Raw genomic sequence first — 110,350 nt, forward strand, 5'->3', positions numbered from 1 at the left:
GAGCTGGACGGCGCTCGATCTCGAACGCGCCTTCGTCGACGCCAATCCGGGCCTGCGCACCGACATGATGTCGGTCTCCTGCCGGCGTGGCGTGCTGGAGGAGGTCCGGATCTGCTTCAGCAAGGATCTGCGCGGCTTCCGCACCTGCCAGGAGGTCGACCGGTCCGGCTGCCGGGCGCGCGATTTCCGCGTCAACGCGATTCGCTGATCCGATGAACTACCGCCATGGCTTCCATGCCGGCAATTTCGCCGATGTGCTCAAGCATGTCGTGCTGATGCGCGTGCTCACGCATCTCAACGCCAAGGACAAGCCCTGGCGCGTCATCGACACCCATGCCGGCGCCGGCCGCTACGATCTCGGCTCCGAAGAGGCGCTGAAGACGCATGAATGGCGCGACGGCGTCGCCAGGCTCGATCAGGCGCCGCTCGCGCCGCAGGTGGAGGCGCTGCTAGCGCCTTGGCGCGAGGCCCTGGCTACCGCGCGCAGCCGGCACGGCGCCGACGCCTATCCCGGCTCCCCTTGGCTCTGCCGCCATGCCATGCGCGCGGACGACCGGCTGATCGCTGCCGAACTGCACGAGAACACCTATCGCAAGCTCGCCCAGGCGCTGGGCCGCGACGAGCGCTGCAAGGCGCTGGAGATGGACGGCTGGACGGCGCTGCGCGCCAATGTGCCGCCCAAGGAGCGGCGCGGGCTCGTGCTGATCGACCCGCCCTTCGAGGAGAAGGACGAGTTCGCGACGCTCGCGGCCGAATTCGTCGCCGCGCATCGCAAATGGCCGACCGGCATCTATGCGCTCTGGTATCCAATCAAGGACGAGCGCGCCGTCGAGCATCTGCTCGACACGATCCTGGAGGCCGGCATCGGCCGGCTGCTCCGCTTGGAGATCGATGTCGACCGGCCGGAAGCCGCAGGCGGCCTGAGTGCGACGGGCATGCTGCTCGTCAATCCGCCCTGGCTGCTGGCGCAGGAGGCGCAGATTCTGCTGCCGGCCCTGTGCGAACGGCTCGCGCAGGGGCCGCGCCCGCGCTATCGCTGCGAGGCGATCCGCCCCGACGGCTGATCGTTCCCGTCATCCGTTCGAAAGCTGCTGCCGATGCTGATCCTGCGCTCCTCCCCGACCTCGCCCTTCGGCCGCAAGATCAAGATCGCCATCGCCGAACTGGGCCTCGGCGATCGCATCAAGGTGGTGCCGGCCGACACCAACGACCCGGCCGAATCGCTGCGCCGCCAGAATCCGCTCGGAAAGGTGCCGACCCTGGTGTTCGAAGACGGCTCGACGCTGTTCGATTCGCGGGTGATCGCCGAATATCTCGACCATCTCGCCGGCGGCGGCAGGCTTTTTCCCACCGGTGAGGCGCGCTTCGGCCAGTTGCGGTTGCAGGCGCTGGCTGACGGCATTTGCGACGCTGGCTTGCTGCAGGTCTACGAAATCCGCCTGCGTGCGCCGGAACTGCGCAGTACCGCCTGGGTCGAGAACCAGGCCGGCAAGGTGGCTCGCGCCCTCGCCTCGCTCGAAACCGCGCCGCCGACCTATGACCGGCCGCGCATCGGCGAGATCGCCCTCGCGTGCGCCCTCGGCTATCTCGATCTGCGCTTCGACGGCGCCTGGCGGGCCGACCACCCGGCGCTGGTGACCTGGCTCGCCGAGTTCTCGGCAAAAGTGCCCGCCTTCGAGGCGACGCGCTTCAAGGGCTAGCGCTGTCTTCAAGCGGGCCGCGAGCCCCGAAACCGTCATCGCGCGAAGCGCAACGCTCGCGCAATCCGGGCACGCCAGGGTTCGATGTCGCCGGAGCGCCTCGCTGCGCCCGCGATAACGGACACCCGGAACTCAACGCCCGACATGACGACTCGACTGGCAGACAACAAAAAACCCGGTGGCCGAGGCCACCGGGTCCGTTCTGTCCCCGAAGGGAGGAAATCAGAACTTGTAGCTGAGGCGGGCGCGGACCACCGAGAAGTCGGTGCCGACCTTGTTGCCCGGAAGCGTGGCGATGTTCTTCTCGCCGAGGTCGACATACATGTACTCGACGCCGCCGATCAGGTTGTTGGTGAAGGCGTACTCGACGCCGCCGCCGACAGCGAAACCGCCGGTGTGGGTGCGATCGGTGTTGAGAGCGAACGGCCCGAACAGACCCGGGAACGAGGTCTTGACGTTGCCGTAGGCCCAACCACCGGTGGCGTACACCAGGAAGCGGTCGAAAGCGACGCCGGCGCGAGCGCGGACGGTGCCGTACCACTCGGTCTTGACGTTCAGCAGGCCGAGGTTGTCGCCGCTGCTGAGGTCAGCGCCCTGGAAATCGGCTTCCGCGCCGATCACGAACTGACCGATCTGGTAGTTGTAGCCGACCTGGCCACCACCGACGAAGCCGTCGAGATCGCCGACATTGGCGAAGCCGTTGGCGTTGACGTTACCCCAGCCGTAGCCGGCGTTGGCACCGACGTAGAAGCCGGTCCAGGTGAAGGCGGGAACGTAGACCGGGGCAACGACCGGGCCCTTGCGGCTCGGCAGGTCGGCAGCGGAGGCAGCGCCGGCGGCGAGGAGGCCGAGGGCCGCAACGCCCGAAAGCAGATACTTCTTCATGACAAACTCCTTAGTCATCATATTCTCCGGCGCTGGCCGGCGGTGATTTCAGTGACCTCTTTATAAGGCCGATGGCGGGCCGTGTCTGTTGCGGCGAGAACACATCTGCAGGTCAGACCGAGGCGAAATTGCGGCACGATCCGGAACAAGCAAGGCATATTGATCAATTCCCGTTAGCCATTGTTAAGACTGTGTGAATGGCTAACCGAATACTAACGCAACGGCAGCGACGACGGACGGCCATCACATAATCGCCCTGATCGGCTTTTGGTTCCATCGCCGGCGCAATTCCGTCATGCGCCAATTGCTTGCAGGCCGCCCCGACGCATGCTTTAGCCGACTGGCCCCGCCTTTCCGTCGAGACCTGCGTGCCGCCCCTTTCGATCTTCATCATCGCGCGCGACGAAGCCGACCGCATCGGACGCACCATAGCTGCGGTCCGAGGCCTCAGCGATGACATCGTCGTGATCGATTCCGGCTCGACCGACGGAACCCAGGCGATCGCGGCGGATCTGGGCGCGCGCGTGATCGAGCGCGACTGGCCGGGCTACGGCCCGCAGAAGCGCTTCGCCGAAGAGCAGTGCCGCCATCCCTGGCTGCTCAATCTCGACGCCGACGAGGTGGTGCCCCAGGACCTCGCCGCCGAGATCGCGGCGCTCTTCTCCCATGGCGAGCCGGCCCGCGATGCCTATCGCACGCGCATCGCCGAGATCTTCCCCGGCGAAGGCGCTCCGCATCGCTTCGCCTACGCACTCTCGCCGGTCCGCCTCTATCGCTCTGACAAGGGGCGTTACTCGCCCTCCCCGGTGCACGACCGTGTCGATCTCGTCCCCGATGCCCGGGTCGGCAAGCTCAAGGGCACGATCCATCACTATTCGGTCCGCTCGCTCGGCGAGCAGATGGCCAAGCTCAATGCCTATAGCGACGCCCAGGCCGACGATCTCGATGCCCGCGGCGAGACGCTCTCGGTCTTTCGCCTCGTCGCCGAATTTCCTGCGAACTTCATCAAGGCCTATATCGGGCGGCGTCACGCTCTGCGCGGGGTCTACGGCTTCATGACCGCGATGAACTACGCCTTCTATCGCTATCTGCGCGTCGCCAAGCACTGGGAGCGGCGGCTGCAGCGCCGCAGTGCCCGCAGCAATGGCAATGGAGATCGCCGTGGCCTCGGCAACTGAGGTCGCCCTCGTCACCGGCGGCGCCAGGCGCATCGGCCGCGCCATCGTCCTGCGGCTCGCCGAGGCCGGCTACGCGGTCGCCATCCACTGCAACGGCTCGCGCGCCGAGGCGCTTGCGCTGGCGGACGAGATCGGCGCAGCAGGTGGGCGAGCCCATGTCGTCGCCGCCGATCTCGTCGATCCCATAGCGGTCGAGCGAATCGTACCGGAGGCTGAAACCGCGCTCGGCCCGGTCAGCCTGCTGGTCAACAGCGCCTCGAGCTTCCTGGTCGACGACCTGCTGGCCCTGGATGTCCAGACATGGAATCGCCAGTTCTCGATCAATCTGCGAGCGCCCTCGGTCCTCGCCGGCGCCATGGCCAATCGCCTGCCGGCAGATTGCCAGGGTGCGATCGTCAACATCGTCGATCAGCGCGTCTGGAAGCTGACGCCGCAATATTATTCCTACACGCTGACCAAGGCGGCGCTGCTGACCGCGACGACGACGATGGCGCAGGCTTTGGCGCCGCGCATCCGGGTCAACGCGGTCGGCCCGGGCCCGACCTTCGCCAACCCGCATGACGGCGAGGCGCTGCTGGCGACCGAAGCCGGCGGCACACCGCTCGCCCGCAAGGTCGAGGCCGACGACATCGCCGAGGCGGTGCTTTATCTGGCACGGGCCAAGGCGGTCACCGGCCAGATGATCGCGGTCGACGCAGGCCAGCACATCGCCTGGCGCACTCCCGACATCGTCGACTGAGGCCGGTCGCTCAGGCCGTCGCGTCGTTGCGATAGGCGGCCCGGCCGCTGGCGAGCGCGTCGGCCAGGAGATCGAGCCGGTCCTGCCCCCAGAAGATCTCGCCATCGAGCACATAGCTCGGCGCGCCGAAGACGCCGGCCTCGACCGCATCCGCGATCGCCGCCTGATAGGCTTGCGCGATCGCCTCGCTGCCCGCCGCCTCGGTCAGCCCGGCGGGATCGAGCCCCGCACGCTTCGCCGCGGCCAGGACCAGCTCGGGCCGCGACATGTCCTGCTCGCGCGCCCAGACATCCGCGAGGACCTCGCCGATGAAGCGCGCGGGATCGTCGCCCCGCGCCACGGCTGCGAGCACGACCCTGTCCGCCAGCGAGACGTCATAGGGGAAGAACTTCGGGACCAGGGTCAGCGGCAGGCCGCGCCTGGCGCGCCAGCGTTGCAGTTCGAGGATGCGGTAGCGCTGGCGCACCGGATGGCGCTTGGGCAATGGCAGACCGCCGGTCTCGTCGAAGACCGAGCGCAGCGGCGTCGGTCGATAGCGGACGGCCAGACTATGCTCTTTCGCCAACTCGATGAAGGCGCCATGGCCGAGATAGGTCCAGGGCGAGAGCAGGGTAAAGTAATAGTCGATCTGACGTGACATCGGCAGCCTCGGGCAAGCAGGAGCCGCAAGGTGCCCGCTGGCGGCGCGATCCCGCAAGCTCGCCTTGAGTCAATTGTCGTGATCGTTTCGATCAGCGTGAGGGCGCTGCCGCCCCGGCGGCAGCGCCGTGGCGGCAATATCAGGCAGCCGCCTTGTTCTTGATGGCGCCGATGATCGCGGTGAGGATCGCACCACCGGCGCCGCCACTGATCAGATTGGTGAGGATGCCGCCGACACTGAGATTGCCGCCCTGCGCCGCTGCCGAGATCGCCGGCAGCAGGATCGGGATGAGTTGGCCGAGCACGCCGCCGCCGACCAGGCCGGCGATGGGTTGCCGATCGTACCGATGTCGAAGGTCGGCGAGGCCTTCCCCGCCGCGTTGCCACCGATCGCGCCTGCGATCAGGTTCGTCAGGATCTGTTCCATGTTCAATCCCTCAGCCAAGGTGGATGGCGGAGGGAGGATGCGCCTGCGACAAAATGGACGCAACTCCGCATCGATGGGAGCCCGCCTTGCAACGGAACGTTGAGCCGACTTAACCACCGGGATCGAAGTTGATTTGCGGGCTCACCGGAGCGGGAGCTAGCCCAGCGCGATCGCCGAGATCAGCCGGCCGTAATCGGCCTCCTGCCGATGCGTGGTGCGGCGATAGCTGTAGAAGCGCGCCTCGTCGCCATAAGTGCACAGGCTGAGATCATAGAAGCGGCCGATGCCGGCCTCCTGCGCGCGATGGGCGATGAAGGCCGGCAGGTCGAACATCGCATGCGCTGGCCGCTCCGAGGCATGGAAGAAGCGGGAAAAGGTCGCGTTCTCGCCCTTGAAGCGCTCGATGAACTCCGGGCCGACCTCGTAAGCCGCAACGCTGATCGTCGGCCCGAGCACGGCGATGATCCGCTCGCGCCTGGCGCCGAGCTTCTCCATCTCGGTCACGGTCGAACCGATCACGCCGGTGAAGGCGCCTTTCCAGCCGGCATGGGCGGCGCCGATCACGCCGGTCTCGGCGTCGGCGAACAGGATCGGGCCGCAATCTGCGGTCGAGATGCCGAGTGCGACGCCGTGCGCGATCGAGACCATCGCGTCCGCCTTGGGCCGCTCCGCCGGCCAGGGGCCGGTGACCACGGCCACATCCGGCGAATGCACCTGGTGGACGCTGACCAGCCCGTTGCGCTCGACACCCATCTGCCTCGCCATGCGGGCGCGATTCTCCGCAACCAGCGTCTGGTCGTCGTGCGAGCCCAGCCCGCCGTTCAGCGAGGCGTAGAGTCCGCTGGAGACGCCGCCCTCGCGGGTGAAGAAGGCATGGCGGATGCCGGACTCATGGGCGAGGTCGGGTGAGGTGATGAACATGGCGGCACGTCCGTTTGTGGGTCAGCCCTGCTCTGGCAGGCGATGAAGGTCAAATCCGGGCAGCAGCGGCAGGTTCCGCTCGGCGACGGCCAGCACCTTGAAGAGCTCGCCCATCGCCGTCGGCCCGGTCTCGATCAGGCGCCCGACTCCGCCTGCGAGCGTCTCGACCTGTGCCGGCGTCGCGCGGCGGCACAGCGCCTCGAATCGCTGCTGCAACCCGAGCGCCAGCAGGAAGTCGCGCTGCGAGACGGCGCCATGCGCCGCCGCTCCGGCTGCCAGCCCCGCCTGCGCCATCCGGGCGAAGTCGACATGCACGGTGAGGTCGGCATCGCCAGGCTCGGCCAGCACGTCGACGAAGGCATGGCGCTTCAGCGCCTGCAGCGTATCGCCGAAGCCGGAGCGGGCCGGGCCATAATCGATGAACAGCCCGGCGCCGCCTTCGGCTGCGACATGGCGGGCGACGATTGTGACTGCTTCCAGCGCCGCGGCGGGGTGTTCGAACAGCGAACCGGCGGGAGCTGTCATGGCGAGTGAAGCATCGGGCTCGCCCGACAGACCGAAGGCCAGCCGGCCCTCGCCATCGAGCCCAACCAGCCGCTCGCGCCAGCCCTCCGGGGTTCGGACGAACTGGTCTAGTGGGAGCGCGTCGAGGAATTCGTTGGCAATGACGATGGCGGGCCCTTCCAGCGCCTGCTCGATCCGGTCATGCCAATGTGGCGTCGCATCGCTCGCGGCGAGCGTGCCCCTCTGCCGCTCGCGCAGCACCGGGCTCGTCTCGACCAGATGCACCGAGAGCGCATCCCGAAAACCCGGCAGCGCCCCCGCCGCCCGCAGCATGTCCTGCATCAGCGTGCCGCGCCCGGGCCCGAGCTCGATAAGGCGGACCGATGCCGGCATCCCCATCGCCTGCCAGACGCTCGCGGCCCATAGACCGATCAGCTCGCCGAAGACCTGGCTGATCTCGGGCGCGGTGGTGAAGTCCCCGTCGGCGCCGAACGGGTCCTGCTTCATATAGTAGCCATGGCGGGGATGGCCGAGGCAGAGCGCCATGTAACGGGAGACGCCGAGCGGCCCCTCCTGGCGGATCAGCTCTGCGAGTTCCTGCGCCAGCGGATTCACGCTTGTGCCGGTCCCTTCCGCCGCAGCACGAGAAAGAGACCTGCGAGGAACAGCGGCACCGACAGCAGCATGCCCATGGTCAGCCAGCTCGTCCCGAACAGGAAGCCGAGCTGCGGATCGGGCTCGCGGAAGAACTCACAGGTAGTGCGGGCGATGCCATAGCCCATGCCGAAGAGCCCGGCCACGAGCCCCGGCCGCTTCAACCCGCCGACACGGATCACGATCATCAGGATCACCAGCAGGAGCAGGCCTTCGCTGAAAGCCTCATAGAGCTGGCTCGGATGGCGCGGCACCGGCCCGCCATGCGGAAAGACGATTCCCCAGGGCACATCCGGCGCCGGCCGGCCCCAGAGCTCGCCATTGACGAAATTGGCGATGCGGCCGAGGAACAGGCCGATCGGCGCCACCGCCGCGCCGAGATCGAGCGCCGAAAGCGGCGGATAGCCGCGCCTGATGGCGAAGACCCATAGGCCCGCCGCAGCACCGACGAGCCCGCCATGGAAAGACATGCCACCCTTCCAGACCGCGAAGATCTCCAGCGGATTGGCGAGATATTCGGGCAGGTTATAGAACAGCACGAAGCCGAGGCGGCCGCCGATCACGACGCCGAGCGCAGCGAAGAGCAGGAAATCGTCGAGCGAATCGGGGCTCGGCCGCGCCCTGCCGCCCCAGAGCCGCTCCGTCGCGGCGAGCCGGCGCGCATACCACCAGCCGCCGAGCAGGCCGGCGACATAGGCGAGCCCGTACCATTTGATCGAGAGCGGCCCGAGCTGGAGCGCGACCGGATCGATCACCGGGAAAGGAATGGCGAAGACGGGCATGGGCGGGATCCGGGTTGCGCGCTGCGGTGATGCAGGGCGCGCAGTATCCGGGTCAAGAGGTCAGAGAGCCGCGCTCAGCCCCGGCCACGTGCCCGCACCTGCGCCAGCATCGGCTCGTAGCCCAACTCGGGCGAGGCCGGCGGTAGGTCGGTCGGCAGATGAGCGCGGATCATCAAGGCGAGCTCGTCGAAGCCGTTGTCATAGGTCGAGATGCGCAGGCGCGGGCCATCGAAGGAGGAGATCCAGAGATATGTCGTCCAATCGACGCCGATCCGGGCGAGCTCGTTCCAGCTCAGCGAGATCGTCCGGCCGGTGATCGTCCGGCGCTCGATGCGCCGATCGTTCCAGCGTACCTGCTCGACCAGCGCCTGGGCCGCGAGGATGAGCGTCATGCCGGCGAAGAAGCTGGTGAAGAGCAGGCCGGCGCTCCGCTCGACGCGCCCGGCCGCGACCACCAGCGTCGCCACCGCGGTGATCAGCAGGCCGGCGAAGAGGCCGAGCCAGAAATACGGGCCGGGCGTCAGATATTTCCACTGACCATGCCGTCGCGCCCGCCGCCGCTGCAGGCAGACGCAGAGCGCGGTCACGGCCATGAAGGCCGGGACGAACAACGCGACCTTCGTCAGAATATCGACGGACATAGCGGCCTCGGGCGAAGCGGGACCTTGCCTCTACCGGACCTTGCAGAAAATCCGAAGCGCAACCGTTTGGAATGGCGAACAAGCCGTTGCAGGATTCCGCCACGCTCCTGACATGACGAAGCGGCTGCGGCATCCTACATGCAGGCCATGAATCGCGAACGCCCAGACGAATTGCCGGAAGAAGAGTTCGAGGACGAGGAGGAGCTGTCTTCCACGTCCGAGCCCGCGCTCGACCTCGGCGAGGCCACTCCCGGCGCGCTCAAGGCCGGCATCGAGGTGATCGCCGATTTCGCCAGGCATCTGCCGAACCGGCCCGGCGTCTATCGGATGTTCGATCGCGCCGGCGAGGTGCTGTATGTCGGCAAGGCCAAGAGCCTGAAGAACCGTGTGACGGCCTATGCCCGCGGCATGGCCCACACCAATGCGGTGGCGCGGATGATCGCCGAGACGGCGAACATGGAGTTCGTCACCACCGGCACCGAGACCGAGGCGCTGCTGCTCGAATCGAACCTGATCAAGCAGCTCCGGCCGCGCTACAACGTGCTGCTGCGCGACGACAAATCCTTCCCCTACATCTTCCTCTCCGGCGATCATCCGGCGCCGCAGATCGCGAAGCACAGGGGCTCGCGCCAGCGCAAGGGCGACTATTTCGGCCCCTTCGCCTCCGTCTGGGCAGTGGAGCGCACCATCGACGCGCTGCAGAAGGCGTTCCTGCTGCGCTCCTGCTCGGACAGCTATTACGAGAACCGCACTCGGCCCTGCCTGCTCTTCCAGATCAAGCGCTGCTCGGGCCCCTGCACCGGCGAGATCTCGCATGCCGACTATCAGGGCCTCGCCGACCAGGCCCGCGCCTTCCTCTCCGGCCGTTCCTCCGCGGTGAAGGAACTGCTCTCCGAGCGCATGCAGGCGGCGGCCGAGGAGCTAGAATTCGAGAAGGCGGCGCGCTACCGCGACCGGCTGGCGGCGCTCTCGGCCGTGCAGGCCGGGCAGGACATCAACACGCAAGGCGTCGAGGAGGCCGACGTCTTCGCCATCGACGAGCAGGCCGGGCAGTTCTGCGTCGAGATCTTCTTCTTCCGCAACAAGCAGAACTGGGGCAACCGCGCCCTCTTTCCGCGCGCCGACAAGAGCCTGACCCCCGCCGAGGTCCTGGCCTCGGTCGTCACCCAGTTCTACGACGACAAGCCGCCGCCGCGCCTCGTCCTGCTCTCGCATGAGCTGGCCGAGGCCGACCTGATCGCGCAAGCTCTGTGCGAACGCGCCGGCCGCAAGGTCGAGCTGGCGACGCCCAAGCGCGGCGAGCGCCGCGACCTCGTCGCCCATGCCCAGAAGAACGCGCATGAGGCGCTCGCCCGCAAGCTCGCCGACAATGCCGGCCAGCAGAGCCTGCTCAACGCGCTCGGTCAGGCCTTCGGCCTGGAGAAGGCGCCGCGCCGTGTCGAGGTCTACGACAACTCGCACATCATGGGCACCAACGCGGTCGGCGGCATGATCGTCGCCGGGCGGGACGGCTTCATGAAGAGCCATTACCGCACCTTCAACATCTCGGCCGACACCATCGCCGGCGACGATTTCGGCATGATGCGCGAGGTGCTGAAGCGGCGGTTTTCAAGGCTGGCGAGGGAGGCAGGAACCGCGACAGGCTCTCCTCCCCCTTGTGGAGAGGAGCTGGAGGTGGGGGGCGAAAAGCCAGAGCAAACCGCCAGCGAGGCAAGCCTCCCGGCCGATGCCGTCGCCTCGATTCTGCCGAGGCTCACCCAGTCGGACGCCCCCCACCCCTTCCCCTCCCCACAAGGGGGAGGGGTGGAGCCTCGCCCGGAAAACGAAGAGCCCGAAGACGAGACAGCCTTCCCCTCCCGCCCCGACCTCGTCATCGTCGACGGCGGCAAGGGCCAGTTCGAGGCCGCGCGCAAGATCATGGCCGAATGCGGCGTCACAGACATCGCGCTCGTCGCCATCGCCAAGGGCGAGGACCGCAACGCCATGCGCGAGACCTTCTTCATGGTCGGCAAGGAGCCGTTCAAGCTGCCGCCGCGCGATCCGGCCCTGTTCTTCATCCAGCGCCTGCGCGACGAGGCCCACCGCTTCGCCATCGGCACGCATCGCGCCAAGCGAAAGCGCGACATCAAGACCAACCCGCTCGACGAGATCCCAGGCATCGGCCCCTCGCGCAAACGGGCGCTGCTGCTGCATTTCGGCACGGTGAAGGCGATTCAGCGCGCCAAGCTCGACGACCTGATGCGGACCCCGGGTGTGAATGCCGCGACCGCCAAGGCGGTGCATGCCCATTTCCATGAGCATTGATCGGAATGGCGGGGTCACAGTCTTGCGTGTTGACGCTGTCATGAAGGCGCTGTTTTGGTGGGTGTCGTGACGAGTCTCAACGAAGCCATCCGCCGCCGGGGACCCTGGTCCCTGCCGAACCTGCTTACTTATGGCCGGATCATCGCGATTCCGGCGCTGGTGGCGCTGCTGTTCTGGCCCTGGGATGACTGGGCCCGCTGGACGGCGCTGGGAATCTACGTCGTCGCCGCTGTCACCGACTATCTCGACGGCTGGCTTGCCCGCAGCTGGGGCCAGCAATCGGCGATTGGGCGCATGCTCGATCCGATTGCCGACAAGCTGCTGGTCTGCGCCCTGCTGCTGATGCTGGTCCATACGGAAACGATCAAGGGCTGGGCGATCTGGGCGGCCATCGTCATCCTTTGCCGCGAGATCCTGGTCTCGGGCCTGCGCGAATTCCTGGCCGAACTCAAGGTCAGCGTCCCCGTCAGCAAGGTCGCCAAGTACAAGACCACGGCGCAATTGTTCGCGCTCGGCTTCCTTGTCGCCGGCCCCGCGGGCGACAAGGTCCTGCCCTACAACACCCAGATCGGGATCGTGATGCTTTGGGTCGCGGCGCTGCTGACGATCTACACCGGCTGGGATTATCTCAATTCCGGCATCCGCCATCTCGTCGAGGAGGACGAGCGCGCGTCATGAGCATGGCAACCGCCGAACCTGCCAGCCTGAAGCTGGTCTATTTCGCCTGGGTGCGCGAGCGCATCGGCTTGGCTGATGAAACCGTCACACCACCCGCTGGCACCGCGACCATCGCCGACCTCGTGCGCTGGCTGAAGACGCGTGGCGAAGGCTATGAACTCGCCTTCGAGAATCCGGCGGTCGTGCGCGCGGCGATCGACCAGACCCATGCCAAACCGGCAACGGCCATCACCGGCGCCCGCGAGATCGCCTTCTTCCCGCCGATGACCGGCGGCTGACCTACGAGACCAGGTGATGACGCCGCTCGTCCGCATCCAGCGCGAGGATTTCGACATCGGCGCCGAGATCGCGGCGCTGACGGCCGGCGATCCGAGTATCGGCGCCGTCGTCTCCTTCGCCGGGCTCTGCCGCGACGAGAGCGGCCGCCTCGCCGCGCTCGAGCTGGAGCACTATCCTGGCATGGCCGAGGCCGAGATCGGCCGCGTCGCGGGCGAGGCTGCCGGGCGCTGGCCGCTTGCGGGCCTCCTCGCCATCCACCGCTTCGGGCTGATCAAGCCGGGCGAGCAGATCGTGCTGGTGATCGCCGCGTCGAGCCATCGCCGCGAGGCTTTCGAGGCCGCCGATTTCCTGATGGACTATCTCAAGACCCGCGCCCCGTTCTGGAAGCGCGAGCACCTCGCCGACGGCACGCTCGGCGGCTGGGTCGAAGCCAAAGACGACGACGACAAGGCGGCGGAACGCTGGAGCTGACGATGGGCGCAGGATGGTTCCGGGTGGGGCTGGCCCCGCTCTGCGGCGCGATGCTGCTGGCCGCGATGGCCCCGGCAGCGGCACAGAGCCAGAGCAAGACCTTCCGCGACTGGATCGCCGGATGTGACAACCTGCGCAGCTGCACGGCGTTGTCATTGCCCGATGAAACCGCCGAAACCGTCGGCTTCCTGAAGCTTGAGCGCCCCGGCGGCCCGGGTGGGGCGGTCTCGCTCTCGCTCAAGCTGGTGGGAGAGAAGCTGAAGCTGCCGCTCGCCGTCGGCCTCACGCTCGACGGCGTGCCGTTCCCCGTCGGCGGCAAGCCGTTGGCCGCCACCCTGGAAGACGTCGAGACCGCCCGCATCGTTTTTTCGGAGGCCGACACCGCGACGCTGATCGCCGCAGCCCGCAAGGCGACCAAGCTCTCGGCCTCTCTGGCCGGCAAGAGCTATGCGATCTCGCTCGCCGGCTCGGTCGCGGCCATGCTCTGGATCGACGAACAGCAGGGCCGGCTCAACACCGTGACGGCGCTCATCCGCAAGGGGCCGGCCGCCGCGAGCACCGTGCCATCGCCGCCGGCGCTGCCGGTGATCACCGCCAGGGCGACCGGGCCGGCGCTCGCCGAGGCGGCGGCGAAGGCATTGGGCGCCTCCCTGCGCAAGCATCTGAAGGCGAGCGATCCCGATGTCTGCGAGGAGGATGACGGCGCCCGCTACAACACGGACCGGGCCTGGCAGCTCGATGGCGGACGCAGGCTGATCGGGCTGTATTGCGGCAGCGGCGCCTACAACATCCTCACCGGCTACTGGCTGGTCACGGGTGACGCGGTCGCCAGCGCGCGCAAGCTCGCTTTCGCCGAGAACGAGAACAACATACTGATCAATTCGGACTACATGCCGGAGACTGGCCAACTGCTCTATTTCGCCAAGGGCCGCGGCATCGGCGATTGCGGCGGCGCCGGCACTTATGCCTGGACCGGCTCCGACTTCGCGCTCACGGCGCTCAGCACGATGGGCGAATGCCGTCAGCTGTCTTCGGACGACTGGCTGGTGCTCTTCCGCAGCGAGGTGAAGGTCGTGAAATGAAAAATCCCGGGCAGCCGAGCTGCCCGGGACGCTTCACTCGAACGGTGGGACAGCCTCAGGCCGCGGCCTTGGACTTCTGCCGGACCTCGTCCGAATAGTCCTCCATGATCACCTTGCCCATATTGCCGGTGACGAAGTTGTAGGGGCCGATCTCGGAGACCAAAGTCACCTCGGCAGCCGAGCCGGTGATGAAGCACTCGCTGAAGCCTTCGAGTTCCTCCGGCCGGATGCGGCGCTCGACCACCTCGAAGCCGCGCTTCCGGCACAGATCGACCACCGACTGGCGGGTGATGCCGTTCAGGAAGCGATCGGCCAGCGGGGTATGGACCACGCCGTCCTTGATGAAGAAGATGTTGGCGCCGGTGCACTCGGCGACATTGCCTTCCCAGTCGAGCATCATCGCATCGGCATAGCCGGCGCGCTCGGCCTTGTGCTTGGACAGCGAGCAGATCATGTAGAGCCCCGCCGCCTTGGCATGAACAGGCGCGCAGGCCGGGTCGGGCCGGCGATATTCGGCGAGGTCGAGGCGCACGCCCTTCAGCTTCTGCGCCATGTCGAACATGCTCGGCCACTCCCACACCGCGATCGCAGTGTGGATGGTGTTGTTCATTCCAGAGACCGCCATCATCTCCGAGCCGCGCCAGGCGACCGGGCGGACATAGGCGTCCTTCAGGCCATTCTCCTTCAGGCAGAGATATTTCGCGGCGTCGAGCTCGGCGACCGAATATGGGATCGTGAAATCCATGATCTCGGCCGACTTGTGGAAGCGCTGCGAGTGCTCGGTGCACTTGTAGATCACGCCGTCATAGGAGCGCTCACCCTCGAAGACGCAGGAGCCGTAGTGCAGGCCATGGGTGAGTACGTGCACCTTGGCCTCCTTCCACGGCACGAGCTTGCCGTCGAACCAGATGACGCCGTCGCGCTGGTCGAAAGGAATGACAGACATGATACAGTCCTCCAGGTGCTTTTCTTGCAGGCACTCCGCCACAGGCCGGAAGGGCGTGCAAGCGCGGGATTTTTGCTGCGCCGGAACTGGCGCTCGCGACATAATCGGTCGTCCCGCGTGCTTGACCGGTAATCTTACGTCTGAGATATGTCAACAAGGCTGACATAAAAAATGAGCGTGACGGTGAGCACACCCGTATTGCATCCGGCGCCTGCCGCCCCCGAGGAGCCGCGCGACGCCGTGCCTTACGAGCTGATCGAGCTGTTCTTCTTCGCCTATCGCGACTTCGTCGGCGATCCCGACCGCATCCTCGCCGATTACGGCTTCGGCCGGGCTCACCACCGCGTGCTCCATTTCGTCCAGCGCCAGCCGGGGCTGACCATCGCCGAATTGCTCGACATCCTGCAGATCACCAAGCAGAGCCTGAACCGGGTGCTGAAGGAACTGGTCGAGACCGGCTTCGTTGAGTCGCGCACGGGCACGCAGGACAAGCGCCAGCGCAATCTCTACGCGACCACTGCGGGCCGCGAGCTCGCGGTCCGGCTGGCGCAATTGCAGGCCAGACGCATCAATGGCGCGCTCGCTCAGGTCGGCCCCGAGGCAAGCGATATCGTCGCACGTTACCTCGCCGGCTTGATCGATCCGTCCGAGCGCAAGAAGGTGCAGGACCTGCTCGCCGGGCCGCGCTGAGGACGCTGCGTCCAGCCGAAGTCGTTGCAGAACGTTAGACAATGTTATCCGAGACCTGGCGAAGCTCAGGCCAGGACCCGGGCGGCCTGTGCTATCCTCCTGGAAACGACACGGGTGCGCTCAGCCGGCGCCGAGGACGGGAAAGGAGCCCAGATGGCGGCGAATGCGCGCAAACCAGTGCCCGACGAAGCCCCGCATATCCTGGTGGTCGATGACGACCGCCGCCTGCGCGACCTGCTGGCGCGCTTCCTCAGCGACCATGGCTACCGCGTCACCACCGCTGCCAGCGCCGCCGATGCCGACACCCGCCTCGGCCATCTCGTCTTCGACGCCATGGTGCTCGACGTGATGATGCCGGGCGAGAACGGCTTCGACTTCGCCCGCCGCCTGCGCCAGACCTCGCAGGTGCCGATCCTGATGCTGACCGCCCGCGCCGATTCGGGCGACCGCATCAATGGCCTGGAGATCGGGGTCGACGACTATCTCGCCAAACCCTTCGAGCCGCGCGAGCTGATCCTGCGCCTCGGCAACGTGCTGAAGCGCAACGCCCAGCCCGAGGCGCCGGCCGCGCCGGCGCGGCCGGACTATGTCCGTTTCGGCCCCTTCATCTACGGCCTCGCCCGCGGCGAATTGCGCCAGGGCGAGGAGTCGATCCGCCTGACCGAGCGCGAACGCGAGATCCTGACCACCCTGGCCGAACGCGCCGGCGAACATATCCCGCGCGAGCAGCTCGCCGCTCAGGGCTCCGCCGCCAATGACCGCACCATCGATGTCCAGATCAACCGGCTGCGCCGCAAGATCGAGCGTGATCCTGCCGATCCGCTCTACCTCCAGACCGTCCGCGGCATCGGCTACCGCCTCGTCGTCGACCGGGCCTGACCGACATGGCTGACGCTTCGCTCAGGCGTCGCCTCGTCCCGCTCGCGGCGAGGATGCTGACGGGGCTCCGCACAGCCTGGAGCAAGGGCGCGTCGATGCTGTCGGGCGGGCTCAGGCCGTTGCGCCGCCTGCCGGACCGGTCGCTGCGGCCGATCGCGCGGATCATGCCCAAGGGGCTCTACCCGCGGGCCCTCGTCATCGTCATCGCGCCTGTCGTGCTGCTCCAGTCAGTCGTTGCCTATGTCTTCATGGAGCGGCACTGGCAGACGGTGACGCAGCGCCTGTCGTCTGCAGTTGCCTCGGAGATCTCGACCCTCATCGACGTCTATGAGAGCTATCCGCAGGACAATGATGCGACCATCCTCGGCCGTATCGCCGAGGAGCGGCTCGGCATGGATGTCGAGATCCTGCCCGATACCGACCTACCGGCCCCTGGCCCCCGCCCCTTCTTCTCGCTGCTCGACAGCGCGCTCTCGACCGAGCTCGCCCAGCAGGTCAAGCGGCCCTTCTGGCTCGACACGGTCGGCCGCTCCAGCCTGATCGAGATCAGGATCAAGCTCGGCAAGGACGTGATGCGGGTGCTGACCCGCCGCAGCCAGGCCTATGCCTCGAACAGCCACATCTTCCTGCTCTGGATGATGGGTACCTCGCTGATCCTGCTCACCATCGCCGTGCTGTTCCTGCGCAACCAGATCCGGCCGATCCTGCGCCTCGCCGACGCCGCCGAGGCCTTCGGCAAGGGCCGTGACGCCGAGTTCCGTCCGCGCGGCGCCCGCGAGGTCCGCCGCGCCGGCAACGCCTTCATCGAGATGAAACGGCGCGTCGAGCGTTCGATCGGCGAGCGCACGATGATGCTGAACGGCGTCAGCCACGACCTGCGCACCATCCTGACCCGCTTCAAGCTCTCCCTGGCCCTGCTCGAACGCTCGCCCGATCTCGAAGCGCTCGAGAAGGACGTCGACGAGATGAGCCGGATGCTCGAGGACTATCTCGCCTTCGCCCGCGGCGATGCCGGCGAGGCCCCGGTCGAGACCGACATCCGCGCCCTGCTCGAGACGCTCAAGGCCGATGCCGAGCGCCAGGACCACCAGACCGAGCTCACCGTCATCGGCGATCCGCTGGTCGTGGTCCGGCCCGACGCGATCCGACGCCTGCTCACCAATCTGGTCTCGAATGCGGCGCGCTTCGGCGACCGCATCGCCATCCGCGCCACCCATGATGCGCGCTATCTCATCGTCATGGTCGACGATGACGGGCCCGGCATCCCGCCGGAGCTGCGCGAGGACGTGTTCAAGCCGTTCTTCCGGATTGACGAAGCCCGCAATGTCGACGGCGGCGGCACGGGCTTGGGCCTCGCCATAGCCCGCAACATCGCCCGCTCGCATGGCGGCGACATCATCCTCGGCGAGTCGCCGCTCGGCGGCTTGCGCGCGACGGTCAGACTGCCGGTCTGAGCGGGCCGCAAGGCGGGCGCGGAACCATGCCGTCCTTCCGGGGGGTTGCACAGCAAAAACCCGGAACCCATGAACACCGGCCGCTATGAGACGGACGCAGCCATCGCCGCGCCCTTCCGGCAGCATCATGGTCATGGGTTCCGGGCTCACGCCTCCGGCGCGCCCCGGAATGACGGGCAGTGGTTCAGTGGCTCCACAGGGCCTTGCGGGCCGAGCTGTTCACCCGTTCGACATCGCTGCGGGAGAGCGCGATGTCCGACAGCGCCGCATCATCCATGCGATAGAGCGCCCGGGCGCTGGCCCGCGCCGTCAGCCAATCCTCGAAACGCAGGAACAGCCCGGCGAGTCCGTGCGCTGAATGCTCCGAGGAGGAGAACGAAAGATTTCCTGTGGTGGTCCCGGCCGGCATATCGGCCTCCTGTGACTGAGCTTATGCCTGTAAATTGGGGCTTGCAGAGCCCGGAAGCAAATGAGAACTTCTTTGCCTCAGCCCAAGCAGAACTTGGCCACACAATGTCCCGCCGGCACCTGCCGCCCCTGACCTCGCTGCGCGCCTTCGAGGCCGCTTCGCGGCACCTCAACTATGAACGGGCGGGTGACGAGCTCGCCGTCACCGCCAGCGCCGTCGGCCAGCAGGTCAAGACCCTCGAAGCCTGGCTGCAGCGCCCGCTCTTCACCCGCCTGCCGAGCAAGGGCATCGCGCTCACTCCGCTCGGCCAGCGCTATGCCGCGTCGATCTCGCAGGTGCTCGACCAGCTCGACGAGGCCACCGCCCGGGCGCTGCGGCCGGACATGGCCAATATCCTGACGGTCAGCACCATGCCGAGCTTCGCGCTGAGCTGGCTGATCCCGCGCCTCGGGGTGCTCAAGCAGCGCCATCCCGAGCTGGAGGTGCGCATCTCCGTATCGATGCATCTTACCGATTTCGCCCGCGAGGATGTCGACATCGCCGTCCGCTATGGCCAGGGTGCCTATACCGGACTGCACTCCGAGCTCTTGATGACGGAGACCTTCTTTCCGGTCTGCAACGCGGCGCTGCTCAACGATCCCGAGCGGCCGTTGCGGGAGCCATCCGACCTGCGCCATCACACCCTGCTGCACGAACTCGCCGAAGGCATTCCCGAATATGTGACCTGGCCGCAATGGCTCGCTTTTGCCGGCGTCGACGACATCGATGCCTCACACGGCCCGCGCTTCTCCCACACCTTCCTCGCCTTGCAGGCGGCATCCTCGGGCCAGGGCATCGCGCTCGCAACCAGCGCGCTGATCGGCGATTATCTCGAAGCCGGGCGCCTGGTGCGCCCCTTCGCGCAGCAATTGCCCGGCGCCTATCAATACTATGTCGTCTGCCCCGAAGCGGTGGCAGAGCGACCGGCGATCGCCGCCTTCCGCAGCTGGATTCACGAAGAGGCCGCCAGGCATGCCGAGCTGCGCTGAGCTTCCGCTTCAGCGTTCCGGCCGGATCACCGGCAGTTGCTGCAGCCGGGCGGCGGCATGGTCGAGGAAGGCCCGCACCTTCGGCTGGAGATGCTGGCCGCTCGGCACGACGAGCTGGACCGGCGAGGCCGGCGGCTCCCAGTCCCGCATAACCCGCACCAGCGTGCCGGCTTCGATATCCGGCGCGACCTGATAGGACAGGGCACGCGCCAAGCCGCGGCCGGAGCGCGTCGCGATCAGCACCGATTCGATCTCGTTGACGATCAGGCGCGGCGACACCTGAACGGTCGCGCTGCGCGCATCGCCGGCGAAGCGCCAGACCATGCTCTGGCCGGCGGCGATGCTGACGATGGTATCATGCCCGGAGAGGTCGCCCGGGCGCTGCGGTATGCCGCGGCGCTCAAGATAGGCCGGCGCCGCGACCAGCACGCGTCTGACCTCTCCAACCTTGCGCGCCACCAGCCGCGAGCTCGGCAGCGGGCCGATCCGGACGGCCAGATGCAGGCCCTCCTCGATCAGATCGAGATTGCGGTCGGCCAGCACCAGCTCGATCTGGATCTCCGGATGCAGATCGAGGAACTCGGCGACCACAGGCGTGACATGGCGCCGGCCGAAGGCAGTCGGCGCGGTGATCCTGATCAGGCCGCGCATCGGCGCCGCGGTGACGCCGGAAAGCGATGCGTCATACTCTGCGAGGATGTTCCGGGCTGAGGCTGCGAGCTCCCGCCCCGCTTCGGTCGCCATCAGCTGCCGCGTAGTGCGTGCGATCAGCCTGACGCCGGCGCGCTCCTCCAGTGCGGCGAGAGCGCGCGTCACCGCCGGGCGCGAACGCCTGAGCTGGCGCGCCGCGCCGGCGAGGCTGCCGGTATCGATGATCGCGACGAAGATGGCGAGCTCGTCGAGCCGGTCCATGATCATTCCGTCAATAGGAATTCTGATTTGCCAGCCTACCAGCTTTCGCAGCACATCTGAAACAATCAGAGTCCTCCCGCACAATCGCGAGGCTCCGATGACCCAAGCCAAGATCACGCTGCATGGCACCGCGCTCTCGGGCCATACCCACCGCGTCGAACTGCTGCTGCGCGCGCTCGGACTGGACTTCGACTTCGTTCCGGCCCCGGCGGACGTCCGTCGCAGCGAGGCTTTCCGCAAGCTCAACCCGCTCGGTCAGATCCCGGTGCTGCAGGACGGCGATCTCACTTTGGCCGACAGCAACGCCATCCTGGTCTATCTGGCGAAGCGCTATGCGCCGGAGAGCGACTGGCTGCCGCACGACCCGATCGCCGCCGCACAGGTGCAGCGCTGGCTCTCCATCGCCGCCGGCGAAGTCATGCACGGCCCGGCGATCGCCCGGATGATCGCGCAGTTCAAATACGAAGACGATCCGGTGAGGGCCGAGCGGGTCGCGGCTCGGCTGCTTCCCTTCATGGAAGAGCATCTCACCGGCCGCAGCTTCCTTGCGACCGAGCATCCGACGCTCGCCGACCTCGCCTGCTATTCCTATGTCGCACATGCGCCGGAAGGCGGCATCCCGCTCGATGCCTATCCGGCCGTGCGGGCCTGGCTCAGGCGCGTCGAGGCCCTGCCCTTCTTCAAGCCGATCCCGCCCTCGCCTATCCCTGTGAAGAGCTGACGGCCATGGATGCCACGCCCTTTCATGCAGGCGAGTTGGAGGCGCAGGCGCTGGCCGGCGAGAGCTCGCGCGGCGCTGGCATTCGCGACTTCATGCCGGACCAGCATCGCGATTTCTTCGCGCTGCTGCCTTATCTCTTCGCCGCCGGCCGCGATGAAAACGGCTGGCCGATCGCAACAATTCTCGCGGGTCCCGAAGGCTTCGTCACCAGCCCGACGCCGAACGAACTCGCCATCGCCACCCTGCCCGCTTCGGGCGATCCGGCCGATGCCACGCTGAGTATGGGCGCGTCGATCGGCCTCCTCGGCCTCGATCTGCGCACCCGGCGCCGCAACCGCGCCAATGGCGTCATCAGCGAGCGCGAAGGAAACGGGCTGACGGTCGCGGTGAGCCAGAGCTTCGGCAATTGCGCCAAGTACATCCAGGTCCGGCAGCATGAGATCGTGCCGGGCGCAGCGGCTGCTACCACCGAAGAGCTCGGCGGCCTCGATGTAGCAGCCAACGCCCTGATCGCGCAGTCCGACACACTTTTCATCGCCAGCGGCTCGCAGAGCGGCCTCGACATCTCGCATCGCGGCGGCAGGCCGGGCTTCGTCCGGATCGAGGGCGGTCGCCTGACGGTGCCGGACTTCGCCGGCAACAGCTATTTCAACACCTTCGGCAACCTGCTGCGGGAACCGGCAACGTCCATGCTCTTCATCGACTTCGCGAAGGGCGACGTACTGCAGTTGCAGGGCGTGGCGGAGGTCGTCTGGACCGGCCCGGAGCTGGCTGACATCGAGGGCGCCAAGCGCCTGCTGAAGGTCGAGGTGACGCGGGCCTGGCGGCGCAGGGCGGTTCTGCCCTTGCGCTGGAGCGAACCCGAGCCGGCGCCGACCACACTGGCAACAGGAAGTTGGCGGCAAGGTCAAGCCGCCTGACTCCCGATCTCAGTACAGCCGACCGCCCGCGGGAACCTCGAGCGACGGGCCGATCAGCACGACCTCGCCGCTGTCATCCGGCACGCCGAGGGTCAGAACCTCCGACATGAACTTGCCGATCTGGCGCGGCGGGAAGTTCACCACCGCCAGCACCTGCCGGCCTGGGAGATCCTCCGGCCGGTAGTGCTTGGTGATCTGCGCCGAGGACTTCTTGCGGCCGATCGTGCCGCCGAAATCGATCACCAGCTTGATCGCCGGCTTGCGCGCTTCGGGGAAGGGAGCGGCTTCGACAATGGTGCCGACGCGCACGTCGACCTTGAGGAAATCGTCGAAGCCGATCTGCTCGGCGATCTGCGTAGGCTCGCTCAAAATTCCTCCCAGCCGCGATCGCCGCCATTGGCGACCTTGCGCGCGGCGCTGCCATGGCTCTGGACGGGCGCGGCCGCCATGGCGCGCGCCGGACGCGGCGCAGGCGCCGCTGCCTGCGCCATCTTGCTCGCCATCGCCTTCAACGCAACCACGTCGCCACCGAGCCGGAAGCGCCCGACCAGCGCCGCCAGCCTGTCAGCCTCCTGCGCCAGCGCCTGCGAGGCAGCGGTCGACTGCTCGGCCATGGCGGCGTTCTGCTGCGTCGCCTGGTCCATCTCGTTGACGGCGGTGTTGACTTCCTGAAGCCCGGTCGCCTGTTCCTGGGCAGCCGAGGCGATCTCGGCGACCAGCGAGGTGGCACGGGTGATCTCGCCCGACATCCGCTCCAGCGCCGTTCCAGTCTGGCCGACCAGCGCGACCCCCTTCCCGACCTCGACACTGGAGGCGGTGATCAGCCCCTTGATTTCCTTGGCCGCGTCGGCCGAGCGCTGAGCGAGCGCCCGGACCTCGGAGGCGACGACCGCAAAGCCCTTGCCGGCATCGCCGGCGCGCGCCGCCTCGACCGAGGCGTTGAGCGCCAAGAGATTGGTCTGGAAGGCGATCTCGTCGATCACGCCGACGATCTGCGAGATCTCCTCGGAGGATTTCTCGATGCCGCTCATGGCGGCGACGGCCTCGCGGACGATCTCGCCGGACTGCTCGGCCTCACCCTTGACCTGGGTGGTGGCGAGGCTGGCCTGGCGCGCGCCCTCGGCGGTTTGGCGCACTGTCGCGGTCAATTGATCGAGCGCGGTCGCGGTCTCCTCGACCGAGGAAGCCTGCTGCTCGGTGCGGCTGGCAAGGTCGTCGGCGGCCTGGCTGATCTCGCCGGCGCCGGCCTTCATGCTCTCGGTATTCGTCGCGATCTGCCGCATCGTCTCTTCGAGATGTGCCATCGCGGCGTTGAAGTCGTTCTTGAGCTTGACGTATTCGGCGCTGAAGGCGGCCTCGATCCGGTAGGTCAGGTCGCCCTCGGTCAGGCGCTCCAGGCCGGCGCCGAGCGCGTCGACGACGATGGCCTGCTTCTTGGCCTCGTCGCTGCGCTGCGCCTCGTTGAGGTTGCGCTGCGTGTCGGCGGCCCGGCGCTGCTCGCCGGCATCGGCCTCGGCCTGCGCCTTCTCGGCCTCGACCTGCTGCTTCATCAGCGCCGCGTCGCGGAACACCACGAGCGCGCGCGCCATGCTGCCGACCTCGTCTTGGCGCTCCTGATAGGCGATCGGCGCCTTGAGGTCGCCGGCGGCGAGCGCGCTCATATTGCCGGAGACCGTGCGCAGCATTCCGGAGGCGCGGCGGCTCAGGAAGACGACGAGGCCGAGCAGCAGCAGCGCCAGCGGCACCAGGACGATCGCGACTTCCTTGATCAATCCGTAGAACGAGGCATCGACGGCATGGACATGCATGCCGGTGCCGATCGCCCACTGCCATTTCGGCACGCCGACCACATAGGACACCTTCAGCGAGGGATCCTTGTCGCCCGGTTTCACCCAGAGATAGTCGACGAAACCGGCGCCCTTGGTCCGGGCCGTGTCGGTCAATTCCTTGACGAAGAGCTTGCCGGTCGAGTCCTTCAGCGGCGACATGTCGGTGCCGATCAGCTTCGCGTTCGCATGGGCGATGTTGAAGCCGTCATAGCGGATGACGAAAAAGTAGTTGCCGTCGTCGAAGCGGGCATTTGTCACGGCGTCGATCGCGAGTTTCTGGGCGTCGGCGTCCTTCAGCTCGCCCTTCTCGACCTTCGCCACATAGGCGTTCACGGTGGAGGCGGCAGCTTCGACCGCGTTCTTCACCTCGGCCCGCTTCAGGTCGAGCATGTCGACCCGGGCCTGGCTGAGCGTGACAGCAACGCTCGCGACGGCGACGATGGCGGCCAGAATCGCAATCAGCCCAAATGAGCGGCCGATCGACAGCGCAGTAAGCTTCTTCAACACAGACATGTCGCCCCTCGCGAACGTGATTCTTCACATTTGCCCGAAACGGCTAATGCCCACTTAACGCTGTCACTTTCTTGCCACAATCACCAGTTGCCGGACCGCAACCAGTAATTGCAATCAGATCGCCGGAGCGTAGTCGTCGCCGTCCTCGCCACGCATGCGCTCGCGCCGGGGCGTACGCTTGACGCCTGAGCACAGCGAGCGCGCAAGGCCGCGCAGCGGCGCCGTCAGCCGGTGGACATCCTCGACGCGCGCCATGATCTGGCCTGCGGTCTTCAGCTCGCGGTCGAGCTTGGCCATGGTGCGCGACAGTTCCGGCTCGTCGTCTTCCAGCCAGGTGTCGAGCACGCGCGCCATCAGCAGCGTCGCGCCGCGGACCCGCACGGAGCCGAGATCATCCTCGGTCGGGATGCCGGCCGAGGCGAGCAGATAGCGCCAGGAGTTCAGCGAATTGCGCCCGAGCGCAGCGAGCGCCAGCGGCTGGCGCCGCAGATGCGGCAACAGCGCCTTGAGGCCCACCTTGTAGGGCGCCAGCGCGTCGAGCCGGCGCATCACCAGGTCGAAGACGCGCTCCTTGTAGGATTCCTCCATGAGATCGTCGGAGCTGCCCGCCAGCACGGCATCGTCGAGGATGCGGCCGAGCCCGCCGAGGATAGCGAGCTTCGACGGGAAGAGTCCGCGCAGTTCGGCGAGGCTGATGCCGGCCTCGCGGGCGATCGCCGGCAACTCGATCTCGTCCCAGGCCTGCGTCGCCGCCAGCCGGAACAGGGCATCTACCACGGCGCGCCGCGGATCGGGCTTCGCCATGGGTTTCTCAGCTTCTGGGGAAACGGGTTTGCGCGCCATCGGCTTCTCTCCTGTCGCGAGCTGATGGGAAAGAAGCTAGGGCGCAACCGGGGCGGTTGAAAGGCCGCCTCAGCCGGAAAGCTCCTCGGCGCGGCTTTTGGCGGCAGCGACCGCGCGTCGCATCAGCGGCGCGAGGCCATTGTCCGCCATCAGCACGTCGAGGGCAGCGGCGGTCGTGCCGCCCGGCGAGGTCACATTCTGGCGCAAGGTCGCCGGCGGCAGCGGCGACTGGAACAGCATCTCGCCCGCGCCCTCGATCGTGGCGCGCGCCAGCCGCTCGGCGATGTCCGCCGGCAGGCCGGCGGCGACGCCGGCAGCAGCCAGGCATTCGACCAGGTGGAAGACATAGGCCGGCCCCGAGCCCGAGACGGCGGTGACGGCGTCGATCAACCCCTCGTCGCCGAGCCACTCGACCTTGCCGACGCCGGCGAGCAGCGCATCGGCCAGTTGCCGCTGTGCCTCGCTGACGCCCTTGCCCGCCGCAGCGGCGGTGACGCCACGCCGGACCGAAGCCGGCAGATTCGGCATGGCGCGCACGATCGCGTTCGCATTGGGCAGGCGGGCGGAGAGGTCGCCGAGCGTCTTGCCGGCGAGGATCGAGATCAGCAGCGTCTTCGGGCCGATCAGCGCCTGGACGGAGGGGGCGGCGGTGTCGAGCATCTGCGGCTTGGTCGCCAGCACCACCACCTCGGCCGGCTTCGGCGCGGCCGGATTGACGCTCATCCCGTGATGGGCGGCGAGGTCTTGCATCTCGCTGGAGATGTGCGGGTCGAGCAGCGTGATCCCCGCGCCCTTCACGCCGATGCTGAGCCAGCCTTCCAGCATGGCGCCGCCCATCTTGCCGGCACCGACGAGGGTGAGGGTCTCAGGAAGCGGGCTGGCCATGGCGTCTCTCCGGTCGATGCGCGATTGCGCATGGACCTGAACCGCCAAGCAAGGTCCGGGTCAAGCCCGAGCCAGCCAGCCTTCACGCTTCGCCGACCGTTTCCAGCAGCGCGCCTTCGAGCGCCTCGCGGGCGTTCTTGCCGGCCCAGACCACGAACTGGAAGGCCTGGTAATAGCGCTCGCAGGCGTCGATCGCCGCCTTGATCAGGCCCGCAGCCTGCTCCTCGGTCGGCTCGGCCCCGCCCGAGAGCAGCAGCGCGTGGCGATACATCACCACGTTCTCGCGGCTCCACAGATCGAAATGCCCGAGCCAGAGCTGTTCGTTGACCTGGCTGACGAGGTTCATCACCTCGTTGCGGCGCCGATCCGGCACCCTGAGATCGAAGGCGCAGGCGATATGCAACGACTCGACTTCCGAGAGCCAGGTGATGGCGACGTGATAATCGGCCCAGCCGCCGGTCACGGAAACCGAGAGCTCGTCGTCGCTGTCGCGATCGAAGCTCCAGTCGTTCAGTGCGGCGAGGCGTTCGACGAGATCGAGGGGATTGGAGGGGCGTTCGGTTTCGGCGTCCAGATCAAGGTCCATCATGCCCAAGGTCCAACAGCCGGCGCTGGCCCTGACGGCAGGCGCGGCCTGTTCGAGAACGGGAACACGGCGACTGGAAAAGCGTAAGGCACGCAACCCGACCAGGAGATCGCTAAGATGATCTCCGCTTCACCGGCTGGCTCTCGAGTAGAGCCCACCGACGAATCACCTCTCTTCATCGACGATAGCTCAGGCGAGTCTGGAGCCCTAACAGAACCTGCGCGGTTCTGATCGAGCCCTTCGGCGCCCGGTACGCGATGCAAGCTCGACGGATTCGAAGCTGGCCTCAATCCCCCGAAGGGACTGTCCACAACACGAAGCTGTTGACTGTCGACTGGCGAGACTGGGCCGGGGACTTACTTCGACTCGGCCTTGGCCTCGAGCGCGGCCAGCCGCGCCGCGAGCTTGTCGTTCTCCTCGCGCGCCAGCAGCGCCATCTCGCGCACCGCCTCGAACTCCTCGCGGGTCACCACGTCGAGATCGCGCAGCAGCCGCTCGATCTGGGTCTTGACCACGGTCTCGACCTCGCGGCGCACGCCCTGCGCCGCGCCCGCGGCATCGGTCGCTAGCCGGGCGATGTCGTCGAGGATGCGGTTGGACGTGCTGACCATCGGAGCTCTCCGGCGGCGCCCCATGCGCCTTCGCGGAGATATGGCGAAGGAGCGCCGGGAGCGCAATCGCTCCGACGCAACCGCCTCGTTTTGCCTCTCCCCTGCCCTGTCTGGACCTTCGGGATGGTTGCGCTTACAACGAGCGCCGCAGGGAAGACCAGCAATCCGAGCCCAAACAATGGGCGGGAGGCGTCATGTCGGTTCGTTTTAACGGCCTCGTTCTGGGGCCGCTCGCTGCGCTTGCGCTCGCAGGCTGCCAGGAAACCACCACCACCGCGGCGCGTCCGCGTGTCGATGCGCCGGGCGTTCCGGTCTCGGTCCAGAGCATCTCGGGCGCGCCCGACCAGGTGACGGCGCATTTTGCCGGCCTGCTCGGCGAAGCCGCGGCCGAACGCAAGATGGAGATCGTCCCCGGCGACAAGCCGGCCCGTTTCCGGGTGCGCGGCTATCTCACCGCCCAGCCCACCGAGGACGGCCAGACCGCCCTCGCCTTCGTCTGGGACGTCTATGACGAGAGCAAGAAGCGCGCCCAGCGCGTCCAGGGCGAGAGCCTCGGCCGGCGCGGCGGCGGCTCCGATCCCTGGGCCGGCATCGACCAGACCATCGTCGCCAAGGCCGCGTCCGAATCGGCGGATGCGATCGCGAGCTTCCTGACGACCGCGCCGGTGCCGGAGGCGAAGCCGGACGCGAAGGCCAAGACCCGCACCGCCCAGGCGGATACAGAGAAGAAGCGCTAAGCGCGCTCGGAGTGGCATCGTCTTTCCGGGGCTTCGCGCAGCAAAGAGCCCGGAAAACCGACCGCCATCATCGCCAGCGCGCTGCGATCTTCGATGCTCTTTTAGGGACATCGTGTTCATGGGTTCCGGGCTCGCCGCTTCGCGGTGCCCCGGAGCGACGATGCGGTTCCGGCGCACTCAAGCTTCGGCTTCCCGGCAAACGTGCACCCCGCCCCGCTGCAGTGCAGCATTTGCATGGGGATGTCGCGCCTCTTTGGTCGACTCGGCGTCATCACGCTGTTATGAGCCCTTCGAAACTGAGCCGCCCCCGCTCGGACGGCTCGCCTTATTCTGCGTTTCGGGTGCACCCGGCATGGCCTCCTCCTTCAAAGTCGTCGCCGGCAATTCCAACCGCCCGCTCGCCGAAGCCATCTGTAACCATCTCGATGTGCCGCTAGCCCGGGCCCAGGTCCGGCGCTTCGCCGACATGGAGATCTTCGTCGAGATCCAGGAGAACGTCCGGGGCCAGGATGTATTCATCATCCAGTCGACCTCGTTCCCGACCAATGATCACCTGATGGAATTGCTGATCATCACCGATGCGCTGCGCCGCTCCTCGGCCAGGCGCATCACGGCGGTGATCCCCTATTTCGGCTATGCCAGGCAGGACCGGCGCGCCTCCGGCCGCACCCCGATCTCGGCGAAGCTGGTCGCCAACCTGATTGCCCATGCCGGCGTCGACCGCGTGCTGACGCTCGACCTGCATGCCGGCCAGATCCAGGGCTTCTTCGACATCCCGACCGACAACCTGTTCGGCGCCCCGCTGATGGCGCGCGACATCAAGGACCGGCTCGAGTGGAAGAACGCCATGGTCGTCTCGCCCGACGTCGGCGGCGTGGTCCGCGCCCGCGCCCTCGCCAAGCGCATCGACGCGCCGCTCGCGATCGTCGACAAGCGCCGTGACCGGCCGGGCGAGTCGGAGGTGATGAACATCATCGGCTCGGTCGAGGGGCGCTCCTGCATCCTGATCGACGATATCGTCGATTCCGGCGGCACGCTGGTGAATGCCGCCGACGCCCTGCTCGCCCAGGGTGCCAAGGAGGTCTACGCCTATATCACCCATGGCGTGCTCTCCGGCGGCGCGGTCGCGCGCATCGCCTCGTCCAAGCTCAAGGAGCTGGTGATCACCGATTCGATCATGCCGACCGAGGCGGTGAAGGTTGCGCGCAACATCCGCGTCATTTCGATCGCCGGGCTGATGGGCGAGGCGATCGAGCGCACCGCGAGCGAGTCGAGCGTCTCCAGCCTGTTCGATTGAGCGTTCGTAGCTTTTCCCCGCAGCCCTCATCCTGAGGAGCCGCGCAGCGGCGTCTTGGAGGATGCTCCAGGAGGCTCCGGAGACAACTGGAGCATCCTTCGAGACGCAGCCTGCGGCACTCCTCTGGATAAGGGCTGAGAACTGAGGAAAGGTCCGGCCATGACATCGCGCGCCCTCGTCCTCTTCTCCGGCGGTCAGGATTCGACCACCGCCCTGGCCTGGGCGCTGGAGCGCTTCTCCACGGTCGAGACCGTCGGCTTCGACTATGGCCAGCGCCATCGCATCGAGCTCGCCTGCCGCGAGACGATCCTCGCCAGATTGCCGGGCCTGTCGCCCACCTATTCCGACCGGCTCGGGCCGGACCACCTCCTCGACCTGAAGACGCTCGGCGCGATCTCCGACACCGCGCTGACCAGCGAGAGCGAGATCGCCTTCGCGCAGACCGGCCTGCCGACCACCTTCGTTCCCGGCCGCAACCTGATCTTCCTGACCTTCGCCGCGGCGCTGGCCTATCGCCGCGATTGCAAGCACATCGTGCTCGGCGTCTGCGAGACCGACTATTCCGGTTATCCCGACTGCCGCGACGACACGATCAAGGCGATGCAGGTCGCGCTCGGCCTCGGCCTCGACCGCAGGTTCGTGCTGCACACGCCGCTGATGTGGCGCGACAAGGCGCAGACCTTCGCCCTGGCGAAGGAGCTGGGTGGCGAAGCGCTGCTCGATCTGGTGGTTGAGGAGACGCATAGTTGCTATCTCGGCGACCGAACCAAGCGGCATTCCTGGGGCTATGGCTGCGGCCAGTGCCCGGCTTGCGACTTGCGGGCCAGGGGCTTTACGGCCTATGAGGCCGCGCCGAACGATAGCGGACCGAACCATGATGATTGACCGGCAACGCCGTATCGAGGGCCTGATTGCGCTGGCCCTCTTCACCCTGACGATCCCGATCGCCAACTGGCTGATCGGCAATGTCGGCACGGTCTGCGTGCCGAACGGGCCGTGCCTCGTCCCGGTCGCACCGGGCATCAAGGCGCCGAGCGGCGTGCTGATGATCGGCCTTGCTCTCGTCCTGCGCGACATCGTCCAGCGGCGGCTCGGGCCCGCAGCGGCGCTCGGAGCCATCGCCGTCGGCGCGCTGATCTCGGGGCTGCTGGCGCCGCCCGCGATCGTCGTCGCCTCCGTCGCCGCCTTCCTCCTGTCCGAGCTGACCGACTTCGCGGTCTACACCCCACTGCAGAAGCGCAATTTCGTCGCCGCCGTGGCCGCCTCCAGTGTCATCGGCCTTGTCGTCGACAGCCTGGTCTTCCTCTGGCTCGCCTTCGGCAGCCTCGATTTCCTGAGCGGACAGATCATCGGCAAGGCCTGGATGGTGCTGCTGGCCCTGCCGCTGATGCATCTGCTGCGCCGGCGCGACGAGCGGATCGGGCTCTCTCCCGCCTGAGCCAGCAGCCCATTTGTTTTTAAGCAGTGTCCATCATCTTGCCCGTCTGAAGATCAGAAAGCCAACAATTCGACCCAAGCGGGAAACGGCGATTTCATGCCCTTGCGGCATGATGCTCCTCCCGTCCTGCCGAGTGTCCCGATGCGCCGTCACGACTCCGTCGAGCGTCTGCAATCCCTGCAAAACGCAACTCTGGAATCGATCGCGCGCGGCGAAGAGCTTGCCGTCGTGATGGTCGACCTATGCAAGCGCGTCGAGGCTCTGGCGCCCGGCGTGGTCTGCTCGGTCGTCACCGTCGATGATGATTTCAGGCTCCGCCCCCTCGCCGCCCCGAGCCTGCCGCCCGCCTATGGCGAAGCGGTCAACGGCACGCCGATCGGCCCGCGCGTCGGCTCCTGCGGCACAGCGATCTATCGCAAAAGCCCGGTCGAAGTGACCGATATCGCCACTGATCCGCACTGGGAAGGCTATCGCGAGCTCGTGCTGCCGCTCGGCCTCAACGCCTGCTGGTCGAGCCCGATCGCAGCGCGCGACGGACGCGTGGTCGGCAGCTTCGCCTTCTATTATCGCGACCCGCGCGGCGCCACGCCGTTCGAGCGCCGGATCGTAGCGACCTGCGTGCATCTCTGCGCCATCGCGATCGAGCATGCGGAGGTGAGCGCCCGCAATCATCGCCTCGCCTATTTCGACACGTTGACCGGCCTCCCGAACCGGGCTCGCTTCAACGAGGCGATCGCCCAGACGACGAGCGGACCCCGGTCCGGATTCGGCTTGATGCTGATCGACATCGACCACCTCAAGGCGGTCAACGACACCATGGGCCACGCCGTCGGCGATCTGCTGATCGAAGCCATCGGCTCGCGGCTGGCCGAGGTCGCGCCGAAAGGCACGGCGTTCAGGATCGGCGGCGACGAATTCGCCGTCCTTCTGCCGGATTGCGACAAGGCCGGGCAGTTACGCAGCGTCGCCAGCGCCATCCTCGCCGCGATGCACACGCCGATCGACTGCGAGGGAACGACCATCGTCCCGAGCGTCACCATCGGCGGCGCCATCGCCGGAGAGGACGGCGCCGACAGCGTCACCCTGCGCCAGAACGCCGATTTCGCGCTCTACCATGCCAAGGAGACGCGGCGCGGTGGCTATGTCCGCTTCAAGGGCGGCCTGCGGACCTCGATGACCCGGCGCATCCAGGCGATCCGCAGCGTCGGTGACGCATTGAGTGGCGGCCGTCTCATCCCCTACTACCAGCCGATCATCCGGCTCGACAACGGCGAGATCAGGGGGATGGAAGCGCTGGCGCGCTTGCGGCTTGACGACGGGCGTGTGGTGGCCGCCGGCGAGTTCCAGGACGCCCTGCTCGACCCCAAGCTCGCTTACCGCATCTCCAACCAGATGCTGCCCGCCATCGCCACCGACATGGCGCAATGGCTGCGCGAGGGCCTGCCGATCCCGCATGTCGGCCTCAACGTCACCTCTGCCGACTTCCAGAAGGGCGATCTCGTCCAGCGCATCGTCCGGGCTTTCGAGCGGGTGCAGGTGCCGCTCGAACATCTGGTCGTCGAGATCACCGAGCAGGTGATCATGGGCGGTCGCCGTGACGGCGTCGGACGCACGATGGAAGCCTTGCGCGAGCGCGGCATCCTCGTCGCGCTCGACGATTTCGGCACCGGCTTCGCCTCGCTCACCCATCTGCTCGATTTCCCGGTCGACACGATCAAGATCGACAAGTCCTTCGTCGGCGGCATCGAGGGCGGGGCCAGGAGCGGCGCGATCGTCGAGGCGTTGATCGGCGTCGCCAGCCGGCTCGGCATGCGCATCGTGGCGGAAGGCATCGAGAACGAGGGTCAGGCGCGGCGACTGGCCGGGATGGGCTGCCGGCTCGGCCAGGGTTATCACTATGCCCGGCCGATGCCGGCCGAGGCGGTCCCAGCCTTCGTCGGCAGCTTCAGCCGGGCGGCGTCCGGCTCCCGGCCGCGCCCCGCCGCCAGCGCCGCCTGAAATCCGGCTGCGGACTTGAGATTGCCCGCGGTTTCGCCTATGAGCCTGCCTGCGTCCCACTGACACCCTTGGAGGCAGGGGCGCGAACCGCAATGGCCGCCGTAGGCGGCCATGTCTTTTAAGAGCTTAAGGACCATACACATGACCGCCATGAAGCAGATCCAGGCTTCGGCGCGCGCCCAGGTCGGCAAGGGGGCCGCCCGGGCAGTTCGTCGCCAGGGCCTCACTCCCGCCGTGATCTACGGTGCAGGCGAAGCGCCCGTCGCCATCGCGCTCGATGCCAACAAGACCCGCCAGATGATCTATGCTGGTCACTTCCTGACCACGCTGTTCGAGATCGACGTCGACGGCAAGAAGACGCGCGCCATTCCGCGCGACTACCAGCTCGACCCGGTCAAGGACTTCCCGATCCACATCGACTTCCTGCGCGTCGCCGCCGGCCAGACCATCAAGGTCGAGGTTCCGCTGCACGTCGTCGGCCAGGAGCAGTCGCCGGGCCTGAAGAACGGCGGCGCCCTCCAGATCGTCGCGCACTCGCTCGAGATCGAAGTCGCCCCCGAGAGCATCCCCGAGTTCATCGAGGTCTCGGTTGCCGGCCTCGAAGTCGGCGACACGCTGCACATCGACGCGCTCAAGCTGCCGGCTGGCGCCAGCCTGACCTCGACCAAGGACCTGACCCTGGTCACGATCATCCCGCCGACGGTCGAGGCCGAGGAGCCTGCTGCCGCCGAGGGCGAAGCCGAAGCCGCCAAGGCCTGAGCCTGGCGCCTCCTTCGGAACGATGCTTGCAGACGGCCGGGCATGCCCGGCCGTTTTGCTATGACAACCGCTGCGGAACCGAACGATGCTGATTTTCGCCGGCCTCGGCAATCCCGGCCAACGCTATGCCCGCAACCGCCACAATATCGGCTTCATGGCGGTCGCGGCGATCGCCCGCGCCTGCAACGCCTCGCCCTGGCGCGCCCGCTTCCAGGCTTACGCCTGCGAGGCGGTGATCGGCGGCGAGAAGGTCCTGCTGCTGCTGCCGCAGACCTATATGAACGAGTCCGGCCGCGCGATCGGCGAAGCCGCGCGCTTCTTCAAGGTCGCGCCGGCCGACGTCATCGTCTTCCATGACGAGCTCGACCTGCCCCCGGCCAAGCTGCGGGTGAAGCTCGGCGGCGGCAATGCCGGCCATAACGGCCTGCGCTCGACCACCGCGGCGATCGGCAACGACTATCGCCGGGTGCGGATGGGCATCGGCCATCCCGGCGACAAGGCGCTGGTCCACGCCTATGTGCTCAATGATTTCGGCAAGGCCGAGGAGCCCTGGGTCGAGGACCTCTGCACCGCCTGCGCCGACAATGCCGCTCAGCTCGCCAACCATGACGATGCCGGCTTCCAGAACAAGGTCCACCTGTTCATGGAGGCGCGCGGCCATGGCGCGGTGAAGCGCCTCGGCGAAAAGGCATCTGATTAGAGCCCGGCTCCAATCAGATTGAAGCAATCTGATCGCTGAATCGCTCTCTCACATTGAGTAGGAGCCCCGCTCTCAAAGCGGCAGCTGCGCGCCGGCCCTCGCAATCGTTACCCGGCTGCTCGACAGGCTGCCATCGGCCTGCCGGCTCGCGGTCAGCGCGACCTGCGTCCCGGCGACGAGATCGGCGGCCTGCGCCGGCGCGGCCATGATGATGTTGGCTTCGGGTGTGATCGCGATCGTCTGCTCACCGCCCGGATAGGTCAGCGTGACGCTGCTGCCGTCGACGCGCGAGACCGTCTCGGCCACCGTCGCATTGGTCATCGTCGCCTCCGGCAGGACGGCCCAAGGCCTGTGCCCCTCGCCCGTGCCGCGCATCGCCTCTGGGAAGATGAAGACCTGCACGGCCGACAGCCCGCCCCCGGGCAACATGCGAGCGCCGACGCCGATGAAGCTGCCCTTCTTGATGTCGCTCACCGCGGCCTTGACCACGGCGCCGACCGAATAGTTCGGCGCAAGCGCGACCGTCGTCGGGCCCTCCTGCGTCTTGACCGTCAGCGACTGGCCGTCGAGGCGCTCGACCGTGCCGCGTATGCGCGTCTGCGCCTGTGCTCCGGCTGCGAAGAGCACGACGAGGCCGATCAGGGCGAGCGAGGCAAAGCGCATGGGACAGCTCCGGTAGCCGGTCTTTTTCCGTCGCGCCCACTCGTGCGCGCTCGGCAAAGGCGCCGCCATGCACGTTCGCGTGAGCCGTGCAGCCACCCGCCATCTTGTCTTTTGCTGCTCTGCACCCAATAAGGCCCGGGAGAACCGAGACATCTTTCCGCGGTGGCCACAGGCGCCCCGCGATGCACTGGACGGGCGAGCATGGGCTTCAAATGCGGTATCGTCGGCCTGCCGAATGTCGGCAAGTCGACCCTCTTCAACGCGCTGACGCAGACGGCGGCGGCGCAGGCGGCGAACTATCCGTTCTGCACGATTGAGCCCAATGTCGGCGACGTCGCCGTCCCCGACGAGCGGCTTGAGGCGCTTGCCGCCATCGCCGGCTCGAAGGAGATCATCCCGACCCGGCTGACCTTCGTCGACATCGCCGGCCTTGTGCGCGGCGCCTCGAAGGGCGAGGGCCTCGGCAACCAGTTCCTCGCCAATATCCGCGAATGCGACGCCATCGCCCATGTCGTGCGCTGCTTCGAGGACAGCGACATCACCCATGTCGAGGGCAAGATCGCCCCGATCGCCGACATCGAGACGATCGAGACCGAATTGATGCTCGCCGATCTCGAAAGCCTCGAGAAGCGCGTCCTGCCGCTGGAGAAGAAGGCCAAGTCCGGCGATAAGGAGGCCAAGGAGGCCGCCGACCTGATGAACCGCTGCCTCGTGCTGCTGCGCGAGGGCAAGCCGGCCCGCCTCGTCCAGGTCGCGCCCGAGGAGCGCCGCGCCTTCGAGATGCTCGGCCTGCTCTCCTCCAAGCCGGTGCTCTATGTCTGCAATGTCGAGGAAGCCAGCGCCGACAAGGGCAATAGCTTCTCCGAGCAGGTCAAGGCGCGCGCCGCCGAGGAAGGCGCGGTCGCCGTCGTCGTCTCCGCCAAGATCGAGAGCGAGATCGCGGTGCTGCCGGCCGCCGACCAGAAGGACTATCTCGAAGCCGTCGGCCTCGACGAGCCCGGCCTCAACCGGGTGATCCGCGCCGGCTATGCCCTGCTCAACCTCGTCACCTACTTCACCGTCGGTCCGAAGGAGGCCCGCGCCTGGACGATCGAGAAGGGCACCAAGGGGCCGCAGGCCGCCGGCGTGATCCATACCGATTTCGAGAAGGGCTATATCCGCGCCGAGACCATCGCCTATGACGACTACGTCGCCAACAAGGGGGAGGCGGGCGCGCGCGAGGCCGGCAAGTTCCGGCTCGAAGGCAAGGACTACGTCGTCGCCGACGGCGACGTGCTGCATTTCCGCTTCGCCAACTGAGCCTGCATGGCCGGAGCGGGCGCCGCTCCGGCGCCATGTCTGGTGAGCATTCGGAGTTTGCGCGATTTCGGCTCGCTCGACGGCTATCTCCCGCGCAGGATAGCCGCCAGATCAACGAGATGGACTAGCGATGCTCTACTTCGAGGACTTCGTTCCGGGCTCCGTCAATGAGTACGGCTCGCTTCCCGTTTCGCAGGACGACATCCTCGGCTTCGCTCGCCGCTTCGACGCGCAGGATTTCCACATCGACCCCGACAAGGCCAGGGCGAGCTTCGTCGGCTCGCTGATCGGCTCCGGCTGGCACAGCTGCGCCCTGCTGATGCGGCTCGCCGCCGAGGCCTTCTTCCTCGACTCGACCTCGATGGGTTCGCCGGGTGTCGAGGAGGTCAAATGGCTGCGGCCGGTCAAGCCCGGCGACACGCTGCGCCTGCGCTGGACCATTGCCGAGACCAAGGAATCGCGGTCCCGTCAAGAAATGGGGCTGGTGAAGTTCCGCTTCGAGTTGCTGAATCAGCGCGGCGAGGCGGTGGTCGAGCAGAACAACTGGGTGATGTTCGGCCGCCGCGGCTCGGGTTTCGAGGCGGCCCGCGGCGACTGGCTGAAGCATCCGGCGAGCTATGAGCCGCCGCAGGTGACCGTCAGCGCCGAGCCGCCCAGCAAGCCGACAGCCCCTCCCGGCTATTTCGACGAGCTCGTGATCGGTGAGAGCTACGAGCTCGGCAGCCTCGTCTTCACGCCGGATGAGATCGTCGCCTTCGCCCGCTCCTTCGATCCGCAGCCCTTCCACATGGACGAGGAAGCGGCGCGCCGGAGCTCTTTCGGCGCGCTATGCGCCTCCGGCTGGCATACGGCGGCGGGCTGGATGGCGACGATGGTCAGCCATCGCCGCCGGCAGGAGGCCATGCTCGCCCCAAGCGCGGCCCCAAGGCTCGGTCCCTCGCCCGGCTTCAAGAACCTGCGCTGGCTGAAGCCGGTCTATGCCGGCGACCGGATCACCTATCACTCGGCTGTCGCCGACAAGCGCCCGAGCCTGTCGCGCCCCGACTGGGGCCTGTTCTTCCACCACAACACCGGCATCAACCAGAAGGGCGAGACGGTGCTGAGCTTCGACGGCTGCGTCTTCATCGAGCGCAAGCCGAGCTGAGGCCGACGCGGGTCAGCCGGCGATGCGCCGCGAAGCCGCCGGCATGCCCGCCAGCTCGATCCGATCGCGGCCATTGCGCTTGGCGGCATAGAGCGCCTCGTCCGCACGGGCCTGAAGGTTTTTTCCGTCCAGCGGCCCCTCGCCCGCGCACAGGCCGATCGAGACGGTCACGCCTGTCAGCTCGTCGTGAAGCAGGCGCCACGGCACGCGCCGCAAGGCGCGACGGATGGCCATCGCGACCTCCTGGGCCGCCTCGATCGGGGTATCGCCGAGCAGGACGCCGAATTCCTCGCCACCGATCCGGGCTACCAGCGCCGATGTCGGCGGAACCTGAGCCGAGATGACCTCGGCAATGGCCTTGAGACAGGCATCGCCGACGAGATGGCCGAAACGGTCGTTGATCGTCTTGAAGTGATCGGCATCGATCATCATCAGCGACAGCGGCTCCGGCCGGGCGGCGGCGTCCGCGAGGCGCGCGACGAAGCGGCGATGATTGGCGAGGCCGGTGAGCCCGTCCGTCTCGGCGAGCTCCGCCAGCGCCGCATTGGCCCGGCGCAAGGCCTCCTGCGCCTCAAGCAGCTCCATCTGCTGGCGCTTGGCGACGGTGATGTCGGCATGGGTGAAAAAGCTGACGCCGCCGGCGCTGTGCCGCGCGATCAATCTGAGCCAGCGCTGGCCGGGCAATTCGATCTCGAAGGGCACGCCGTCATAGCGCAGCCCGTTGCTGATCGCCGCGCGCCAAGCCGCGGTCGGCGAGGCGCCACGCCAGCACCAGGCGATGATCTCGTCCAGTGTGCGCCCCACCACCGGAGCGCCGCGCGGCAATTCGTATAGCCGCCGGAAAGCATCGTTCGCCGCGACCACCCGCTCCTTCGCATCGAGGATGGTGGCGCCGTCCGGAATGAAGCGCAGCGCATCCATGACCGGCAGCACCAGTTCGGGCGCCGCCTCGGCAGGCGTCTCGACATCGAGCGTCTGCCACATCCGCACGCGGCCGCCATCCGGGGCTCGCAGCGACGAGGCGCGCAGCTTGCGGCCATTGTGGATGAACTCGAAGGGCTGTGTCTGGTTCTCGTGGCGCGTCACGCCTTCGGCCACATGCCGCGCGATGTCCGGCATCTCTTCGGGCGAGAGGCGGCGCTGATAGAAGCGCATCAAATTGTCGGCATAGGGCTCGCCGACATAGATCTCGCCCACGTCCTCAGGGAAGATCTGCAGGAAGGTCTGGTTCCAGCACAGGGCCCGCATCTCTCCATCATATTCGCAAACGCCGATACCGAGGGCGTCGAGCGAATCGAGCAGATAGCGCGAGAGCTTCATCCGGCTCTCAATAGAGGAGAGCCGTTAACAACCAGTGAGATCGGTTCCTCAGAGTCACCCGGCCGAAAACGAGTGCGGGAACGCCGGGGACCGTCTCGGCCGGTCCCCAGGATCAGCCGACCTTTCCGTAGCCGGCGAATTTTTTTGAGACGCGCTCCATCTCGGCTGCGTCGAGAATGACCGGCTCCAATCCCGAGGCGAGGAGGTCGAGATACTGCCCGGCGAGATTCTCGACCTCGGCGACGATGGTATGGGCGCCGGCCAGGCTCGCCCCCAGCGCGATCACGCCGTGATTGGCGAGCAGCACCGCCTTGCGGCCGTCCAGCGCCCTGACCGCATTCTCCGCCAGCTCCGGCGAGCCGAAGGTCGCGTAGTCGGCGCAGCGGACATCGGCCCCGCCGCAGAGCGCGATCATGTAGTGGAAGGCGGGGATGCCGCGCCGCGCACAGGACAGCGCCGTTGCGCGCGGCGAATGCGTGTGGACGATCGCCTGCGCATCCGGGCGTGCCTTGTAGATCGCGACATGGAACGGCCATTCCGACGAAGGCTTGCGACTGCCGCTCAGGATCGTCCCATCGAGCGCGAGATAGATCAGGTCCTCCGGCTTGGTCCGCGCATAGGGCAGCCCCGACGGCGTAATCAGGAAGCCGTCGCCGAAGCGGGCGGAGACATTGCCCGATTTCGAGGGGCAGAAGCCGGCCATGTCGATCGCCTGCGCGACCGCGATGATCTCCTCGCGCAATGCCTGCTCACTCATGCCGCCACACCACTCGTCATCTCGGGAAAGAGCTTCGCCAGCCCCTCGGCGCTCGCCGGCGCGATGCCACGCTCGGTGATCAGGCCGGTGACCAGCCGCGCCGGCGTCACGTCGAAGGCCGGATTGCAGGCTGCACTGCCGGGCGCCGCGACCTGGAAGAAGCCGGTGCTGCCATCCTCGCCCTGGCCGAAGAGATGCGTGACCTCGCGCCCCGCCCGTTCCTCGATCGGGATCTCCTTCAGCCCGTCCCGCAGTGCCCAGTCGATCGTCGGCGAGGGCAGCGCCACATAGAACGGCACGCCATTGTCCTTCGCCGCCAGCGCCTTGAGATAGGTGCCGATCTTGTTGGCGACGTCGCCGGTCGCGGTCGTCCGGTCGCTGCCGACGATCACCATGTCGACCTCGCCATGCTGCATCAGATGCCCGCCGGCATTGTCGACGATCACGGCATGCGGCACGCCATGGCTGCCGAGCTCATAGGCCGTCAGCGCCGCGCCCTGATTGCGCGGCCGCGTCTCGTCGACCCAGACATGGACGGGAATGCCGGCATCATGCGCCAGATAGATCGGCGCCAGCGCCGTGCCCCAGTCGACGGTGGCGAGCCAGCCGGCATTGCAATGGGTCAGGATGTTGACCGGCGCGCCCGGCTTCTTCGCCGCGATCTCACGGATCACGCCGAGCCCATGTTCGCCGATGGCATGGCAGAGCGCGACGTCCTCGTCGCAGATCGCGCCGGCCTCGGCATAGGCCGCAGCGACCCGCTCCGCTTGCGGCAGGTCGATAAGGCGCCTGCGCATCCGCGCCAGCGCCCAGTGCAGGTTGACCGCCGTCGGCCGGGTCGCGCCCAGCAGGGCCAATGCTTGTTCGAGAGCGGGGTTGGAGCTGTCGACCCGCAGCGCCAGCGCCACGCCATAGGCGGCCGTCGCGCCGATCAGCGGCGCACCGCGCACCGTCATGTGGCGGATGGCATGCGCAGCCTCGTCGGCGGTCGAAAGCCTCACCGTCTCAAAATGGAAGGGCAGCCGTGTCTGGTCGATGACGCGGACGCCCCAGCCGTCTTCGTCGAGCCAGATCGTGCGATAATGCCGCCCGTGAATATTCACGTGAAAGCCCATCCTGCTGATGCAGAAACACAGGCCTCATCCTGAGGAGCGATCGCAGATCGCGTCTCGAAGGATGCTCCAGCTGGTTCCAGAGCCTCCTGGAGCATCCTTCGAGACGGCCCTGCGGGCCTCCCCAGGATGAGGGCTGAGAGAGAATTCATCGCGTCAATGCCCGGCGAAGGAGACCAGCGTGCGCACCGGCACGCCGAGCCGCCGGATCTTGTCGGCGCCGCCGAGGTCCGGCAGGTCGATGATGAAGCAGGCGGCGACGACCTCCGCCCCCAGCGAGGAGAGCAGCTTCACCGCCGCCTCCGCCGTGCCGCCGGTGGCGACGAGGTCGTCGACCAGGAGGACGCGCTCGCCGCGCGAGACCGCATCCTTGTGCACCTCGATCTCGTCCGCGCCGTATTCGAGCGAATAGGGCATGCCGACCGTCTCATGCGGCAGCTTGCCCTTCTTGCGCACCGGCACGAAGCCCGCCGAGAGTTGGTGCGCCACGGCGCCGCCCAGAATGAAACCCCGCGCTTCGATGCCGGCGATCTTGGCGATCTTCAGCCCGGCGAAGGGCTGCACCAGCTCGTCCACCGCGCGGCGGAAGGCGCGGGCATCGCCGAGCAGCGTGGTGATGTCGCGGAACTGGATTCCCGGCGCCGGATAGTCCGGAATCGTCCGGATCGCATTCTTCAGATCGTCGAGCGCGCTGCGGTCCATGACAACGTCCATCGGATGGGGCGCCTCCTCTTAGCCCAAGGCGCGGCCGGCGGAAACGGCGCTGCGGACCGGGTTGCGCCGCCTGCTCTGCTGGTCAGTCGCGCCAATAGCGGCGCGGGGCGCGCCATTGCCGCTCGTCGCGATAGGTTCGGCGTTCATAGACGCGCCGGCGGCCGCGATCATCGTCGCGGATGATGGTGTCGACACGGGTGTGAACGCCATTGGACGAGTTCGAGCTCGAGTTCGACGAGGTGTTGCCGGCGAAGGCCGGGCCGGCGGCGCAAAGGGCGATGAAGGCCAGGGTGAGCGGTCGCATCGGGCAGCTCCGTGGTTGGCATCGAGGGAGCCGACATGCTCCCCTTAGCCTGAACGTCCGCTGACCGCATTATTCCGTCGCGATCATCGGCCCTTCAGCACCCGCCCTGCCACGGCGTCGAGCTTGGCGACGAGCTTGAGGTCGCGATGCTCCGGTGCGGTGACGATGGCGAAGTCGAGGGCATTGTGCGATCCGGCCGGACAGGCCTCGCGCTCGCGCGGGAAGTCGGCGGCGAGCCGCGCCACCAGCCGGCGGGCCTTGTCGGCATTGGCGTGCAGCACGGCGATGACGGCGGCGACGTCGACCGCGCCGTGCTCCTCGTGCCAGCAATCATAGTCGGTGACCATGGCGACGGTGGCGTAGGTGATCTCGGCCTCGCGCGCGAGCTTGGCCTCCGGCATCGCCGTCATGCCGATCAGATCGTAGCCGAGGCCCTTATAGGTCAGCGATTCCGCCAGCGTGGAGAATTGCGGGCCTTCCATGGTGACGAGGGTGCCGCCCCTGACGAAGGCTAGATCCTCGGCGATGGCCGCAGCCGCGATCCGCTCCTGCAGCGCCGGGCCGACCGGATGTGCCACCGACACATGCGCGACGCAGCCCTTGCCGAAGAAGGAGCTGGCGCGGCCGGTGGTGCGGTCGACGAACTGGTCGACCAGCACGAACAGGCCGGGATAGAGCTCGGCCTTGTAGGAGCCGCAGGCCGAGAGCGAGACGAGGTCGGTCACCCCTGCCCGCTTCAGCACATCGATATTGGCGCGGTAGTTGATCTCCGAGGGCGGGATCGCATGGCCGCGGCCATGGCGCGGCAGGAAGACGATCTTCGTCTGCCCCATCCGCCCGATCCGGAGCACGTCGGACGGCTCGCCCCAGGGGCTCTCGATCCGCTCTTCGCGCAGATCGGTGAGGCCCGGAAGGTCGTAGATGCCAGAGCCGCCGATGATGCCCAGAACCGCTTCAGCCATGCCTTGGTCTCCGATGATTGCCGGATAAGGATCGAGATTCGTGACAGCCGTAACACGGCCGCACGTCTCACTGGATAGCCGGTCGTCCCGGGCGACCCGGGACCCATGCCTGAACCTCTTTCGGAAAGGCTCCGGAATGGATCCCGGATCAGCGCGGCTTCGCCGCTTGTCCGGGATGGCGAGTTCGGAAGGCACAAACGAAAAAGGGCCCCGTCTCCGGGGCCCTTTCGAAATCAACTCTCCCTCAATGCGTCGAGGCATGCTCGGGCAGGCGCGACCAGATCTTCTTCTTGGTGAAGTAGAGCAGGCCGGCAAAGAGCGCGAGGAACAGCATGACCTGGAAACCCAGGCGCTTGCGCGCCTCGAGATGCGGCTCCGCCATCCACATCATGAAGGCGGTGACGTCCTTGGCGTACTGCTCGACGGTCTCGGGCACCGGCGACTTGCCGTCCGGCCCCTTCGGATACTCGACCTGGCCGTCGTTCAGCGGCTTCGGCATCGCGATCAGATGGCCGGGCATATAGGTGTTGTAGTTCTGCCCCGGCAGCAGTGGCGGGAAGTCCTTCGGCGGATCCTTATAGCCGGTCAGCAGCGCGACGATGTAGTCCGGCCCGTTCTCCTGGTACTGGGTGAAGATGTCGAAGATGAAGGTCGGGAAACCGCGCGTATAGGTGCGCGCCTTGGCCAGCATGTCGATCGGCGGCGGATAGGCGCCGCCATTGGCGGCGCGCGCCGCCTGCTCGTTCGGGAACGGCGCCGGGAAGGCATCAGCCGGACGACCGGGACGCTCGAACATCTCGCCGGACTCGTTCGGGCCGTCCTTGATGTTCGTGTAAGTCGCGGCCAGCGCCGCAACCTGCGAGGGCGTGAAGCCCGGGCCACCCGGCTGCGACAGGTTGCGGAACCGGATCAGGCTCATCGCATGGCAGCTGGCGCAGACTTCCTTGGCGACCTTGAAGCCGCGCTGCAGCTGGGCCTGGTCGAACTTGCCGAACGGTCCGGAGAACGACCAGCTCTGCGCCGGCGGCTTCGGGCCAGCCTCGGCGGCGAGGACCGGCGAGGCGGCAGCGAAGGCGAGGCCAGCGGCGAGGCCGACGAGCGACAGGCGGAGGGACATCTTGCTCATGGTCTCGTTCAGCCCTTGGCCTGCGGTTCCGAAGCGGTGGCGTGGGCAAGGCGTGCGCCCGAGCCGCCGAGCACCGAATCGGCGATGGAGGTCGGCAGCTGGGCCGGCCGTTCAAAGATGCCGATCAGCGCCAGCGCGACGAAGTAGCCGAAATACATGACCGTCAGGATGCGCGAGAGCGTGACATAGGGCTCGTCGGCCGGCATGGCGCCGAGATAGCCGAGGCCGATGCAGACCAGCACGAACATCCAGAAGAACTGGCGCGCGATCGGCCGGTAGGTCATCGACTTGACCTTGGAGGTGTCGATCCAGGGCAGGAAGGCGAGGATCACGATCGCGCCGCCCATGGCGATGACGCCGCCGAGCTTGTCGGGGATGGCGCGCAGGATCGCGTAGAACGGCAGGAAGTACCATTCCGGCACGATGTGTGCGGGGGTCGAAGCCGGGTTGGCCGGGATGTAGTTGTCGGCATGGCCCATGAAATTCGGCTGGTAGAACACGAACCAGGCGAAGACCAGCATGAAGCAGACCATGCCGAACAGGTCCTTGATCGTCGCATAGGGCGTGAAGGGAACGGTGTCCTTCTTGACGTCCTTCACCTCGACGCCGGTCGGGTTGTTCTGGCCGACATGGTGCAGCGCCCAGATGTGCAGGACGACGACGCCGGCGATCATGAAGGGCAGCAGGAAGTGCAGCGAGAAGAAGCGGTTCAGCGTCGGGTTGTCGACCGAGTAGCCGCCCCACAGGAAGGTGACGATCGTCTCGCCGATCACCGGCAGCGCCGAGAACAGGTTGGTGATGACGGTCGCGCCCCAGAAGGACATCTGGCCCCAGGGCAGGACGTAGCCCATGAAGGCGGTGGCCATCATCAGGAGGAAGATGATGACGCCGAGGATCCACAGCACCTCGCGCGGTGCCTTGTACGAGCCGTAATAGAGGCCGCGGAAGATGTGGATGTAGACCGCCACGAAGAACATCGAGGCGCCGTTGGAGTGCAGATAGCGCAGCAGCCAGCCGAAGTTCACGTCGCGCATGATGTGCTCGACGGAGTTGAACGCCATGGTCGCGTTCGGGGTGTAGTGCATCGCCAGGATCACGCCGGTGATGATCTGCGCCACCAGCATGAACACGAGGATGCCGCCGAAGGTCCACAGCAGGTTGAGGTTGCGCGGCACCGGGTAGGAAACGGCCGAATCGTGCATCAGCCGCACGATCGGCAGGCGCGCATCGAGCCAGCGCTCGATCCCCGTCTTCGGTTGGTAGGTGCTGTGACCGCTCATGCTCGCCTCAAGCTCTCTCTATTCCGCTCGATGCCGTCCTCGCCTGCTTGGAGGCTCAGCCGATCTTGATCTTGGTGTCCGCGGTGAACGCGTAGGGCGGCACCGGCAGGTTCAGCGGCGCGGGACCCTTGCGGATACGGCCGGAGGAATCGTAGTGCGAGCCATGGCAGGGGCAGAACCAGCCGTCGAACTCGCCCTTCGGCTCGCCGGGCGCGCTGCCGAGCGGCACGCAGCCGAGATGGGTGCAGCTGCCATAGACGACGAGATACCGCTCATGGCCGGGCTTGGTGCGCTGCTGGTCGGTCTGCGGGTCGCGCAGCGTCGCGATGTTGACGGCGAGCGCCTCGTCGATCTCCTTCTTGGTGCGGTTGCGCACGAAGATCAGCTTGCCGCGCCAGAACAGCTTGATCGCCTGGCCTTCCGCGATCGGGGCGAGATCGAGATCGATCGGCGCGCCGGCGGCGACGGTCTGCGCGTCGGGAGCCAGCTGGCTGATCAGCGGCACGACCACGGCGGCGGCGCCGACGGCGCCGAAAGCGCCGGTCGTCAGCAAGAGGAAATCGCGGCGGGTGGGTTCGGTGCCAGTCGTATCGGTCGCGTGCGCCACGATCCAGTTCCCTGCTCGGCTGCCGGCCTGGCCGGCTGAAACACATCAAGCGCCTCATGAGGGCGCGAGCGCAGAGCCACCTTTCGGTGGCGCGTCGCCTGCGCGCTCTTTGGCATGCAGTTTTGACGAAGTCTACTGTTCCCCGTGCCGCAGCCCACTGCGTTGCAGCAAGGCCGCAGTGCGTGCCGCTCAGGCGGGAATCCGCTCGCTGTCGGCGAGCGCCAGGAAGCCGCCCGACTGCCGCGCCCACAGGCGGGCATAGAGCCCGCCGCGCCGCACCAGCTCGTCATGGCTGCCCATGTCGACGATCCGGCCCTTGTCGAGCACGATCAGCCGGTCGAGCGCGGCGATGGTGGAGAGCCGGTGCGCGATCGCGATCACCGTCTTGCCTTCCATCAAGGTGGACAGCTGCGCCTGGATTTCGGCTTCGACCTCCGAATCGAGCGCCGAGGTCGCCTCGTCCAGGATCAGGATCGGCGCGTCCTTGAGCAGCACGCGCGCGATCGCGATGCGCTGGCGCTGGCCGCCAGAGAGCTTCACGCCGCGCTCACCGACGCGCGAGTCGAAGCCCTGGCGCCCGTCCTGGTCGGTGAGGCCGAGGACGAAATCATGCGCCGCGGCCCGCTTGGCCGCCGCGGCGATCTCCTCCTGCGTCGCGCCGATCCGGCCATAGGCGATGTTGTCGCCGATCGAGCGGTGCAACAGCGAATTATCCTGTGTCACCATGCCGATCTGGCTGCGCAGCGATTCCTGCGTCACATGGGCGATGTCCTGCCCGTCGATCAGGATGCGGCCCGAATCGAGCGGATAGAGCCGCAGCAGCAGGTTGACCAGCGTCGACTTGCCCGCGCCGGACGGGCCGACCAGCCCGATTTTCTCGCCCGGCCTGATCTCGAGGTCGAGATTCTCGAACAGGCCGGCCGGCTTGCCGTAGTTGAAGCGGATGTGCTCGAAGCGCACCCCTCCCTGCGCGATATCGAGCGGCACGGCGTCCGGCGCATCCGGCAGGTCGTGCGGCTTGGCGATCGTCTCCATGCTCTCCTGCACCGAGCCGATGTTCTCGAAGATGCCGCGCACCAGATGGATCAGCCAGCCCGACATCTGCACGAGGCGCAGCACGAGACCGATCGCGGCAGCGACCGCGCCGGGGCTCATCTCGCCCTGGGACCACAGATGCAGGCTGAGCCAGGCCGTCGCCACCACGAGCAGGCTGTTCATCGTCTGCAGGATGACGCTGACGCCGGTGATCAATCGCGACAGATTGAGGAAGGAGGCGTTCCAGCGCGTCAACGAGTCGCGCACCGCCGAGCGCTCGGCATCGGCACGGGCGAAGAGCTTGACCGTCAGGATGTTGGTGTAGGCGTCGACGATGCGCCCGGTGGTCGTCGAGCGGCCGAGCGAGTTCGCCTCCGAACGTGTCTTGGCCCGCGGCACAAAATAGATGAGGAGGGCGACATAGGCGGCGAGCCAGACGATCACCGGCATGGCGAGCCAGAGGCTGGTCGAGCCGAAGAAGCCGATCGCGACCGAGGCGAAGATCAGCGCGTACCAGAGATCGTCGATCACCTCGATCGTCGCGCCGCGGATCGCCTGTCCGGCCTGGATCACCCGGGACGACAGCCGGCCGGCAAAATCGTTCTGGAAATAGGAGAGCGCGTGGCCGAGCGTGTAGACATGGTTGCGCCAGCGGATCTGGTTGGTGATCTGCGGCACCACCACCTGATCGACGATGGCGTGGTTGGCGAAATAGATCAGCGGCCTGACCACGGTGACGAGCACGGCCGCGCCGATCAGCAGCCAGCCATGCTGGCTGAAGACCTGCTCGGGCGAGTTCTTGGTCAAGAGGTCGACGAACCAGCCGACCATCAGATACATCGCCGCCTCGATGCCGGAAAAGCCGAGGCCGGTCAGCATGATCAGGGCCATCCAGCCCTTCACGCCCTTGATGTGGTGCCACATGAAGCGGAACACGCCGGTCGGCGGCGTCTGCCGCTCGTCGAAGGGCGCGAAGACATCGATGCGGCTTTCAAGGAAACGGAAGAGCGGGGCGAACATGGACGTCGGATCGCCCTCCTCGGGCAGACAGTGAGCACGATGCCGATATGGGGCGCGCGCTGGGTGGCGACCAGAGCCTGAAGGCGCCGCTCCGTCATGCCATGACAGCAGAGTGCAGCGTGGTGCAAGCCCGCCGTCCTGCAGCGGCGGCGGGACCTACGACGAAAGACTCTCGACCTAAGTCGCAATCACGCCGGTTTCCCGCTTGCCGGGCCTCCCCGCACCGCAGAGCATGAGGTGGCGCCGCGCAGGAAGACGGCGCTCCGGAGGTCCGCTGATGATCAGATTCCATGCCGCCCTCGCTTTGGCCGGCACACTCCTCTTGGCGACACACGCCTCTGCCCAGACCGCGGGCAAGACGGTGATCGCGACACCAAACGCGCCCGAAGCGATCGGCCCCTATTCGCAAGCGATCAAGGTCGGGAACATGGTCTTCCTCGCCGGGCAGGTCGCGATCGACCCGAAAACCAAGCAGTTCATGAAGGACGCCAGCATCGAGGACCAGACCAAGCAGACGCTGGAAAACCTCAAGGCCGTGCTCGAAGCCGATGGCCTGACCATGGACCATGTCGTCTCGACCAACGTCTTCCTGAAGGATCTCAACGACTTCAGCAAGATGAACGGGGTCTATGGCAGCTATTTCAAGACCGCCCCGCCAGCGCGCGCCACGGTCGAGGTCGCGCGCCTTCCCCTTGATGCCAAGGTCGAGATCACCGCCATCGCCGTGCGTCCCTGAGCGCCATGCCTTGACGACAATGGGCGCAGCGCGGATGACGCATCCATGCTGCGCCTCGCCCTCTTCCAGCCCGACATCCCGCAGAACGCCGGCACGATGATCCGGCTGGCGGCTTGCCTCGGCGTCGCCGTCGACATCGTCGAGCCGGCCGCCTTCGACGTCTCCGACCGCAATTTCCGCCGCTCCGGCATGGATTACATCGAGCGCGCGGCGGTGACGCGTCATGACGGCTTCCGCGCCTTCGAAGCGTGGCGACGTGAGGCCGGCCACCGCCTCGTCCTGGCCGAGACCGACGGCGCCTGTGCCCATACGGACTTCATTTTCCAGCCCGGCGACATCGTCATGGTCGGCCGCGAGTCGGCCGGCGTGCCGCCGGAGGTCTATGCTGCGGCGGAGGCCAGCGTGCACATCCCGATGCGCCGCGATTTGCGCTCGCTCAATGTCGCCATGGCCGCGGCGATGGTAGTGGGCGAGGCGCTGCGCCAGCTCGGCGCCTACCCCGCGCCGGCCGACGCCTGATGAAGAGACCGCACATGACCGCAAAAGTCACGCCTGCCACAGCCGTCGATCCCGCCATCGTCGAAGCCCTGAAGCCGCGCGCCGCCGCCTGGTTCGAGAGCCTGCGCGACCGCATCTGCGCTGCCTTCGAGCAGGTCGAGGACGAGGCCGCCGGCCCCTTCCCGCCCGAGACCAACAAGCCCGGCCGCTTCGTGCGCACGCCCTGGCAGCGCAGCAACCATGACGGCGCGCCCGGCGGTGGCGGCGTGATGGCGCTGATGTCGGGCCGCGTCTTCGAGAAGGTCGGCGTCCATGTCTCGACCGTACATGGCAGCTTCGCCCCAGAATTCGCCGCCCAGATTCCCGGCGCGGCCGAGGATCCTCGCTTCCACGCCACGGGCATCTCGCTGATCGCCCACCCCTGGAACCCGCACGCGCCGACCGTGCACATGAACACCCGCTTCGTCGTGACGACCAAGCCCTGGTTCGGCGGCGGCGCCGACCTGACCCCGGTGCTCGACCGCCGGCGCACGCAGGATGATCCCGATGCGCGCGCCTTCCACGCCGCGATGCGAGCGCCCTGCGAGGCCCATGCCGGGGTCGCCGACTACGATCGCTTCAAGAGCTGGTGCGACGAGTATTTCCACCTGAAGCACCGCAACGAGCCGCGCGGCATCGGCGGCATCTTCTACGACTATCTCTGGTCGGGCGATCCCGACGCCGACCTCGCCTTCACCAGGGCGGTGGGCGAAGCTTTCCTCGACATCTATCCGCGCCTCCTGCGCGGCAATCTGGCGACGCCCTGGAGCGAGGCCGAGCGCCATGAGCAGCAGATCCGCCGCGGCCGCTATGTCGAGTTCAACCTGCTCTACGACCGCGGCACCATCTTCGGCCTGAAGACCGGCGGCAACGTCGCCTCGATCCTGTCGTCCATGCCGCCGACGGTGAGGTGGCCGTAGCGGCTCGTCACGCGCTGACGGCGCGAGCAACAATTGCCATCTGCTCATCCCGCCCAGCCGGGCAGCCCGCCTCGATCCAGACCTCCCGCGCCAACTCGAGCACCTGCCCGACCCGCGGGCCGGCATTGACGCCCAGCGCGAGCACATCCTTGCCGGTCGGCAGGAAGGGCGGCGTCCGCGCCAGCTCGGCGATCAGCGCCCGGTTATCAGCCGATCTGTCGTCCGTCTCGAGTAGCCCCATCGCCCCGGCGACGGCATCGGCTCCGATGCGATGGGCCAGGCTGCGCAAGCGCGCGATCTCCGGCAGCGTCCCCTTCCCCGACAGCGCCTCCAGCGCCGCGGCGATGCCGGAAACCCGCTCGAACTCGGCATTGGACAGCCGCAGCCGCTCGCGCAGCCTGAGCGCATCCTCGCCGACCGCGACCACGAGCGCCGCCAGCCGGAAGGCCGGATACACGCTCTCCGCCGGCCCATCGGCGATTGCAGAAAAGCGCGAGAGACGGGGCACACCACCGACCACCGGCATCAGCAGCCCGGCGCCCGCCATCGCCTGCAGCGTCTCGGCGGCGCGCGGCGCGGCGAGCAGCTTGCGCAGCTCCGTCCAGACCCGCTCGCGAGACAACCCCTCCAGGCCCGCTCGCCCGGCGATGCAGGCGTCCAGCGCCAACCGGTCCGGCTCGCCGATGCCATAGCGCGCATGGAAACGGAAGAAGCGCAGGATGCGCAGATAATCCTCGGCGATGCGTTCGCCAGCCGCGCCTATGAAGCGCACCCGCCGCTGCGCGAGATCGGCGAGCCCCTCGGCATAGTCGTGCAGGACCCCAGCGGCATCGAGCCCGAGCGCGTTGATGGTGAAATCGCGCCGCAGCGCATCCTCGCGAAAGTCGCGGCCGAAGGCGACGACGGCATGGCGGCCATCGGTCTCGACATCGCGGCGCAGCGTCGTGACCTCGAAGGGCACTCCCTCGATCACCACGGTGACGGTGCCGTGCTCGACCCCGGTCGGCACCGCCTTGAAGCCGGCAGCCCGCGCCCGTCGCATCGTCTCCTGCGGCAGGCAGGTCGTGGCGACGTCGATATCGGCGACGGGCTCGCCTAGCAGCGCATTGCGCACGGCGCCACCGACGATGCGGGCCTCCTCGCCGTCGCGGTTCAGTGCCGCGAGGAGCGCTATGACATCGGCGCGCACCAGCAGTTCGGCAAGGCGTTGCCGCTCAATCCCCGTCATCGCTTCGGCCGGTCATCGAACTCGCCGGGGACCAGTCTGCCGTTCTCGACATGCGGCGGCACGAACGCGCCGGTATGCCGCGGCGCGACGACGCCCGTATAGATGAAGAAGCCGATCCCGAGCAGGAGCCCGGTCACCGACAGCCAGAACAGATGGCGGCTCCAATGCTCTACATCGAACGGATTGCGCCGCCGGATCACGAGATAGCCCGCGAACAGGCAGAAGGGCAGGACGAAGAGCAGGAACTCCTCGATCAGCGTGCGCAGCATTGGGTAATCTGTCCCGGTCTCTCGTTTCAGCCGGCCAGGCGCTCGTAGAGATTGCGGATCATGCCGGCCGTCGCTCCCCAGATATAGCGATCGCCATGCGGCATCGCATAGTAGGTGCGATAGCGCCCGCGGAATTCGCGGCCATGGCGCTGATGATTGGCCGGGTCGAGCAGGAAGGCGAGCGGCGTCTCGAAGGCCTCGTCGACCTCGTGCGGGTTGATCGTCAGCGTCAGCGGCGGCTCGACCAGCCCGACCACCGGTGTGACGCGATAGCCGGTGCCGGTGAGATAGGCGTCGAGATAGCCGACTGTCCTGACCTTTCCGGGGGACAGCCCGACTTCTTCCTCCGCCTCGCGCAGCGCAGCGACCAGCGGCGATCCGTCGCTGGCGTCGATACGCCCGCCGGGGAAGGCGATCTGTGCCGAATGACTGCGCAGCGCCGCGGCGCGCTGGGTCAGCAGCACGGTCGGCTCACCTGGGTGCAGCACGATCGGAATCAGCACAGCCGCCTCGACCGCGCTCGTCTCGTCGGGGATGTCGATCGGTTCGGGCTGGAGATCGTGATCGCCGCGCGGCCGCGCGATCAGGTCGCCATGGGCGGGCGGCTCGGCCCGTAAGGCGCGGTGCAGCAGCGCTTCGAGGTCGCCGCCATTCCAGAAGGCCGTCTCCGCCAGAAGCTTGGCAGGATGCTGCATCACAACCCCTCGATCTCGCTGGCCGGCGCGACGACGTGGAAGGCGCCTCCCGCAGCGACGCCGAACTGCGCCTGCCCGTCGATCTCGCTGATCTCGCCGAGGGCCAGGAGATCATAGGTCAGCGCCCGCGTGAGCCGGGCCCAGAGCCCGCGCCGGACATGCACATAGGGTTTGACGCCCTCGTTCGCAGCCCGCTCGAAGCGCAAGGCGTTGTCGGGGCCGACGGTGACGAGATCGTCGGTGTGGGTCCGGAAGGCGATGCTGCGCGCATTGCCCTCGCCTTCTACCGCCATCTCGACCGCCTGGAGTGGCGCGTCCTCGACCTTGATCCCGACCTTCTCGACCGGGGTCACGAGAAAGTAATCCTCGCCCTCGCGCTTCAGCACCGAGGAGAACAGCTTGACCAGCGCCGGCCGGCCGATCGGCGTGCCCAAATAAAACCAGGTGCCATCAGCAGCGATACGCATGTCGAGATCGCCGCAGAAGGGCGGGTTCCAGCGCTCGACCGGCGGCAACCCGCGCACGGGGCCGCTGCCGAGCGCGCTCAGCAGGCGGTTCATCGCGCTTGCGGCCTCGGCAGTCACGTCACCTCGCGCTTTCGTCATCGGCATGCCGGTTGCTTCGCTGTCTCGCCTTGAACTCTACATAATCGTGAAGCGGACTGTTGTGCACCGCCGCCCTCTGCCTCTTGAGCATGTTCCCCGCGAGGGTCAGAGTCTGGAATCGCACAGCAAGGCCGCGCGAGCGCGAAGCTGAAGGAGATCGACATGGTGGCGCAAGCCCGTGATGCAAACGCCCCGATCAATCTCGACACCGGCGTCGTCGAGGCGGCGGAGGCGGCGCTGGCCGCCATCGGCGCCGCCCGCACCGAGATCGGCCAGGTCATCTTCGGCCAGCAGAAGGTCGTCGATCTCTCGCTGATCACTTTGCTCGCCGGCGGCCACGGCCTGCTCGTCGGCGTGCCAGGCCTTGCCAAGACCAAGCTGGTCGAGGCGATGGGCACGGTGCTCGGCCTTTCGGCCCGCCGCGTCCAGTTCACGCCCGATTTGATGCCCTCCGACATTCTCGGCTCCGAAGTGCTCGACGAGAGCGAGGGCGGCAAGCGCCATTTCCGCTTCATCAAGGGCCCGGTCTTCGCCCAGCTGCTGATGGCCGACGAGATCAACCGCGCCTCGCCGCGCACCCAGTCGGCGCTGCTGCAGGCGATGCAGGAGCACCACGTCACCGTCGCCGGCGAGCGCCACGACCTGCCGGCGCCCTTCCATGTGCTCGCCACCCAGAACCCGATCGAGCAGGAAGGCACCTATCCGCTGCCGGAAGCCCAGCTCGACCGCTTCCTGCTGGAGATCGACGTCGGCTATCCCGATCGCGAGGCCGAGCGCCGCATCCTGCTCGAGACCACCGGCGCCAGCGAGCACAAGCCGGTCCAGGCAATGACGGCCGAGACCCTGATGTCGACGCAGCGCCTGGTTCGCCGCCTGCCGGTCGGCGAGGCCGTGGTCGACGCCATCCTCGACCTCGTCCGCTCGGCTCGTCCCGGCGACGGCGATAAGGCGATCACCGACAAGCTCGCCTGGGGCCCCGGTCCGCGCGCCAGCCAGGCGCTGACGCTCGCCGCCCGCGCCCGCGCCCTCGTCGAAGGCCGGCTCGCACCGTCGATCGACGATGTCGCCGCCCTCGCCGCGCCCGTGCTGAAGCATCGTATCGCGCTGACCTTCGCCGCTCGCGCCGACGGCGAGACGGTCGAGGGCGTCGTCGCCAAGCTGGTGGAGCGTCTGGGTTGAGGACAGTCTGATGCTGCGCACGCGCGTCCTCGGCCAATCCGAGCGCCAGCCGGGCCAGCCGGTCCTCAAGGCTTCGCTCGATCTTGCCGCGCGCCTGCCCAGGCTGGTGCTGGAGGCGCGGCGGGTCTCGGCCAGCGTGCACGGCATCCATGGCCGCCGGCGCTCCGGCCCCGGCGAGACCTTCTGGCAGTATCGGCCGCTGGTCACCGGCGAGTCCGCCTCGCGCATCGACTGGCGCCGCTCGGCAAGAGACGGCCATCTCTTCGTCAGGGAACGGGAGTGGGAAGCCTCGCACGCGATCTGGCTCTGGATCGACCGCTCGGCCTCGATGGGCTTTTCCTCCTCTCTCGCCCAGTCCAGCAAGGTCGACCGCGCGCTGATCGCCGGCTTCGCTTTGGCCGAGACGCTTGTCGAGGGCGGCGAGCGTGTCGGCCATCTCGGCCTCACCCGTCCGATGGCCTCGCGCCGCATCGTCGAATTGCTGGCTCAGGCGATCCTCGCCGACCGCCGCAATGGCGAGGCCGACCTGCCGCCGGACGAGCCGCTGCCGCGCCTCGCCGACGCGATCCTGATCACCGACGGTTTGACGCCGGCGGCAGCGCTCGCCAGGCGCATCGCCACGCTGGCGAGCAGCGGCGCCAGGGGCCATATCCTGCTCATCGCCGACCCGATCGAGGAGACCTTCCCGTTCTCCGGCCAGGCCGAATTGTTCGACCTCGAGGACGGCCTGACATTGCGGGTCGGCGACGCTGGCAAATGGGGCGAGGATTATCGCGAGCGGCTGCAGGCCCATCGCGACGCCATCGGTCAAGCCTGTCGCCATGCCGGCTGGACGCTGACCCTGCACCGGACCGACCGTCCGGCCAGCGAAGGCGTGCTGCGCATCGCCAGCCTGATCGCCGCCTCGCGCGGCGGCCCGGCGGGTTGAGGGAGAACGGACGATGCTCTCATCGCTGCCGATCGCCTTTTCCGCGCCACTGGCCCTGATCGCGCTCGCCCTGCTCCCCGTGCTCTGGCTGATCCTGCGGGTGACGCCGCCGCGGCCGAAGCGCATCGACTTCCCGCCGCTCAAGATCGTGCGCGACCTGATTCCCCAGCGGGAGACGCCGGCACATACGCCCTGGTGGCTGCTGGCGCTGCGCATGGCGGTGGCCGCTCTGGCGATCCTCGCCGTCGCTGGCCCGATCTGGAATCCGGTGCGCGATGCTGCCGCCTTGCGCGGCCCGCTGCTGCTCCTCGTAGACAACGGCTTCGGGGCCGCGACCGACTGGCTGGAACGCCAGGCCATCGCCGAGAGCCGCATCATGGCCGCGGGGCGCGAAGGCCGACCCGTCGCCGTCGTCGGCCTCGCCGAGGCGCCCGCCGAGATCGCGCTCGCCGAGCCGCAAGGCGCACTCGAACGCCTGCGTGCACTCGGCCTGCAGCCGCATGCACCTGATCGCAGCGCCCATCTCCAGCGGCTCGAAGCCTTCTGGCGCGCCCAGCCCCAGGCCGAGACGGTCTGGGTCGCCGACGGGCTCGGCATCGGCGGCGGCGATGCCGATTTCCTTGCCCGGCTGAAGCAGGAGGCCGGCGCCAACCGGCTCTCGATCCATGCCGGCCCGGCCGATCAGCGCGCCCTCGCTGCCCCCGAGAACCTCGCCGGCGCGCTGACCGTCAAGGTGCTGCGCCCGACGACCAATGCCGCCGCGAGCGGCCAGGTCCGCGCGCTCGACCTCAAGGGCCTGCCGCTCGGCGATGCCCCCTTCGTCTTTGGCGGCAACGAGCTCGAGACCACCGCACGCCTGACCCTGCCGATCGAGGTCCGCAACGCCGTCTCGCGGCTCGAGATCACCGGCGAGCGCAGCGCCGGCGCAGTCGCTCTGCTCGACGACCGGGCCAAGCGCCGCCGCGTCGGCATCGTCTCGGGCGCCACCGCCGACACCGCCCAGCCGCTGCTCTCGCCGACCTATTACGTCTCGCGCGCTCTGTCGCCCTTCGCCGAGATCCGCGAGCCCCGCGCCGGCTCGACCGACCCGGTCGGCGAATTGCTGGCGCAAAACCTCTCCGTGCTGATCCTCGCCGATATCGGCGCGCTCGACGGCGACACCGCCGCCAAGGTCTCGACCTTCGTCGAGCGCGGCGGCGTATTGCTGCGCTTCGCCGGAGCCCGGCTCGCCGCTTCCTCCGACGAGCTGACGCCGGTGCGCCTGCGCCGCGGCGGCCGCACGCTCGGCGGCGGCCTGTCCTGGGAGACGCCGCGCAAGCTCGCGCCCTTCACCCGCGAAAGCCCGTTCTTCGGCTCGTCTCTCGCCGAGGATGTCCGCGTCACCCGCCAGATCCTGGCCGAGCCCGAGCCAGACCTTGCCCGCAAGACCTGGGCGGCGCTGGAGGACGGTACGCCGGTCGTCACCGGCGAGCGCCGCGGCGACGGCGTGCTCGCCATGGTCCATGTCACCGCCGACACGACCTGGTCGAACCTGCCGCTCTCCGGCCTCTTCGTCGAGATGCTGCGCAAGGTCGTCGCCATGTCCGGCACCAGCGCCGCCGAGGGGCAGAACGGCGAGATCCGGGTCGAGACCCTGTCGCCGACCCGCGTGCTCGACGGCCAGGGCGCCTTCCGCTCACCGCCGGCGACGGCCCAGCCGGTCGCGCGCAACTTCGCCGGGCGTGCCACACTCGCCCATCCGCCCGGCATCTATGGCCCGACCGACGGCGCCATGGCGGTCAACACGCTCAGCTCCACCGACACGCTGGCGGCGCTCGACCTCGCCGCGCTGGGAGCGCCGATGCTGCCGATCGACCAGCCGGTAGCCCGCGACATCCGCCCGCAGCTCCTCGTGCTGGCGCTGCTCCTGCTCGTCGCCGACACGCTGGCGACGCTCTGGCTCGGAGGCCGGATGAACCTCGCCCGCTTCCGCCGCGCGGCCCCCGCAGTGCTGCTCCTCGCTGTCGCTTTCGCCGCCGTGCCCGCTCCGGACGCTGCGCAGGCGCAGCAAACGCCCGCGCCCCCTGCCCCACCGGCCGAGCAACAGCGCCCGCCGGTGCCGCGCGATCTCGTCACCGCCGCGAGCGCCACCCGGCTCGCCTATGTCCTCACCGGCGACAGGGGGGTCGACGACATGTCGAAGGCCGGTATGGCCGGGCTCAACATCGTGCTCGGCGCCCGCACCGCGCTGGAGCCGGGTGAGGCGGCCGGCGTCGACGTCGCCCGCGACGAGCTTGCGCTCTACCCGATCCTCTACTGGCCGGTGGTCGCCGGCCGGCCGATCCCTTCGGCCGAGACGCTGCGCAAGGTCGAGGCCTATATGAAGGGCGGCGGGCTGGTGATCTTCGACACCCGCGACGCCATGAGCACAAGGCCGGGCGGCGGCACCACGGCGGAAGGCGATCAGCTGCGCCGCATGCTGCAGACGCTCGACATTCCCGAGCTCGAGCCGATCCCGCGCGACCACGTCCTGACCAAGACCTTCTACATCCTCGACGGCTTCGTCGGCCGCTATGACAGCGGCACCACCTGGGTAGAGGTTCTCCCGCCCGCCAGCGAGGACGGCCGCCGGCCCGCGCGCGCCGGCGACAACGTCTCACCGATCGTGATCACCTCGAACGATCTTGCCTCCGCCTGGGCCGTCGGGCGGCGAGGCGAGGCGATGGTGCCGATGTCCGGCTCCGATCCCCGCCAGCGCGAGATGGCGCTGCGCGCCGGCGTCAATCTCGTGATGTACGCGCTGACCGGCAACTACAAGGCCGACCAGGTCCATGTCCCGGCCCTGCTGGAGAGGCTGGGGCAGTGATGGTGTATCTCGCACGGGAACCGCGACAGGTCCTCTCCCCCTTCAGGGGGAGAGATAGAGAGGGGGCCTGCTCGACGCCGCCCAGCGCCAGCCCCCTCCCAACCCTCCCCCGTTCCGGGAGAGGGCTCCCGTACCTCATGGCTGATGCCGAGGCGCTGAACGAGAGGATTCCAGGCTGATGTGGAGCCTGACCTTCGCCCCGCTCGTCCCGCTGCCGCTGCTGATCGGCCTCGCCGTCCTGGCCGCGGTCGCCGCCGGCATGGCGTTGATGCTGGCCGGACGCGGCGCGATCCTGCGTGCCCTGGCACTCGCCGTGCTGGCCATCGCCCTCGCCGACCCCTCGCTCGTCTTCGAGGATCGCGAGCCGGTCAAGGACGTCGTCGCCGTCGTCGTCGACAAATCCGCTTCGAACCGCCTCGCCGACCGCTCGCAGCAGACGCAAGCAGCCCAGGCCGAGGTCGAGCGGCAGTTGCGCGGCGTCTCCGGTGTGGAGACACGGACGATCGAAGTCACCGACCAGCAGGGCGCCGGCGACGGCACCCGCCTGTTCGAGGCGCTCGCCTCCGGCCTCGCCGACGTGCCCTCCGAGCGTGTCGCCGGCGCGATCGTGCTCAGCGACGGCCTCGCCCATGACGCGCCGGCCACTGCCGAAGCACTCGGCCTGCGCGCCCCGCTGCACGTGCTGACCACCGGCCGCGAGCGCGAGATCGACCGGCGCATCGTGCTGGTCGATTCGCCGCGCTTCGGCATCGTCGGCAAGGAGCAGAATGTCCGCCTGCGCGTCGTCGAGAAGGGTGGGCCGGGCCGCGCCGCGATCACGGTGCGCCGCGACGGCGAGATCATCGCGCGGCGCGAGGCGATAGCCGGCCAGACGATCCAGGTTCCGGTCCGCATCGATCGCGGCGGTCCTAACGTCATCGAGATCGAAGCAGCGCCGCTCGACAACGAATTGACGCTCGCCAACAACCGCGCCGTCATCACCATCGATGGCGTGCGCGACAAGCTGCGGGTGCTGCTGGTCTCCGGCGAGCCTCATCCGGGCGAGCGGACCTGGCGCAACCTGCTCAAGGCCGACGCCAATGTCGATCTCGTCCATTTTACCATCCTGCGCCCGCCGGAGAAGCAGGACGGCACGCCGATCAACGAGCTCTCGCTGATCGCCTTCCCGACGCGCGAGCTGTTCCAGGTCAAGATCAAGGATTTCGACCTGATCATCTTCGACCGCTACGCCAACCAGTCGATCCTGCCGCTGGTCTATTTCGACAACATCGTCCGCTATGTCCGCGACGGCGGCGCCCTCTTGATCGCAGCCGGGCCGGAATATTCCGGCGCCCAGTCGCTGGCGCGCACCCCGCTCGGCCAGATCCTGCCGGCGCAGCCCGATGGCAGCGTCTTCGACGAGGCCTATCGCGCCCGCGTCAGCGAGCCTGGCAAGCGCCACCCGGTGACCCGCGACCTGCCCGGCTCCGAAACCGAGCCGCCGCGCTGGGGCGAGTGGCTGCGCCTGGTCGGCGCCCGCGCCCGCTCGGGCTCGACCGTCATGACCGGCCCCGGCGAGCGTCCGCTCTTGCTGCTGGCGCGCGAGCAGAAGGGCCGCGTCGCACTCTTCCTCTCCGATCATGCCTGGCTCTGGGCCCGCGGCTTCCGCGATGGCGGCCCGCATCTCGACCTGCTGCGCCGGCTCGGCCACTGGCTGATGAAGGAGCCGGATCTCGAGGAAGAGGCCCTGCGCGCCAGCGCCCGCGGCCGCAATATCGAGATCGAGCGTCAGACGCTCAGCGACAATCCCGCTCCGGCGACGATCACCGCGCCCGACGGCTCGGTCCGCACCGTGCCCTTCGAGGCCGGGCGCCCCGGCCTCTTCGTCGCCCGCACCGCGGCGAGCGAATTCGGCCTGCACAAGATCACCACCGAGAACCTCACCGCCTTCGCCAGCGTCGGGCCGGAGAACCCGCGCGAGCTGATGGAGGTCGTCAGCGATCCTACCAAGCTCCAGGCGCTGGCCGAGGCGACCGGCGGTTCCTCGCGCCGGATCGGGCATGAGGGCGATTCCGGCGTCACCATCCCGCGTATCGTGCCGGTGCGTTCCGGCCGGCAGTTCGCGGGCGCCGACTGGATCGGCCTGCGCATCAGCGATTCCGGCATCGTCCGCGGCGTCTCGATCTCGCCGCTCTTCGTCGGGCTGATCGGCCTCGCCATCCTGTTCGGGGCGCTGGTCGCAGGCTGGATTGGCGAGAGCGGACGCAGGTTCAAGCGCGAGGCGTAATGGGCGCACGTCATCGTCGGCCTTGAGCCGACCATCTCAGGCCGGAATAGGCTCCGGTCAGCGCCTTCTCATCATGAGATTCTCGGGTCTGCGCTTCGCTGCGCCCGAGAATGACACCGCGATCAGCGCAGCGCCGCCACCGCGCCGCTACGCTGCGCCAGCACCCCGTCCTTCAGCTCCAGCGCCAGGAAGCGCCCGGGATCGGCCGGCCCCGGCAGGACGAGATGGCCGGGCTTCACCGGCTTGAAGCCGAAGCGGGCATAATAGGGCGCATCGCCGACCAGCAGGATCAACTCGTGGCCGTGCTCGCGCGCCGCCTCGATCGCGGCGTTCATCAGCGCAGCGCCGATGCCGCGGCCCTCGAAGGCGGGATCGACAGTGAGCGGCCCGAGCATCAGCCCCGGCCCGCCGCCGGCAAGGATCGGCGTCACCCGGACCGAGCCGACCAGGAAGGTGCCGACATGGCTGGCGAAGGACAATGCCGGATCATGCGGCGCACCTTCGCGCAGACGCGAGGCGGTGCGGGCATAGCGGCCCGGCCCGAAGGCGCGCTCGTGCAGGCGCTCGATCGCCGCGGCGTCGCCCGGAAGTTCCTGGCGGATGGTGAGGGGAAGCGAGGTCATGGTCGGGTTCGCGGCATGGCCGAATTCGGCGCGGTTGGCAATGGCGCCGGCTTCAGACGGGGCGTGCCCAGAGGTCCTGATGGCCGATGGTCACGGACGCGCCGCGCTTTGCCTCCAGCCAGTTCGCGACCGCATCCGGGGAGACATGGCCGGTCTCGGTCACCGCCGCGGCGATACCGGCCGCCAGTTCCCGAACGAGATCGGCATGATCGGCGCCAAGCTGCCATGGGCTCTCGCCGACCGTGACTGCCGTGCCGGCCTTGCGAAAAGCCTGCGCCAGCGCCTCGGTAGCCTCTGGGCCAGCGGCCGGGCCAAAGCCCTTGTCGCCGCGCTGGTGATGATGGAAGGCCGTGAGCATGCGCTGGTCTTCCGGATGCGCCGGCTGCCAGCTCTCGCGCCCGTCATAGGTCAGCACGGTATAGAGCGGCAAACGCATGCTGACGAGCGAGGCGACGAAGCGCTCGAGCCAGCGCGCCGAGGCAAGATCGAACAGCGCCGCGGCCGTCACCAGGTCCGGCTGCCAGCCGAGCACCCATTCGAGCTCCTTGGTCAGGTCCACCTGCCGGAAGTCGACCGTCAGAGTCTTGTCGTCCTTGCGCAGCACGAGCTCCTCGCCCTGCTCCTGCGCCTCGTCGGCCCATTGCGCGAGCTTGCGCCGCGCCACCGAGAGCAGGCGACTGTCGGCATCGACCAGCGTCCAGTGCTGGCGCGCCGGCAGCACGCTGTAGCTGCCACGTAGATTGGAGCCGGCACCGCTGCCGAGGTCGATGATCGACAGCGATTGCTTGCCTGAAAAGGTCGAACCGACCGCCGCCAACACCTGCGGATTGCGCGCGGCATGGTCGGCCGGTTCACGCAAAGCGAGCCAATCGGGGGAGAATCCGCTCATGGGGACACCTTCGCACAGACCTCGGCGATAATCGTCGCAGTCTCTCGCCAGCGCGGCAATGTGCTCGCCGCCCGCCAGGCGGCATCGGCACGTTGCCGTCGTTCATTCGCATCATCCAGCAATTGCGCCAGCCCGGCCCGCAGGGCGGCGACATCGCCCGGCGGCACCTTCAATGCGGCCTCGTCGGGAGCCGTCTCAGCCGCTGCGCCGCCCGTGGTGCACAGGATCGGCAGGCCGCGCGCCAGCGCCTCGGTCAGCACCATGCCATAGCCCTCGAACAGCGAGGGCATGACGAAGAGATCGGCCTTGGCATAGGCGGCGTCGAGCTCGGCCTGTTCGAGCGTGCCGGCGAGCCTGATCCGCTCGGACAGGCCGGCGGCGGCAATCTGGGTCTTCAAAGCAGTGGTGGTGCCCAGTGCGCGATCATCGGCGCCGACGATGGTCAGGCGCCACGGTTTGCCGGTCAGCCCTTCCAGCGCCGCGATCAGGACGTCATAGCCCTTGCGCGGCACGAGCGAGCCGACGGCCAGCAACTCCACGGTCTCGCCACCGGAACCGGCCGCCCGCTCCGCCGGATCGACGCCCGGCTCGGCCACAGTGATCTTCTCCGCAGGCACGCCGAAATCGGCGACGAGCAGCCGCTTGGTCGTCTCACTGGTGACGACGACAGCCGCCGCATAGCGCAAGGCCGCCGTCTCCCGCCTGACGAACTCGGCCGCCTGCACCGGCGACAGCCCGGTCTCCAGCCCGAGCGGGTGATGCACCAGCGCGACGACGCGTCCTGCGAGCCCGGCCGCGATCCCTTCCGGGAAGGCGCCATAGGCGAGCCCGTCGATCAGCAGCACGCTGTCATGAGGGGACGACAGGATCGCCTGCCCGGTCTCGGCGAGCTCGGCCTCGCCCGGGTTGGGGAAACTGCCCGGCAGAGGCAGATGCCGCGCCGCGACGCCCATCTCGCGCCATTCCGCGAGCAGCCGCCGGTCATAGGCATAGCCGCCGGTCGGCAGAGAGAGATCGCCGGGAATGGCGAAGACGATCTCGCTCACGGCGCGTGGCCCGGATGAGGCGCAACGCCAAGCCCTCTCCCGGAACGGGGGAGGGTTGGGAGGGGGCAGCGCTGACCTTTGAAAGTTGGCGCAGGCCCTCTCTCCACCTCTCCCCCGTTCCGGGGGAGAGAGCCTGTCGCGCCATCTGCGCCCGCTATCGAAGCGGCACTCACCCGAGCGCGCCCTCGTAGCTCGCCCGCGCCAGATCGGTCTCGTGCAGGGTGACGCGGATTCTGGCGAGATCGGCCGCATCCGCCCCGAGCTTGCCGGTGCGGGCCGCCAGGGCCATCGCGTCGAAGATGTATTTGCAGAGGAATTCGGTGGTGGTCAGCACGCCCTCGAATTGCGGCAGCGTGTCGAGATTCTTGTAGTTCAGCGGCTTCAGCGTTTCGTTCAGCACGGTCAGCGCCGCGCCGATGTCGACCACGACGTTCTGGCGGGTGAGGTTCTCGCGGAAGAAAGCGACGTCGACGACGAAGGTCGCGCCGTGCATCGCCTGCGCCGGGCCGAAGAACGGATCGGGCAGCGAATGGCCGATCATGATGCGGTCACGGACTTCGACGGAAAACATGGGGCAGTCTCCTTCAGCGGCCGCAGTCTTGGCGAAGGCCGGGGCGCGGCGTCAATAGCGCAGGACGGCGGTCAGCCCTGCGCCGGCGAACAGGGCCGGCAGGCGCGCCGGCGCCTCTAGGAAGGCGATCTCGTCGGTGATCAGCGCATCGAGCCGCTCATCCGCCAGCAAGGCGAGCGCCGCCTGCATGCGGCGGGCATAGCCGAAGCGCGCCCGCCGCGAGGGCGAGACTTGCCCGACCTGCGAGGAGACGAGCTGCAGGCGGCGGGCATGGAAGGCGCCGCCGAGCGGAGCGGCAACGCTACCCTCGCCATACCAGCTTAGTTCGACGATCCGTGCCTCGAATCCGCCCGCATCGATCGCGGTCGCGAGGCCGCCGGCGCTCGCGCTGGCGTGGAAGACAAGATCGGCATCCTGCGGACAGTCCGCCGGCAGCGCAAAGCGGCAGCCGAGCGCCTGCGCGAGCCCGGCGCGGCTCTCGTCGAGATCGACCAGCGTCACCTCCGCGCCCGGCAGCCCGGCCGCGATATACGCCACGAGCAGGCCGAGCACGCCGCCGCCGACCACGACGATGCGATCGGCCGGGCCGGAGCCAGCGTCCCAATGCGCGTTGAGCGCGGTTTCCATATTGGCGGCGAGCACGGCGCGCCTCCCCGGAAGCCCCTCAGGCAGCGGGGTCACGCGATCCGCCGGCACGATGAAGCGATCCTGATGCGGATGCAGGCAGAACACCGTCCGGCCAAGCAGGTCAGCAGGTCCCGCATCCACCATCCCGACGGTGCAGTAGCCGTACTTCACCGGAAACGGGAAGGCGCCCTGCTGGAGAGGGGCCCGCATGCGCTCATATTCGCTCTCGGGCACGCGGCCCTCGAACACCAGCCGCTCGGTGCCACGGCTGATCCCGCTCCAGAGCGTGCGGACAAGGCATTCGTCCGGCCCGGGTGCCGGCAGCTCTTCGATGTTCAGGACGCATTCACGCGTCGCCGTATACCAGAGCGCGGTCGCCTGCGTCTCTGCGCTTGCTTCACTTGCAATTGCCGGCTTTACCACGCATCGCCCTCCGCGCCGTTCCCCGCCAGCCTGATGGACCCATGACGGAAACCGCCATGAACCAGCGCCCCGCTCCGACCACGTTCCAGGCGGCGGCGCAAGAGGACATCGGGCTGACGCCGGCTGGCCTGCAGCCGGTTTCGACCCTGCGGGCGCGGCGCTTGCTCGTTGCCGGCCTGAACCTCGTGACGCTGGCGGCCCTGCTCTGGGGCCTCGCCCACGTGCTTTCGGCCGGCGGCTGGAGCCTCGCCGACATCGCGATCTTCATCGCCTTCCTGTTCGGCGCGCCCTGGACCGTGCTGGGCTTCTGGAACGCCGCGATCGGGCTCTGGCTGCTGCATGGCGCGCAGGATGGGCTCGATCAGGTCGCGCCCTTCGCCGTTGCCGGCGAAGCCCAAACGCCGCTCGCGGTGCGCACTGCCGTGCTGATGACGCTGCGCAACGAAGACCCGGCTCGCGCCTTTGCGCGGCTGCGTATCGTCAAGGAAAGCCTCAATGCCACCGGCGAAGGCAGCTGGTTCGATTATTTCGTGCTGTCCGACACCAACGACCCCGCGGTCGCGGCGCAGGAGGCGGCGCTCGCGGCCGAGCTCTCCCGCGACGCCGGCGAGGACTGCACCATCATCTACCGCCGCCGCAGCGACAATGCCGGCTACAAGGCCGGCAATGTCCGCGATTTCTGCGAGCGCTGGGGCGATCGCTACGAATTGATGCTGCCGCTCGACGCCGACTCCGTCATGTCAGGTGACGCCATCGTGAAGCTCGCCCGGATGATGCAGGCCTATCCCAGGCTCGGCATCCTGCAGAGCCTGGTCGTCGGCATGCCCAGCAAGTCGGCCTTTGCCCGCATCTTCCAGTTCGGCATGCGCCACGGCATGCGGCCCTACACCATGGGCTCGGCCTGGTGGATCGGCGAGTGCGGCCCGTTCTGGGGCCATAATGCCATGGTACGGATCGCGCCCTTCCGCGATCACTGCCACCTCCCGACCGTGCCGGGCGGGCCGCCGCTCGGTGGCCCCATCATGAGCCACGACCAGGTCGAGGCGACCTTGATGCGCCGCGCCGGCTACGAGGTCCGGGTGCTCCCGGTCGAGGCCGGCAGCTGGGAGGAGAACCCGCCGACCATGCTCGAATTCGCCCGGCGCGACCTGCGCTGGTGCCTCGGCAATCTGCAGTATCTCAAGATCATGGACATCCCCGGCCTGAAGGCGATGAGCCGCTTCCAGCTCGCCTGGGCGATCCTGATGTTCATCGGCCTGCCGGCCTGGACCCTGATGATCGCGCTCCTGCCACTGAAGGTGCTGGAGGATCGCGGCATCGCCGACTACCCGGCCGGCTCCGCCGCCTTCCTCTACGTTCTGTTCTTCGCGATGTACCTGTCGCCGAAGCTCGCCGGCTTCGCCGACATCCTGCTGACCAGGGGGGGCACGCAGCGTTATGGCGGCACGGCGCGCTTCATCGCCTCCTCGCTGATCGAGATCGTCTTCGCCTTCCTGCAGGGCGCAGTCTCGACCTTCCGGACGACGCTGTTCATGATCGGCCTCGCTTTCGGCAAGGCGAAGATCGGCTGGAACGGCCAGGCCCGCGACGCCCATGCCCTCTCTTTCGCCACCGCCTTCGTCGGCCTCTGGCCGCATCTGCTGTTCGGGCTCTACATCTTCGGCACGCTCGCCGTGCTGTCGCCGACCGTGCTGATCTGGTCGCTGCCGCTGACCGCCGGCTACATCCTCGCCATCCCCTTCGCCATGCTGACCGCGGCGCCGACACTGGGCGCCTTCTTCGTCCGCACCGGCCTCTGCGGCATCCCCGAGGATTTCGACCCGCCGGCCGAGATCGTCGCGATTCAGGGCGGCAAGGCGCGATGAAGCCGGTCGCCTATCCCAAGGGCACGGCGAAAAGCCTGTCGCGCTCGCTGCGCGTCTATCACGGCGACCATGTCCGCAAGGTCGCGATGGATTCGCTCTATGCCCGCTTCCTCAGAGCCGGTGATCTCGCCTTCGACATCGGCGCCCATGTCGGCGACCGCATCTCCTCTTTCCGCAGGTTGGGCGCCCGCGTCGTGGCGCTGGAACCGCAACCCGGCCCGGCCAGGGCCCTGCGCCTGATCCATGGCCGCGATCCCAAGGTGGCGCTGGTCGCGGCAGCCTGCGGCGACAGCGAGGGCACCGCGACGCTCCGGATCAACAGCGCCAACCCCACCGTCTCGACGCTTTCGGGCGAGTTCGTCGATGCCGCCCACAACCAGGACGGCTGGCGCGAGCAGGTCTGGGATCGCGAACTCACCGTGCCCTGCACCACGCTCGATGCGCTGGTGGCCGAGCACGGCCTGCCGGCCTTCATCAAGATCGATGTCGAGGGCTTCGAGGCGCATGTCCTCGCCGGCCTCTCGCAGACGCCGCCGGCGCTCTCCTTCGAGTTCACCACGATCCAGCGCGATGTGGCCGAAGCCTGCCTCGCCCGGCTCGCGGCGCTCGGCCCCTATCGTTTCAACGTCGCGCTCGGCGAGAACCAGCAGCTCGTCTTCCCTGAAGCGGTCGATGCTGAGGATATGGGTAGCTATCTCCGCGGCCTCCCACACGAGGCCAACTCCGGCGACGTCTACGCGCTGCTGTCGCGCTGACCGCTCCTAGGCGCTGCTCGGCCCGAGCCAGGCGAGCCCGGCCGCGACGAGCAGGCCGAACCAGCCGGGATGCCGTCCTCTGGTCGCGGAGAGCACGAGGAGCGAACCGGCGAGGGTCGCGATCGCGATGATCCGCACATGCAGGGCATGCGACGACGGATCGGGCGCCACCGCGATCAGGATCAGCAACGCCGCCAATCCCCAGCCCAGCATCGAAGTCAGGTGCCAATTGGCCCAGAGGATACGCAAATGCCGTTCGCGCAGCGGCGGCGGAGCGAGCAGCGGCACGATCGCCCCCGCCCGCAATTGCCGGAAGATCAGGATCTCGCCGATGACGGAATGGGCGATGCCGATCAGGATCATCAGCACGCCGGCGGCGATCAGATAGTTCTGCATCGAAGGCGGTCCGGCTCGTGGGGGTCGCAGGGCGCGCCTCACGCAACAGCAATCTGGCCTTGCCCGCGCCGATTGCGGAAGCTGCCATGGTGTCGCGCTTTCTTCGCAAGCGCATCGGCTTTATCACCCGGCTCAGCCTGCGTTCATCTTGCACTGCCCAGGCTGACCACGAACGCAACCGGCCAAGGATGACCATGCTCGCTCTCGTTCGCCCGTTCGCCATCTCCGTAACGCTCCTGCTGACCGCCTTCGCGGCTCATGCCGCCGGCGATGTCGCCGTCGAGGTCAAGAACGAGTCGGAGCCGGTGCTCTGCGCCGAGAAGGACAACGTCACCATCAAGGCGATCTCACCCGAGGTCAGGCGCTTCCGCATCGAGGCGGCGCACCCGGCCTATATCGCCGGCCTGCTGCGCGACAACTGGGATGCCGACTGGACCGATTGCGACATGAGCGGCGATCCCGTCCACAAGGCGCCGGTGCCGCCGCAGCGCATCACCTTCTACGAGAGCATCGAGTACTGGCTGGTCGGCTACACGTTCGAGAGCTTCTGGCGCCCGGCCGAGACGACCTTCCGCGTCGGCGACCGCGTCGAGAAGGGGCTGCATCTCGTCCAGCTCTGGAAGCTCGGCAAGACCGGCTCCTATGAAGTGCTGGTCGTCTATCCGCAGGACGGCTACTGGCGCGTCCGGCCACTGCCGCCGCAGCAGCTCTCGGCCGCCGCCTATGGCTCCTCCTTCCTGTTCGGCCCGGTCGAGCAGGACGGCGCCCGGCCGGTTGTCAACATCAAGGAGATCGCCTTCGACCCCAAGACGCTCTCCTTCAACCTCGCCTTCAAGGATGGTTCCTCCGGTACGTTGAAGCTCGACAGCGTCGACGAGAACCGCATGGTGCTCGACGCCGTGCTCGACAAGCCGGTGACCGGCGGCAAGGCCTTCGCCGCGCTGCGCTCGATGTATGTCACCGAGTTCAACAACGACGTCGCCCGCATCGCCATCCGCGAGCCCGGCGCCAAGGGCTGGCGCGAAGAGGCGCTGATGCCCTTCACCGGCGGCAAGGCGACCGATGTCTGGATGGGCCGCACCACCCATTCGCGTCACAACACCTCCTCGCCCGACATGGTCTTCCGCAGCTTCTCCAAAGACCCGAACCCGCCGGCCAAGCCGGAAGCGAAGAAGTAGCTCCTCACTCCGTTTTTTTTCCGCGTGTCATCCCGGACAAGCCGCGAAGCGGCGCCGATCCGGGACCCATGCCTGAGCTTCTATCGGACAAGCTCAGGCATAGGTCCCGGGTCTCCCTTTGGTCGCCAGGGAGGACCAGCGCTGGACTATCGATGCAAGTGATCGATCAGGTCGCCTCATGGACACCCCGACCATCCTCAGCCTCGTGCTCGGCGCCGCTCTCGCAGGCTTCGTGCAGGGCCTCTCGGGCTTCGCCTTCAGCCTCGTCGCCATGTCGGTCTGGGCCTGGACGCTCGATCCCAAGCTCGCCGCGGTGATGGCCGTGTTCGGCGGTCTGACCGGCCAGTCGATCGCGGCCGTCACGGTGCGCCGCGGCTTCGACGTCGCCCGGCTCTGGCCCTTCCTGCTCGGCGGCCTCGCCGGCATCCCGGTCGGCGTCCTGCTGCTGCCGCTGGTCGAGCCGAACCTGTTCAAGGCCGGGCTCGGCATCCTGCTGGCGGTCTGGTGCCCGATCATGCTGTTCGCCCCGCATCTGCCGCCGGTCCGCTTCGGCGGGCGCCTGACCGACGGCGCGATCGGGCTCGGCGGCGGCATCATGGGCGGCTTCGGCGGCTTCACCGGCGTCCTGCCGACGCTGTGGTGCAGCTTGCGCCGCATGGACAAGGACGCGCAGCGCTCGATCGTCCAGAACTTCAACCTGACCATGCTCGCCGCGACCATGCTCGGCTATGTCCTGGCCGGGAACGTCACGCGCGAGATGTGGCCGGCCTTCGCCATCGTCGCGCCGGCGATGCTGATTCCCTCGCTGCTCGGCGGGAAGCTCTATATCGGTATCAGCGAACAGGCCTTCCGCCGCATCGTGCTGACCTTGCTGACCCTGTCCGGCCTCGCGCTGCTGGCCTCGTCCCTGCCATGCCTGCTCGGCATCTGACGGGACGGAACCCTCGCCTGCCCGCGCAGGTTATCGATGACGTGCCCGTCCTAACGGGCTAGCCTGCTGCCTCGATCCGACTGACGAGACCGACCAATGCCGCGTTTTGCCGCCAATCTCTCGATGATGTTCAACGAGTGGGAGTTCCTCGACCGCTTCAAGGCGGCGTCCGAGGCCGGATTCGAGGCGGTGGAGTTCCTGTTTCCCTATGAACATGCGCCGGAGAAGGTGGGCCTCGCGCTCGCCGGCGGCCAGCTCGAGCAGGCGCTGTTCAACCTGCCGCCGGGCAATTGGGCCAAGGATGAACGCGGCATAGCGGCGCTGCCCGGCCGCGAGGAGGAGTTCCGGAAAGGCATCGAGACGGCGCTGGCCTATGTCCACGAGACCGGCGTCAAGCGCCTGCACATGATGGCCGGCCTCACCGACCCGAATGATCCGGCCGCCCAAAAGGCCTATCGCGCCTCGCTCGCCTATGCGGCCGACAAGCTCGGCGAGCATGGCATCGACCTGCTGCTCGAGCCGATCAACGGCAAGGACATGCCGGGCTATTTCCTCAACGATTTCGACCAGGCGGCGGCCTATGTCCGCGAAGCCGGCCGGCCCAACGTCAAGCTGCAGTTCGACATGTATCATTGCGAGCTGATCCACGGCGATGTCGGGGCGCGCCTGGAAGCACTCTACCCGCTTGTCGGCCATGTCCAGATTGCCAATGCCGAGGGGCGGCACGAGCCCGACGGCACCCGGCCCGACTATCCCGCGCTGTTCGCCCAGCTCGATTCGCTCGGCTATGCCGGCTTCGTCGGCTGCGAGTATCGTCCGCGCGCCGGCACGCTCGAAGGCCTCGGCTGGTTCTCTCCCTGGAAGAAGCACGCGTGAGCGCGGGCTTTCCCCATCCGGTGCTCGTCGCCGACATCGGCGGCACCAATTGCCGGCTCTCGCTGGTGCAAACGCCCGGCGGCCTGCACGAGCCGCTCGCCCGGATCAGCACCGGCGCGCATCCGACGCCCGAGGCGGCGCTCGGCTCGGTGCTGTCGACGCTGACAGTGAAGCCGCGCTCGGCAATCCTCGCCGTCGCCGGGCCGCTCGATGGCCGCAAGGCGCAGCTCACCAATGCCAGCTGGCATTTCGACGGCCCGGAACTCGGCAAGGCGCTCGGCTTCGAGCAGGGGCTGCTGGTCAATGATTTCGAGGCGCTCGCCGCTTCTCTGGCCGTGCTTCGAGACCGCGACCTGGTCAATCTCGTCCGCGGCAAGCCCGAGCCTGAAGGTCCGCGCTTGGTGCTCGGTCCCGGAACCGGCTTCGGTGCTGCTGCCCTCTTGCGGCGCGGCGACACCGGCATGCTGGTGCCGACCGAATCCGGCCATATCGGCATCGGCCCGGAGGATCCGACCGAGGTGAAGCTCTGGCCGGCTCTGGCCGAGGGCATCCCGCGCGTCACCGTCGAGGAACTGCTCAGCGGCAATGGCCTCGTTCGCTTCCACCGGGCTGTTATGCGCCAGTCCGACGTGGCCGAGCCCGATGTCAGCGCCGCCGACGTCTCCGCGCTGGCGCTCGACGGCAATCCCGGCGCGCTGATGGCGGTGGTCTGCTTCTGGCGGCTGCTGGCGCGGGTCGCCGGCGATCTCGCCCTCGGCTTCAAGGCGACGGGCGGTGTCTATCTCGCCGGCGGCATCGCGCCGCGCATCCTGCCGCTCGCCGATAAGGCGACGATCCATGCCGTCTTCGCCGGCAAGCCGCCGGTCGAGGATCTCGCCGCCCGCTTCTCGCTCGACGTGATCACCGCCGACGATCCGGCCGAACAGGGCCTCGCGGCCATCGCTGCTGCGCCGAGCCGCTTCGGCCTCGACGATCCCGCGCGCTTGTGGTTTGCCTGAGCGCTCCCGCGCTCACCCGCCCTTTTCAAAGACGATTCCCCCTTTGCCCCAGCTCTACGGCATCCAGGTCCTGCGCGCACTTGCGGCGCTGATGGTCGCGGTCCATCACGTCCAGGCCGATGCCGGCTTTCTCGCGGCCGGGGCCGGCATCGCCTTCACACCCTCGCGCGCCTTGCCTTGGAGTGCCGGCGTCGACCTGTTCTTCGTTATCTCCGGCTTCATCATGGTCCACTCCTCGGCCAGGCTGTTCGGCCAGCCGGACGGGGCGCGCCTGTTCATCGCTCGGCGCATCGCCCGGATCGTGCCGCTCTACTGGGCCGCGACGACGCTCTTCCTCCTCGTGCTGCTCGCCTCGCCCGCTATGCTCAATTCCGGTGCGCCGAGCCTCCAGCAAATCGCAGCCTCTTATCTGTTCTGGCCGATGGCGAACGCGGCAGGCGAGCTGCAGCCGGTCTACTCGCTCGGCTGGACGCTGAACTACGAGATGCTGTTCTACGCCCTGTTCGGCGCCGCGCTGCTCGCGCCCGGCCGACTGGTCGTGCCGCTCGTGATCGTCGCGCTCGCCGCGCTGGTCGCAGCGCAGAGCCTGGCCGGGCCGCTGCCCCTACCCTTCGGTTTCTGGGGCCAGCCGATCGTGCTCGAATTCGCTGCCGGCATGGCGGTCGGCCTGCTGCGCCAGAACGGTCTCAGGCTCGACGGCCGCCTGCGCTGGCTGATGACGGCGGCCGGGATCGCTCTGTTCGTGGTCGCCTCCGGCGATGGCTGGGCGCAGACCTCCTGGGGCGCGGTTGTCCTGCGCGGTACCGGTGCGCTGCTCCTCGTCGGAGCCGCAGCCTGCGGCCGCAACGTCACCGCTCCCTCAGCGCTAGTGCGTTCGCTGGCGGCCCTGGGCGATGCCTCCTATGCGCTCTATCTCGTCCATCCCTTCGCGATGCGGGCGCTGCGCGAGGTCTTCGCCCGTCTCGCACCGGGCGCGACCGGGCTCTTTATCGTACTGGCGCTGGTCGCCGCCGTGCTCGCGGCGCTGGCGGTCTACCACTGGTTCGAGCGGCCGATGACGAAGGTCCTGCGGCGGGCGCTGCGAGCCTAGAAACTCGTCATGGTCGGGCTTGACCCGACCATCTCGGAAACCAGCTAGCTGGTCCTGAGGTTCTCGGATCTGCGCTTCGCTCCGTCCGAGAATGACGCTCTACGTCTTCTTCAACCTCATTCCCTTCAGCGACTGCCCGACCACGCCGCCGTCGCGCCGGCGCTGCGGCCGCTTGGCGACGATCGTCTCGACGTGGCTTTCCTGCGGGAAATAGCCGCGCTCCAGCACTTCGAGCGTATATTCCTCATAGGTCAGGCCGAGCGCCTCGGCCCGCTCCTGCCGCCGCAGCGCGATCTCGCGCGGCTTCTTCCAGGCCTTGCGATGGGCGAAGCGCCAGTCGAACGTGCGGCCGATTTCGTCCCGACTAACTCGCGGCTTGCGCGTCTTCTCCTCCAGCGGCGGGCCGCCATTGTCGCCGATGCGGGCGGTACGAGGCTTGCGCAGGGCCGGCTGTCTCATGGCATCATCTTATATGAGATACAAAACGTATCTTATAGTGGATCAAGCTGAGCCGCCTCGCAAGCCCCGGCATGGTGACAGGCGCGCCCGCGCAGTCTATCCCCCGCGCCATGGCTCCTCTGCTTCATCTGCGCGACGTCGCGCTCACCTTCGGCGGCCAGCCGCTGCTGGGATCGGCCGAGATCGCCGTCTCGGCCGGCGAGAAGGTCTGCCTCGTCGGCCGCAACGGCTCCGGCAAGTCGACGCTGCTCAAGATCGCCGCCGGCCTGGTCGAACCCGACAGCGCCGAGCGCTTCCTCCAGCCCGGCGTCACCGTCCGCTATCTGCCGCAGGAGCCGGACTTCACGGGATTTGCGACCTCGCTCGCCTATGTCGAGGCCGGCCTCGGGCCAGGCGACGATCCCTATCGTGCCCGCTATCTCGTCGAGGAGCTCGGCCTCACCGGCGAGGAGGACCCGCAGGCGATGTCGGGCGGCGAATCCCGCCGCGCCGCGCTCGCCCGCGTGCTGGCGCCCGAGCCCGACATCCTCTTGCTCGACGAGCCGACCAACCATCTCGACCTTCCGGTGATCGAATGGCTGGAAGCGGAGTTGAAATCGCTGCGCTCGGCCATGGTGCTGATCAGCCACGACCGCCGCTTCCTCAGCAATCTTTCGCGCGCCACCATCTGGCTCGATCGCGGCCAGACCCGCCGCGTCGAGCGCGGCTTCGGCGAATTCGAGGCCTGGCGCGACGAGGTGCTGGCGCAGGAGGAACTCGACCGCCACAAGCTCGACCGCAAGATCGCCCGCGAGGAGGACTGGCTGCGCTATGGCGTCAGCGCCCGGCGCACCCGCAACCAGCGCCGCCTCGGCGAACTGCATGCGCTGCGCGACCAGCGCCGCACCGCGCGCAAGGCCGTCGGCACCGTCAAGCTCGAAGCCAGCGAGGCGCAGTCCTCCGGCAAGCTGGTGGTCGAGGCCGTCGGCATCGCCAAGAGCTATGGCGACCGGCCGATCGTCAAGCCGCTGTCGTTGCGCATCGCCCGCGGCGACCGGATCGGCATCGTCGGGCCGAACGGCGCCGGCAAGACGACGCTGATCAACCTGCTCACCGGCGCGCTCAAGCCCGATGCCGGCACGGTCAAGCTCGGCACGGCGCTGGAGATGGTGACGCTCGACCAGAGCCGCGAAAGCCTCGATCCGGCGACGCCGCTCGGCGACGTGCTGACCGGCGGCGGCAGCGACCAGGTCATGGTCGGCGGCGAGCCACGCCATGTCGTCAGCTACATGAAGGACTTCCTGTTCCAGCCCTTGCAGCGCGGCACCGCGGTCGGCGCCCTCTCCGGCGGCGAGCGCGGCCGGCTGATGCTGGCGCGCGCCCTGGCCAAGCCTTCCAACCTCCTCGTGCTGGACGAGCCGACCAACGATCTCGACATCGAGACGCTCGACCTGCTGCAGGAGCTCGTCGCCGACTATGCCGGCACCGTCCTGCTCGTCAGCCACGACCGCGACTTCCTCGACCGCACCGTGTCGTCGGTGCTGATCTCGGATGGCGACGGCGTCTGGACCGAGTTCGCCGGCGGCTATTCCGACATGCTGGCCCAGCGCGGCCGCGGCGTCGGCGCCAGGAGCAAGGTCGCGCCGGAGAAGCCGGCGGCAGAGGCCGCCCCGAAACCGGCTGCCGCCCCCGCCTCCGCATCGAAGCGCAAGCTCTCCTTCAACGAGAAGCACGCGCTGGAAACGCTGCCGAAGAAGCTGGATGCTCTGCAGGCCGAGGCCGGCAAGCTCAACGCGGCGCTGGCCGGCGACCTCTACACCCGCGATCCAAAACTCTTCGCCAAGGCGACGGCAAGGCTCGACGAGGTCACGCGCGAGATCGCGCAGGCCGAGGAGCGCTGGCTCGAGCTCGAGATGCTGCGCGAGGAGATCGGGGCGTAAGGCCCCGCAAGCGCTCGCTCCGTCATGCTCGGCCTTGTGCCGAGCATCCACGTCTTGAACACCGCCCTCGATCGACGAAGACGTGGATGGTCGGGACGAGCCCGACCATGACGACAATGCCAAACTGCGCGATCGGCCACCCAGCCCATACAATTCCGCTATCCGGCCAATCGCGAAAGCGTATTTATCCCGCCGGCCAAATCGTCCCACAGTCGGCGCGCAGATGGAATCCTCGAGGAAGCACCATGAGATTGAAGGGCAAGACGGCGCTGATCACCGGCGCAGCGCAGGGCTTTGGCCTCGGCATCGCCGAGACCTTCGTGCGCGAGGGCGCGCGGGTCGCGGTGCTCGACATCAATGGCGACAAGGCCCGCGAGGCGGCCAAGGCGATCGGCCGCAAGGCCTTCGCCGTCGCCTGCGACGTCGGCAAGGCGAAGAGCGTCGATGCCGCCGTGGCCAAGGTGATCAAGCGCTTCGAGCGGCTCGACATCGTCGTCAACAATGCCGGCATCAGCCATCGCAACCAGCCGATGCTGGATGTCACCGAGGCCGAGTTCGACCGCGTCTTCGACGTCAACGTGAAGTCGATCTTCCTGATGGCCAGGGCGACCGTGCCGCATTTCCGCGAGCATGGCGGCGGCGTCATCCTCAATATCGGCTCGACCGCCGGCGTGCGCCCGCGTCCCGGCCTGACCTGGTACAACGGCTCGAAGGGCGCCGCGAACCTGCTGTCGAAGTCGATGGCGGTCGAGCTTGCCCCGGATCGGATCCGCGTCAACGCCATCGCGCCGGTCGCCGGCGAGACGCCGCTGCTCGCGACCTTCATGGGCGAGGACACGCCCGAGAAGCGCAAGGCCTTCACCGCGACGATTCCCTGGGGCCGCTTCTCGACGCCACAGGACATCGCCAATGCCGCGCTGTTCCTGTGCTCGGACGAGTCGGAGATGGTGACCGGCTCGGTGCTGGCGGTCGACGGCGGCCGCTGCGTCTGACGGCTTCCGTCAGACGATCCCGCCGCCCGTCAGCGGCACCAGCTGCAATTGCTTGACCGTGCCGTCGAGATCGAAGGCACGGCGCTCCAGGCTGATATGGGGGGCCGTCGGTGGCCCCTCGATCCGCAGCAGGTGCCAGCAGGCGAGCTCGCCATGGCCGCCGCGCGGGCCGATCGAGGCCGAGGGCACGCCGACGATCGGCACGTCATGGCCAGGCCCCGGCCGCCAGGCCAGCGAGAAGCGGTGATTATGGCCGTGCAGGACGAGCTCCGCCCCCACCCGTCGCAGCATCGCCTCGAAGGCGTCGGCATCGACCAGCTCGCGCGTGCGCCGCGCACCGCCGACATAGGGCGGATGGTGGATCAGGACGACGCGGATCAGCCCATCGGCCTTGGCTTGCGCCAGCAGCTGCTCGGTGACGGCGATCTGGGCCGAGCCGACGCGCCCGGTCGCCATCAGCGGCATGGTCGGAATGCCGGTGTTCATTCCGATCAGCGCGACCGGCCCGCGCCTGCGATACCAGGGATAGCCGGCCTCGCCGTCATCGCTGGCGCACCAGGGCGCCAGCTCGCGCGCCAGCGCCGAGAGTGACGAGCGCGCATAGCAATCGTGATTGCCTGGCACGAAGCTGACAGTGTCGCGCGGACCGAGCGTATCGAGGAAGGAGAGCGCCGTCTTGAACTCGGTCGGCAGGCCGATATGGGAGACATCACCGGTGCAGGCGATGTGGTCAGGCTTCTGCGCCAGGATGTCGGCAACGATCAGCCCGAGAATTTCCATGTCATGAGCATGGCGCCGCTTGCGTCGCCAGTTGACATATCCGGTCGCGCGCTTGCCGATCAGCTCGCGCAGCGAGAACTTGGTCAGCGGCCCCAGATGCGGGTCGGAGAGATGCGCGAGTGTGAACACGCTCCAGCGCTTGCCTTCAACGCCCGCGCCCCGTCAAGCACGACGGTGGCGGCGGGCGAAGATGACGCAGCCTACAGAGCAGCATGCGAAAAAGTGGGAACCGGCTTTTCGCAGGAATCCTGCTCTGAATTCTCGGAATCGATCACGTTCATGATCTTGGATCGGCTCGATCCAACATCATCGTGATCTGAAGGCTCAGTTGGCCGAGCCGGTCAGCTCCGAGACGATGCGCGGATCGGTCAGGGTGACAGCCGGCTTCCAGACATAGCGAGGCTTGGCGTTCAGGCGGGCGGTGATGAAAGCGAGAAGCATGATAATTTCCCCAGCGGTAACGGCATGAGCTTGTGATCCTCATATATGGCGCGTTTGTGTTATATCGAGAGGCAAATCAGAGTTCTGATATGCGTTTTGTGCATGGACATTAACCCGGCAGCAGGATTTGCCCAAATCGTGAGCAACGAGGACGGATCGAGTTCGCGCTTCGGCGCATCAGGGATCGAACTGGTGCCGCCCCTGCTCCGGCGGTTGGCCGGGCGCGCCCTGCATCTCTATTTCCGCCTGCGTCGCGGCATGACCCTCGGCGTGCGCGCCGCCGTGCTGAGCGAGGCCGGCGAAGTCCTGCTGGTGCGCCACACATATACGCCCGGCTGGCATCTGCCCGGCGGCGGCGTCGAGCCGAACGAGACGCTTGCCGACGCGCTCGCCAAGGAATTGCGCGAGGAAGCCAACATCGCGCTGACCGGCCCGGCCGTGCTGCACGGCGTCTTCCTCAACCGCCACGTCTCCGTGCGCGACCATGTCGCCGTCTTCGTTGTGCGCTCCTTCACGCGGAGCGGACCGAAGCAGCCCGATCGCGAGATCGCCGAGGCGCGCTTCTTCCCGCTCTCGGCCCTGCCGGAGAAGACGACGCCGGGCACACGCCGCCGGCTGGCGGAGATCGTCGAGGACGGAATGCTGCCGGATGAGTGGTGAGAATGCAGTAACGATCCTCCTCCCCTCAGCCCTCATTCTGAGGAGCGCTCCGCAGGAGCGCGTCTCGAAGGATGCTTCAGGACGCTCCGGAGACAACTGGAGCATCCTTCGAGACGGCCGGTGACGCGGCCTCCTCAGGATGAGGGCTGGAGGCTGGACCGAGCAGCCCTACTTCACCCCCGGCAACATCCGGCGCAGCACGCCGTCCTTGCGGATGACATAGTGGAAGAGCGCCGCGCCGATATGCGCGCAGGCCAGCAGCGCCAGCAGAATGGCGAGCCAGCCATGGACGAAGAGCACGCGCTTGGCCGCATCCTCATTGGGCGCAGCCAGCGCCGGCAGGTCGAACAGGTTGAACACCGTCAGCGATGGGAAGAGCGAGACGCCGAGCCAGCCGAGCAGCGGCACGACCAGCAGCAGGCCGTAGAGCGCCCAGTGGACGAGATGGGACGCGGCCTTCTGCCACCATTCCAGCGTCGGCTCGTCGGGCGGCGCACCATGCAGCAGCCGATAGATCAGCCGGCCGGCGCTGAGCCAGAGCACCAGGAAGCCGAGCAGCTTGTGCGTCGAATAGAGCGCGTCCGTCACGCCATCCCAGATGTCGAGCGTGTTACCGCGATAGGTCATGGCGAGCCCGAGCGGGATCATCACGAACACCGCCGCGGCCGTGGTCCAGTGCAGCATGCGCGCTGGCTTGCTGTAGACGGGGGCGCGCCCTGCGCCCGTCGTCACCGGGTCATGTCCCTGCGTCATTTCCCTTATGCACTCCCGCTCGCCATATCTGGTCAGGGTCTGCGGCCGAGACTATTCATCTGGTGTTCAATCTCGCGCTTTTATAGGGCAGTCTGCAATCGGTCGCGATCAGTCCGATTGCAGGCACTGTCTTGGGAACCACGCAGAAGCGGAAACGTTGTAGAAGCGCCGTGTCGCGCCGGGTGATCTGTCCGAGCGAGACACGCGTAACAAGCTCAAATTCCTCCGCGCTCTCGGGCGCAATCTGACGGACCTTCCGATGCCTCAGTCGCGTAAGCTCTTCGACCGGCCGGGTGAAACCGATCTGGTCGCCGTCGACCGCGCTCTCGCCGAGTTTCGCGCCGCCCGTCCGGTGCTGCTGCGCCAGGGCGACGAGTTGGCGCTGGCCTTGTCGGCCGAGCTTGCCGAGGCCGATCTCACCGCCCGTCTCGATTCGCTCTCCGCCGGCAATGCCCGCCTCGTGCTGAGCGCCGCGCGCCTGCGTCGGCTCGGCGCCAAGGGACGCGCCGAGACCGGCATCCTCGCCATGCCGGTGATCGACCTCGCCCGTGTCGAGACGCTCGCCCTGAAGCTCGACGCCCGCGTCGATGCCCCCGTTGGGCCGGCAGGCGCGCTCGATAACGCCGCGCTCGAACTCGCCCGCCTTTCCCTCGTGCTGCCGGCGGTGATCCTCGTCCCGGTCTCGGCCCAGCAGGTCGCCGGCGAGCCGCTGATCGAGGTCTCGATTGACGCCGTCAACGGCTATCGCGCCGCGCAGGTCGCGCGCTTGGCGATCGTCGGGCGGGCGCCGGTGCCGCTGGAGGGCGCGCCCGACACCGAATTCGTCGTCTTCCGCGGCGGCGAAGGCCTGCGCGACCAGGTCGCGATTATCGTCGGCAAGCCGGACCTTACGGCGGCCGTGCCGGTGCGCTTGCATTCGGCCTGCCTGACCGGCGACCTGTTTGGCTCGCTGAAATGCGATTGCGGCGACCAGCTGCGCGAGACCGTGCAGTGGATGGCGCAGAACGAGGGCGGCATCCTGCTCTATCTCGACCAGGAAGGCCGCGGCAACGGCATCTCCAACAAGATGCGCGCCTACAAGCTGCAGAGCCAGGGCTGGGACACCTATGATGCCGACGAGGTGCTCGGCTTCGACCTCGACCAGCGCCATTTCGACTTCGCGGCCGCCATGCTGAAGCAGCTCGGCGTCTCCAGCGTCACGGCGCTGACCAACAACCCGCTGAAGATCGGGGCAATCAAGGCCGCCGGCCTGGAAGTCGCCGCGACCCAGCGCGTCCTCGGCCGCCCGAATGTCCACAATGTCCGCTATCTCGCTTCCAAGCGCGATCGCGCCGGCCACTTCATCGACATGGACGCGCTGATGGCGCGCGCCGCGCCGAAGGATTGATCGAGCCCCGGACCTGGGGCAGGAAGCCCTGATGTCCGATGCTCGCCTGCCAGGTCAGGACCACCACGAGACTGCAACGCCCCCCGCACCCTGGCCGACCACCAGGGTGATGCTGCTCGTCTGCGCCGGCTGGCTCGCTTTGTCCTGGCCCTGGCTCTCCGGCGTGGTGACTGTCCCCTGGGACGCCAAGGCGCATTTCCACCCGCAGCTTCAGTTCCTCGCCAGCGCCCTGCACAAGGGGCTTTCGCCGTTCTGGACGCCCTTCGTCTTCGCGGGATCGCCGCAGGTCGCCGATCCGCAATCGCTGATCTTCTCGCCGCCCTTCTTCCTGATCGCCCTGCTCAATCCGAGCCCGGATTTCCGCTGGAGCGACGGCGCCCTGCTCGGCTCGCTGCTCGTCGGCGCGCTCTGCCTCGTCCTGCTCTTCCGCGATCGCGGCTGGCACCCGGCCGGCGCCGTCGTCTGCGCGCTCTCCTTCGCCTTCGGCGCAGCCGCCGCCTGGCGCATCCAGCATGTCGGGCAGGTGCTGAGCCTGTCCTATTTCGCGGTGACGCTGCTGCTGCTCTCGCGCGCACTCGAACGCAGCTCCTGGCGCTATGGCTTCGCCGCCGGCCTTGTCGCCGGCTTCATGGTGCTCGGGCGCGACCAGGTCGCTTTGCTCGGCGTCTATGTCCTGGCCGGGCTGGTGCTCGCCGCCATCGCCATGGCCGACAAGCCGCTGGCGGCACTGCGCGCCAGCCTGATGCCGCTGCTCCTCGGCGTGATCGGTGCAACGCTGGTTGCGACAGTGCCGATCCTGCTCACCGCCGTCCTGGCGGAGGAATCGAACCGGCCGGTGATCGACCTCGCCGGGGCCGGCAAGGGCTCGCTGCATCCAGGCTCGCTGCTGACCGGGCTGATCGCCAATCTTTATGGCGCATCCGGGCCGCTGGAGAACTTCTGGGGCCCGCCCAGCCCGGCCTGGGAAAAGCGCTTCGGCCCGCTCGACCTCTATCTTGCCCGCAATATGGGCGAGCTCTATCTTGGCCTCTTGCCGATCCTGCTCATCGTCGGCGTCGGCATCGTCCGCGGCGCCCTACTGCGGCGCGAGATCGTCGCGCTCAGCGTCGCGGCGCTGCTCGTGCTGGTCTTCGCGCTCGGCCGTTACACACCTGGCTTTGCCCTGCTCTTCCATCTGCCGGGCATCGACTTCTATCGCCGCCCGGCCGACGCGCTCTTCATCCTCGGCGCGCTGCTCTCGATCCTTGGCGGCTATCTCACCCATCTCGTCCTGACCGATACCGCGCCGCGCCCGCGCCGCTGGCAGGTCGCTGTCGAAATCCTTTTGCTGCTGGCGGCTTTTGGCACAGCGATCTGGCTCGCCTGGACAATCGGGCGACTGCATGTCGCCTTCGTGCCTTTGGTCACCGCCGTGCTCTGCCTGACGCTGGTCGCCGGCGCGCTGGTCGCGGCACGCGGGCTTGCTCTGCAGGGCGCCGGCATGGCCGCGACCATCGTCCTCGCCATCGCCATGGTCGTCGATCTCGGCGTCAACAACGGCCCGAGCGAGTCGACCGCCCTGCCGGCAGACATGTACGAGGTGCTGCGCGCCGACAGCGGCAACGAGACCATCGCCCTGCTGAAGCGCGAGACCGCCCGCACCGCCGGCCCCGACCGGCGCGACCGCATCGAGCTCGCCGGCATCGACTTCCACTGGCCGAACGCCAGTCTCGTTCACGGGCTGGACAACACGCTGGGCTACAACCCGGTCCGGCTCGGCTTCTACAGCCAGGCGACCGGCGCCGGCGACCATGTCGCCTTGCCCGACCAGCGGACGTTCGCGCCGCTGATGCCGTCCTATCGCTCGCTGCTCGCCGACATGCTCGGCCTACGCTTCATCGCGACCGGCGTCCCGGTCGAGCAGATCGACAAGCGGCTGAAGCCGGGTGATCTCGTCCAGATCGCCCGGACCAAGGACGCCTATGTCTACGAGAACCCGCGCGCCCTGCCACGCGTATTGCTCGTCACCGAAGCACAGCAGGCTGATTTTGCCGCCATCCTGAAGAGCGGGCAATGGCCTGTCGGCTTCGACCCGCGCCGCACCGTCCTGTTGGACAAGGCGCCGCCTCCCCTGCCGACCGGACCGGCCCAGGCCGGCAGCGTCCGTATCCGCAATTACGGCACGACCGAGGTGCTGCTCGATGTCGAGGCGCCGCGCGGCGGCTTCGTCGTGCTGAACGATGTCTGGCAGCCCTGGTGGCAGGTCGAGATCGACGGCAAGCCGGCGCAGCTGCTGCGCGCCAACGTGATCTTCCGCGCCGTGCAGGTGCCGCCCGGCCGCTCGACGATCCGCTTCGTCTTCCGCCCGCTCGACGGACTCTATCACGCGATCGGCCAGCGTATCCGGAAGGCGAACCCGCCGCCGGTGTAGAGAACTCTCTTTCGGCGACGAAGGAGGCGCCTCTCTCTCCCGGAACGGGGGAGAGATGGAGAGGGGGCCGGCGCGACATCGAACCAGCCTCGGCTCTGCCCCCTCCCAACCCTCCCCCGTTCCGGGAGAGGGCTCCCGCGCCCTCATCGGCAGAGAAGGACGATACCTACCCCAGCGCCGCCATCGCTGCGACCGGCAAGGGCCGGTGCGTCGCCAGCACACGCGAGAGCCCGTCAGGGACCACCGCCCCGTCGCGGATCGTCTCGTCGCGATGGATGCCGCCGGCGATGAACAGGCTGTCGAAGCCCATCATCTTGGCTCCGGCGAGGTCGGTGCGCACCGCGTCGCCGATCACCAGCACGCGGGCGGGATCGAGATCGCGCCCTCCGCGCGCCTCGCGGGCGGCCGCCAATGCGAGGTCATAGGCCGGGCGGTGCGGCTTGCCTGCCCAAGCGACCTGGCCGCCGAGCTCCTCATAGATCGTCGCCAGCGCCCCGGCGCAAGGCAGGAGATCATGGCCGACATGGACGACGAGATCGGGATTGCCGCAGATGAAGGGCAAGCCGCGCGCGGCGAAGCGCGACAGCAGCGGCCGGTACTGCTCCGGCTGCTCCCGGCGGTAGTCATTGAGTTCGGTCGCGACGACGAACTGCGCCTCGTCCTCGCCGACGAGCTCGATGTCGAAGCCTGTGAACACCGCCCGGTCTTCGTGCCAGCCGATATGATAGGCCTTGCGCAGATATGTCTCGGCGATCAGTGCACGCGTGACGTCGCCCGAGGTCACGAGCCGGTCCCAGGCGGCGCGCGGCACGCGCTTGCTGTCGAGCACGCCGGCGATCTGTTCCGACGGCCCCGGCGCGTTCGAGAGCAGCACCACCGTGCCGCCGCCCTCGCGGTAGCGCATCAGCGCCTCGCAAGCAGGATCGAGCGCCAGCACGCCGTCATGGACGACGCCCCAGACATCGCTGATCAGCACATCGTAGCGGGCCAGCAGCGCGCCCGCTTCCGTCAGGACTGGAACGCTCATGCCCGGCCGGCCGCCTCTTGCGCGATCCGAGCCTCGACATCGGCCCGGCGAGGCAACGGGGCAACCGCGCCATAGCCCTGCGTCGACAAGGCCGCCGCGACATTGGCATAGGCCCCGGCAGCGAAAGCATTGCCGGTGCGGATATATTCGGCCAGGAACGCGCCGTCATAGCAGTCGCCGGCGCCGGTCGCGTCGATCGCATCGACCTTGATCGGCACGAAACGCTGGCGCTTGTCCGGCGTCGCGACCAGCGAGCCCTCATGGCCGAGCGTCAGCGCCACGACCTTGGCGCCGAGCTTGAGGTAGAAGTCGACGATGGCGTCGGGCTGCTCCAGCCCGGTCAGCAGCTTGGCATCGCCGTCGCCCGGCAGGACGATGTCGGCCATTTCGCAGGCGGCATGGACGATCGCCCGCGCCCGCATCAACGGCCAGAGCTTGAGCCGAAGATTGGTGTCGTAAGCGGTGAGCACGCCGTTCTCGCGCGCCGTCGCGAAGGCCTCGAACACCGCATCGCAAGCGCTCGCCGAGATCGCCTGGCTGATGCCGGAAGCCTGGATCACCTTGGCCGAGGCGATCAGCTCCTTCGGCAATTGCGCGGGGCCGTACAGGCTCGCGGCCGAGCCGGCGCGCAGATAGGAGAAGACATGGCCTTGCGGACCGTGGGAGACGAAATAAAGCCCGGTCGGCGCCGAAGCATGGGTCGAGACATGGCTGTCGTCGACGCCTTCCGCGGCCCATAGCGACCGCCACGAGCGACCGGGCTCGTCATCACCGAGCGCGCCGACATAGGCGACCTTGGCACCCTGCCGGGCTGCCGCGACCGCGCAATTGGAGGTGTCGCCGCCGAGGCCGAAGCGATAGGCGCCGGCCTCGCCCCGGGTCGCGTTGAACTCGCCGAGGGGTTCGCCGATACAAACGATATCCGTCATCATCCCAAACCGAAGCCGCCGGCCGCGAAAGCGACCGCCCTTTCCCTAGAGCATGTCCGGCAAAAGTGGAAAGGCTCTCGCGTTCTGGCGTCTACTCCGCCGCCTCGCGGCTCTCCGACGCCACCAGCAGCGCGTCGGCCAGCCGGACGATCTCCTGGCGCAAGGCCGCCTCGCCGGCCGCCTTGCCGGCGTTCTGCTTGCGCAGCGCCGCCAGCTCGCGTTTCAAGCCAGCCCGGTCGGCCCGTGCCTGGTCGCGAGCGCCCTGGACGGTGCCGATCTCGGCATGCAGCGCCTCGACCATCTCGTCGCGCTCGCGCAGGGCCGCACGATGCGCCGCCGCCTCGCTCGCGAGCTGCTCTTTCAGGCGAGCCTCCGTCGCGGCGGCAGCCGCGATCCTGTCCTCCAGCGCCTTGATCCGTTCCTGCGTCTGCGCATGCTCGGCGGATGCCTGCGTCATGGCGGCCTCCTGTTTTGCGATCTCTGCGCCAAGCTTGATGGCGTTCGCGTCGGCCGTGCGCAACGCCGCCTCGGCCTCGTTCGCCCGCGTGGCCAGGGCATCCGCCCGCAAGCGCTCGCTGTCGCGGTCCAGCTTCATCGCGGCAAGGCTCGTGCGCGCCTCGGCCAGCGCCGTCTCCGACGTGCTGAGCCGGGCCGAGAAATCGTCGCGCTCGCCGGCCAGCGTGAGCCTGAGCGTGCCGGCCTCGACCAAAGCGAGGCGCTGGCGGTCGTGCTCGTTGTTCAGGGCGGACAGAGCCTGGTCGCGTTCCGCGAGCTTCGTCGCAGCCTTGTCGTGCAAGGCCCTCAGTTCCGCGAGCTCGTGGTTGCGGGCGGCGAGATCGGCCGAGGTGCCACTGAGCGCCTGGCGGATCTCGGCGAGTTGCGCCTCCACGGCCGCAAGGTCGCTGACACGGCTCGACAAGGTCGCCTGCGTCGTCTGATGCCCGGCGCTCTCCTTGGCCAGAGACTCGCGCGTCTGCGCCAGTTCCTGAGTCCTCTCCGCCAGCTCCGTCTCGAGCGCCCCGATCCGCTGCTTGCGCTCCATCAAATCGGTTTCCAGCCGGGCGATCGTCATGTCGCGCCGGCCGATCTCGCTCATCGCACCGGCCTTGGCGGCAAAGCCGCTCTCGGCTTTCTGCTCCAGGCTCCGTTCGCGGATCGCGAGTTCGGCGCGCAAATGATCACGATCCGCGGCGATCTCGGCGAGCGACAATGGGAATGCGGCCTCGGCCCGCCGCCGCGCCAACCGATCGGCTCTGCGGCTCAGCGCCGGCAAGGCCGCGAGGGCGAGCAGGCTGGCGCACAGGAAGCCGAGCGCAATGAGCATGACGGCTTCGATCAAGGCAGGGCGGCTCCGGTTTTCTGCGATCAGCCTGAGCTTAGGCTGCCATGCCTTGTTAGATAAGACCAGCAGCCGACGATTGTCAGGGTCAGAACGGGTTCCAGGTCGCCTCCGGCGTGAACTTCAGGTAGCCGAGGTTGACGCCGAGCCGCCAGCCGACGCCGGTGCGGATCGGCACCACCATGACGCCCTCCGCCGTCAGCGCGGTGAAGCCGAAACCGCCGACGAAATAGACCGAGCCGTCGACCCCGGCGAAGCGCTGGTAGAGCGCGCGCACGCTCGGCAGATTGTAGACCAGCATCATCGTGCGAGCCCCGTCGCCGCCGAAATCGAAGCCGACCGACGGGCCCTGCCAGAACACCTTCCGGTCGCCGGCATTGCGGGTGAACAACGTGCCCTCGCCATAGCGCAGGCCGCCGACGAAGGCGCCGGACGCCTCCTGGCCGAGCACATAGCCGTTGGGCTCGCCCCAGCGGCGCACGGCCTCCTCGACCGTCAGGGCAAAGCCGCGCGAGACATTGCCGAAGAATTGGTGACCGGAGGTGACCAGCTCGTTCTGGGAAAAGGAGCGCTCATTCTGGGCGGCGGCGGAGCCGGTCGCAAGCGCAGCGCCGAGCAACAAGGCGCCGGTGAACAAGGTGCGGCGGGTGTGGTTCATGACATCGTCTCCAGGCAAGGGCCGGGCATTGGGCATTCGGCCTCCTGCCAGGGCTGTGTCGACGGCATACCGCATCAATTCATGCGGCCGCGGTAACCTCCTGGATACGCTGTATGTGTATCCAAGCGGTGAACCGCGGCGCAGAACGTGCCGCGACACGACTGAAACCAAGGATTGGTTGGCGATGAAGGCCGCAGCAAGGCATGCTGGAACCGCTCTCGCCGGCATCGTAACGGCTTGCGCGCTGTGCCTCGCCGCCGGGCCGGGCCAGGCGTCCACCCTCCCCCCCGGCCTGCCGGAGCTGCCCAATCTCGGCGAGGCCATGCAACGGGACAACCGCACCGGCTTGGCGCTCTCGGGTTTCGATCCCGTCGCATATTTCCTGAACGACGCCGCGGTGCCGGGGCTGCCCGAATACGAGCTGATCCATGCGGGCGCGGTCTGGCGCTTCGCCAGCGCCGCCAACCGTGACGCCTTCCGCGAGGCGCCACAGGTCTACACCCCGCGCTTCGGCGGCTTCGACGCCAGCGGCGTGGCGGATGGGCGCGCGGTCGACGCCGATCCGCATCGCTTCGCCGTCATCGGCGCGCAGCTCTATTTCTTTCGCAGCGACGAGAACCGCCGGCGCTTCCTCTCCGAGGCCGCCCTGCGCGCAAAGGCCCAGGAACGCTGGCCGGCCGTCGCGACCTTGATCGCGCGCTGACGCCGCTCAGGCCCGGCAGGTTTCGGGCCGGCAAGCCACAGCCTTCTCGATCGCGAGCCTGGCCAGACGCTCGCAGCTCGCCGCCACGAAAGGCGGATTGCGGAAATCGCGCTCGGCATTGCCGTAGGCCGGCTTTTCGCCGTCGAGGGTCAGCACGACGCCACCGGCGGCGGCGAGGATCACATCGCCCGCTGCGATGTCCCATTCCATGGTCGGGCCGCCGCGCACATGCAGATCGGCCTCGCCCGATGCGATCAGCCCGAACTTCACCGCCGACGACACCGGCGCGCCATCGCCCTTCGCGATTGCGGCCGCGACGCCGGCGCTGACCGTGTCGCCGTGGAAGCGGCTCACCAGCATCAGCGGGCCGTCCTCCGGCTCGCACCGGACATGGACCTGCCGCGGCGCGCCGAGCGGCTTCGCTTCATCGTCCAGCGCCTGGGCGAAGCAGCGCGCCCCGCCGAACCAGAGCCGGCCGAGGGCGGGCGCGGCGATCGCGCCCGCGAGCGGGCGCCCGTTCCGGATCACGGCGATGGCGACGCAGTAGCTGTCGCCGGAGGCGAGAAACTCGCGCGTGCCGTCGAGCGGGTCGAGCAGGATGAAGACCTCGGCCGGTGCGATCTCGCCGACGCTCTCCTCGCTGATCACCGGAAAGCCCGGCAGCAGCTCGGCCAGTGCCTGCTTGGCGGCGAAATCCGCGGCAAGATCGGCGGAGCAGACCGGCGAGCCGTCCGCCTTGAGCTTGACGTCGCGCGCCGCCCGCTTCGCCAGCAGCACCGCAGCGGTGCGCCGTGCCGCCTCGCCGAGCGCGCGCGCGAGCCCGTCCTGGTCGGTCAGGCGTGAATCATCGTGAGCGATGGCCATCTTTCGAACCAATCTCGCCGGCGCCGTGTGCCGTTCTATCGTCCTAAGCCGGGCGGCGCCTCCGGCGATGTCATACCGTTAGCTAGTGCATGTAATGCCAAAGGAAAAGCCAGCTCGCCTTCTGGCAGCCATCTTGCCAAGGCATGCCGGTAGGGCACGCGCACCAAAGGGGTGCCGGGGCTATGGTTAACCAGCTGCAAACCAGCCTCGCGCATTCTGCGCTTCGACATGGGTGCAACATCGCCCTGATTCTCTTGACCGCAGGACCGGATCATGACCGCCATCTCACTCGAGCCGCTCGATCTGGCCGCGCTTCTCTGCAGCCGCGTCTGCCATGACGTGATCAGCCCGGTCGGCGCCATCGTCAACGCGCTCGAAGTGCTCGAGGAAGACGATCCCTCGATGAAGGACTTCGCGCTCGACCTGATCAAGAAGAGCGCCCGCAACGCCTCGGCCCGGCTGCAATTCGCGCGGCTCGCCTTCGGCGCGGCCGGTTCGGCCGGCGCGATGATCGATCTTGGCGACGCCGGCTCCGTCGCCAACGGCTTCCTCAACGACGAGAAGCTCTCGCTCGATTGGGAGGCGCCGCGCGCCCTCCTGCCCAAGAACCAGGTCAAGCTGGTGCTCAACCTGCTCGTGCTGGCGACGCAGGCGATCCCGCGTGGCGGCAAGATCACCTGCCGCTGCACCGTCACCGGCGAGCAGGGCGGCTTCGCCATCACCGCCACCGGCTCGCATGCGCGCATTCCCGCCCATGTCGAGGACCTGATCGCCGGCCGCTCCGAGACCGGCGCCATCGACGCCCATGCGGTCCAGCCGCTCTATACCGGAATGGTCGCGCGCGCTGCCGGGATGAAGATCGCCTTCGCGATCGAGGGCGACACGGTCAGCATCGGCGCCGAGCCGGCCTGAGACTTCGGCGGGCTGTCCGCACGCCTTGTGATTCCTTGCGCTTTCCGCTCCCTCTCAACCGATCATAAACCCTTCCACCGCAATATCCGCAGCAGCATCGGTGGCGTGAGTGAGCGGTCCTTGCATGGACGAGTTGCTGCAAGAGTTTCTGGGAGAGACCGGCGAGCATCTCGACATGGTCGATCGCGAGCTCGTCCGTTTCGAGCAGGAGCCGAACAACGGCGACATCCTGCGCAACATCTTCAGGCTCGTCCACACGGTCAAAGGCACCTGCGGCTTCATCGGCCTGCCGCGGCTGGAGGCGCTGACCCATGCGGCCGAATCCGTCATCGGCCAGTTCCGCGACGGCGCCAGCGTCTCGTCGAGTGCCGTCACGGCGATCCTCGAGACGATTGACCGGATCAAGGAGATCATGGCCGAGCTCGCCGAGAAGGGGCAGGAGCCGCCGGGTCATGACGGCCAGCTGATCGACGAATTGCGTGGCCTGGCCGAACGGGCGAAGCGGGAGCTGGCCGTCCGGCAGCCGCAGTCCCTGCTCGATCCGGTCGCCGCCTATCTCGCCCGCTCGGCCGAGAGCCGGTCGGCCGAGGCCGGCGGAGCACCAGGGACAGGCTCAGTCCCGGACGAGATGGACCTGGTCTTCCGCGCCGCGCCGAGCCCGCTCGACCAGCCCGGCATGGCCCATGGCGAGGCCGGCCGGGATGCGAAGGCGGCCGGCCCGGCAACCTTGCGGGTCAATGTCGACACGCTCGAGCATCTGATGACCATGGTCTCGGAGCTGGTGCTGACCCGCAACCAGCTGCTGGAGATCGCGCGCCGGCAGGAAGACGCCGGGCTGAAGGCGCCGCTGCAGCGGCTCTCGCTCATCACCGCCGAGCTGCAGGACGGCGTGATGAAGACGCGCATGCAGCCGATCGGCAACGCCTGGTCGAAGCTGCCGCGCATCGTCCGCGACCTCTCCACCGATCTCGGCAAGAAGATCGAGCTTGTGATGGAAGGCGCCGACACAGAGCTCGACCGCCAGCTGCTCGACCTGGTCAAGGACCCGCTCATCCACATGGTGCGCAATTGCGCCGACCATGCCATCGAGGAGCCGCAGGAGCGCGTCGCGCTCGGCAAGCCGGAAACCGGCACGATCCGCGTCTCGGCCTATCACGAAGGCGGCTCGGTCACGATCGCGATTTCCGATGACGGCCGGGGCATGGACGTCGCCCGCATTCGCCGCAAGGCGATCCAGCAGGGATTGGCGACGGAGGCCGAAGCCGACCGGATGAGCGAGACGCAGCTGCTGCGCTTCGTCTTCCATCCGGGCTTCTCGACATCCGACACCGTCACCTCGATCTCCGGGCGCGGCGTCGGCATGGATGTGGTCAAGGTCAATGTCGATGCCATCGGCGGCATGATCGACATCGCCAGCATCGCCGGCACGGGCACCACGATCACGATCAAGATCCCGCTGACGCTGGCGATCGTCTCCGCCCTGATCGTCGCGACGGACGGCCAGCGCTTCGCCATTCCGCAGGTGGTCGTGCGTGAGCTCGTGCGCGTCAAGGCCGGCGGCGAACACCGCATCGAGCGGATCAACAACACGCCGGTGCTGCGCCTGCGCGAGCGGTTGTTGCCGATCATCGCCCTGGCCGGCGTGATCGGCAAGGCGGATGCGGCGATCACCGACGACGGCTTCATCGTAGTGACGCAGGTCGGCGAGCGCCAGTTCGGCATCCTCGTCGAGGCGGTGTTCCACACCGAGGAGATCGTGGCCAAGCCGATGTCGACGCGGCTGCGCCACATTCCGCTCTTCTCGGGCAACACCATCCTCGGCGACGGCGCCGTGGTGCTGATCGTCGACCCCAACGGCGTGGCGCGCCTGGTCGGCGTGACGACGCAGGACGACATCGCATCAGACGTCTCCGTCGATGCGGCGCTTCCGGCCGAGCGCACCACGATGCTGGTTTTCCGCGCCGGCAAGGACGGAGTGAAAGCGGTCCCCCTCTCTTTGGTCACGCGGTTGGAGGAGATCGAGGCCGGCCTGTTCGAGAACGGCGGCGGCCGCTCGCTGCTCAACTATCGCGGGCGGTTGATGCCGGTGCTCCCGGTCGAGGGCACCCAGCTCCGCCAAGCTGGCCTGCAACCTCTGGTGATCTTCTCGGAAGGCGATTTCAGCATGGCGCTGGCAGTCGACACCATCGTCGACATCGTCGACGAGGTGCTCGACATCGAGATGCTCGCCATGCCCGAGCAGGGGCTGCTGGGTTCGGCGATCATCCGGGGCCGAGCGACGGAGATTCTCGATCTCGCCTATTATCTGCCGCGGGCCAATCCGAACTGGCTGCACCTGCGCCACAATGAGAGCGGCGGCCCGCGTGTCCTCTTGGTCGAGCCGTCGGAGTTCCTGCGCGAGATGCTCGCGCCCGTTCTCAAGGCCGCGGGCTTGCGGGTCACGCATGCAGCAGATCCTGCGATGGCGGCGGGGCTCGCCTCGGGTGATGACCAGCTGAACGCCGTCGTCGTCGACATCGACCACAATACCGACGCGGCTTTCGCCCTCGCCGCGCGGCTGCGCAGCGAAGACCGCCATGCGGATCTGCGTATCATTGGCCTCGCCAGCCTGCCGACGCCCGAGCTGCACATCGCCGCGAGCCAGGCGCAGTTCGACGAAGTCGTCGCCAAGTTCGACCGGCGCACCCTGATCGCCGAACTGGCGGACACCCGTTCCAGAGTGAGGCGAGCCGCATGACCGCCCCGAACGATCAGAACGGCGCAGGCCTGACCTTCGAGGACTCGCTCGACTACGTCACCGTCACGGTCGGCGGGCAATTGCTCGGCCTGCCGATAGCGCGCGTGCAGGACGTCTTCATCGCCACCCGCATCACGCCGGTGCCGCTGGCGCCACGCGAGGTCGTCGGCCTGATCAATCTGCGCGGCCGCGTGGTCACCGCGATCTGCATGCATCGCCGCATGCACCATGCCGACGCGCCCGCGATACCGCCCGCAGGCGAGGAACGCGAACTCACCGCGGTCGGGCTGGAGCAGGCCGACGAGGCCTTCGCCCTGATCGTCGACACGGTCGGCGAAGTGATGCGCCTCAGCCGCACGACCTTCGAGCCGGTGCCGATCCATCTCGATCGCGCCTGGGCTGCCATCGCCAAGGGTGTCCACCGCCTCGACGACCGCCTCCTGGTCGTGATCGACGTCGACGCCGTCCTCAACATCGAACTGCCGATCGCCGCCTGACGATCCGCGCCCTGGAGCCTGCCATGAAATACTGCCTCGTCGTCGACGACTCCGCGGTCATCCGAAAGGTCGCCCGCCGCATCCTGGAAGGGCTGCAATTCCGCATCGCCGAGGCCGAGGACGGCGCACGCGCCATCGACGCCTGCAAGGGCGAGATGCCGGATGCGATCCTGCTCGACTGGAACATGCCGATCATGGACGGCTACGACTTCCTGCGGAACCTCAGGCAGATGCCGGGCGGCAAGCGCCCCAAGGTGGTGTTCTGCACCACCGAGAACGACATCGCGCACATCGCCCGCGCCATGCACGCCGGCGCCGACGAGTACATCATGAAGCCGTTCGACAAGGAAATCGTCGCGTCGAAGTTCCACCAGGTCGGGCTGCTCTGAAGCAGCCTTGCATGTCGCACCCCCGTCCCCCGACCGCGCAATCGCCATGACCCCCGCGCCGCCCTCCGCAAACCGGCAAGACGCGCGCCTGAGCACGGTGGTGATCGCCGACGACTCCATGGTGGTGCGCGGATTGTTCGCGCGCTGGCTGGGCGAGAGCGGCCGCTTCCATGTCGTCGGCGTCGCCGGCGATGGCGAATCCGCGATCGAGCATGCCGGGCGGCATCATCCCGACATCATGGTGCTCGACCTCGACATGCCCATCCTCGACGGCGTCGAGGCGCTCCCACGGATCATCAAGGAAAGTCCCCGGACAGCCGTGCTGCTCACCACCACGCTGACCGAACGCAACGCCCAGCTGGCTCTGCAATGCATCAGCAAGGGGGCGGTCGACGTCCTGCCGAAGCCCGACAATCGCAGCGGGCTGACCTTGTCGCTCGACTTCCGCAGCGAACTGCTCGGCAAACTCAGCAGCATTACGCAATCCCGTTTCCGCGAGGGTGACCTCGCCGCGGACGGCGCTCAGAGCGCCCCGCTGCCCAGCGGCGTCGCCGACCTGCGGCCGCTGGTCTCCGTGATGCCGCGCTATCTCGTGATCGGAGCCTCGACCGGCGGTCCGCGCGCCGTCGCCCGCGTCCTCGGCGATCTCGGCGAAGCCCTCGCCAACCTGACCACGCTGATCGTCCAGCATATGCCGCCGCTGTTCACCGCCTCCTTCGCCGATCAGATCGCAGCCCAGCTCGGCGTGCCGGCACGCGAGCCTCATGACGGGGAGCGGCTCGCTCGCGGCATGATCTATGTCGCGCCTGGCGGGCGCCATCTCGGCATCGAGCGCAAGCTCGGCCACATCGCGGCCAGCATCAGCGACGAGCCTCCGGTGCATTTCTGCCGGCCCGCGGTCGATATCCTCTTCGCGGATGCCGCGCGCCATCTTGGCCCTGCCGCCCTCGGGCTGATCATGACCGGCATGGGTTCCGACGGCACCGACGGCGCCACCACGCTGCGTCGCGCAGGCGCCGCGGTCATCGCCCAGGACGAGCAGTCGAGCACGATCTGGGGCATGCCGGGCTCGGTCGTGCGCGCCGGTCAGGCCAGTGCAGTGCTGCCACTGTCCGGTATCGGCCCGGCCATCCGCACGCTCGTCGGCGGGAGCCGCCCCGCATGACCGAGCTCGATTTCGATTTCCTGCGAATCCTTCTGCAGCGGCGCTCGGGTCTCTTCCTCAGCACGGAGAAGCGCTATCTGGTCGAGAGCCGGCTCGGCATGCTCTGCCGTCGCCGCGGCATCGCGGGGATACCGGCTCTGGTCAGCCAGTTGCGCCTCGGCCCGGCTTCCGAGCTCGAAGCGGCCGTCATCGAGGCGATGACGACCAACGAAACCCTGTTCTTCCGTGACCGCACGCCGTTCGACCTGTTCCGCGACATCCTCCTGCCCGAGAAGCTCGCAGCCAATGCGCAAAGCCGGACGCTGCGCATCTGGTGCGCCGCGGTCTCGACCGGCCAGGAAGCCTATTCGATCGCCATGCTCCTCGACGAGGCCGCCGATCGTCTCGCCGGCTGGAACATCGAAATCCTCGGCACCGACATCGCGGTCGAGGTCCTCGACCGCGCGCGCCAGGGACTCTACAGCCAGTTCGAAGTGCAGCGTGGCCTGCCGATCCAGCTCCTGCTCAAGCATTTCCGGCAGGAAGGTGACAAATGGCGCCTCTCCGAGCGCATTCGCGGCATGGTCACGCTCAAGCCGCACAATTTGCTCGAGCCGAGCCAGCAGCTCGGCCAATTCGACATCATTTTCTGCCGCAACGTCCTGATCTATTTCGACGTCCCGACCAAGGCACGGGTCATGGCGGCCCTCGCCGAACGGCTCGCGCGGAACGGCGCCTTCATCCTCGGCGCGGCCGAGACGGTCATCGGCATCACCACGACATTGGTGCCGGATCCGCAGCACCGCGGCATCTATCGCGACGCCTCGTCGAACGCACAGGCGCGGCGCGCGCCCTTCCCGGCAAGCCCGGAACCCGGCGGCAGCCCCTCCGCCTTCAAGATCGCGCGGACCTGATCGCCGCCGGCCCGCCGGCCGTTCGACCTCTCCTCCGCCCGCCGCACAAACAAAAACCCCGCCTCTCGGCGGGGTCCCCGTTCACCTGTCGTGTACATCCGACGATCAGGCGATCTAACTGTTAGGCGTCGATGATGACGCCGTCATGACGAAGCTCAAGCCGGAATGCGTTCCTCGGCTTCGCTCGGCTCGCGCAGCACATAGCCGCGGCCCCAGACGGTCTCGATGTAGTTCTTGCCGTCGGAAGCGTTGGCGAGCTTCTTGCGCAGCTTGCAGATGAAGACGTCGATGATCTTCAGCTCGGGCTCGTCCATGCCACCATAGAGGTGGTTCAGGAACATTTCCTTGGTCAGCGTCGTGCCCTTGCGCAGCGAGAGCAGCTCCAGCATCTGATATTCCTTGCCGGTCAAATGCACGCGCTGGGCATCGACCTCGACGGTCTTGGTGTCGAGATTGACGACGAGGTCGCCGGTCGTGATCACCGATTGGGCATGGCCCTTCGAGCGGCGCACGATGGCGTGGATGCGGGCGACGAGCTCGTCCTTGTGGAACGGCTTGGTCAGGTAGTCGTCGGCGCCGAAGCCGAGACCCTTCACCTTGTCCTCGATGCCCGCGAGGCCGGAGAGGATCAGGATCGGCGTCTTGACCTTGGCGACGCGCAGGGAGCGCAGCACCTCGTAACCCGACATGTCCGGCAGGTTCAGGTCGAGCAGGATGATGTCGTAGTCGTAGAGCTTGCCGAGATCGACACCCTCTTCGCCCAGATCGGTCGTGTAGACGTTGAAGCTCTCGGACTTCAGCATCAGCTCGATGCTTTGAGCGGTCGCGCTATCGTCCTCGATCAGCAGAACCCGCATGTCACGTCCCCAATTTCGCCCCGAGGCAGCGATCCCGTTCAACCGCCCACAACCCTCGTGGCTGTGGGGGGACGAACGCTTGCCTGATGAAACGCTACGCGACACGCTACGGGGAAATGGTTAACAAACCCTGATTCCCGCACGCAAGCGCTTCTTGGCAAAAGGTTGACGATCCTTGTCGAGGTGAGTCGAATTTGACACGGATCATTCGAGCTTCAGCCGCGAAAGCGCCTTTCGCGGAAGCTCGCATCGACGAAACAGACGAAAATCGCCCGGCTCTTCGACGCAGCTTCGAAACGCAGTGTTAATCACTCCGCTTAATGGAAGGTAAACGGCAGGGATCATGAACGGCGCTTCGCCTGGCCAGGACCGGTTATCCACACTCGCGACGATGATCGGCGAGCTCGAGGCGACGTCGGTCTATGGCCGTGTGACCGCCGTGCGCGGCCTGCTCGTCGAGGTCTCAGGCCCGATCGCGGCGATGAGCCTGGGCGGACGCGTCGGCATCGAGATCGCGCCCGGCGTTCGCGTGCCCTGCGAGGTCATCGGCTTCTCCGGCGAAAAGGCGCTGGTCATGCCCTATGGCGGCCTCGACGGCGTGCGTCGCGGCTGCCCGGCCTATGTCGACCGCACCGTCGCGGGCTTGCGCCCGACCATGGCCTGGCTCGGCCGTGTCGTCGACGCGCTCGGGCGCCCGGTCGATGGCGGCCCGCCGCTGCCGCAGGGCGAGCGCACCATCCCCTTCCGCAACGATCCGCCGCCGGCCCATGCCCGCAGGCGCGTCGGTCCGCCGCTCGATCTCGGCGTGCGCGCCCTCAACACCTTCCTGACCTGCTGCCTCGGCCAGCGCATGGGCATCTTCGCCGGCTCCGGCGTCGGCAAGTCGGTCCTGCTTTCGATGCTGGCCCGCTATGCGCGCGCCGACGTCAACATCATCGGCCTGGTCGGCGAGCGCGGCCGCGAGGTCCAGGAATTCCTGCAGGACGATCTCGGGCCGGACGGCCTTGCCCGCTCGATCGTCGTGGTCGCGACCTCCGACGAGCCGGCGCTGATGCGCAAGCAGGCGGCGCTGACCACGCTGACCCTCGCCGAATTCTTTCGCGACCAGGGCCTGCAGGTGATGTGCCTGATGGATTCGGTCACCCGCTTCGCCATGGCGATGCGCGAGATCGGCCTCGCCGCCGGCGAGCCGCCTACGACCAAAGGATACACCCCCACCGTCTTCGCCGAACTGCCGCGCCTGCTCGAACGCGCCGGCCCCGGCACCGGCGACGGCGCGATCACCGGGCTCTTCACCGTGCTGGTCGATGGCGGCGACCATGACGAGCCGGTCGCCGATGCGGTGCGCGGCATCCTCGACGGCCATATCGTGATGGAGCGCTCCATCGCCGAGCGTGGCCGCTATCCGGCGGTCAACATCCTGAAATCGGTGTCGCGCACCATGCCGCGCTCCTGCGACCCGCTTTACTATCCTGTCGTGCAGAAGGCGCGGGCAACGCTCGCGACCTATGCCGACATGGAGGAACTGATTCGCCTCGGCGCCTATCGCCAGGGCGCTTCAGCCGAGGTCGACGAGGCGATTCGGCTCAACCCCGAGCTCGAAGCCTTCCTGAAGCAGGCCAAGGACGAGGCGACCGCCCTCGGCGACGGTTATGCCCGGCTCGCCCGCATCATGGGGATGTGAGCGGCATCACAGCCCGCCGACATGATTCAGCAGCGCCAGCGCCTGGGGCGAGGCCCAATCCGCCTCGCCGAGCATGTAGCCGCGCACCCCGCCACGCCGGTCGGTGACGTAGATCACCGGCAGCCCCTCGCCAGTCGACAGCGGCTGCCTGGCGCCTGCCGCCGCGAGGGCTTGCCCGCCCCGATCGTAGAAGACAGGCAAGCGCGTGACGCCGAGGCGCTTGAGATAGTCCCGAACATGCGCAAGCTCGCGCTCGTCGGTGCTGATCGACACGACCTCGACGCACCTCGCCCGGAAATCCCCGAGCTGCCGCTCGAAGCGCGGCAGGGTGATTCGGCAGACCGGGCACCAGGTCGCCCAGAGATAGATGAGGCAGACCTTGCCCGGCACCGGCCGGGCGATGGCCGGCTTGCCGTCGAGTCCCAGCAGGGCGAGCGGCACCATCGGCTCGACCGGATCGAGCTCGATGAACTGATAGCGCGCCGTGCGGAACTGCGGCAGCCGCGTCTGCGCGACCGCCGCCCCCGCCAGCAGTCCGAGCGAGGCCTGCAAGGCGAGGCGGCGGGTCATTGGATGGGACGGCATCTGCTCTCGTGTTCGCTTTCGTCGGGACGGCGGCGTGATAGGTCGGCCCTGGCCGTGCCCCTACGCACGATCGCGTCAGTGAGGCTGCCGACCTTGGCGTTTCCGAGACGAGATCAGCTGTGCAGTCGCCGCACCAGCATGATCATGGCGAGCAGAGCGAGACTCTGGATCACCGCCGACACCACAAGCGTCCCGGAAGCGCCCAGTCGCTCGACCAGGAAGGCGAAGAGCAGCGGCGCCGCCGCGAAGGTCAGGTTCTGCGGCACGGTCAGGCGGCCGAGCATCGCGCCGAAACCGTTGCGGCCGAACAGCGCCAGCGGCAGGGTCGCCCGCGCCACCGCGATCACGCCCATCGCGGCGCTGAACAGCATGACGAAGGTGATCGCGATACCGCTCGAGCCCGGCGCCAGCGCCATCAGCAGGCAGGAAGCCGGCCCGAGCGCGAGTCCCGCCAGCGCCACACGCTCCACCGGCAGGCGCTCGCCCGCCACGGTATCGATCGCGCGCGCCACCAGCGTCGCCGGGCCGCTCAGCGACGCGATCGCCACCGCGCTCACCCCCGTGATGCCCGCGCCCTGCATCAACCCGATGATGTGCAGCGGCAATCCCCAGGAGACGAGCCCGCTGGCCGAGAAGCTCAGCGCCAGCAGCCAGAAGATCGGCCGCCGCTCGCCGGGTGGCACCCTGCCCTGCGCTTCGGTGGGGGCAGCCGACGGACCGGGGTCGGACAGTGGCTTGGCACGATAGGCGGGGATCGCCAGATGGATCGGCAGCACGATCACCAGCTGGATCGCCGCGAAGACGAAGAGGCAGGCGCGCCAGCCATAATCGGCGCTGAGCCAGGCGGTCAGCGGCCAGAACACGCTGGAGGCCAGCCCCGTCACCAGCATCATCAACCCGATCACCCGGCGGGTGCGTTCGCCCATCAATTGCGCCACCGTGACATTGCCGGTGTTGGCGAGCTGCATCGCGTGGCCGATGCCGATGACGAACCAAGTGGCGAGATAGCTGATCGGCCCCTGGGCCAGCGCCAGCAAGGCGAGGCCGAGCCCTGAGATCACCGCGCCCAGCGCCATCGCATGCCGTGTGCCGCGGCGGTCGAGATGGCGCCCGAGCATCGGTGAGATCAGCGCCCCGATCGCCAAGAGGATGGTGATGCCGCCGAAGGCCACCGTCGGGGTGAGGCCGATCTCGCGTTCGAGATGGCCGGCCAGAACCGAGGGCGAATAATAGATCGAGCCCCAGCCGATGATCCGCGTCAGCGCGAGTCCGGCGAGCAGCAGACTATATTCGGGAAGAGGGCGCGAGGCGGGCAAGACGTGTCCGACGCGCCGAACCGCGCGTCCCATGTTTTGATTCGCCCGAGAATAACGAGTGCTACGCGTGACCGGCAGAGCCTGCGACGCACCCTGCGCATGCATCGAAAGCGAGCGATCCTGGTAAGGAACGATCAACCTCCTTGCGCCATTGTGCTTTTCGTCTCGCGGAGTGTTGCGGCGGCGGGCCGAGGGGTCGGCTCATCGCCAGAGACGGGTCCGATCGGGTTGGTCCAACCTGATCGGTGAATCCGTCTCTGAGTGGATATTGGAGACCGTTTTACCGGTCGGCTTGCAACGCAAGCAGACCGGAACGGGCTCCGTGCGTAATCAGGAGTTCGGCACGAGATGAAGTCGCGAGAGACCCTTTTGCGTCTCAAACGCTTCCAGGTGGACGAAAAGCGCCGCCGGGTAAGCCAGATTGAGATGATGATCGCGGAATTCAACCGGATGGCTGGAGATCTCGATCGCGAGATCCAGAACGAAGAGACGCGCGCCGGCATTTCCGACCCGGCCCATTTCGCCTATCCGACCTATGCCAAGGCGGCGCTCGGTCGTCGTGACAATCTGCGGCAGTCCGCCGACAACCTGCAGGGCCAGCTCGACGAGGCCAAGGCCGAGCTGCAGGAAGCCTTCGAGGACATGAAGAAGGTCGAGATCCTCGACGACCGCGAGCGCGCCACCGAACGCGCCGCCGAAGCCGCCCGCGACCAGGCGATGATGGACTCGATCGGGCTGCGCTCGCGCGCCTGAGCTATTCGATCACCGGACAATGCGGGACGGCGCTGCGCGGCATCGCCCCGCCAAGGCGCGGGTCGTCGACCACTTCCACCCCGCGCTTGAACGCCGTGAATCCCGAACGCTGGTAGAACTCGACCGCATCCTGGTGGTCGAGCGTGCAGGTGTGCACCCAGAAGCGGGAAATCGGCCGCGTCCAGGCGCGTTCCAGCGCCCGATTCATCAGCCAGCGTCCCGCACCCTTGCCGACGACGCTCTCGTCGAGGCCGAAGAAGGCGAGCTCACCCTCGCCCTCCACCCGGAAATCAAGCTCGAGCAGGCCGACATCGCGCCCGCCGAAGCGAACCGCGAAGAACTCCACCAGCGGATCTGCGAGGATCGCCTGCAGCTCCTCCACCGGCTTCACCAGCCGGCTGAACCACATCCAGCGCTCGCCGAGCAGGCGATAGACGGTGAGATAGCGCTGGACGTCCTCACGCCCGATCGCCTCCAGCGAGAAGCCCTCGACGCCAGGCGGGTCGGCCCGCCGCGCCGGCGCCTTGAACATTTCGAGCGAGGTCACGATCGCGGCGATCTTGCCGGCGGGCAGGTCGGTGGTGCCGTTCAGGCTGATGGGAAAAGTCTCGGACATGGCTTTCAGGGTCGGCAGATGGCATCAGCGGCCCCATAGCACGGCCGTGTCGCCTACCTGCTACTGCCTGGCGCCGATTCCGTCGAGAAGGGTTGCGACGGCAAGCGCGGCGATCTGCTCGCTGCTGGCGCCGCTGGCACGGCTCCACTCGGGCACGCGGTTCAGCCCGCCGAGGAAATACGGCACCAGCAGGCTCAGATCGTGCCCATCGGCCGTCTCCCCGCTGGCGACCCCATCGGCGAACAGGCCATGCCAGAGCTGGGCGTATTTCTCGCGCATCTTGCGGCTGCGCCGCTTGATGATCGGCGGCAGGTGCTCGTAGACGTGCATGTACTTCTGGTCCTTGCCGACCAGGCTCGAAATATGCACCTGCACCGCCGCCGACAGGCGCTCCGCGAAAGGGGCTTCCTGCGGCAGGCTGCGGATCGTCTCCGCCACCCGGGCGTAGAGCGTCTCGATCCCCTGGTTCAGGATCTCCTCGACGATCTCGTCCTTCGATTTGAAATGGTAGTAGAGACTGCCCGCCTTCATATCGACCAGGGCCGCCACGGCTCGCATCGTGCAGGCATCGTAGCCCTGGTGCACGATGATGTCGGCTGCGGCGTCGAGGATCTCGCGTCTGACCGAATTCGGCTTCCCCTTCAGCTCGGCTCCGGCGCTCGCCGGCCGTCTCGTATTCCGCGCTTTCATCCCTGGTCTGCTCGCCCTTGGTATCCACGAAGACCCAAACCCGGTCGAACGCACGTCCCCGCGGGGCCATCGCCGCGTCACTACTTTCCCTTGTGCAACAGATCAAGACGACAACCTATCCGTTTCAATCTCAAAACCGATAGTCGTCGATTTATTTTTCTATCAAACGATAGTTTAAAAGTTGGAGTCCTGCACCAGCGTCAGTCTTCGAGCAAACACCCGCATGGCTGAAATCAGCGATCCCTAGAGACAATTCTGCTGATCTACCAACCGTCATGAGGCTGGAATGGGTGATGACTCGCGAGGCATCCGAAAAACGGCGTTGACCCGTTAGCGCCGGCCAGAGGTTTCGCTGCGCTCGTGCTTGCCCGCCGCGAGCCCCTCGGGATCATCCGGCTCATAGGGCGCATGCGGCCCGGTCGGGTGTGCGGAACGCGGATTCGGCCCAGCCCGCCGCTGCTCATCCGCGCCGGACTGGCCGGGGCGCGGCGCAGTCGCGAAGGAAGCGGGCGTATCAGTCAGGCGGTCATTGCGCTTGTTCGGCATGGAGCGGTCCTTTCCTCTGGACAACCGCTCCACGCCGCGGGAGTTCCCGCAGATGGCTCAGCGCAGCAGCGACTGGCCGGTCATCTCAGCCGGCTGCTTTAGGCCGAGCAGCGCGAGCAGGGTCGGCGAGACATCGGCGAGACGCCCCTCGGCCAGTCCCTTCGCCTTGCTCCCGATCAGCATGACCGGCACCGGGAAGGTGGTGTGTGCGGTGTGCGGATTGCCGGTGACGGGATCGACCATCAGTTCGGCATTGCCATGGTCGGCGGTGACCAAGAGCGCCCCGCCCTTGGCGAGGATGGCGTCGGCGATCTGGCCGAGGCTCGTATCGATCGTCTCGACCGCCTTGATCGCCGCCGAGAGCACACCGGTATGGCCGACCATGTCGGGATTGGCGAAGTTCAGCACGAAAAGATCGTATTTCCCGCTCTCGATCGCGGCGACGACCTTCCTGGTCAGCTCCGGCGCCGACATCTCCGGCTGCAGATCATAGGTCGCAACCTTCGGCGAGGGCGTCATGCTGCGCTCCTCGCCCTCGAACGGCTCCTCCCGCCCGCCATTGAAGAAATAGGTGACGTGCGGGTACTTCTCGGTCTCGGCGAAACGGATCTGCTTCAGCCCCGCCTTCGACACGGTCTCGCCGAGGCCGTTGGCGAGGCTCTGCGGCGCGAACAGCGCCGGCATGATCGGATCGAGCTCGGAGCTGTATGAGGTCATCCCGACCGCGCCGACGAGTTTTGGCATGCGCGGCCGCGAAAAACCGCTGAACGCGGCGAAGAGCAGCGGCGCCAGGATCTCGCGGATGCGGTCGGCGCGGAAATTGAAGCTGAGCAGGCCGTCGCCATCGGCCATGCCGTGATAACCGCCGATCACCGCCGGCTTGATGAACTCGTCGCTGACATTGGCGGCGTAGGCGGCCTCGATCGCAGAGGCTGCGGTCGGCATCCGCTCGCCTTCGCCCAGCGCCAGCGCCTTCCAGGCAAGCTCGACCCGCTCCCAGCGATTGTCGCGATCCATCGCGTAATAGCGCCCCGACACCGTCGCGACCTTGACCTCGCGCGGCAGCGCCGCCTCCAGCGCCGCGACATAGTCGGCAGCCGAGCGCGGCGGCGTATCGCGGCCGTCGGTGAAGACATGGACGACAGCCGGCACGCCGGCCGCGACGACGAGCTTCGCCAGCGCCACCGCATGGTCCTGATGGGCATGGACGCCGCCGGGGGAGACCAGGCCGAGGATATGGCAGGTGCCGCCGCTGGCCTTCAGGCGCCCAATCAGCCCGCTCTCGTCGAGCGCCTGCTTCAGCGTGCCGTCGGTGGCAGCCTGGTTGATGCGCGGCAGATCCTGCATCACGACGCGGCCCGCGCCCAGGTTGAGATGACCGACTTCGGAATTGCCCATCTGGCCCTCGGGCAGGCCGACATCGAGGCCCGAAGTGCGCAGGAAGGCGTGCGGCGAGGAGGCCCAGAACCGGTCGAAATTCGGCGTCTTCGCCAGGAGGACGGCGTTGTTGTCCTCGTCGTCGCGCCAGCCCCAGCCATCGAGGATCATCAGCATGACGGGGCGGCTGGACATGCGCGTATATCCTGTGCATCTGCGAACAAGTGCTTGTGCGGATATCACGCTCCGCGCGGCCAAGGCGAGCGCTAAGAATAGCGCCGCGGCTCCGCACAGCCCTCATCCTGAGGAGGCCCGCAGGGCCGTCTCGAAGGATGTTTCAGGAGGCTCCGGAACCATCTGGAGCATCCTTCGAGACGCAGCCTGAAGGCTGCTCCTCAGGATGAGGGCTGAGTTGGAGAAAGGATAAGACCATGCCGATCAAGGCCGTCGTCTTCGATGCCTATGGAACCCTGTTCGACGTGCAGTCGGTCGCCGGCGTCACCGAGGACGCTTTCCCCGGCCATGGCGAGACGATCACCCAGATCTGGCGATTGAAGCAGCTCGAATACACCTGGCTGCGCGCCCTGATGGGCCGCTACGAGGATTTCTGGAGCGTAACGCAAGCCTCGCTCGACTTCACGCTGAAGACGCTCGGCCTCGAGGCGACGCCCGATCTCCTCGCCCGCATCGCCGCCGCCTATGACGCGCTCGCGCTCTATCCGGAAGCACTGGCGGCGTTGCAGGGCCTCGCCCCGACCCGCCTCGCCATCTTCTCCAATGGCAGCCCGGCCATGCTGACCAATCTCACCAGGCAGGCCGGCATCGACGCGCTGCTGGAGACCGTGATCAGCGTCGACGAGATCAGGACCTACAAGCCCGATCCGCGCGGCTATCGCCTGGTCGAGGAGCGGCTCGGCCTGACCCGCGACGAGATCCTGTTCGTCTCCTCCAACGGCTTCGACATTGCCGGGGCCAAGGCCTATGGCATGACGGTGGCGCGCATCGAGCGTGTAACCTCGCAGGCCCTGCGCGACGAACTATCCGGCGCAGCGGTGATCGGGCCGAAGAGCCTGTTCAAGGCGCTGCGTATGCAGGAGGAGCAGCTCGGTGCGGGTGCCGATCTCACCATCTCGGTCCTGACCGAGCTCATCCCCTACCTCGCCGCGCGCCGCTGAGCCGGCCACCCAGGAGACCAACGATGATCCGCTTCTACTACCACCCCTCGCCCAACCCGGCGAAGATCGCGCTCTTCCTGGAGGAGGCCGGCCTGCCCTACGAACTCGTGCCGGTCGACACCCGCAAGGGCGACCAGTTCAAGCCGGACTTCCTCGCCATCAACCCGAACGGCAAGACCCCGGCCCTGACTGATGGCGACGTGAAGATTTTCGACAGCAACGCCATCCTGCTCTACCTCGCCGAGAAGACCGGCCAGTTCCTGCCACCGGACACGCCCGAAATGCGCGGCCAGATGCTGTCCTGGCTGATGTTCGTCGCCACCGGCATCGGCCCCTATACCGGCCAGTCCGTGCATTTCTCGCGCTTCGCGCCGGAGAAGGTGCCCTACGCGATCAACCGCTACGCACGCGAGGCCGAGCGGCATTGGGGCCTGCTCGACGACCAGCTCGCCAAGCACCGCTACATGCTCGGCGACGACTACACCCTGATCGACATGGCAGTCTGGGGCTGGGCGACGCGGGCGCAGTTCGCCCTCGGCGACGAGGCTTTCGCCAAGCTCGCCAACGTCCGGCGTCATCTCGACGAAATCTCGGCCCGGCCGGCGGCACAGCGCGCCGTCGCGCTCAAGGACAAGTTCGCCTGGAAGACCGAAGTCGACGAGGAGGCGCGGAAGATCCTGTTTCCGCAGAATGCCCATCTGAAGGCGTAACGTTCCAGCGTCATTCTCGGGCGAAGCGCAGCGCAGAGCCGAGAATCTCATGACGAGAAGGCGCCGGCTGAGGCCTTCTCTGGCCTGAGATGCTCGGGTCAAGCCCGAGCATGACGGTCCGGCCTCACACCACCGCAGTCAGACCGCCATCGACCATCAGCAGATGGCCGCTGACATAGTCGGAGGCTTCCGAGGACAGGAAGATCGCCGCGCCCGCCAGTTCCTTGGTCTCGCCCCAGCGGCCGACCGGAGCGCGGCTCTTGACCCAGTTCGAGAAGGTCTCGTCGGCGAGCAGCGCCTGGTTCAGTTCGGTGACGAAATAGCCGGGGCCGATCGCATTGACCTGGATGTTGTGCTTGCCGAGCTCGGCGGCGAGCCCCTGCGTCATCAGGCTGACCGCACCCTTCGACGCCGTGTAAGGCACGATGCTCGGCCGGCCGAGCTTGCTCATCACCGAGCCGATATTGACGATCTTGCCACGATTGCGCGGCGCCATGCGCTTGGCCACCGCCTGGGTGACGTAGAAAACCGAATGCAGGTTCGTCGCCATCAGGAAATGCCAGTCCTCGGCCGGAAAGTCGACGAAGGCGCCGCGCTTCTGCGTGCCGGCATTGTTGACGAGGATGTCGATCGGTCCGATCTCGGCCTCGATCTTCGCGACGCCAGCCTCGACCGCCTTCTGGTCGGTGACGTCGAAGGCGGCGACGGAGGCCTTGTGGCCGGCCGCGGCGATGGCGCTGCGAGCCTTTTCCAGCTTGCCGGCATCGCGCCCGTTCAGCACGACATGCGCGCCGGCGGCGGCAAGGCCTTCGGCGATGGCGAGGCCGATGCCCTGGCCGGAGCCGGTGACCAGGGCGATACGCCCGTCGAGCTTGAAGAGATTGAGCGACATCCTATCCTCCCGGTCCGTGGCTGACCTTACTGCTTGTTAGCGTCTCAAGGGTTGGGTAAGCGCTTTAAAACGATTAGACAATGCCGCAGCCGCATGGCTGTCGTCCCACTAGGAGTTCCGCCATGCGCGCTGTCGTGATCCATGCCGAGAAGGATTTGCGCGTCGAGGACGCCGCAGTGCCGGAGCTCGGCCCGCTCGGCGTCAAGGTTGCGATCAAGGCCGGCGGCATCTGCGGCTCCGACCTGCACTATTACCTCCATGGCGGCTTCGGCACGATCCGGGTGCGCGAGCCGCTGATCCTTGGCCACGAGATCGCCGGCATCGTCGAGGCGGTCGGCAGCGAGGTCTCTCGGGTCAAACCGGGCGATCTCGTCGCGGTCAATCCGAGCCGCGCCTGCGGCCGCTGCCGCTATTGTCAGTCCGGCCAGCAGCAGCATTGCCTCGACATGCTGTTCTACGGCAGCGCCATGCGCTTCCCCCATGTCCAGGGCGGCTTCCGCGAGATCCTGGTGATCGAGGAGCGCCAGGCGGTGAAGCTGCCCGCCCATGTCGGTGCTGCACAGGCAGCCTTCGCCGAGCCGCTCGCCGTCTGCCTGCACGCGGTCAAGCGCGCCGGCGCCCTCATTGGCAAGCGCGTCCTCGTCACCGGCTCCGGGCCGATCGGCGTTCTGACCGTGGTCGCCGCCCGCGCCGCCGGCGCATCGGAGATCGTGGTCACCGACGTGGTCGACGGCCCGCTGCCGACCGCCCTCGACATGGGCGCGACGACCGCGATCAACGTCATGGCGCAGCCAGAGCGCCTGAAGGCCGATTACGGGGCGGAAAAGGGCGCCTTCGACGTGATGTTCGAATGCTCGGGCAACCAGCATGCGCTCACCGGCGCCTTCGATGCGCTGCGACCGGGTGCGGTGATCGTCCAGATCGGCGTCGGCGGCAATTTCACCATTCCGATGAACGTCGTCGTCGCCAAGGAATTCGACCTGCGCGGCTCCTTCCGCTTCCATGAGGAATTCGACTGGGCGGTCGAGCTCATCGCGTCGGGCCGCATCGACCTCACACCCCTGCTCACCGCCTCGATCCCGATCGAGCGTGCGGTCGAAGCCTTCGACCTCGCCGCCGACAAGTCGAAGGCGATGAAGGTGCAGCTGACCTTCGGCTGAAGGAGCACGTCATGCTCGGGCTCGCCCCGAGCATCTCAAGCCGGAAAAGGCTGTGAAAGCGCCTTCTCATCCCGAATTTCTCGGGTCTGCGCTTCGCTTCACCCGAGAATGGCGCCTACCCAACCTGCCGCAACATCGTGCCCGGCTCGTCGATCGCGACGCCGTCGCGGCCACTGTGCTTGACCCGGTACAGCCCCGCATCGGCGCGGGCTGCGGCATCGGTCAGGTTATCGTCCGGCAGCGCCATGGCCGCGCCGAGGCTCGCCGTCATCGGCACTGCTCGGCCGTCGCTGAGCATGACCGGCGCCTCGCGCAGCAGCTCCGCGATCTTGTTCGCGATCGTCGCGAGCCCATCCGCCGTGCAATCGCTGATCAGCAGGATGAACTCGTCGCCACCCCAGCGCGCGCAGGCGTCGTAGCTGCGCAGGGCCGGAAGCATCCGGCGCACGCAGGCGACCAGCACCTCGTCGCCGGCCCGGTGGCCGTAATCGTCGTTGACCAGCTTGAAGCGGTCGAGATCGACGATGATCAGCCCGCAAGCCGTGCTGTTGCGCTGGGCCCGGTTCTGCTCGCGCGCAAAGGCCTCCTCGAAGCCGCGCCGGTTCAGGACCGAGGTCAGCGGGTCATGCTGCGCCAGCTCCTCGAGCTTCTGCGTACGCTCGCGCACCATTGCCTCGAGCCGCCCCGTATTGTCGCCGACGGCCTGGGCCATCTCGTTGAAGGCGCGCGACAGCCGGGCGATCTCGTCATTGCCGTCCTCTTTCGCCACGGCCGTGAAATCGCCGGAGCGGACCCTGGTGACGCCCTGCTCGACCCGAGCCAAGCGATCGAGCACCTTGCGCTTGAACAGGAAGGTCAGCAGTCCGGCCACGGCGACGAGGATCGCCACCATCAAGCCGGCGATCGGCGCGAACAGCTTGCGGTCGATGATGGCGTCGACATCCATCACGGTGACGTTGAACCAGCCGAGCCGGTCGAGGAAGCCGACACCGACCAATACCTCGTGCCCGTCCATCTGCATGAAGCGCGAGAGGACGAGTGCCTCGCCCTTGGCGACGCGCTGCATCATGCCCGCGAGCGCCTTGCGGTCGCCCTCCTCGTCGAGCAGCCGGAAGATCGTCTTCTTCGCCGTCGCGTCCTTGGTCAGGCTGTGGAAGTCGACGACGCGCGGGTCGCGATGCGCCTGCACCGCGCCCTGCAGATCGACGAACATGCTCTGCACGCCGGTCTGCGGGAACTCGACGACCTCCTTGATGAACTGGGTCAGGTCGACGCCGGTGCCGATCAGGCCGAGCACCTTGCCGTCCTTCTGGATGATGCAGTTGATCCAGACCTTGGTGACCGACAGCACCTCGTCGCGATTGACGTTGAGATGGCAGCCTTTGCCGAGCGCGCGCGTCTTGAAATACCAGCTGTCCTGCGGAGCGTCCGGCGAGACCGTGTAGCGCAGCCGGTTGTGCTCGTAGCTGTTGTCCTTGTCGTTGAAATAATAGTGGCCGCTCTTGTCGACGACGGCGAAATAGCTGCGGTCGGTGAAGGAGAGCCGGTAGTGCTCGAGCTCGGCGAGGCCGCGCCTGGCCTTCTCCGGATCGGTCTCGTCCTGCGCCCATTCGACGATCACCGGCGCACGCGCCACCGTCTCGGCCAGCGAGACCTCGCGCATCAGCGCTTCCAGCCCGCGATAGCGATCGAACAGGATCTGCTTCTCGGCGAAGAGCGTGCCGAGCTTCACCACCGTGCCGTTGACCATCCAGAGGAAGATGCCTGAGGCCGGCACGGCGATCGCGACCAGCGTCGCCAGGACGAGCACGAGCACGCGCGCCTTCAGGCCCGAATTGGTCCAGGCGGTCAGCAAACCCATCTCGTCGGCATCTCCCGCGCTCTCCGACATGTTCGGAAGCGCACGGGAGGCATGGTGGCCGCGATATGGTTTACGTTTCGTTGACGAATACGGCGGGTGGATTGAGCGTCATTCCGGGGCAGGCCGATAGGCCTGAGCCCGGAACCCATGAACACCGCCCTTTCCGTCATGGTCGGGTTTGTCCCGACCATCCACGTATTCATCCGTCGAGTTGGTGTTCAAGACGTGGATGCTCGCCACAAGGGCGAGCATGACGAACTGGATTAGCGTCGTGTTCATGGGTTCCGGGCTCGCCGCTTCGCGGCGCCCCGGAACGACGATGAGGCGTCTAGAACAGCCCCTCGATCTGGCCGTGCGCGTCGATATAGATGCGCTCCGCCGCCGGCTGGCGCGGCAGGCCGGGCATGGTCATGATGTCCCCGCAGATCGCGACGACGAAGCCGGCGCCGGCCGAGAGCCTGAGCTCGCGCACGGGCACGGTGTGACCCGATGGCGCACCGCGCAGGGTCGGGTCGGCCGAGAAGGAATACTGGGTCTTCGCCACGCAGACCGGCAGGTTGCCGTAGCCGGCCGCCTCCAGCTCGGCGAAGCGGGCAGTCACCTTGGCGTCGGCCGAGATGCCAGCCGCGCCATAGATCTCGCGCGCGATGGTCTCGAGCTTCTGGCGCAGCGGCATCGCGTCCTGATAGAGCGGCGCGAAATCGGCCTCGCCGCTTTGCGTCAGCGCCGCGACCTTGGTCGCGAGCTCTTCGGTCCCGGCCCCACCCTGCGCCCAATGCCGGCAAATCACCGCCTCGACGCCGAGATGGTTGCGGCAGAAATTCTGGATCAGCGCGTGCTCTGCGGCTGTGTCGCTGGTGAAATGGTTGATCGCGACGATCGCCGGCACGCCGAACTTCCTGACGTTCTCGACATGGCGGGCGAGGTTGGAGAGGCCCGTCTCAAGCGCCTTGAGGTTCTCCGTGCCGAGCATGTCGCGGGCGACGCCGCCATGCATCTTCAGCGCCCGCACGGTCGCGACCACGACGGCGACATCCGGCTTCAGCCCGGCCTTGCGGCACTTGATGTTGAAGAACTTCTCGGCCCCGAGATCGGCGCCGAAGCCGGCCTCGGTCACGACATAGTCGGCGAGCTTGAGGGCGGCGCGCGTCGCGATCACCGAATTGCAGCCGTGGGCGATGTTGGCGAAGGGCCCGCCATGGACGAAGGCGGGCGTGCCCTCCAGCGTCTGCACCAGGTTCGGCATCAGCGCATCGCGCAGCAGCACGGTCATGGCGCCCTGGGCGTTGAGCTCGGCCGCCGTAACCGGGCGCTTGCTGCGGGTGCGGCCGATGACGATGCGGCCGAGTCGCTCCTCCAGATCGGCGAGATCGGTCGCCAGGCAGAAGATCGCCATCACCTCGGAGGCGACGGTGATGTCGAAGCCGTCCTCGCGCGGGAAGCCGTTGGTCGCGCCGCCGAGCGAAGAGACGATCGAACGCAGCGCCCGGTCGTTCATGTCGACCACGCGGCGCCAGGCGATGTGGCGCTCGTCGAGATCGAGTCCGTTGCCCCAGTAGATGTGGTTGTCGAGCATCGCCGCCAGCAAATTGTGGGCGCTGGTGATGGCGTGGAAATCGCCGGTGAAATGCAGGTTGATCTGCTCCATCGGCACGACCTGGGCATAGCCGCCGCCGGCCGCCCCGCCCTTCTGGCCAAAGCAGGGGCCGAGCGAGGGCTCGCGCAAAGCGATCATGGTGCGCTTGCCCAGGCGCTTCAACCCGTCGCCGAGGCCGACCGTCGTCGTGGTCTTGCCCTCGCCCGCCGGCGTCGGGCTGATCGCGGTAACCAGGATGAGCTTGCCGTCCGGCTTCTCGGCGAAATCCGGGATCGCACCGGTATCGACCTTGGCGATGTATTTGCCATAGGGGTGCAGCGCCGCATCGGGGATGCCGGCCGCCTCCGCGATCGTACCGATGGGCTGAAGCGTCGCCGCGCGGGCGATCTCGATATCGGTCGACATTCCGTCCCTCGTCGTCTCGTCGGATGGAACGCCTGTGCCGGCCAATTCCTCGCAGGGCGGACTATTGCCGAAAAGCGCCCGCAATCGCCAGCGCTCGGGCACATGGACGCAATGTGCCCACAGAAGACTTCACGCCCTCCCCGCCATCACAGTTCGGCGAGGCCTCGTCCCTGCCCGAAATCGGACATCGGCTGCATGGAAAGAAAGGCGATGCAAGGTGCAGGGGAGACACCATGATGGATGGTCCAAGCCGCCGCGATCTGCTCGCGCGCCTCTCAGCCGCTGGCTTCGCGAGCCTCGCCCTTCCGGCCGAAGCGCTCGCACAAGGCATTGAGTTGCCGGCGACACCGGCCT

At 67.7% G+C, this 110,350-nt stretch carries 114 protein-coding genes (2 of these 114 cut by a window edge); 58 read left to right on the plus strand and 56 right to left on the minus strand.

All coding sequences use genetic code 11. The features are described 5' to 3' along the window. The 3 genes in view from BMZ69_RS07785 to BMZ69_RS07795 are tightly spaced (at most 33 nt apart) and all read left to right on the plus strand, a layout consistent with a single transcriptional unit that may run on beyond the window. On the plus strand, nt 1-208 hold the 3' end of the coding sequence (locus BMZ69_RS07785) for a ribonuclease T2 family protein (protein WP_092156004.1). It extends 455 nt beyond the left edge of the window; 208 of the gene's 663 nt are visible here — the last part of the coding sequence; its start codon lies beyond the left edge, outside the window; the stop codon is at nt 206-208. Nucleotides 209-212: 4 nt separating this feature from the next. Beyond that, nucleotides 213-1,064, plus strand: a complete 852-nt coding sequence (rlmJ, locus tag BMZ69_RS07790; protein WP_092156005.1) for a 23S rRNA (adenine(2030)-N(6))-methyltransferase RlmJ — start codon at nt 213-215, stop codon at nt 1,062-1,064. A gap of 33 nt (nt 1,065-1,097) precedes the next feature. After that, nucleotides 1,098-1,700 carry a glutathione S-transferase gene (locus tag BMZ69_RS07795; RefSeq protein ID WP_092156006.1) on the plus strand — a complete coding sequence of 201 codons (603 nt, stop codon included), beginning with the start codon at nt 1,098-1,100 and terminating at the stop codon, nt 1,698-1,700. Between the two features lie 222 nt (nt 1,701-1,922). Here the strand turns inward: BMZ69_RS07795 and BMZ69_RS07800 are convergent, their stop codons facing one another. Continuing rightward, nucleotides 1,923-2,585 carry an outer membrane protein gene (locus BMZ69_RS07800; RefSeq protein WP_092156007.1) on the minus strand — a complete coding sequence of 221 codons (663 nt, stop codon included), beginning with the start codon at nt 2,583-2,585 and terminating at the stop codon, nt 1,923-1,925. A 368-nt stretch (nt 2,586-2,953) separates the two neighbouring features. Here BMZ69_RS07800 and BMZ69_RS07805 point away from each other — a divergent pair, with 368 nt between their 5' ends. Both BMZ69_RS07805 and BMZ69_RS07810 read left to right on the plus strand, forming a co-directional pair. Continuing rightward, nucleotides 2,954-3,763 (plus strand): glycosyltransferase family 2 protein, encoded by an 810-nt coding sequence (locus tag BMZ69_RS07805; RefSeq protein ID WP_092156008.1) that lies wholly within the window; start codon nt 2,954-2,956, stop codon nt 3,761-3,763. After that, entirely contained in the window at nt 3,747-4,502 is a 756-nt protein-coding gene (locus tag BMZ69_RS07810) for an SDR family oxidoreductase (RefSeq protein WP_244543263.1), read from the plus strand. The genes BMZ69_RS07805 and BMZ69_RS07810 overlap by 17 nt, the downstream gene beginning before the upstream one ends. Nucleotides 4,503-4,512: 10 nt before the next feature. Here BMZ69_RS07810 and BMZ69_RS07815 read toward each other — a convergent pair whose 3' ends face one another. Further along, nucleotides 4,513-5,142, minus strand: coding sequence for a 2-hydroxychromene-2-carboxylate isomerase (locus BMZ69_RS07815; protein WP_092156010.1), 630 nt, complete (start codon nt 5,140-5,142; stop codon nt 4,513-4,515). Nucleotides 5,143-5,281: 139 nt separating this feature from the next. Next, nucleotides 5,282-5,446 (minus strand): hypothetical protein, encoded by a 165-nt coding sequence (locus BMZ69_RS32080; protein WP_244543264.1) that lies wholly within the window; start codon nt 5,444-5,446, stop codon nt 5,282-5,284. Between BMZ69_RS32080 and BMZ69_RS32085 the strand changes: the two genes are divergently transcribed. Continuing rightward, nucleotides 5,435-5,671: a hypothetical protein gene (locus BMZ69_RS32085; RefSeq protein WP_244543265.1), complete on the plus strand. Its 237-nt coding sequence runs from the start codon at nt 5,435-5,437 to the stop codon at nt 5,669-5,671. The genes BMZ69_RS32080 and BMZ69_RS32085 overlap by 12 nt on opposite strands. Nucleotides 5,672-5,724: 53 nt before the next feature. Here BMZ69_RS32085 and pgeF read toward each other — a convergent pair whose 3' ends face one another. The 4 genes from pgeF to BMZ69_RS07840 all read right to left on the minus strand — a co-directional run bounded on the left by pgeF (nt 5,725) and on the right by BMZ69_RS07840 (nt 9,070). After that, a complete protein-coding gene (gene pgeF, locus BMZ69_RS07825) occupies nt 5,725-6,489 on the minus strand; it encodes a peptidoglycan editing factor PgeF (RefSeq protein WP_092156011.1) in 765 nt (254 codons plus the stop codon). A 21-nt stretch (nt 6,490-6,510) separates the two neighbouring features. Beyond that, the gene (locus BMZ69_RS07830) at nt 6,511-7,608 is read right to left on the minus strand and encodes a class I SAM-dependent methyltransferase (RefSeq protein WP_175506711.1); all 1,098 of its coding nucleotides are present in this window, start codon (nt 7,606-7,608) and stop codon (nt 6,511-6,513) included. Continuing rightward, nucleotides 7,605-8,429 carry a prolipoprotein diacylglyceryl transferase gene (lgt, locus tag BMZ69_RS07835; protein WP_175506712.1) on the minus strand — a complete coding sequence of 275 codons (825 nt, stop codon included), beginning with the start codon at nt 8,427-8,429 and terminating at the stop codon, nt 7,605-7,607. Before lgt ends, BMZ69_RS07830 begins: the two co-directional genes overlap by 4 nt. A 74-nt stretch (nt 8,430-8,503) precedes the next feature. Beyond that, entirely contained in the window at nt 8,504-9,070 is a 567-nt protein-coding gene (locus BMZ69_RS07840; protein WP_092156013.1) for a hypothetical protein, read from the minus strand. A 147-nt stretch (nt 9,071-9,217) separates the two neighbouring features. Between BMZ69_RS07840 and uvrC the strand changes: the two genes are divergently transcribed. From uvrC to BMZ69_RS07865, 5 genes are all read left to right on the plus strand, one after another. Beyond that, nucleotides 9,218-11,374: an excinuclease ABC subunit UvrC gene (gene uvrC, locus BMZ69_RS07845; RefSeq protein ID WP_092156146.1), complete on the plus strand. Its 2,157-nt coding sequence runs from the start codon at nt 9,218-9,220 to the stop codon at nt 11,372-11,374. 66 nt (nt 11,375-11,440) lie between these two features. Next, nucleotides 11,441-12,052 (plus strand): CDP-diacylglycerol--glycerol-3-phosphate 3-phosphatidyltransferase, encoded by a 612-nt coding sequence (gene pgsA, locus BMZ69_RS07850; RefSeq protein WP_175506713.1) that lies wholly within the window; start codon nt 11,441-11,443, stop codon nt 12,050-12,052. A gap of 26 nt (nt 12,053-12,078) precedes the next feature. Further along, nucleotides 12,079-12,330, plus strand: coding sequence for a molybdopterin converting factor subunit 1 (gene moaD / locus BMZ69_RS07855; protein ID WP_092156147.1), 252 nt, complete (start codon nt 12,079-12,081; stop codon nt 12,328-12,330). A 16-nt stretch (nt 12,331-12,346) separates the two neighbouring features. Then, nucleotides 12,347-12,802 (plus strand): molybdenum cofactor biosynthesis protein MoaE, encoded by a 456-nt coding sequence (locus tag BMZ69_RS07860; protein ID WP_092156015.1) that lies wholly within the window; start codon nt 12,347-12,349, stop codon nt 12,800-12,802. A gap of 2 nt (nt 12,803-12,804) precedes the next feature. Continuing rightward, nucleotides 12,805-13,884 carry a DUF1176 domain-containing protein gene (locus BMZ69_RS07865; protein ID WP_092156016.1) on the plus strand — a complete coding sequence of 360 codons (1,080 nt, stop codon included), beginning with the start codon at nt 12,805-12,807 and terminating at the stop codon, nt 13,882-13,884. A 55-nt stretch (nt 13,885-13,939) separates the two neighbouring features. On the opposite strand, the gene BMZ69_RS07870 is transcribed toward BMZ69_RS07865, so the two are convergent. Further along, entirely contained in the window at nt 13,940-14,830 is an 891-nt protein-coding gene (locus BMZ69_RS07870; protein ID WP_092156017.1) for a branched-chain amino acid aminotransferase, read from the minus strand. 198 nt (nt 14,831-15,028) lie between these two features. Here BMZ69_RS07870 and BMZ69_RS07875 point away from each other — a divergent pair, with 198 nt between their 5' ends. The 3 genes from BMZ69_RS07875 (at nt 15,029) to BMZ69_RS07885 (ending at nt 17,853) form a co-directional block, all read left to right on the plus strand. Continuing rightward, nucleotides 15,029-15,520, plus strand: a complete 492-nt coding sequence (locus BMZ69_RS07875; protein WP_244543276.1) for a MarR family winged helix-turn-helix transcriptional regulator — start codon at nt 15,029-15,031, stop codon at nt 15,518-15,520. 153 nt (nt 15,521-15,673) lie between these two features. Then, nucleotides 15,674-16,399, plus strand: a complete 726-nt coding sequence (locus BMZ69_RS07880) for a response regulator (protein WP_092156019.1) — start codon at nt 15,674-15,676, stop codon at nt 16,397-16,399. A gap of 95 nt (nt 16,400-16,494) precedes the next feature. Next, nucleotides 16,495-17,853 (plus strand): ATP-binding protein, encoded by a 1,359-nt coding sequence (locus BMZ69_RS07885; RefSeq protein WP_092156148.1) that lies wholly within the window; start codon nt 16,495-16,497, stop codon nt 17,851-17,853. Between the two features lie 184 nt (nt 17,854-18,037). Here BMZ69_RS07885 and BMZ69_RS07890 read toward each other — a convergent pair whose 3' ends face one another. Next, a complete protein-coding gene (locus BMZ69_RS07890; protein WP_092156020.1) occupies nt 18,038-18,262 on the minus strand; it encodes a DUF1127 domain-containing protein in 225 nt (74 codons plus the stop codon). Nucleotides 18,263-18,366: 104 nt separating this feature from the next. Between BMZ69_RS07890 and gcvA the strand changes: the two genes are divergently transcribed. After that, the gene (gcvA, locus tag BMZ69_RS07895; protein WP_092156021.1) at nt 18,367-19,290 is read left to right on the plus strand and encodes a transcriptional regulator GcvA; all 924 of its coding nucleotides are present in this window, start codon (nt 18,367-18,369) and stop codon (nt 19,288-19,290) included. 9 nt (nt 19,291-19,299) lie between these two features. Here gcvA and BMZ69_RS07900 read toward each other — a convergent pair whose 3' ends face one another. Beyond that, on the minus strand, nt 19,300-20,202 hold the full coding sequence (locus BMZ69_RS07900) for a LysR family transcriptional regulator (RefSeq protein ID WP_092156149.1): 903 nt from the start codon (nt 20,200-20,202) through the stop codon (nt 19,300-19,302). A 97-nt stretch (nt 20,203-20,299) separates the two neighbouring features. On the opposite strand from BMZ69_RS07900, the gene BMZ69_RS07905 reads away from it, so the two are divergent. Together BMZ69_RS07905 and BMZ69_RS07910 are read left to right on the plus strand one after the other, a co-directional pair. Then, nucleotides 20,300-20,923 (plus strand): glutathione S-transferase family protein, encoded by a 624-nt coding sequence (locus tag BMZ69_RS07905; RefSeq protein ID WP_092156022.1) that lies wholly within the window; start codon nt 20,300-20,302, stop codon nt 20,921-20,923. Nucleotides 20,924-20,928: 5 nt separating this feature from the next. Beyond that, on the plus strand, nt 20,929-21,843 hold the full coding sequence (locus BMZ69_RS07910; protein WP_092156023.1) for a pyridoxamine 5'-phosphate oxidase family protein: 915 nt from the start codon (nt 20,929-20,931) through the stop codon (nt 21,841-21,843). 9 nt (nt 21,844-21,852) lie between these two features. Here the strand turns inward: BMZ69_RS07910 and BMZ69_RS07915 are convergent, their stop codons facing one another. From BMZ69_RS07915 to BMZ69_RS07940, 6 genes are all read right to left on the minus strand, one after another. Next, nucleotides 21,853-22,212, minus strand: coding sequence for a tRNA-binding protein (locus BMZ69_RS07915; RefSeq protein WP_210188003.1), 360 nt, complete (start codon nt 22,210-22,212; stop codon nt 21,853-21,855). Then, nucleotides 22,209-24,185, minus strand: a complete 1,977-nt coding sequence (locus BMZ69_RS07920) for a methyl-accepting chemotaxis protein (RefSeq protein ID WP_175506714.1) — start codon at nt 24,183-24,185, stop codon at nt 22,209-22,211. The genes BMZ69_RS07915 and BMZ69_RS07920 overlap by 4 nt, the downstream gene beginning before the upstream one ends. Nucleotides 24,186-24,299: 114 nt before the next feature. Then, on the minus strand, nt 24,300-24,989 hold the full coding sequence (locus tag BMZ69_RS07925; RefSeq protein WP_092156024.1) for a hypothetical protein: 690 nt from the start codon (nt 24,987-24,989) through the stop codon (nt 24,300-24,302). Between the two features lie 108 nt (nt 24,990-25,097). Continuing rightward, nucleotides 25,098-25,913, minus strand: coding sequence for a pyrroline-5-carboxylate reductase (gene proC / locus BMZ69_RS07930; RefSeq protein ID WP_092156025.1), 816 nt, complete (start codon nt 25,911-25,913; stop codon nt 25,098-25,100). Nucleotides 25,914-25,995: 82 nt separating this feature from the next. Next, nucleotides 25,996-26,502 carry a type III secretion system chaperone family protein gene (locus tag BMZ69_RS07935; RefSeq protein ID WP_092156026.1) on the minus strand — a complete coding sequence of 169 codons (507 nt, stop codon included), beginning with the start codon at nt 26,500-26,502 and terminating at the stop codon, nt 25,996-25,998. A 353-nt stretch (nt 26,503-26,855) separates the two neighbouring features. Beyond that, nucleotides 26,856-27,110: an accessory factor UbiK family protein gene (locus tag BMZ69_RS07940; protein WP_092156027.1), complete on the minus strand. Its 255-nt coding sequence runs from the start codon at nt 27,108-27,110 to the stop codon at nt 26,856-26,858. A gap of 194 nt (nt 27,111-27,304) precedes the next feature. On the opposite strand from BMZ69_RS07940, the gene BMZ69_RS07945 reads away from it, so the two are divergent. The 7 genes from BMZ69_RS07945 (at nt 27,305) to pth (ending at nt 34,039) form a co-directional block, all read left to right on the plus strand. After that, nucleotides 27,305-27,847, plus strand: a complete 543-nt coding sequence (locus BMZ69_RS07945) for a hypothetical protein (protein ID WP_092156028.1) — start codon at nt 27,305-27,307, stop codon at nt 27,845-27,847. A gap of 352 nt (nt 27,848-28,199) precedes the next feature. Next, the gene (locus BMZ69_RS07950) at nt 28,200-29,144 is read left to right on the plus strand and encodes a ribose-phosphate pyrophosphokinase (RefSeq protein ID WP_092156029.1); all 945 of its coding nucleotides are present in this window, start codon (nt 28,200-28,202) and stop codon (nt 29,142-29,144) included. Between the two features lie 159 nt (nt 29,145-29,303). Further along, the gene (gene queC, locus BMZ69_RS07955; protein ID WP_092156030.1) at nt 29,304-30,029 is read left to right on the plus strand and encodes a 7-cyano-7-deazaguanine synthase QueC; all 726 of its coding nucleotides are present in this window, start codon (nt 29,304-29,306) and stop codon (nt 30,027-30,029) included. Further along, nucleotides 30,019-30,582: a VUT family protein gene (locus BMZ69_RS07960; protein ID WP_092156031.1), complete on the plus strand. Its 564-nt coding sequence runs from the start codon at nt 30,019-30,021 to the stop codon at nt 30,580-30,582. The genes queC and BMZ69_RS07960 overlap by 11 nt, the downstream gene beginning before the upstream one ends. A 141-nt stretch (nt 30,583-30,723) precedes the next feature. Next, a complete protein-coding gene (locus tag BMZ69_RS07965) occupies nt 30,724-32,580 on the plus strand; it encodes a putative bifunctional diguanylate cyclase/phosphodiesterase (protein ID WP_175506715.1) in 1,857 nt (618 codons plus the stop codon). Nucleotides 32,581-32,721: 141 nt separating this feature from the next. Continuing rightward, the gene (locus BMZ69_RS07970) at nt 32,722-33,339 is read left to right on the plus strand and encodes a 50S ribosomal protein L25/general stress protein Ctc (RefSeq protein ID WP_092156033.1); all 618 of its coding nucleotides are present in this window, start codon (nt 32,722-32,724) and stop codon (nt 33,337-33,339) included. An 85-nt stretch (nt 33,340-33,424) separates the two neighbouring features. Beyond that, entirely contained in the window at nt 33,425-34,039 is a 615-nt protein-coding gene (gene pth, locus BMZ69_RS07975) for an aminoacyl-tRNA hydrolase (protein ID WP_092156034.1), read from the plus strand. Nucleotides 34,040-34,111: 72 nt separating this feature from the next. Here the strand turns inward: pth and BMZ69_RS07980 are convergent, their stop codons facing one another. Further along, entirely contained in the window at nt 34,112-34,702 is a 591-nt protein-coding gene (locus BMZ69_RS07980; protein WP_092156035.1) for a hypothetical protein, read from the minus strand. A gap of 201 nt (nt 34,703-34,903) precedes the next feature. On the opposite strand from BMZ69_RS07980, the gene ychF reads away from it, so the two are divergent. Beyond that, entirely contained in the window at nt 34,904-36,001 is a 1,098-nt protein-coding gene (gene ychF, locus BMZ69_RS07985; protein ID WP_092156036.1) for a redox-regulated ATPase YchF, read from the plus strand. A gap of 130 nt (nt 36,002-36,131) precedes the next feature. Then, nucleotides 36,132-37,145: a MaoC family dehydratase gene (locus tag BMZ69_RS07990; RefSeq protein ID WP_092156037.1), complete on the plus strand. Its 1,014-nt coding sequence runs from the start codon at nt 36,132-36,134 to the stop codon at nt 37,143-37,145. 12 nt (nt 37,146-37,157) lie between these two features. Here the strand turns inward: BMZ69_RS07990 and BMZ69_RS07995 are convergent, their stop codons facing one another. The 10 genes from BMZ69_RS07995 to BMZ69_RS08040 all read right to left on the minus strand — a co-directional run bounded on the left by BMZ69_RS07995 (nt 37,158) and on the right by BMZ69_RS08040 (nt 47,382). After that, complete coding sequence (locus tag BMZ69_RS07995; RefSeq protein WP_092156038.1) at nt 37,158-38,465, minus strand: GGDEF domain-containing protein; 1,308 nt, start codon at nt 38,463-38,465, stop codon at nt 37,158-37,160. A gap of 112 nt (nt 38,466-38,577) precedes the next feature. Continuing rightward, nucleotides 38,578-39,222: a class II aldolase/adducin family protein gene (locus BMZ69_RS08000; RefSeq protein WP_092156039.1), complete on the minus strand. Its 645-nt coding sequence runs from the start codon at nt 39,220-39,222 to the stop codon at nt 38,578-38,580. After that, entirely contained in the window at nt 39,219-40,325 is a 1,107-nt protein-coding gene (gene mtnA / locus BMZ69_RS08005; RefSeq protein WP_210188004.1) for an S-methyl-5-thioribose-1-phosphate isomerase, read from the minus strand. Before mtnA ends, BMZ69_RS08000 begins: the two co-directional genes overlap by 4 nt. Before the next feature lie 165 nt (nt 40,326-40,490). After that, nucleotides 40,491-41,036 carry an adenine phosphoribosyltransferase gene (locus tag BMZ69_RS08010; protein WP_092156152.1) on the minus strand — a complete coding sequence of 182 codons (546 nt, stop codon included), beginning with the start codon at nt 41,034-41,036 and terminating at the stop codon, nt 40,491-40,493. Between the two features lie 94 nt (nt 41,037-41,130). Continuing rightward, nucleotides 41,131-41,352, minus strand: a complete 222-nt coding sequence (locus BMZ69_RS08015; RefSeq protein WP_092156041.1) for a hypothetical protein — start codon at nt 41,350-41,352, stop codon at nt 41,131-41,133. Nucleotides 41,353-41,435: 83 nt separating this feature from the next. Beyond that, nucleotides 41,436-42,314, minus strand: a complete 879-nt coding sequence (locus BMZ69_RS08020) for an S-methyl-5'-thioadenosine phosphorylase (protein ID WP_092156042.1) — start codon at nt 42,312-42,314, stop codon at nt 41,436-41,438. 244 nt (nt 42,315-42,558) lie between these two features. Continuing rightward, nucleotides 42,559-43,440, minus strand: coding sequence for a cytochrome c1 (locus tag BMZ69_RS08025; protein WP_092156043.1), 882 nt, complete (start codon nt 43,438-43,440; stop codon nt 42,559-42,561). An 8-nt stretch (nt 43,441-43,448) separates the two neighbouring features. Next, complete coding sequence (locus BMZ69_RS08030) at nt 43,449-44,720, minus strand: cytochrome b (RefSeq protein WP_092156044.1); 1,272 nt, start codon at nt 44,718-44,720, stop codon at nt 43,449-43,451. A gap of 55 nt (nt 44,721-44,775) precedes the next feature. Continuing rightward, nucleotides 44,776-45,327 (minus strand): ubiquinol-cytochrome c reductase iron-sulfur subunit, encoded by a 552-nt coding sequence (gene petA, locus BMZ69_RS08035; protein ID WP_092156045.1) that lies wholly within the window; start codon nt 45,325-45,327, stop codon nt 44,776-44,778. A gap of 189 nt (nt 45,328-45,516) precedes the next feature. Continuing rightward, a complete protein-coding gene (locus tag BMZ69_RS08040; protein WP_092156046.1) occupies nt 45,517-47,382 on the minus strand; it encodes an ABC transporter ATP-binding protein in 1,866 nt (621 codons plus the stop codon). A gap of 277 nt (nt 47,383-47,659) precedes the next feature. Here BMZ69_RS08040 and BMZ69_RS08045 point away from each other — a divergent pair, with 277 nt between their 5' ends. From BMZ69_RS08045 to hemF, 3 genes are read left to right on the plus strand one after another with little or no spacing between them, the layout of a single operon-like run. Next, a complete protein-coding gene (locus tag BMZ69_RS08045) occupies nt 47,660-48,118 on the plus strand; it encodes a RidA family protein (RefSeq protein WP_092156047.1) in 459 nt (152 codons plus the stop codon). 45 nt (nt 48,119-48,163) lie between these two features. Continuing rightward, entirely contained in the window at nt 48,164-48,637 is a 474-nt protein-coding gene (locus BMZ69_RS08050) for a tRNA (cytidine(34)-2'-O)-methyltransferase (protein ID WP_092156048.1), read from the plus strand. Nucleotides 48,638-48,651: 14 nt separating this feature from the next. Continuing rightward, nucleotides 48,652-49,575 carry an oxygen-dependent coproporphyrinogen oxidase gene (gene hemF / locus BMZ69_RS08055; RefSeq protein ID WP_244543266.1) on the plus strand — a complete coding sequence of 308 codons (924 nt, stop codon included), beginning with the start codon at nt 48,652-48,654 and terminating at the stop codon, nt 49,573-49,575. A gap of 7 nt (nt 49,576-49,582) precedes the next feature. Here hemF and BMZ69_RS08060 read toward each other — a convergent pair whose 3' ends face one another. The 4 genes from BMZ69_RS08060 to BMZ69_RS08075 are packed head-to-tail and all read right to left on the minus strand — an operon-like array spanning nt 49,583 to nt 52,327. Next, nucleotides 49,583-50,803, minus strand: a complete 1,221-nt coding sequence (locus BMZ69_RS08060) for a CCA tRNA nucleotidyltransferase (protein ID WP_092156050.1) — start codon at nt 50,801-50,803, stop codon at nt 49,583-49,585. Then, complete coding sequence (locus BMZ69_RS08065) at nt 50,800-51,072, minus strand: DUF6111 family protein (RefSeq protein WP_092156051.1); 273 nt, start codon at nt 51,070-51,072, stop codon at nt 50,800-50,802. Before BMZ69_RS08065 ends, BMZ69_RS08060 begins: the two co-directional genes overlap by 4 nt. A gap of 26 nt (nt 51,073-51,098) precedes the next feature. Next, nucleotides 51,099-51,767 (minus strand): CoA pyrophosphatase, encoded by a 669-nt coding sequence (locus BMZ69_RS08070; protein ID WP_092156052.1) that lies wholly within the window; start codon nt 51,765-51,767, stop codon nt 51,099-51,101. Beyond that, on the minus strand, nt 51,767-52,327 hold the full coding sequence (locus BMZ69_RS08075) for a DUF1285 domain-containing protein (RefSeq protein ID WP_244543277.1): 561 nt from the start codon (nt 52,325-52,327) through the stop codon (nt 51,767-51,769). The genes BMZ69_RS08070 and BMZ69_RS08075 overlap by 1 nt, the downstream gene beginning before the upstream one ends. Before the next feature lie 207 nt (nt 52,328-52,534). Between BMZ69_RS08075 and BMZ69_RS08080 the strand changes: the two genes are divergently transcribed. From BMZ69_RS08080 to BMZ69_RS08095, 4 genes are all read left to right on the plus strand, one after another. Then, nucleotides 52,535-53,551, plus strand: a complete 1,017-nt coding sequence (locus tag BMZ69_RS08080; protein WP_092156053.1) for an AAA family ATPase — start codon at nt 52,535-52,537, stop codon at nt 53,549-53,551. Between the two features lie 10 nt (nt 53,552-53,561). Beyond that, nucleotides 53,562-54,479, plus strand: a complete 918-nt coding sequence (locus BMZ69_RS08085) for a DUF58 domain-containing protein (RefSeq protein WP_092156054.1) — start codon at nt 53,562-53,564, stop codon at nt 54,477-54,479. Nucleotides 54,480-54,492: 13 nt separating this feature from the next. Next, nucleotides 54,493-57,324 carry a DUF4159 domain-containing protein gene (locus BMZ69_RS08090; protein WP_092156055.1) on the plus strand — a complete coding sequence of 944 codons (2,832 nt, stop codon included), beginning with the start codon at nt 54,493-54,495 and terminating at the stop codon, nt 57,322-57,324. Nucleotides 57,325-57,502: 178 nt separating this feature from the next. Continuing rightward, nucleotides 57,503-59,590, plus strand: a complete 2,088-nt coding sequence (locus BMZ69_RS08095) for a hypothetical protein (protein WP_092156056.1) — start codon at nt 57,503-57,505, stop codon at nt 59,588-59,590. Nucleotides 59,591-59,712: 122 nt separating this feature from the next. Here BMZ69_RS08095 and BMZ69_RS08100 read toward each other — a convergent pair whose 3' ends face one another. From BMZ69_RS08100 to BMZ69_RS08120, 5 genes are all read right to left on the minus strand, one after another. Next, nucleotides 59,713-60,213 carry a GNAT family N-acetyltransferase gene (locus BMZ69_RS08100; RefSeq protein WP_092156057.1) on the minus strand — a complete coding sequence of 167 codons (501 nt, stop codon included), beginning with the start codon at nt 60,211-60,213 and terminating at the stop codon, nt 59,713-59,715. 52 nt (nt 60,214-60,265) lie between these two features. Further along, nucleotides 60,266-61,102 (minus strand): hypothetical protein, encoded by an 837-nt coding sequence (locus BMZ69_RS08105; protein WP_092156058.1) that lies wholly within the window; start codon nt 61,100-61,102, stop codon nt 60,266-60,268. Then, entirely contained in the window at nt 61,099-62,148 is a 1,050-nt protein-coding gene (locus BMZ69_RS08110; RefSeq protein WP_092156059.1) for a glycosyltransferase family 4 protein, read from the minus strand. The genes BMZ69_RS08105 and BMZ69_RS08110 overlap by 4 nt, the downstream gene beginning before the upstream one ends. Before the next feature lie 169 nt (nt 62,149-62,317). Beyond that, nucleotides 62,318-62,719 (minus strand): 6-pyruvoyl trahydropterin synthase family protein, encoded by a 402-nt coding sequence (locus tag BMZ69_RS08115; RefSeq protein ID WP_092156060.1) that lies wholly within the window; start codon nt 62,717-62,719, stop codon nt 62,318-62,320. Between the two features lie 51 nt (nt 62,720-62,770). Then, a complete protein-coding gene (locus BMZ69_RS08120) occupies nt 62,771-63,679 on the minus strand; it encodes a zinc-dependent alcohol dehydrogenase (protein WP_244543278.1) in 909 nt (302 codons plus the stop codon). A 146-nt stretch (nt 63,680-63,825) separates the two neighbouring features. Here BMZ69_RS08120 and mdoH point away from each other — a divergent pair, with 146 nt between their 5' ends. Then, nucleotides 63,826-65,634, plus strand: a complete 1,809-nt coding sequence (gene mdoH, locus BMZ69_RS08125) for a glucans biosynthesis glucosyltransferase MdoH (protein ID WP_244543267.1) — start codon at nt 63,826-63,828, stop codon at nt 65,632-65,634. Continuing rightward, nucleotides 65,631-66,389: an FkbM family methyltransferase gene (locus BMZ69_RS08130; RefSeq protein ID WP_092156062.1), complete on the plus strand. Its 759-nt coding sequence runs from the start codon at nt 65,631-65,633 to the stop codon at nt 66,387-66,389. Before mdoH ends, BMZ69_RS08130 begins: the two co-directional genes overlap by 4 nt. A gap of 6 nt (nt 66,390-66,395) precedes the next feature. On the opposite strand, the gene BMZ69_RS08135 is transcribed toward BMZ69_RS08130, so the two are convergent. After that, entirely contained in the window at nt 66,396-66,785 is a 390-nt protein-coding gene (locus BMZ69_RS08135; RefSeq protein WP_210188005.1) for a hypothetical protein, read from the minus strand. Nucleotides 66,786-66,979: 194 nt separating this feature from the next. Here BMZ69_RS08135 and BMZ69_RS08140 point away from each other — a divergent pair, with 194 nt between their 5' ends. From BMZ69_RS08140 to BMZ69_RS08160, 5 genes are all read left to right on the plus strand, one after another. Next, a complete protein-coding gene (locus BMZ69_RS08140; RefSeq protein ID WP_244543268.1) occupies nt 66,980-67,963 on the plus strand; it encodes a hypothetical protein in 984 nt (327 codons plus the stop codon). Nucleotides 67,964-68,141: 178 nt separating this feature from the next. After that, nucleotides 68,142-68,894 (plus strand): sulfite exporter TauE/SafE family protein, encoded by a 753-nt coding sequence (locus BMZ69_RS08145; RefSeq protein ID WP_092156063.1) that lies wholly within the window; start codon nt 68,142-68,144, stop codon nt 68,892-68,894. 96 nt (nt 68,895-68,990) lie between these two features. Next, nucleotides 68,991-69,770 (plus strand): 2-oxo-tetronate isomerase, encoded by a 780-nt coding sequence (gene otnI, locus BMZ69_RS08150; protein WP_092156064.1) that lies wholly within the window; start codon nt 68,991-68,993, stop codon nt 69,768-69,770. After that, nucleotides 69,767-70,768 (plus strand): glucokinase, encoded by a 1,002-nt coding sequence (locus tag BMZ69_RS08155; RefSeq protein WP_175506716.1) that lies wholly within the window; start codon nt 69,767-69,769, stop codon nt 70,766-70,768. Before otnI ends, BMZ69_RS08155 begins: the two co-directional genes overlap by 4 nt. A 43-nt stretch (nt 70,769-70,811) precedes the next feature. After that, a complete protein-coding gene (locus tag BMZ69_RS08160) occupies nt 70,812-71,858 on the plus strand; it encodes an acyltransferase family protein (RefSeq protein WP_244543269.1) in 1,047 nt (348 codons plus the stop codon). 99 nt (nt 71,859-71,957) lie between these two features. On the opposite strand, the gene BMZ69_RS08165 is transcribed toward BMZ69_RS08160, so the two are convergent. Continuing rightward, nucleotides 71,958-72,317: a hypothetical protein gene (locus BMZ69_RS08165; RefSeq protein WP_175506717.1), complete on the minus strand. Its 360-nt coding sequence runs from the start codon at nt 72,315-72,317 to the stop codon at nt 71,958-71,960. Nucleotides 72,318-72,427: 110 nt separating this feature from the next. On the opposite strand from BMZ69_RS08165, the gene BMZ69_RS08170 reads away from it, so the two are divergent. Next, a complete protein-coding gene (locus BMZ69_RS08170; protein ID WP_092156159.1) occupies nt 72,428-74,236 on the plus strand; it encodes an ABC-F family ATP-binding cassette domain-containing protein in 1,809 nt (602 codons plus the stop codon). A gap of 245 nt (nt 74,237-74,481) precedes the next feature. Beyond that, entirely contained in the window at nt 74,482-75,228 is a 747-nt protein-coding gene (locus tag BMZ69_RS08175; protein ID WP_092156065.1) for a glucose 1-dehydrogenase, read from the plus strand. A gap of 9 nt (nt 75,229-75,237) precedes the next feature. Here the strand turns inward: BMZ69_RS08175 and BMZ69_RS08180 are convergent, their stop codons facing one another. Then, nucleotides 75,238-76,137, minus strand: a complete 900-nt coding sequence (locus tag BMZ69_RS08180) for a metallophosphoesterase family protein (RefSeq protein WP_092156066.1) — start codon at nt 76,135-76,137, stop codon at nt 75,238-75,240. 495 nt (nt 76,138-76,632) lie between these two features. Between BMZ69_RS08180 and BMZ69_RS08185 the strand changes: the two genes are divergently transcribed. After that, the gene (locus BMZ69_RS08185) at nt 76,633-77,109 is read left to right on the plus strand and encodes an NUDIX domain-containing protein (protein WP_244543279.1); all 477 of its coding nucleotides are present in this window, start codon (nt 76,633-76,635) and stop codon (nt 77,107-77,109) included. Between the two features lie 168 nt (nt 77,110-77,277). On the opposite strand, the gene BMZ69_RS08190 is transcribed toward BMZ69_RS08185, so the two are convergent. Next, on the minus strand, nt 77,278-77,862 hold the full coding sequence (locus BMZ69_RS08190; RefSeq protein ID WP_092156068.1) for a cytochrome b: 585 nt from the start codon (nt 77,860-77,862) through the stop codon (nt 77,278-77,280). Nucleotides 77,863-78,121: 259 nt separating this feature from the next. Between BMZ69_RS08190 and ribA the strand changes: the two genes are divergently transcribed. Both ribA and BMZ69_RS08200 read left to right on the plus strand, forming a co-directional pair. Then, the gene (gene ribA / locus BMZ69_RS08195) at nt 78,122-79,249 is read left to right on the plus strand and encodes a GTP cyclohydrolase II RibA (protein ID WP_092156069.1); all 1,128 of its coding nucleotides are present in this window, start codon (nt 78,122-78,124) and stop codon (nt 79,247-79,249) included. A 31-nt stretch (nt 79,250-79,280) separates the two neighbouring features. After that, the gene (locus tag BMZ69_RS08200) at nt 79,281-81,659 is read left to right on the plus strand and encodes a glycosyltransferase family protein (protein ID WP_244543270.1); all 2,379 of its coding nucleotides are present in this window, start codon (nt 79,281-79,283) and stop codon (nt 81,657-81,659) included. A gap of 166 nt (nt 81,660-81,825) precedes the next feature. Here the strand turns inward: BMZ69_RS08200 and BMZ69_RS08205 are convergent, their stop codons facing one another. The 4 genes from BMZ69_RS08205 to BMZ69_RS08220 form a co-directional block, all read right to left on the minus strand. Further along, nucleotides 81,826-82,686, minus strand: coding sequence for a TIGR01459 family HAD-type hydrolase (locus BMZ69_RS08205; RefSeq protein ID WP_092156071.1), 861 nt, complete (start codon nt 82,684-82,686; stop codon nt 81,826-81,828). Beyond that, nucleotides 82,683-83,615: a sugar kinase gene (locus BMZ69_RS08210; RefSeq protein ID WP_092156160.1), complete on the minus strand. Its 933-nt coding sequence runs from the start codon at nt 83,613-83,615 to the stop codon at nt 82,683-82,685. The genes BMZ69_RS08205 and BMZ69_RS08210 overlap by 4 nt, the downstream gene beginning before the upstream one ends. Nucleotides 83,616-83,706: 91 nt before the next feature. Beyond that, entirely contained in the window at nt 83,707-84,954 is a 1,248-nt protein-coding gene (locus BMZ69_RS08215) for a coiled-coil domain-containing protein (protein WP_092156072.1), read from the minus strand. Between the two features lie 88 nt (nt 84,955-85,042). Next, nucleotides 85,043-85,612: a DUF1134 domain-containing protein gene (locus BMZ69_RS08220; protein ID WP_175506718.1), complete on the minus strand. Its 570-nt coding sequence runs from the start codon at nt 85,610-85,612 to the stop codon at nt 85,043-85,045. 184 nt (nt 85,613-85,796) lie between these two features. On the opposite strand from BMZ69_RS08220, the gene BMZ69_RS08225 reads away from it, so the two are divergent. Continuing rightward, entirely contained in the window at nt 85,797-86,315 is a 519-nt protein-coding gene (locus BMZ69_RS08225) for a YHS domain-containing (seleno)protein (protein ID WP_092156074.1), read from the plus strand. 6 nt (nt 86,316-86,321) lie between these two features. Here the strand turns inward: BMZ69_RS08225 and BMZ69_RS08230 are convergent, their stop codons facing one another. After that, nucleotides 86,322-87,179 carry a 3'(2'),5'-bisphosphate nucleotidase CysQ family protein gene (locus BMZ69_RS08230; protein WP_092156075.1) on the minus strand — a complete coding sequence of 286 codons (858 nt, stop codon included), beginning with the start codon at nt 87,177-87,179 and terminating at the stop codon, nt 86,322-86,324. A gap of 273 nt (nt 87,180-87,452) precedes the next feature. On the opposite strand from BMZ69_RS08230, the gene BMZ69_RS08235 reads away from it, so the two are divergent. The 6 genes from BMZ69_RS08235 (at nt 87,453) to BMZ69_RS08260 (ending at nt 93,772) form a co-directional block, all read left to right on the plus strand. Beyond that, the gene (locus tag BMZ69_RS08235) at nt 87,453-88,091 is read left to right on the plus strand and encodes a histidine phosphotransferase ChpT (protein WP_092156076.1); all 639 of its coding nucleotides are present in this window, start codon (nt 87,453-87,455) and stop codon (nt 88,089-88,091) included. A gap of 124 nt (nt 88,092-88,215) precedes the next feature. Beyond that, complete coding sequence (locus tag BMZ69_RS08240; protein WP_092156077.1) at nt 88,216-90,828, plus strand: hybrid sensor histidine kinase/response regulator; 2,613 nt, start codon at nt 88,216-88,218, stop codon at nt 90,826-90,828. Then, nucleotides 90,825-91,325 carry a chemotaxis protein CheW gene (locus BMZ69_RS08245; RefSeq protein WP_092156078.1) on the plus strand — a complete coding sequence of 167 codons (501 nt, stop codon included), beginning with the start codon at nt 90,825-90,827 and terminating at the stop codon, nt 91,323-91,325. Before BMZ69_RS08240 ends, BMZ69_RS08245 begins: the two co-directional genes overlap by 4 nt. Nucleotides 91,326-91,348: 23 nt before the next feature. Further along, the gene (locus tag BMZ69_RS08250) at nt 91,349-91,714 is read left to right on the plus strand and encodes a response regulator (protein WP_057190702.1); all 366 of its coding nucleotides are present in this window, start codon (nt 91,349-91,351) and stop codon (nt 91,712-91,714) included. A 100-nt stretch (nt 91,715-91,814) separates the two neighbouring features. Next, nucleotides 91,815-92,879, plus strand: coding sequence for a chemotaxis-specific protein-glutamate methyltransferase CheB (gene cheB / locus BMZ69_RS08255; RefSeq protein ID WP_244543271.1), 1,065 nt, complete (start codon nt 91,815-91,817; stop codon nt 92,877-92,879). After that, nucleotides 92,876-93,772, plus strand: coding sequence for a CheR family methyltransferase (locus tag BMZ69_RS08260; protein ID WP_092156080.1), 897 nt, complete (start codon nt 92,876-92,878; stop codon nt 93,770-93,772). The genes cheB and BMZ69_RS08260 overlap by 4 nt, the downstream gene beginning before the upstream one ends. 155 nt (nt 93,773-93,927) lie before the next feature. On the opposite strand, the gene BMZ69_RS08265 is transcribed toward BMZ69_RS08260, so the two are convergent. After that, a complete protein-coding gene (locus BMZ69_RS08265; RefSeq protein WP_066470963.1) occupies nt 93,928-94,629 on the minus strand; it encodes a response regulator transcription factor CtrA in 702 nt (233 codons plus the stop codon). A 343-nt stretch (nt 94,630-94,972) separates the two neighbouring features. Between BMZ69_RS08265 and fliI the strand changes: the two genes are divergently transcribed. Next, a complete protein-coding gene (gene fliI / locus BMZ69_RS08270; RefSeq protein WP_092156081.1) occupies nt 94,973-96,313 on the plus strand; it encodes a flagellar protein export ATPase FliI in 1,341 nt (446 codons plus the stop codon). 6 nt (nt 96,314-96,319) lie between these two features. Here fliI and BMZ69_RS08275 read toward each other — a convergent pair whose 3' ends face one another. Together BMZ69_RS08275 and BMZ69_RS08280 are read right to left on the minus strand one after the other, a co-directional pair. Further along, a complete protein-coding gene (locus BMZ69_RS08275) occupies nt 96,320-96,898 on the minus strand; it encodes a TlpA disulfide reductase family protein (protein ID WP_092156082.1) in 579 nt (192 codons plus the stop codon). Nucleotides 96,899-97,011: 113 nt separating this feature from the next. Beyond that, nucleotides 97,012-98,247, minus strand: coding sequence for an MFS transporter (locus tag BMZ69_RS08280; protein ID WP_175506719.1), 1,236 nt, complete (start codon nt 98,245-98,247; stop codon nt 97,012-97,014). A 315-nt stretch (nt 98,248-98,562) separates the two neighbouring features. On the opposite strand from BMZ69_RS08280, the gene fliJ reads away from it, so the two are divergent. Continuing rightward, on the plus strand, nt 98,563-98,967 hold the full coding sequence (fliJ, locus tag BMZ69_RS08285; RefSeq protein WP_092156084.1) for a flagellar export protein FliJ: 405 nt from the start codon (nt 98,563-98,565) through the stop codon (nt 98,965-98,967). A 1-nt stretch (nt 98,968) separates the two neighbouring features. On the opposite strand, the gene BMZ69_RS08290 is transcribed toward fliJ, so the two are convergent. From BMZ69_RS08290 to gpmI, 4 genes are all read right to left on the minus strand, one after another. Beyond that, nucleotides 98,969-99,583 (minus strand): GNAT family N-acetyltransferase, encoded by a 615-nt coding sequence (locus tag BMZ69_RS08290; RefSeq protein ID WP_092156085.1) that lies wholly within the window; start codon nt 99,581-99,583, stop codon nt 98,969-98,971. 60 nt (nt 99,584-99,643) lie between these two features. Next, entirely contained in the window at nt 99,644-100,273 is a 630-nt protein-coding gene (locus BMZ69_RS08295) for a TetR/AcrR family transcriptional regulator (RefSeq protein ID WP_092156086.1), read from the minus strand. Nucleotides 100,274-100,603: 330 nt separating this feature from the next. After that, on the minus strand, nt 100,604-100,819 hold the full coding sequence (locus tag BMZ69_RS08300; RefSeq protein WP_092156087.1) for a hypothetical protein: 216 nt from the start codon (nt 100,817-100,819) through the stop codon (nt 100,604-100,606). Between the two features lie 57 nt (nt 100,820-100,876). Further along, the gene (gene gpmI, locus BMZ69_RS08305) at nt 100,877-102,391 is read right to left on the minus strand and encodes a 2,3-bisphosphoglycerate-independent phosphoglycerate mutase (protein ID WP_092156088.1); all 1,515 of its coding nucleotides are present in this window, start codon (nt 102,389-102,391) and stop codon (nt 100,877-100,879) included. A 236-nt stretch (nt 102,392-102,627) separates the two neighbouring features. Here gpmI and BMZ69_RS08310 point away from each other — a divergent pair, with 236 nt between their 5' ends. Both BMZ69_RS08310 and BMZ69_RS08315 read left to right on the plus strand, forming a co-directional pair. After that, entirely contained in the window at nt 102,628-103,371 is a 744-nt protein-coding gene (locus BMZ69_RS08310; protein WP_092156089.1) for a haloacid dehalogenase type II, read from the plus strand. Between the two features lie 23 nt (nt 103,372-103,394). Next, nucleotides 103,395-104,081 (plus strand): glutathione S-transferase family protein, encoded by a 687-nt coding sequence (locus tag BMZ69_RS08315; RefSeq protein WP_092156090.1) that lies wholly within the window; start codon nt 103,395-103,397, stop codon nt 104,079-104,081. Nucleotides 104,082-104,205: 124 nt separating this feature from the next. On the opposite strand, the gene BMZ69_RS08320 is transcribed toward BMZ69_RS08315, so the two are convergent. Beyond that, nucleotides 104,206-104,973 carry a glucose 1-dehydrogenase gene (locus BMZ69_RS08320; protein WP_092156091.1) on the minus strand — a complete coding sequence of 256 codons (768 nt, stop codon included), beginning with the start codon at nt 104,971-104,973 and terminating at the stop codon, nt 104,206-104,208. A 122-nt stretch (nt 104,974-105,095) separates the two neighbouring features. Here BMZ69_RS08320 and BMZ69_RS08325 point away from each other — a divergent pair, with 122 nt between their 5' ends. Further along, nucleotides 105,096-106,133 carry an L-idonate 5-dehydrogenase gene (locus tag BMZ69_RS08325; RefSeq protein ID WP_092156092.1) on the plus strand — a complete coding sequence of 346 codons (1,038 nt, stop codon included), beginning with the start codon at nt 105,096-105,098 and terminating at the stop codon, nt 106,131-106,133. Nucleotides 106,134-106,248: 115 nt separating this feature from the next. On the opposite strand, the gene BMZ69_RS08330 is transcribed toward BMZ69_RS08325, so the two are convergent. From BMZ69_RS08330 to BMZ69_RS08335, 3 genes are all read right to left on the minus strand, one after another. Further along, entirely contained in the window at nt 106,249-107,994 is a 1,746-nt protein-coding gene (locus BMZ69_RS08330; protein WP_092156093.1) for a sensor domain-containing diguanylate cyclase, read from the minus strand. Between the two features lie 108 nt (nt 107,995-108,102). Beyond that, nucleotides 108,103-108,273, minus strand: a complete 171-nt coding sequence (locus tag BMZ69_RS31540) for a hypothetical protein (protein WP_175506720.1) — start codon at nt 108,271-108,273, stop codon at nt 108,103-108,105. 49 nt (nt 108,274-108,322) lie between these two features. Further along, nucleotides 108,323-109,996 (minus strand): formate--tetrahydrofolate ligase, encoded by a 1,674-nt coding sequence (locus BMZ69_RS08335; RefSeq protein ID WP_092156094.1) that lies wholly within the window; start codon nt 109,994-109,996, stop codon nt 108,323-108,325. Nucleotides 109,997-110,232: 236 nt separating this feature from the next. Between BMZ69_RS08335 and BMZ69_RS08340 the strand changes: the two genes are divergently transcribed. Continuing rightward, nucleotides 110,233-110,350, plus strand: the beginning of a protein-coding gene (locus BMZ69_RS08340) for a dioxygenase family protein (protein WP_244543272.1). 476 nt of this gene lie beyond the right edge of the window; 118 of the gene's 594 nt are visible here — the first part of the coding sequence; its start codon is at nt 110,233-110,235; the stop codon falls past the right edge of the window.

The organism is Allobosea sp. CRIB-10, from assembly GCF_900112185.1.
In the GTDB taxonomy this organism is placed as follows: domain Bacteria; phylum Pseudomonadota; class Alphaproteobacteria; order Rhizobiales; family Beijerinckiaceae; genus Allobosea.

Bases quoted from the DNA above. Each gene is read 5' to 3' on its own strand.
- ribA (WP_092156069.1), top strand. From the start codon at position 78,122: ATGCCTCAGTCGCGTAAGCTCTTCGACCGGCCGGGTGAAACCGATCTG.
- BMZ69_RS07905 (WP_092156022.1), top strand. From the start codon at position 20,300: ATGACCCAAGCCAAGATCACGCTGCATGGCACCGCGCTCTCGGGCCAT.
- BMZ69_RS08205 (WP_092156071.1), bottom strand. From the start codon at position 82,686: ATGAGCGTTCCAGTCCTGACGGAAGCGGGCGCGCTGCTGGCCCGCTAC.
- BMZ69_RS08145 (WP_092156063.1), top strand. From the start codon at position 68,142: ATGGACACCCCGACCATCCTCAGCCTCGTGCTCGGCGCCGCTCTCGCA.
- BMZ69_RS07840 (WP_092156013.1), bottom strand. From the start codon at position 9,070: ATGTCCGTCGATATTCTGACGAAGGTCGCGTTGTTCGTCCCGGCCTTC.
- BMZ69_RS08020 (WP_092156042.1), bottom strand. From the start codon at position 42,314: ATGGCTGAAGCGGTTCTGGGCATCATCGGCGGCTCTGGCATCTACGAC.
- BMZ69_RS08050 (WP_092156048.1), top strand. From the start codon at position 48,164: ATGCTGCGCCTCGCCCTCTTCCAGCCCGACATCCCGCAGAACGCCGGC.
- otnI (WP_092156064.1), top strand. From the start codon at position 68,991: ATGCCGCGTTTTGCCGCCAATCTCTCGATGATGTTCAACGAGTGGGAG.
- BMZ69_RS07795 (WP_092156006.1), top strand. From the start codon at position 1,098: ATGCTGATCCTGCGCTCCTCCCCGACCTCGCCCTTCGGCCGCAAGATC.
- BMZ69_RS07960 (WP_092156031.1), top strand. From the start codon at position 30,019: ATGATGATTGACCGGCAACGCCGTATCGAGGGCCTGATTGCGCTGGCC.
- BMZ69_RS08030 (WP_092156044.1), bottom strand. From the start codon at position 44,720: ATGAGCGGTCACAGCACCTACCAACCGAAGACGGGGATCGAGCGCTGG.
- BMZ69_RS07885 (WP_092156148.1), top strand. From the start codon at position 16,495: ATGCTGTCGGGCGGGCTCAGGCCGTTGCGCCGCCTGCCGGACCGGTCG.
- BMZ69_RS07815 (WP_092156010.1), bottom strand. From the start codon at position 5,142: ATGTCACGTCAGATCGACTATTACTTTACCCTGCTCTCGCCCTGGACC.
- pth (WP_092156034.1), top strand. From the start codon at position 33,425: ATGCTGATTTTCGCCGGCCTCGGCAATCCCGGCCAACGCTATGCCCGC.
- BMZ69_RS07990 (WP_092156037.1), top strand. From the start codon at position 36,132: ATGCTCTACTTCGAGGACTTCGTTCCGGGCTCCGTCAATGAGTACGGC.
- BMZ69_RS08330 (WP_092156093.1), bottom strand. From the start codon at position 107,994: ATGGGTTTGCTGACCGCCTGGACCAATTCGGGCCTGAAGGCGCGCGTG.
- BMZ69_RS07940 (WP_092156027.1), bottom strand. From the start codon at position 27,110: ATGGTCAGCACGTCCAACCGCATCCTCGACGACATCGCCCGGCTAGCG.
- BMZ69_RS07920 (WP_175506714.1), bottom strand. From the start codon at position 24,185: ATGTCTGTGTTGAAGAAGCTTACTGCGCTGTCGATCGGCCGCTCATTT.
- hemF (WP_244543266.1), top strand. From the start codon at position 48,652: ATGACCGCAAAAGTCACGCCTGCCACAGCCGTCGATCCCGCCATCGTC.
- BMZ69_RS08090 (WP_092156055.1), top strand. From the start codon at position 54,493: ATGCTCTCATCGCTGCCGATCGCCTTTTCCGCGCCACTGGCCCTGATC.
- BMZ69_RS07995 (WP_092156038.1), bottom strand. From the start codon at position 38,465: ATGAAGCTCTCGCGCTATCTGCTCGATTCGCTCGACGCCCTCGGTATC.
- BMZ69_RS08325 (WP_092156092.1), top strand. From the start codon at position 105,096: ATGCGCGCTGTCGTGATCCATGCCGAGAAGGATTTGCGCGTCGAGGAC.
- BMZ69_RS08100 (WP_092156057.1), bottom strand. From the start codon at position 60,213: ATGACCTCGCTTCCCCTCACCATCCGCCAGGAACTTCCGGGCGACGCC.
- BMZ69_RS08085 (WP_092156054.1), top strand. From the start codon at position 53,562: ATGCTGCGCACGCGCGTCCTCGGCCAATCCGAGCGCCAGCCGGGCCAG.
- BMZ69_RS08250 (WP_057190702.1), top strand. From the start codon at position 91,349: ATGAAATACTGCCTCGTCGTCGACGACTCCGCGGTCATCCGAAAGGTC.
- BMZ69_RS31540 (WP_175506720.1), bottom strand. From the start codon at position 108,273: ATGAACACGACGCTAATCCAGTTCGTCATGCTCGCCCTTGTGGCGAGC.
- BMZ69_RS08230 (WP_092156075.1), bottom strand. From the start codon at position 87,179: ATGGCCATCGCTCACGATGATTCACGCCTGACCGACCAGGACGGGCTC.
- BMZ69_RS08015 (WP_092156041.1), bottom strand. From the start codon at position 41,352: ATGCGACCGCTCACCCTGGCCTTCATCGCCCTTTGCGCCGCCGGCCCG.
- proC (WP_092156025.1), bottom strand. From the start codon at position 25,913: ATGGCCAGCCCGCTTCCTGAGACCCTCACCCTCGTCGGTGCCGGCAAG.
- BMZ69_RS08095 (WP_092156056.1), top strand. From the start codon at position 57,503: ATGTGGAGCCTGACCTTCGCCCCGCTCGTCCCGCTGCCGCTGCTGATC.
- BMZ69_RS08190 (WP_092156068.1), bottom strand. From the start codon at position 77,862: ATGACGCAGGGACATGACCCGGTGACGACGGGCGCAGGGCGCGCCCCC.
- pgeF (WP_092156011.1), bottom strand. From the start codon at position 6,489: ATGTTCATCACCTCACCCGACCTCGCCCATGAGTCCGGCATCCGCCAT.
- BMZ69_RS08070 (WP_092156052.1), bottom strand. From the start codon at position 51,767: ATGCAGCATCCTGCCAAGCTTCTGGCGGAGACGGCCTTCTGGAATGGC.
- BMZ69_RS08040 (WP_092156046.1), bottom strand. From the start codon at position 47,382: ATGTTCGCCCCGCTCTTCCGTTTCCTTGAAAGCCGCATCGATGTCTTC.
- BMZ69_RS08245 (WP_092156078.1), top strand. From the start codon at position 90,825: ATGACCGCCCCGAACGATCAGAACGGCGCAGGCCTGACCTTCGAGGAC.
- BMZ69_RS08065 (WP_092156051.1), bottom strand. From the start codon at position 51,072: ATGCTGCGCACGCTGATCGAGGAGTTCCTGCTCTTCGTCCTGCCCTTC.
- BMZ69_RS07945 (WP_092156028.1), top strand. From the start codon at position 27,305: ATGTCGGTTCGTTTTAACGGCCTCGTTCTGGGGCCGCTCGCTGCGCTT.
- BMZ69_RS08275 (WP_092156082.1), bottom strand. From the start codon at position 96,898: ATGCCGTCCCATCCAATGACCCGCCGCCTCGCCTTGCAGGCCTCGCTC.
- BMZ69_RS08045 (WP_092156047.1), top strand. From the start codon at position 47,660: ATGATCAGATTCCATGCCGCCCTCGCTTTGGCCGGCACACTCCTCTTG.
- BMZ69_RS07965 (WP_175506715.1), top strand. From the start codon at position 30,724: ATGCGCCGTCACGACTCCGTCGAGCGTCTGCAATCCCTGCAAAACGCA.
- BMZ69_RS08280 (WP_175506719.1), bottom strand. From the start codon at position 98,247: ATGGGACGCGCGGTTCGGCGCGTCGGACACGTCTTGCCCGCCTCGCGC.
- BMZ69_RS08210 (WP_092156160.1), bottom strand. From the start codon at position 83,615: ATGACGGATATCGTTTGTATCGGCGAACCCCTCGGCGAGTTCAACGCG.
- BMZ69_RS07890 (WP_092156020.1), bottom strand. From the start codon at position 18,262: ATGCCGGCCGGGACCACCACAGGAAATCTTTCGTTCTCCTCCTCGGAG.
- BMZ69_RS07950 (WP_092156029.1), top strand. From the start codon at position 28,200: ATGGCCTCCTCCTTCAAAGTCGTCGCCGGCAATTCCAACCGCCCGCTC.
- BMZ69_RS08220 (WP_175506718.1), bottom strand. From the start codon at position 85,612: ATGAACCACACCCGCCGCACCTTGTTCACCGGCGCCTTGTTGCTCGGC.
- BMZ69_RS07910 (WP_092156023.1), top strand. From the start codon at position 20,929: ATGGATGCCACGCCCTTTCATGCAGGCGAGTTGGAGGCGCAGGCGCTG.
- gpmI (WP_092156088.1), bottom strand. From the start codon at position 102,391: ATGTCCAGCCGCCCCGTCATGCTGATGATCCTCGATGGCTGGGGCTGG.
- BMZ69_RS08115 (WP_092156060.1), bottom strand. From the start codon at position 62,719: ATGTTTTCCGTCGAAGTCCGTGACCGCATCATGATCGGCCATTCGCTG.
- BMZ69_RS07935 (WP_092156026.1), bottom strand. From the start codon at position 26,502: ATGATGGACCTTGATCTGGACGCCGAAACCGAACGCCCCTCCAATCCC.
- BMZ69_RS08310 (WP_092156089.1), top strand. From the start codon at position 102,628: ATGCCGATCAAGGCCGTCGTCTTCGATGCCTATGGAACCCTGTTCGAC.
- BMZ69_RS07865 (WP_092156016.1), top strand. From the start codon at position 12,805: ATGGGCGCAGGATGGTTCCGGGTGGGGCTGGCCCCGCTCTGCGGCGCG.
- BMZ69_RS07970 (WP_092156033.1), top strand. From the start codon at position 32,722: ATGACCGCCATGAAGCAGATCCAGGCTTCGGCGCGCGCCCAGGTCGGC.
- BMZ69_RS08060 (WP_092156050.1), bottom strand. From the start codon at position 50,803: ATGACGGGGATTGAGCGGCAACGCCTTGCCGAACTGCTGGTGCGCGCC.
- BMZ69_RS08170 (WP_092156159.1), top strand. From the start codon at position 72,428: ATGGCTCCTCTGCTTCATCTGCGCGACGTCGCGCTCACCTTCGGCGGC.
- BMZ69_RS08265 (WP_066470963.1), bottom strand. From the start codon at position 94,629: ATGCGGGTTCTGCTGATCGAGGACGATAGCGCGACCGCTCAAAGCATC.
- BMZ69_RS08300 (WP_092156087.1), bottom strand. From the start codon at position 100,819: ATGCCGAACAAGCGCAATGACCGCCTGACTGATACGCCCGCTTCCTTC.
- BMZ69_RS08175 (WP_092156065.1), top strand. From the start codon at position 74,482: ATGAGATTGAAGGGCAAGACGGCGCTGATCACCGGCGCAGCGCAGGGC.
- BMZ69_RS08135 (WP_210188005.1), bottom strand. From the start codon at position 66,785: ATGCAGAACTATCTGATCGCCGCCGGCGTGCTGATGATCCTGATCGGC.
- BMZ69_RS08000 (WP_092156039.1), bottom strand. From the start codon at position 39,222: ATGAGTGAGCAGGCATTGCGCGAGGAGATCATCGCGGTCGCGCAGGCG.
- BMZ69_RS07980 (WP_092156035.1), bottom strand. From the start codon at position 34,702: ATGCGCTTTGCCTCGCTCGCCCTGATCGGCCTCGTCGTGCTCTTCGCA.
- BMZ69_RS08295 (WP_092156086.1), bottom strand. From the start codon at position 100,273: ATGAAAGCGCGGAATACGAGACGGCCGGCGAGCGCCGGAGCCGAGCTG.
- BMZ69_RS08130 (WP_092156062.1), top strand. From the start codon at position 65,631: ATGAAGCCGGTCGCCTATCCCAAGGGCACGGCGAAAAGCCTGTCGCGC.
- BMZ69_RS08320 (WP_092156091.1), bottom strand. From the start codon at position 104,973: ATGTCGCTCAATCTCTTCAAGCTCGACGGGCGTATCGCCCTGGTCACC.
- BMZ69_RS08025 (WP_092156043.1), bottom strand. From the start codon at position 43,440: ATGAGCAAGATGTCCCTCCGCCTGTCGCTCGTCGGCCTCGCCGCTGGC.
- BMZ69_RS07880 (WP_092156019.1), top strand. From the start codon at position 15,674: ATGGCGGCGAATGCGCGCAAACCAGTGCCCGACGAAGCCCCGCATATC.
- lgt (WP_175506712.1), bottom strand. From the start codon at position 8,429: ATGCCCGTCTTCGCCATTCCTTTCCCGGTGATCGATCCGGTCGCGCTC.
- queC (WP_092156030.1), top strand. From the start codon at position 29,304: ATGACATCGCGCGCCCTCGTCCTCTTCTCCGGCGGTCAGGATTCGACC.
- BMZ69_RS07870 (WP_092156017.1), bottom strand. From the start codon at position 14,830: ATGTCTGTCATTCCTTTCGACCAGCGCGACGGCGTCATCTGGTTCGAC.
- BMZ69_RS07800 (WP_092156007.1), bottom strand. From the start codon at position 2,585: ATGAAGAAGTATCTGCTTTCGGGCGTTGCGGCCCTCGGCCTCCTCGCC.
- BMZ69_RS08165 (WP_175506717.1), bottom strand. From the start codon at position 72,317: ATGAGACAGCCGGCCCTGCGCAAGCCTCGTACCGCCCGCATCGGCGAC.
- BMZ69_RS07900 (WP_092156149.1), bottom strand. From the start codon at position 20,202: ATGGACCGGCTCGACGAGCTCGCCATCTTCGTCGCGATCATCGATACC.
- BMZ69_RS08010 (WP_092156152.1), bottom strand. From the start codon at position 41,036: ATGGACCGCAGCGCGCTCGACGATCTGAAGAATGCGATCCGGACGATT.
- BMZ69_RS08080 (WP_092156053.1), top strand. From the start codon at position 52,535: ATGGTGGCGCAAGCCCGTGATGCAAACGCCCCGATCAATCTCGACACC.
- BMZ69_RS07925 (WP_092156024.1), bottom strand. From the start codon at position 24,989: ATGGCGAAGCCCGATCCGCGGCGCGCCGTGGTAGATGCCCTGTTCCGG.
- BMZ69_RS08140 (WP_244543268.1), top strand. From the start codon at position 66,980: ATGCTCGCTCTCGTTCGCCCGTTCGCCATCTCCGTAACGCTCCTGCTG.
- BMZ69_RS08200 (WP_244543270.1), top strand. From the start codon at position 79,281: ATGTCCGATGCTCGCCTGCCAGGTCAGGACCACCACGAGACTGCAACG.
- uvrC (WP_092156146.1), top strand. From the start codon at position 9,218: ATGAATCGCGAACGCCCAGACGAATTGCCGGAAGAAGAGTTCGAGGAC.
- fliJ (WP_092156084.1), top strand. From the start codon at position 98,563: ATGAAGTCGCGAGAGACCCTTTTGCGTCTCAAACGCTTCCAGGTGGAC.
- gcvA (WP_092156021.1), top strand. From the start codon at position 18,367: ATGTCCCGCCGGCACCTGCCGCCCCTGACCTCGCTGCGCGCCTTCGAG.
- BMZ69_RS08315 (WP_092156090.1), top strand. From the start codon at position 103,395: ATGATCCGCTTCTACTACCACCCCTCGCCCAACCCGGCGAAGATCGCG.
- BMZ69_RS08105 (WP_092156058.1), bottom strand. From the start codon at position 61,102: ATGAGCGGATTCTCCCCCGATTGGCTCGCTTTGCGTGAACCGGCCGAC.
- fliI (WP_092156081.1), top strand. From the start codon at position 94,973: ATGAACGGCGCTTCGCCTGGCCAGGACCGGTTATCCACACTCGCGACG.
- BMZ69_RS07860 (WP_092156015.1), top strand. From the start codon at position 12,347: ATGACGCCGCTCGTCCGCATCCAGCGCGAGGATTTCGACATCGGCGCC.
- BMZ69_RS08260 (WP_092156080.1), top strand. From the start codon at position 92,876: ATGACCGAGCTCGATTTCGATTTCCTGCGAATCCTTCTGCAGCGGCGC.
- BMZ69_RS08075 (WP_244543277.1), bottom strand. From the start codon at position 52,327: ATGAACCGCCTGCTGAGCGCGCTCGGCAGCGGCCCCGTGCGCGGGTTG.
- mdoH (WP_244543267.1), top strand. From the start codon at position 63,826: ATGAACCAGCGCCCCGCTCCGACCACGTTCCAGGCGGCGGCGCAAGAG.
- BMZ69_RS08235 (WP_092156076.1), top strand. From the start codon at position 87,453: ATGACCGCCATCTCACTCGAGCCGCTCGATCTGGCCGCGCTTCTCTGC.
- BMZ69_RS08290 (WP_092156085.1), bottom strand. From the start codon at position 99,583: ATGTCCGAGACTTTTCCCATCAGCCTGAACGGCACCACCGACCTGCCC.
- BMZ69_RS08335 (WP_092156094.1), bottom strand. From the start codon at position 109,996: ATGTCGACCGATATCGAGATCGCCCGCGCGGCGACGCTTCAGCCCATC.
- rlmJ (WP_092156005.1), top strand. From the start codon at position 213: ATGAACTACCGCCATGGCTTCCATGCCGGCAATTTCGCCGATGTGCTC.
- BMZ69_RS08240 (WP_092156077.1), top strand. From the start codon at position 88,216: ATGGACGAGTTGCTGCAAGAGTTTCTGGGAGAGACCGGCGAGCATCTC.
- BMZ69_RS08225 (WP_092156074.1), top strand. From the start codon at position 85,797: ATGAAGGCCGCAGCAAGGCATGCTGGAACCGCTCTCGCCGGCATCGTA.
- ychF (WP_092156036.1), top strand. From the start codon at position 34,904: ATGGGCTTCAAATGCGGTATCGTCGGCCTGCCGAATGTCGGCAAGTCG.